The sequence below is a fragment of the Amycolatopsis camponoti genome, from assembly GCF_902497555.1.
In the GTDB taxonomy this organism is placed as follows: domain Bacteria; phylum Actinomycetota; class Actinomycetes; order Mycobacteriales; family Pseudonocardiaceae; genus Amycolatopsis; species Amycolatopsis camponoti.
Window position 1 is genome coordinate 2,157,228 of sequence record NZ_CABVGP010000002.1, and the last position, 114,635, is coordinate 2,271,862.

Annotated in this window: 101 protein-coding genes and 3 rRNA genes (2 of these 104 cut by a window edge); 68 read left to right on the top strand and 36 right to left on the bottom strand. The window is 71.1% G+C overall.

Annotated features, from left to right (window positions below; translation table 11 throughout):
* Together AA23TX_RS30470 and AA23TX_RS30475 are read left to right on the top strand one after the other, a co-directional pair.
* On the top strand, nt 1–564 hold the 3' portion of the coding sequence (locus AA23TX_RS30470) for an alpha/beta hydrolase (RefSeq protein ID WP_155546210.1). Its footprint begins 1,020 nt before the window's first position; 564 of the gene's 1,584 nt are visible here — the last part of the coding sequence; its start codon lies off the left edge, out of view; the stop codon is at nt 562–564.
* Nucleotides 565–791: 227 nt separating this feature from the next.
* Nucleotides 792–1,289, top strand: coding sequence for a helix-turn-helix domain containing protein (locus AA23TX_RS30475; RefSeq protein WP_155546211.1), 498 nt, complete (start codon nt 792–794; stop codon nt 1,287–1,289).
* A gap of 182 nt (nt 1,290–1,471) precedes the next feature.
* On the opposite strand, the gene AA23TX_RS30480 is transcribed toward AA23TX_RS30475, so the two are convergent.
* Entirely contained in the window at nt 1,472–2,440 is a 969-nt protein-coding gene (locus AA23TX_RS30480) for a helix-turn-helix transcriptional regulator (RefSeq protein WP_155546212.1), read from the bottom strand.
* A gap of 83 nt (nt 2,441–2,523) precedes the next feature.
* Here AA23TX_RS30480 and argC point away from each other — a divergent pair, with 83 nt between their 5' ends.
* The 8 genes from argC to argH are packed head-to-tail and all read left to right on the top strand — an operon-like array spanning nt 2,524 to nt 9,951.
* A complete protein-coding gene (gene argC / locus AA23TX_RS30485; protein WP_155546213.1) occupies nt 2,524–3,552 on the top strand; it encodes an N-acetyl-gamma-glutamyl-phosphate reductase in 1,029 nt (342 codons plus the stop codon).
* Nucleotides 3,549–4,709 carry a bifunctional glutamate N-acetyltransferase/amino-acid acetyltransferase ArgJ gene (argJ, locus tag AA23TX_RS30490; RefSeq protein WP_155546214.1) on the top strand — a complete coding sequence of 387 codons (1,161 nt, stop codon included), beginning with the start codon at nt 3,549–3,551 and terminating at the stop codon, nt 4,707–4,709. The genes argC and argJ overlap by 4 nt, the downstream gene beginning before the upstream one ends.
* Entirely contained in the window at nt 4,706–5,623 is a 918-nt protein-coding gene (gene argB, locus AA23TX_RS30495) for an acetylglutamate kinase (RefSeq protein ID WP_155546215.1), read from the top strand. The genes argJ and argB overlap by 4 nt, the downstream gene beginning before the upstream one ends.
* Nucleotides 5,620–6,822, top strand: coding sequence for an acetylornithine transaminase (locus AA23TX_RS30500; RefSeq protein WP_155546216.1), 1,203 nt, complete (start codon nt 5,620–5,622; stop codon nt 6,820–6,822). The genes argB and AA23TX_RS30500 overlap by 4 nt, the downstream gene beginning before the upstream one ends.
* Complete coding sequence (argF, locus tag AA23TX_RS30505; protein ID WP_155546217.1) at nt 6,822–7,748, top strand: ornithine carbamoyltransferase; 927 nt, start codon at nt 6,822–6,824, stop codon at nt 7,746–7,748. The genes AA23TX_RS30500 and argF overlap by 1 nt, the downstream gene beginning before the upstream one ends.
* Nucleotides 7,745–8,245 (top strand): arginine repressor, encoded by a 501-nt coding sequence (locus AA23TX_RS30510; protein WP_155546218.1) that lies wholly within the window; start codon nt 7,745–7,747, stop codon nt 8,243–8,245. The genes argF and AA23TX_RS30510 overlap by 4 nt, the downstream gene beginning before the upstream one ends.
* On the top strand, nt 8,242–8,505 hold the full coding sequence (locus AA23TX_RS30515) for an argininosuccinate synthase (protein ID WP_230862768.1): 264 nt from the start codon (nt 8,242–8,244) through the stop codon (nt 8,503–8,505). The genes AA23TX_RS30510 and AA23TX_RS30515 overlap by 4 nt, the downstream gene beginning before the upstream one ends.
* Nucleotides 8,506–8,535: 30 nt before the next feature.
* The gene (gene argH, locus AA23TX_RS30520) at nt 8,536–9,951 is read left to right on the top strand and encodes an argininosuccinate lyase (RefSeq protein ID WP_155546219.1); all 1,416 of its coding nucleotides are present in this window, start codon (nt 8,536–8,538) and stop codon (nt 9,949–9,951) included.
* Here the strand turns inward: argH and AA23TX_RS30525 are convergent.
* The 3 genes from AA23TX_RS30525 to AA23TX_RS30535 are packed head-to-tail and all read right to left on the bottom strand — an operon-like array spanning nt 9,944 to nt 11,804.
* Nucleotides 9,944–10,594: a TetR/AcrR family transcriptional regulator gene (locus AA23TX_RS30525; protein ID WP_155546220.1), complete on the bottom strand. Its 651-nt coding sequence runs from the start codon at nt 10,592–10,594 to the stop codon at nt 9,944–9,946. The genes argH and AA23TX_RS30525 overlap by 8 nt on opposite strands.
* Entirely contained in the window at nt 10,594–11,262 is a 669-nt protein-coding gene (locus AA23TX_RS30530) for a DUF4166 domain-containing protein (RefSeq protein ID WP_155546221.1), read from the bottom strand. The genes AA23TX_RS30525 and AA23TX_RS30530 overlap by 1 nt, the downstream gene beginning before the upstream one ends.
* Nucleotides 11,259–11,804 carry a hypothetical protein gene (locus tag AA23TX_RS30535; protein WP_155546222.1) on the bottom strand — a complete coding sequence of 182 codons (546 nt, stop codon included), beginning with the start codon at nt 11,802–11,804 and terminating at the stop codon, nt 11,259–11,261. Before AA23TX_RS30535 ends, AA23TX_RS30530 begins: the two co-directional genes overlap by 4 nt.
* 106 nt (nt 11,805–11,910) lie before the next feature.
* Between AA23TX_RS30535 and AA23TX_RS30540 the strand changes: the two genes are divergently transcribed.
* The 11 genes from AA23TX_RS30540 to recN all read left to right on the top strand — a co-directional run bounded on the left by AA23TX_RS30540 (nt 11,911) and on the right by recN (nt 26,545).
* Entirely contained in the window at nt 11,911–12,546 is a 636-nt protein-coding gene (locus AA23TX_RS30540; protein ID WP_155546223.1) for a DNA-3-methyladenine glycosylase, read from the top strand.
* Between the two features lie 32 nt (nt 12,547–12,578).
* Nucleotides 12,579–13,853, top strand: a complete 1,275-nt coding sequence (gene tyrS, locus AA23TX_RS30545) for a tyrosine--tRNA ligase (RefSeq protein WP_155546224.1) — start codon at nt 12,579–12,581, stop codon at nt 13,851–13,853.
* A 344-nt stretch (nt 13,854–14,197) separates the two neighbouring features.
* Nucleotides 14,198–15,716 (top strand): 16S ribosomal RNA (locus AA23TX_RS30550).
* Nucleotides 15,717–16,048: 332 nt separating this feature from the next.
* A 23S ribosomal RNA gene (locus tag AA23TX_RS30555) occupies nt 16,049–19,171 on the top strand.
* 82 nt (nt 19,172–19,253) lie between these two features.
* Nucleotides 19,254–19,370, top strand: a 5S ribosomal RNA gene (rrf, locus tag AA23TX_RS30560).
* Together the 16S, 23S and 5S rRNA genes form the textbook arrangement of a ribosomal RNA operon.
* Nucleotides 19,371–19,467: 97 nt before the next feature.
* Nucleotides 19,468–21,744, top strand: coding sequence for a hypothetical protein (locus tag AA23TX_RS49690; RefSeq protein ID WP_196425595.1), 2,277 nt, complete (start codon nt 19,468–19,470; stop codon nt 21,742–21,744).
* The gene (locus AA23TX_RS30570; protein WP_155546225.1) at nt 21,737–22,702 is read left to right on the top strand and encodes an HAD-IIA family hydrolase; all 966 of its coding nucleotides are present in this window, start codon (nt 21,737–21,739) and stop codon (nt 22,700–22,702) included. The genes AA23TX_RS49690 and AA23TX_RS30570 overlap by 8 nt, the downstream gene beginning before the upstream one ends.
* Before the next feature lie 17 nt (nt 22,703–22,719).
* A complete protein-coding gene (locus tag AA23TX_RS30575) occupies nt 22,720–22,917 on the top strand; it encodes a hypothetical protein (protein ID WP_155546226.1) in 198 nt (65 codons plus the stop codon).
* A gap of 4 nt (nt 22,918–22,921) precedes the next feature.
* Complete coding sequence (locus AA23TX_RS30580; protein ID WP_155546227.1) at nt 22,922–23,749, top strand: TlyA family RNA methyltransferase; 828 nt, start codon at nt 22,922–22,924, stop codon at nt 23,747–23,749.
* Entirely contained in the window at nt 23,746–24,672 is a 927-nt protein-coding gene (locus AA23TX_RS30585; protein WP_155546228.1) for an NAD kinase, read from the top strand. Before AA23TX_RS30580 ends, AA23TX_RS30585 begins: the two co-directional genes overlap by 4 nt.
* A gap of 91 nt (nt 24,673–24,763) precedes the next feature.
* Nucleotides 24,764–26,545, top strand: coding sequence for a DNA repair protein RecN (gene recN, locus AA23TX_RS30590; RefSeq protein WP_196425596.1), 1,782 nt, complete (start codon nt 24,764–24,766; stop codon nt 26,543–26,545).
* Between the two features lie 45 nt (nt 26,546–26,590).
* Here the strand turns inward: recN and AA23TX_RS30595 are convergent, their stop codons facing one another.
* The gene (locus AA23TX_RS30595; protein ID WP_155546230.1) at nt 26,591–27,037 is read right to left on the bottom strand and encodes a MarR family winged helix-turn-helix transcriptional regulator; all 447 of its coding nucleotides are present in this window, start codon (nt 27,035–27,037) and stop codon (nt 26,591–26,593) included.
* A 66-nt stretch (nt 27,038–27,103) separates the two neighbouring features.
* On the opposite strand from AA23TX_RS30595, the gene AA23TX_RS30600 reads away from it, so the two are divergent.
* From AA23TX_RS30600 to AA23TX_RS30615, 4 genes are all read left to right on the top strand, one after another.
* Complete coding sequence (locus AA23TX_RS30600; protein WP_155546231.1) at nt 27,104–28,096, top strand: zinc-binding alcohol dehydrogenase family protein; 993 nt, start codon at nt 27,104–27,106, stop codon at nt 28,094–28,096.
* The gene (locus tag AA23TX_RS30605; RefSeq protein WP_155546232.1) at nt 28,093–29,268 is read left to right on the top strand and encodes a DUF1266 domain-containing protein; all 1,176 of its coding nucleotides are present in this window, start codon (nt 28,093–28,095) and stop codon (nt 29,266–29,268) included. The genes AA23TX_RS30600 and AA23TX_RS30605 overlap by 4 nt, the downstream gene beginning before the upstream one ends.
* A gap of 99 nt (nt 29,269–29,367) precedes the next feature.
* On the top strand, nt 29,368–30,552 hold the full coding sequence (gene steA / locus AA23TX_RS30610; protein ID WP_155546233.1) for a putative cytokinetic ring protein SteA: 1,185 nt from the start codon (nt 29,368–29,370) through the stop codon (nt 30,550–30,552).
* Nucleotides 30,549–31,499: a copper transporter gene (locus tag AA23TX_RS30615; protein ID WP_155546234.1), complete on the top strand. Its 951-nt coding sequence runs from the start codon at nt 30,549–30,551 to the stop codon at nt 31,497–31,499. The genes steA and AA23TX_RS30615 overlap by 4 nt, the downstream gene beginning before the upstream one ends.
* A gap of 52 nt (nt 31,500–31,551) precedes the next feature.
* Here the strand turns inward: AA23TX_RS30615 and AA23TX_RS30620 are convergent, their stop codons facing one another.
* The 4 genes from AA23TX_RS30620 to AA23TX_RS30635 form a co-directional block, all read right to left on the bottom strand.
* The gene (locus AA23TX_RS30620) at nt 31,552–33,249 is read right to left on the bottom strand and encodes a glycosyl hydrolase family 18 protein (protein WP_155546235.1); all 1,698 of its coding nucleotides are present in this window, start codon (nt 33,247–33,249) and stop codon (nt 31,552–31,554) included.
* 205 nt (nt 33,250–33,454) lie between these two features.
* On the bottom strand, nt 33,455–34,723 hold the full coding sequence (locus AA23TX_RS30625) for an alginate lyase family protein (RefSeq protein ID WP_230862769.1): 1,269 nt from the start codon (nt 34,721–34,723) through the stop codon (nt 33,455–33,457).
* Between the two features lie 186 nt (nt 34,724–34,909).
* The gene (locus tag AA23TX_RS30630) at nt 34,910–35,617 is read right to left on the bottom strand and encodes an aspartate/glutamate racemase family protein (RefSeq protein ID WP_155546236.1); all 708 of its coding nucleotides are present in this window, start codon (nt 35,615–35,617) and stop codon (nt 34,910–34,912) included.
* Nucleotides 35,614–37,035 carry an NCS1 family nucleobase:cation symporter-1 gene (locus AA23TX_RS30635; RefSeq protein ID WP_155546237.1) on the bottom strand — a complete coding sequence of 474 codons (1,422 nt, stop codon included), beginning with the start codon at nt 37,033–37,035 and terminating at the stop codon, nt 35,614–35,616. The genes AA23TX_RS30630 and AA23TX_RS30635 overlap by 4 nt, the downstream gene beginning before the upstream one ends.
* A 140-nt stretch (nt 37,036–37,175) precedes the next feature.
* Here AA23TX_RS30635 and AA23TX_RS30640 point away from each other — a divergent pair, with 140 nt between their 5' ends.
* Nucleotides 37,176–37,865 carry a GntR family transcriptional regulator gene (locus AA23TX_RS30640; protein WP_155546238.1) on the top strand — a complete coding sequence of 230 codons (690 nt, stop codon included), beginning with the start codon at nt 37,176–37,178 and terminating at the stop codon, nt 37,863–37,865.
* Here the strand turns inward: AA23TX_RS30640 and AA23TX_RS30645 are convergent.
* Nucleotides 37,835–38,449, bottom strand: a complete 615-nt coding sequence (locus AA23TX_RS30645) for a DJ-1/PfpI family protein (protein WP_155546239.1) — start codon at nt 38,447–38,449, stop codon at nt 37,835–37,837. The genes AA23TX_RS30640 and AA23TX_RS30645 overlap by 31 nt on opposite strands.
* Nucleotides 38,450–38,511: 62 nt before the next feature.
* Between AA23TX_RS30645 and AA23TX_RS30650 the strand changes: the two genes are divergently transcribed.
* From AA23TX_RS30650 to AA23TX_RS30665, 4 genes are all read left to right on the top strand, one after another.
* Nucleotides 38,512–39,843 (top strand): aminotransferase-like domain-containing protein, encoded by a 1,332-nt coding sequence (locus AA23TX_RS30650; RefSeq protein WP_155546240.1) that lies wholly within the window; start codon nt 38,512–38,514, stop codon nt 39,841–39,843.
* 216 nt (nt 39,844–40,059) lie between these two features.
* A complete protein-coding gene (locus tag AA23TX_RS30655; RefSeq protein ID WP_155546241.1) occupies nt 40,060–41,214 on the top strand; it encodes an acyltransferase in 1,155 nt (384 codons plus the stop codon).
* 149 nt (nt 41,215–41,363) lie between these two features.
* Nucleotides 41,364–43,064, top strand: a complete 1,701-nt coding sequence (gene pyrG / locus AA23TX_RS30660) for a CTP synthase (protein WP_155546242.1) — start codon at nt 41,364–41,366, stop codon at nt 43,062–43,064.
* The gene (locus AA23TX_RS30665) at nt 43,061–43,690 is read left to right on the top strand and encodes an NUDIX domain-containing protein (protein ID WP_155546243.1); all 630 of its coding nucleotides are present in this window, start codon (nt 43,061–43,063) and stop codon (nt 43,688–43,690) included. Before pyrG ends, AA23TX_RS30665 begins: the two co-directional genes overlap by 4 nt.
* A gap of 21 nt (nt 43,691–43,711) precedes the next feature.
* Here AA23TX_RS30665 and AA23TX_RS30670 read toward each other — a convergent pair whose 3' ends face one another.
* Nucleotides 43,712–44,227, bottom strand: a complete 516-nt coding sequence (locus AA23TX_RS30670; protein WP_155546244.1) for a DUF1707 SHOCT-like domain-containing protein — start codon at nt 44,225–44,227, stop codon at nt 43,712–43,714.
* Between the two features lie 108 nt (nt 44,228–44,335).
* Here AA23TX_RS30670 and xerD point away from each other — a divergent pair, with 108 nt between their 5' ends.
* The 7 genes from xerD to AA23TX_RS30705 all read left to right on the top strand — a co-directional run bounded on the left by xerD (nt 44,336) and on the right by AA23TX_RS30705 (nt 51,413).
* The gene (gene xerD / locus AA23TX_RS30675) at nt 44,336–45,238 is read left to right on the top strand and encodes a site-specific tyrosine recombinase XerD (RefSeq protein WP_196425715.1); all 903 of its coding nucleotides are present in this window, start codon (nt 44,336–44,338) and stop codon (nt 45,236–45,238) included.
* 146 nt (nt 45,239–45,384) lie between these two features.
* A complete protein-coding gene (locus AA23TX_RS30680; RefSeq protein WP_155546246.1) occupies nt 45,385–46,356 on the top strand; it encodes a ParA family protein in 972 nt (323 codons plus the stop codon).
* Nucleotides 46,353–46,757, top strand: a complete 405-nt coding sequence (locus AA23TX_RS30685) for a cobyrinic acid a,c-diamide synthase (protein ID WP_155546247.1) — start codon at nt 46,353–46,355, stop codon at nt 46,755–46,757. Before AA23TX_RS30680 ends, AA23TX_RS30685 begins: the two co-directional genes overlap by 4 nt.
* Nucleotides 46,757–47,659: a segregation and condensation protein A gene (locus tag AA23TX_RS30690; RefSeq protein ID WP_155546248.1), complete on the top strand. Its 903-nt coding sequence runs from the start codon at nt 46,757–46,759 to the stop codon at nt 47,657–47,659. Before AA23TX_RS30685 ends, AA23TX_RS30690 begins: the two co-directional genes overlap by 1 nt.
* Nucleotides 47,660–47,895: 236 nt before the next feature.
* Complete coding sequence (gene scpB, locus AA23TX_RS30695; RefSeq protein WP_439328796.1) at nt 47,896–48,744, top strand: SMC-Scp complex subunit ScpB; 849 nt, start codon at nt 47,896–47,898, stop codon at nt 48,742–48,744.
* Nucleotides 48,731–49,483, top strand: coding sequence for a pseudouridine synthase (locus AA23TX_RS30700; protein WP_155546249.1), 753 nt, complete (start codon nt 48,731–48,733; stop codon nt 49,481–49,483). Before scpB ends, AA23TX_RS30700 begins: the two co-directional genes overlap by 14 nt.
* A 94-nt stretch (nt 49,484–49,577) precedes the next feature.
* On the top strand, nt 49,578–51,413 hold the full coding sequence (locus AA23TX_RS30705; RefSeq protein ID WP_439328797.1) for a Xaa-Pro dipeptidyl-peptidase: 1,836 nt from the start codon (nt 49,578–49,580) through the stop codon (nt 51,411–51,413).
* On the opposite strand, the gene AA23TX_RS30710 is transcribed toward AA23TX_RS30705, so the two are convergent.
* The 3 genes from AA23TX_RS30710 to AA23TX_RS30720 are packed head-to-tail and all read right to left on the bottom strand — an operon-like array spanning nt 51,410 to nt 53,498.
* Complete coding sequence (locus tag AA23TX_RS30710) at nt 51,410–52,603, bottom strand: cation:proton antiporter (RefSeq protein ID WP_155546251.1); 1,194 nt, start codon at nt 52,601–52,603, stop codon at nt 51,410–51,412. The genes AA23TX_RS30705 and AA23TX_RS30710 overlap by 4 nt on opposite strands.
* 7 nt (nt 52,604–52,610) lie before the next feature.
* On the bottom strand, nt 52,611–53,093 hold the full coding sequence (locus AA23TX_RS30715; protein ID WP_196425597.1) for a cation:proton antiporter regulatory subunit: 483 nt from the start codon (nt 53,091–53,093) through the stop codon (nt 52,611–52,613).
* A 36-nt stretch (nt 53,094–53,129) separates the two neighbouring features.
* On the bottom strand, nt 53,130–53,498 hold the full coding sequence (locus AA23TX_RS30720) for a DUF4267 domain-containing protein (RefSeq protein WP_155546253.1): 369 nt from the start codon (nt 53,496–53,498) through the stop codon (nt 53,130–53,132).
* Nucleotides 53,499–53,589: 91 nt separating this feature from the next.
* On the opposite strand from AA23TX_RS30720, the gene AA23TX_RS30725 reads away from it, so the two are divergent.
* From AA23TX_RS30725 to AA23TX_RS30750, 6 genes are all read left to right on the top strand, one after another.
* Nucleotides 53,590–54,156, top strand: coding sequence for a TetR/AcrR family transcriptional regulator (locus AA23TX_RS30725; RefSeq protein ID WP_230862770.1), 567 nt, complete (start codon nt 53,590–53,592; stop codon nt 54,154–54,156).
* A gap of 91 nt (nt 54,157–54,247) precedes the next feature.
* Nucleotides 54,248–54,952, top strand: a complete 705-nt coding sequence (gene cmk / locus AA23TX_RS30730; protein WP_155547417.1) for a (d)CMP kinase — start codon at nt 54,248–54,250, stop codon at nt 54,950–54,952.
* 122 nt (nt 54,953–55,074) lie between these two features.
* Nucleotides 55,075–55,686 carry a lysophospholipid acyltransferase family protein gene (locus AA23TX_RS30735; protein WP_338422539.1) on the top strand — a complete coding sequence of 204 codons (612 nt, stop codon included), beginning with the start codon at nt 55,075–55,077 and terminating at the stop codon, nt 55,684–55,686.
* A 15-nt stretch (nt 55,687–55,701) separates the two neighbouring features.
* Complete coding sequence (der, locus tag AA23TX_RS30740) at nt 55,702–57,171, top strand: ribosome biogenesis GTPase Der (protein WP_155546254.1); 1,470 nt, start codon at nt 55,702–55,704, stop codon at nt 57,169–57,171.
* 266 nt (nt 57,172–57,437) lie between these two features.
* Complete coding sequence (locus AA23TX_RS30745; protein WP_155546255.1) at nt 57,438–61,373, top strand: Pls/PosA family non-ribosomal peptide synthetase; 3,936 nt, start codon at nt 57,438–57,440, stop codon at nt 61,371–61,373.
* Between the two features lie 94 nt (nt 61,374–61,467).
* The gene (locus AA23TX_RS30750; RefSeq protein ID WP_155546256.1) at nt 61,468–62,883 is read left to right on the top strand and encodes a M1 family metallopeptidase; all 1,416 of its coding nucleotides are present in this window, start codon (nt 61,468–61,470) and stop codon (nt 62,881–62,883) included.
* On the opposite strand, the gene AA23TX_RS30755 is transcribed toward AA23TX_RS30750, so the two are convergent.
* The gene (locus tag AA23TX_RS30755) at nt 62,880–63,722 is read right to left on the bottom strand and encodes a class I SAM-dependent methyltransferase (protein ID WP_155546257.1); all 843 of its coding nucleotides are present in this window, start codon (nt 63,720–63,722) and stop codon (nt 62,880–62,882) included. The two genes, AA23TX_RS30750 and AA23TX_RS30755, sit on opposite strands and share 4 nt — an antisense overlap.
* Before the next feature lie 46 nt (nt 63,723–63,768).
* Between AA23TX_RS30755 and AA23TX_RS30760 the strand changes: the two genes are divergently transcribed.
* The 4 genes from AA23TX_RS30760 (at nt 63,769) to AA23TX_RS30775 (ending at nt 70,310) form a co-directional block, all read left to right on the top strand.
* Nucleotides 63,769–64,395, top strand: coding sequence for a TetR/AcrR family transcriptional regulator (locus AA23TX_RS30760; RefSeq protein WP_155546258.1), 627 nt, complete (start codon nt 63,769–63,771; stop codon nt 64,393–64,395).
* Nucleotides 64,396–64,537: 142 nt separating this feature from the next.
* Nucleotides 64,538–66,829, top strand: a complete 2,292-nt coding sequence (locus AA23TX_RS30765; protein ID WP_155546259.1) for a glycosyl hydrolase family 95 catalytic domain-containing protein — start codon at nt 64,538–64,540, stop codon at nt 66,827–66,829.
* Nucleotides 66,830–66,854: 25 nt separating this feature from the next.
* Nucleotides 66,855–69,131 (top strand): glycosyl hydrolase family 95 catalytic domain-containing protein, encoded by a 2,277-nt coding sequence (locus tag AA23TX_RS30770; RefSeq protein WP_155546260.1) that lies wholly within the window; start codon nt 66,855–66,857, stop codon nt 69,129–69,131.
* 201 nt (nt 69,132–69,332) lie between these two features.
* A complete protein-coding gene (locus AA23TX_RS30775; RefSeq protein ID WP_155546261.1) occupies nt 69,333–70,310 on the top strand; it encodes a peptidylprolyl isomerase in 978 nt (325 codons plus the stop codon).
* Between the two features lie 153 nt (nt 70,311–70,463).
* On the opposite strand, the gene AA23TX_RS30780 is transcribed toward AA23TX_RS30775, so the two are convergent.
* The 6 genes from AA23TX_RS30780 to AA23TX_RS30805 all read right to left on the bottom strand — a co-directional run bounded on the left by AA23TX_RS30780 (nt 70,464) and on the right by AA23TX_RS30805 (nt 77,395).
* Nucleotides 70,464–72,206, bottom strand: coding sequence for an FAD-dependent monooxygenase (locus AA23TX_RS30780; protein ID WP_155546262.1), 1,743 nt, complete (start codon nt 72,204–72,206; stop codon nt 70,464–70,466).
* Nucleotides 72,203–73,954 (bottom strand): maleylacetate reductase and hydroxyquinol 1,2-dioxygenase domain-containing protein, encoded by a 1,752-nt coding sequence (locus AA23TX_RS30785; RefSeq protein ID WP_155546263.1) that lies wholly within the window; start codon nt 73,952–73,954, stop codon nt 72,203–72,205. The genes AA23TX_RS30780 and AA23TX_RS30785 overlap by 4 nt, the downstream gene beginning before the upstream one ends.
* Before the next feature lie 76 nt (nt 73,955–74,030).
* Nucleotides 74,031–74,906 (bottom strand): helix-turn-helix domain-containing protein, encoded by an 876-nt coding sequence (locus tag AA23TX_RS30790; RefSeq protein ID WP_155546264.1) that lies wholly within the window; start codon nt 74,904–74,906, stop codon nt 74,031–74,033.
* 169 nt (nt 74,907–75,075) lie between these two features.
* A complete protein-coding gene (locus AA23TX_RS30795) occupies nt 75,076–75,870 on the bottom strand; it encodes a siderophore-interacting protein (protein WP_155546265.1) in 795 nt (264 codons plus the stop codon).
* The gene (locus tag AA23TX_RS30800) at nt 75,870–76,754 is read right to left on the bottom strand and encodes a PDR/VanB family oxidoreductase (RefSeq protein WP_155546266.1); all 885 of its coding nucleotides are present in this window, start codon (nt 76,752–76,754) and stop codon (nt 75,870–75,872) included. The genes AA23TX_RS30795 and AA23TX_RS30800 overlap by 1 nt, the downstream gene beginning before the upstream one ends.
* Nucleotides 76,755–76,756: 2 nt before the next feature.
* On the bottom strand, nt 76,757–77,395 hold the full coding sequence (locus AA23TX_RS30805) for an MSMEG_1061 family FMN-dependent PPOX-type flavoprotein (protein WP_155546267.1): 639 nt from the start codon (nt 77,393–77,395) through the stop codon (nt 76,757–76,759).
* A gap of 68 nt (nt 77,396–77,463) precedes the next feature.
* Between AA23TX_RS30805 and AA23TX_RS30810 the strand changes: the two genes are divergently transcribed.
* The gene (locus AA23TX_RS30810; RefSeq protein ID WP_155546268.1) at nt 77,464–78,081 is read left to right on the top strand and encodes a TetR/AcrR family transcriptional regulator; all 618 of its coding nucleotides are present in this window, start codon (nt 77,464–77,466) and stop codon (nt 78,079–78,081) included.
* Nucleotides 78,082–78,116: 35 nt separating this feature from the next.
* On the opposite strand, the gene AA23TX_RS30815 is transcribed toward AA23TX_RS30810, so the two are convergent.
* Genes AA23TX_RS30815 through AA23TX_RS30825 form a run of 3 tightly spaced genes read right to left on the bottom strand, consistent with a single transcriptional unit; the run spans nt 78,117 to nt 80,700 of the window.
* Nucleotides 78,117–79,019 (bottom strand): aminoglycoside phosphotransferase/kinase family protein, encoded by a 903-nt coding sequence (locus tag AA23TX_RS30815; protein ID WP_196425598.1) that lies wholly within the window; start codon nt 79,017–79,019, stop codon nt 78,117–78,119.
* A gap of 35 nt (nt 79,020–79,054) precedes the next feature.
* A complete protein-coding gene (locus AA23TX_RS30820) occupies nt 79,055–79,861 on the bottom strand; it encodes an NAD-dependent epimerase/dehydratase family protein (RefSeq protein ID WP_155546269.1) in 807 nt (268 codons plus the stop codon).
* A 26-nt stretch (nt 79,862–79,887) separates the two neighbouring features.
* Nucleotides 79,888–80,700 (bottom strand): IclR family transcriptional regulator, encoded by an 813-nt coding sequence (locus tag AA23TX_RS30825; protein ID WP_155546270.1) that lies wholly within the window; start codon nt 80,698–80,700, stop codon nt 79,888–79,890.
* Nucleotides 80,701–80,859: 159 nt separating this feature from the next.
* Here AA23TX_RS30825 and AA23TX_RS30830 point away from each other — a divergent pair, with 159 nt between their 5' ends.
* The 7 genes from AA23TX_RS30830 (at nt 80,860) to AA23TX_RS30860 (ending at nt 91,262) form a co-directional block, all read left to right on the top strand.
* Nucleotides 80,860–82,365, top strand: coding sequence for a sodium:solute symporter family protein (locus AA23TX_RS30830; RefSeq protein ID WP_155546271.1), 1,506 nt, complete (start codon nt 80,860–80,862; stop codon nt 82,363–82,365).
* A 52-nt stretch (nt 82,366–82,417) separates the two neighbouring features.
* Nucleotides 82,418–83,353 carry a 5-dehydro-4-deoxyglucarate dehydratase gene (locus tag AA23TX_RS30835; protein WP_155546272.1) on the top strand — a complete coding sequence of 312 codons (936 nt, stop codon included), beginning with the start codon at nt 82,418–82,420 and terminating at the stop codon, nt 83,351–83,353.
* Entirely contained in the window at nt 83,353–84,609 is a 1,257-nt protein-coding gene (locus tag AA23TX_RS30840) for a glucarate dehydratase family protein (RefSeq protein ID WP_155546273.1), read from the top strand. The genes AA23TX_RS30835 and AA23TX_RS30840 overlap by 1 nt, the downstream gene beginning before the upstream one ends.
* 4 nt (nt 84,610–84,613) lie before the next feature.
* Nucleotides 84,614–85,741 (top strand): hypothetical protein, encoded by a 1,128-nt coding sequence (locus tag AA23TX_RS30845; protein ID WP_155546274.1) that lies wholly within the window; start codon nt 84,614–84,616, stop codon nt 85,739–85,741.
* Between the two features lie 55 nt (nt 85,742–85,796).
* Complete coding sequence (locus tag AA23TX_RS30850) at nt 85,797–87,251, top strand: aldehyde dehydrogenase (NADP(+)) (protein ID WP_155546275.1); 1,455 nt, start codon at nt 85,797–85,799, stop codon at nt 87,249–87,251.
* Between the two features lie 104 nt (nt 87,252–87,355).
* The gene (locus AA23TX_RS30855; RefSeq protein ID WP_155546276.1) at nt 87,356–89,713 is read left to right on the top strand and encodes a polysaccharide lyase 8 family protein; all 2,358 of its coding nucleotides are present in this window, start codon (nt 87,356–87,358) and stop codon (nt 89,711–89,713) included.
* A gap of 67 nt (nt 89,714–89,780) precedes the next feature.
* Nucleotides 89,781–91,262, top strand: coding sequence for a flavin-containing monooxygenase (locus tag AA23TX_RS30860; RefSeq protein ID WP_155546277.1), 1,482 nt, complete (start codon nt 89,781–89,783; stop codon nt 91,260–91,262).
* Here AA23TX_RS30860 and rpmJ read toward each other — a convergent pair.
* From rpmJ to AA23TX_RS30890, 6 genes are all read right to left on the bottom strand, one after another.
* A complete protein-coding gene (gene rpmJ / locus AA23TX_RS30865; RefSeq protein ID WP_155546278.1) occupies nt 91,253–91,375 on the bottom strand; it encodes a 50S ribosomal protein L36 in 123 nt (40 codons plus the stop codon). The genes AA23TX_RS30860 and rpmJ overlap by 10 nt on opposite strands.
* Nucleotides 91,376–91,465: 90 nt before the next feature.
* Complete coding sequence (locus AA23TX_RS30870) at nt 91,466–92,635, bottom strand: VWA domain-containing protein (protein ID WP_155546279.1); 1,170 nt, start codon at nt 92,633–92,635, stop codon at nt 91,466–91,468.
* Nucleotides 92,632–94,812 carry a DUF5682 family protein gene (locus AA23TX_RS30875; RefSeq protein ID WP_155546280.1) on the bottom strand — a complete coding sequence of 727 codons (2,181 nt, stop codon included), beginning with the start codon at nt 94,810–94,812 and terminating at the stop codon, nt 92,632–92,634. The genes AA23TX_RS30870 and AA23TX_RS30875 overlap by 4 nt, the downstream gene beginning before the upstream one ends.
* Nucleotides 94,809–95,894, bottom strand: coding sequence for an ATP-binding protein (locus AA23TX_RS30880; RefSeq protein ID WP_155546281.1), 1,086 nt, complete (start codon nt 95,892–95,894; stop codon nt 94,809–94,811). Before AA23TX_RS30880 ends, AA23TX_RS30875 begins: the two co-directional genes overlap by 4 nt.
* Complete coding sequence (locus tag AA23TX_RS30885) at nt 95,891–97,276, bottom strand: DUF5691 domain-containing protein (protein ID WP_155546282.1); 1,386 nt, start codon at nt 97,274–97,276, stop codon at nt 95,891–95,893. Before AA23TX_RS30885 ends, AA23TX_RS30880 begins: the two co-directional genes overlap by 4 nt.
* Nucleotides 97,277–97,493: 217 nt before the next feature.
* The gene (locus AA23TX_RS30890) at nt 97,494–98,813 is read right to left on the bottom strand and encodes an SWIM zinc finger family protein (RefSeq protein WP_230862772.1); all 1,320 of its coding nucleotides are present in this window, start codon (nt 98,811–98,813) and stop codon (nt 97,494–97,496) included.
* 135 nt (nt 98,814–98,948) lie between these two features.
* On the opposite strand from AA23TX_RS30890, the gene AA23TX_RS30895 reads away from it, so the two are divergent.
* Together AA23TX_RS30895 and AA23TX_RS30900 are read left to right on the top strand one after the other, a co-directional pair.
* The gene (locus AA23TX_RS30895) at nt 98,949–99,452 is read left to right on the top strand and encodes a PadR family transcriptional regulator (protein ID WP_155546283.1); all 504 of its coding nucleotides are present in this window, start codon (nt 98,949–98,951) and stop codon (nt 99,450–99,452) included.
* Nucleotides 99,452–100,051 carry a GyrI-like domain-containing protein gene (locus tag AA23TX_RS30900; RefSeq protein WP_155546284.1) on the top strand — a complete coding sequence of 200 codons (600 nt, stop codon included), beginning with the start codon at nt 99,452–99,454 and terminating at the stop codon, nt 100,049–100,051. The genes AA23TX_RS30895 and AA23TX_RS30900 overlap by 1 nt, the downstream gene beginning before the upstream one ends.
* Here AA23TX_RS30900 and AA23TX_RS30905 read toward each other — a convergent pair.
* The 3 genes from AA23TX_RS30905 to AA23TX_RS30915 all read right to left on the bottom strand — a co-directional run bounded on the left by AA23TX_RS30905 (nt 100,036) and on the right by AA23TX_RS30915 (nt 103,572).
* Nucleotides 100,036–100,299: a hypothetical protein gene (locus AA23TX_RS30905; RefSeq protein ID WP_155546285.1), complete on the bottom strand. Its 264-nt coding sequence runs from the start codon at nt 100,297–100,299 to the stop codon at nt 100,036–100,038. The genes AA23TX_RS30900 and AA23TX_RS30905 overlap by 16 nt on opposite strands.
* Complete coding sequence (locus AA23TX_RS30910) at nt 100,299–102,365, bottom strand: AMP-binding protein (protein WP_155546286.1); 2,067 nt, start codon at nt 102,363–102,365, stop codon at nt 100,299–100,301. Before AA23TX_RS30910 ends, AA23TX_RS30905 begins: the two co-directional genes overlap by 1 nt.
* Before the next feature lie 268 nt (nt 102,366–102,633).
* Nucleotides 102,634–103,572, bottom strand: a complete 939-nt coding sequence (locus AA23TX_RS30915; protein ID WP_155546287.1) for a helix-turn-helix transcriptional regulator — start codon at nt 103,570–103,572, stop codon at nt 102,634–102,636.
* Between the two features lie 84 nt (nt 103,573–103,656).
* On the opposite strand from AA23TX_RS30915, the gene AA23TX_RS30920 reads away from it, so the two are divergent.
* A complete protein-coding gene (locus tag AA23TX_RS30920; protein WP_155546288.1) occupies nt 103,657–104,049 on the top strand; it encodes a VOC family protein in 393 nt (130 codons plus the stop codon).
* Here AA23TX_RS30920 and AA23TX_RS30925 read toward each other — a convergent pair.
* Complete coding sequence (locus AA23TX_RS30925) at nt 104,003–104,443, bottom strand: DarP family protein (RefSeq protein ID WP_155546289.1); 441 nt, start codon at nt 104,441–104,443, stop codon at nt 104,003–104,005. The two genes, AA23TX_RS30920 and AA23TX_RS30925, sit on opposite strands and share 47 nt — an antisense overlap.
* Before the next feature lie 86 nt (nt 104,444–104,529).
* Between AA23TX_RS30925 and AA23TX_RS30930 the strand changes: the two genes are divergently transcribed.
* The 6 genes from AA23TX_RS30930 to AA23TX_RS30955 are packed head-to-tail and all read left to right on the top strand — an operon-like array spanning nt 104,530 to nt 110,398.
* Entirely contained in the window at nt 104,530–105,381 is an 852-nt protein-coding gene (locus tag AA23TX_RS30930; protein ID WP_155546290.1) for a helix-turn-helix domain-containing protein, read from the top strand.
* Nucleotides 105,378–105,566, top strand: coding sequence for a DUF397 domain-containing protein (locus tag AA23TX_RS30935; protein WP_155546291.1), 189 nt, complete (start codon nt 105,378–105,380; stop codon nt 105,564–105,566). The genes AA23TX_RS30930 and AA23TX_RS30935 overlap by 4 nt, the downstream gene beginning before the upstream one ends.
* A gap of 49 nt (nt 105,567–105,615) precedes the next feature.
* Nucleotides 105,616–106,365: a 3-hydroxybutyrate dehydrogenase gene (locus AA23TX_RS30940; protein ID WP_155546292.1), complete on the top strand. Its 750-nt coding sequence runs from the start codon at nt 105,616–105,618 to the stop codon at nt 106,363–106,365.
* Between the two features lie 42 nt (nt 106,366–106,407).
* A complete protein-coding gene (locus AA23TX_RS30945) occupies nt 106,408–107,745 on the top strand; it encodes an MFS transporter (protein ID WP_155546293.1) in 1,338 nt (445 codons plus the stop codon).
* 1 nt (nt 107,746) lies between these two features.
* Complete coding sequence (locus AA23TX_RS30950) at nt 107,747–109,624, top strand: helix-turn-helix domain-containing protein (RefSeq protein ID WP_155546294.1); 1,878 nt, start codon at nt 107,747–107,749, stop codon at nt 109,622–109,624.
* A 42-nt stretch (nt 109,625–109,666) separates the two neighbouring features.
* Nucleotides 109,667–110,398 carry an SAVMC3_10250 family protein gene (locus AA23TX_RS30955; RefSeq protein WP_155546295.1) on the top strand — a complete coding sequence of 244 codons (732 nt, stop codon included), beginning with the start codon at nt 109,667–109,669 and terminating at the stop codon, nt 110,396–110,398.
* Here AA23TX_RS30955 and AA23TX_RS30960 read toward each other — a convergent pair.
* Nucleotides 110,387–111,535, bottom strand: a complete 1,149-nt coding sequence (locus AA23TX_RS30960; protein WP_155546296.1) for an MFS transporter — start codon at nt 111,533–111,535, stop codon at nt 110,387–110,389. The two genes, AA23TX_RS30955 and AA23TX_RS30960, sit on opposite strands and share 12 nt — an antisense overlap.
* Before the next feature lie 30 nt (nt 111,536–111,565).
* Between AA23TX_RS30960 and AA23TX_RS30965 the strand changes: the two genes are divergently transcribed.
* A complete protein-coding gene (locus AA23TX_RS30965; protein WP_230862773.1) occupies nt 111,566–112,576 on the top strand; it encodes a LacI family DNA-binding transcriptional regulator in 1,011 nt (336 codons plus the stop codon).
* Here the strand turns inward: AA23TX_RS30965 and AA23TX_RS30970 are convergent.
* On the bottom strand, nt 112,566–113,459 hold the full coding sequence (locus tag AA23TX_RS30970; RefSeq protein ID WP_155546297.1) for an NADP-dependent oxidoreductase: 894 nt from the start codon (nt 113,457–113,459) through the stop codon (nt 112,566–112,568). The two genes, AA23TX_RS30965 and AA23TX_RS30970, sit on opposite strands and share 11 nt — an antisense overlap.
* Nucleotides 113,460–113,508: 49 nt before the next feature.
* Between AA23TX_RS30970 and AA23TX_RS30975 the strand changes: the two genes are divergently transcribed.
* The 3 genes from AA23TX_RS30975 to AA23TX_RS30985 all read left to right on the top strand — a co-directional run.
* Nucleotides 113,509–114,045, top strand: a complete 537-nt coding sequence (locus AA23TX_RS30975; RefSeq protein WP_196425599.1) for a TetR/AcrR family transcriptional regulator — start codon at nt 113,509–113,511, stop codon at nt 114,043–114,045.
* Between the two features lie 81 nt (nt 114,046–114,126).
* Nucleotides 114,127–114,351 carry a hypothetical protein gene (locus AA23TX_RS30980; protein WP_155546299.1) on the top strand — a complete coding sequence of 75 codons (225 nt, stop codon included), beginning with the start codon at nt 114,127–114,129 and terminating at the stop codon, nt 114,349–114,351.
* Nucleotides 114,348–114,635, top strand: partial view of a TOMM precursor leader peptide-binding protein gene (locus tag AA23TX_RS30985; RefSeq protein ID WP_155546300.1) — the start only. It continues 1,965 nt past the right edge of the window; the window shows 288 of its 2,253 coding nt (coding positions 1–288); the start codon lies at nt 114,348–114,350; its stop codon lies beyond the right edge, outside the window. The genes AA23TX_RS30980 and AA23TX_RS30985 overlap by 4 nt, the downstream gene beginning before the upstream one ends.

Consider the following 114,635-nt stretch of genomic DNA (forward strand, 5'->3'; position numbering starts at 1 on the left):
GACGACTCGAACCCGCCGGGCGCCGACAACGGCTTCGCCGTGTACCTGGGCGTGCAGTGCACCGACGTCCAGTGGCCGACGAACTGGAACAAGTGGCGCGCCGACAACTGGCTGACCTACTTCAAGGCCCCGTTCGAGACCTGGGGCAACGCCTGGTTCAACGCGCCGTGCGTGTACTGGCCGGCCAAGGCGGGCAAGCCGGTGGACATCGACGGCCGCAAGGTCGCCGGGGCGCTGCTGATCAGCGAGGAGCTGGACGCGGCGACGCCGTACGCCGGCAGCCTCGAGGTCCGGAAGCGGTACCCGAACTCGAGCCTGATCAGCGCGCCGGGCGGCACGACGCACGCCGGTTCGCTGTCCGGGGTGTCCTGTGTGGACGACAAGATCGCCGACTACCTGGCCACCGGCAAGCTGCCGAAGCGCCAGCCCGGCAACCACTCGGACGTCCAGTGCGACCCGGTGCCGGCGCCGGTGCCCGACGGCGCCTCGGCGCAGAAGTCGGACAGCTCCGCGAAGGCCGCCCAGGAAAAGCAGAGCACGTTGGCCCAGCTGCTGCACTTCTGAGCGAAATCGACGCAGTCCGCTGCCCCGGTCCGGTTCGCCCGGACCGGGGCAGTGTCTTTTCCGGCGCTGTCTCTTCGCGCTCTTCCCCTGGTGCCTCATCGTCGCCTCCCCGTCACGTGGTGTGGTCGGGGGAGACGTTAGGCGAGGGGTCCGACAGTTTCGGAGCGAAGTCGCCCGTGAGCAGCGCGTGGCCGAAAATTGTCGGGGGTACGCGCTAGCTTCGTGGCATGTCGATCATCGAAGAGCGCCGGACCGAGGTCCGGGCACAGGAAATCACCTACCAGATCGCGGTCGCCACCAGGACGGACGACGACCGCGCCGAACCGACTCCCCGGGTGATGATCACCCTGGAAGCCGGCGGTCCCGGCGGCGAACCGGTCGCCGAGGGCAGCCTCGACCTGGACGTCGCGGTGGCGGCCACGGTGGCCGACCTCGTCGCGGACGGCCTGCTGTCGGCGACCGGCGCGGGCCGGGGGCCGCGGCGAAGATCCGCGGGCCGTCCTGCCCAGCAGGGCCGCCCGTGGAACGAGGAGCTGGACGCGGAGCTGGAGAACCGGTGGATCGCGGGCGAGAGCGTCGCGGAGATCGCGTCGTACTTCGAGCGCACCCCCGGCGGCATCCGCGCCCGGCTGCCCCGCGTGGGCTGCGACCCGGAGAACCCGGGCTGCTACCTCCCGGTGCCGCCGAGCAGGCGCACGGACCTGGACGGAGCGGAGCCGAGCTGAGCGGCCGCGGTGGGCCGGTCCACAGTGGACGGGCCCACCGCCGCCGTCGTCCTTTCCTTGCGAGCGGAGGAGTGCTGATGGGTTTCGACCTTGTCGGGTGGCCCGAACGTGCGGTCGTGACCGTGGCCGGGGGAGTCGCCGGTCCGGTACCCGAGGAAAGAGGAGCAGTGCCGTACCGGCGATCAACCCCGCGCGCCGGAACCCGCCGCCGCGGCGGCCCGGTCGGCGAGCACCCCGAGATGGGCGACCAGCTCGGGTGGCTCCTCGACGGTGAACGCGCACCCGAGCCCCAGCAACCGGAACGCCAGCCAGTCCAAGGTGTCCCCGTGGCTCCGCCACCGGCAGCGGCCGTCGCCGAGGTCGGTCAGCTCGCCGGCCGCGGCACCGAGCCGGGGCGCGACCTGCGCCGCCGGTTCCGCCAGGACGGCGACCGCGGCGTACGTCGGCACCAGGTCGTAGAGCCGTTCGACGACGTAGGCGGCCAGGTCCGTCGCGGGCGGCTTCCGTGGTGCGACGCGGCCGCCGGTCGCCTGGGCGTCGCGGACCCGGTCGGCGCGGAAGATGCGCCAGTCCGCGCGGTCGAGGTCGTAGGCCACCAGGTACCAGCGGCGTCCGGTGGCGACCAGCCGGAGCGGTTCGGCCCGGCGCCGCGTCTCGGCCCCGTCGTTCGCGCGGTAGCGGAAGCGGACCGTCTCGCGGTTGGTGATCGCGCCGGCGAACACCGTCAGCTGCGCCGGGTCGACGGCGGGCCCCACGGCCGGCACGGCGACCGTCGCCGCGCCGATCGTGCCCACGCGGCGGCGCAGCCGTGCCGGCAGGACCTGCTCCAGCTTGGCCAGCGCCCGCACGGACGCCTCCTCGATCCCGGCGACGGTCTGCCCCGCGGCGGTCCGCAGCACCACCGCGATCGCGACGGCTTCGTCGTCGTCGAGCACGAGGGGTGGCATCGCGGTGCCGGCGACCAGCCGGTAGCCACCCGCGACGCCGCGGCTGGCCTCCACCGGGTAGCCGAGCTCGCGCAGCCGCTCGACGTCGCGGCGGATCGTGCGCGGGCTGACGCCGAGCCGGCCGGCCAGTTCGCTACCCGGCCACTCCCGCGGTGTCTGGAGCAGCGAGAGCAGGCCGAGCAGCCGCGCCGGGGTGTCCGTCATCCGCCCAGCATCCCAAGGTGGCGGGGGCCACTTCCCGGTAATCCTGTTTGTTTAGCCTTGCAGGGGCGTGCATAATCATGCGTATGACGGTGAACATCGCGGTGGCCGGAGCCAGCGGGTACGCGGGCGGCGAACTGCTGCGCCTGCTCCTCGCCCATCCCGAGGTCGAGATCGGCGCGCTCACGGCCGCCAGCAGCGCGGGCACGAAGCTCGGCGTCCACCAGCCCCACCTCGTTCCCCTGGCCGACCGGGTCCTCGCCGAGACGACGCCGGAGACCCTCGCCGGGCACGATGTCGTGTTCCTCGCGCTGCCCCACGGGCACTCCGCGGAGATCGCGGCGCAGCTCGGCCCGGACGTCTTGGTGGTCGACCTCGGCGCCGACCACCGCCTGGCCGACCCGGCCGACTGGCAGCGCTGGTACGGCGGCGACCACGCCGGTCAGTGGCCCTACGGCCTGCCCGAACTGCCCGGCGCCCGCGAGAAGCTCATCGGGACCAAGCGGGTCGCCGTGCCCGGTTGCTTCCCGACCGGTGGTTCGCTGGCCCTCGCGCCCGCGTTCGCCGCCGGCCTGATCGAGCCGGACGTCACGGTCGTCGCGGTCACCGGTACTTCCGGCGCCGGCAAGAGCCTCAAGCCGAACCTACTCGGCTCGGAGGTGATGGGCTCGGCGAGCGCGTACGGCGTCGGCGGCGCCCACCGCCACACCCCCGAATTCGCGCAGAACCTCTCGGCCGTCGCGGGGGAGAAGGTCAGCGTGTCCTTCACCCCGGTGCTCGCGCCGATGCCCCGCGGCATCCTCACCACGGCGAGCGCCCCGCTGAAGGGCGACGTCGACGAGGCCGCCGCCCGCGCGGCGTACGAGAAGGCCTACGACGCGGAGCCGTTCGTCCAGCTGCTGCCCGCGGGCGCCTGGCCCACGACGTCGGCGACGCTCGGCTCGAACAACGTCCAGCTGCAGGTCACGGTCGACGCCGACGCCCGGCGCCTGGTCGTCGTCGCCGCGATCGACAACCTCACCAAGGGCACCGCCGGCGGTGCCGTCCAGTCGATGAACCTGGCCCTCGGCCTCCCCGAGGCCACCGGCCTTTCCACCGTAGGAGTCGCACCGTGACCGTCACCGGGCCCCAGGGCTTCCGCGCCGCCGGCGTCGCCGCCGGGATCAAGGCGTCCGGCGCGCTCGACTTCACGCTGGTCGTCAACGACGGCCCGCTCGACGTCGCGGCCGGCGTGTTCACCCGCAACGTCATCAAGGCCGCGCCGGTGCTGTGGTCGCAGGAGGTGCTCAAGCAGCAGCGGCTCAAGGCGGTCGTCCTCAACTCGGGCGGCGCCAACGCGGCCACCGGCCCCGGCGGCTTCCAGGACACCCACGCCACCGCCGAGAAGGTGGCCGAAGTGCTGCAGGCGGGTGCGATCGAGGTCGCCGTCTGCTCCACCGGCCTGATCGGGGAACGGCTGCCGATGGACGCGGTCCTGTCCGGAGTGGACACCGCGTTCAAGGCGCTCGACGCGAGCGCCGAAGCGAGCCTGAACGCCGCCACGGGCGTGATGACCACCGACTCCAAGCCGAAGCAGGCGTTCGCGAAACACGACGGCGGCTGGAGCGTCGGCGGCTTCGCGAAGGGCGCGGGCATGCTCGCGCCGAACCTCGCCACCATGCTCTCGGTGCTGACCACCGACGCCGTGGTGGGCAAGGAGGCCCTCGACCGTGCCCTGCGCGCGGCCACCCACGTGACCTTCGACCGCCTCGACGTCGACGGCGGCACGTCCACGAACGACACCGTCCTGGTGCTGGCGTCCGGCGCGAGCGGGGTCGAACCGACCGAAGCCGAGCTCACCGAGCTGCTCACCAAGGTCAGCCTCGACCTCGTCCTCCAGTTGCGCGCCGACTCGGAAGGCGCCACGAAGGACGTCAACGTCACCGTCCAGGGCGCCGAGTCCGAAACCGACGCGATCGCGGTCGCCCGCACGATCGCCGAGGACAACCTGGTCAAGACGGCACTGTTCGGGTCCGACCCGAACTGGGGCCGGATCGCGATGGCGCTGGGCCGGGTCCCGGCCCGGATCGACCCGGAGACCGTGTCGATCGCGATCAACGGCGTCACCCTGTTCGCGCAGGGGATGCCCGCCGCAGACCGGTCGGAGGCCGACCTCACCGCCCGCGCCATCGAGATCGTCGTCGACCTCGGGGTCGGCACCGAAGCGGCCACCATCTACACCACGGATCTTTCGCACGGCTACGTCGAAGAGAACAGCGCGTACTCCTCATGACCCAGGAGGCACTGATTTCCGCGGACGAAAGACTCGCGACGGCGGCCGAAAAGGCCGGCGTGCTCATCGAGGCGCTGCCGTGGCTGCAACGGTTCCACGGCGCGACGGTGGTGATCAAGTACGGCGGCAACGCCATGATCGACGACGGGCTGAAGGCCGCCTTCGCCGAGGACATGGTGTTCCTCCGGCTCGCCGGCCTGCGTCCGGTGGTCGTGCACGGCGGCGGCCCGCAGATCACCGCGATGCTCAAGCGCCTCGGGGTCGAAGGCGAGTTCAAGGGCGGCCTGCGCGTCACCACGCCGGAGACGATGGACATCGTCCGGATGGTGCTCACCGGGCAGGTCAGCCGCGAGCTGGTCGGGTTGATCAACGCCCACGGACCATACGCGGTCGGCATCTCCGGCGAGGACGCCCGGCTGTTCACCGCCGAGCGCAAGCAGGCCACTGTGGACGGTGAACAAGTCGACATCGGGCTCGTCGGCGAGGTCGCCGAGGTCAACCCGGACGCGGTGCTCGACATCGTCAACGCCGGGCGCATCCCGGTGGTCTCCACGGTCGCGCCGGATGTCGACGGTGTCGTGCACAACGTGAACGCCGACACCGCCGCGGGTGCGCTCGCGGCCGCGCTGGGCGCGGAAAAGCTCGTCGTGCTCACCGACGTCGAAGGCCTGTACGCGAACTGGCCCGACCGGTCGTCGCTGATCGACCGCATCCGCGTCGACCGCCTCGAGCCGATGCTGCCCACCCTGGCCAGCGGCATGATCCCGAAGATGGAGGCGTGCGTGCGCGCCATCCGCGGCGGCGTGCGACGAGCGCACGTGATCGACGGCCGCCTCGCCCACTCGGTACTGCTGGAGGTCTTCACCTCGCGCGGCATCGGCACCATGGTCTTCCCCGAAACGGAGCTCCCGTGACCGACCTCAAGTCCAATGTGGACGGCCAGCAGCACTGGCAGTCCGCGCTCATGGACAACTACGGCACCCCGGCGCTGACGCTCGTCCGCGGCGAGGGCGCGAAGGTGTGGGACGCCGACGGCAAGGAGTACGTCGACCTCGTCGGCGGCATCGCGGTCAACGCGCTCGGCCACGCGCACCCGGCGGTCGTCGAGGCCGTCACCGCGCAGATCAAGGAGCTCGGCCACACCTCGAACCTGTACGTCAACCCGGTGGCCGTGGAGCTGGCCGAGTCGCTGCTCGACGTCGCCGGGCTCACCGGCCACGGCAAGGTGCTGTTCGTCAACTCCGGCGCCGAGGCCAACGAAGCCGCGCTCAAGATCAGCCGGCTGACCGGGCGCACCAAGGTGGTCGCCGCCGAGGGGGCGTTTCACGGCCGGACCATGGGCTCGCTGACGCTGACCGGCCAGCCCGGCAAGCGCGACCCCTTCAAGCCGCTGGTGCCCGGGGTGGAGCACGTGCCGTTCGGGGACGTCGAGGCGCTGAAGGCGGCCGTCGACACCGAGACCGCGGCCGTCTTCCTGGAGCCGGTGCTCGGGGAGGCGGGCGTCATCCCGGCGCCGGACGGCTACCTGCAGGCCGCCCGCGAGATCACCAAGGCCACCGGCACGCTGCTGGTGCTCGACGAGGTGCAGACCGGCCTCGGCCGCCTCGGCACCTGGTTCGGCTTCCAGCAGGCCGGCGTCGTCCCGGACGTGATCACGCTGGCCAAGGGCCTCGGCGGCGGGCTGCCGCTGGGCGCGGTGATCGGCGTCGGCGCGGCGGGCGACCTGCTCAAGCCCGGCCAGCACGGCACCACCTTCGGCGGCAACCCCGTGTGCTGCGCGGCCGGGCTCGCCGTGATCAAGACGATCGCCGCGGAGGGCCTCCTCGACCACGTCTCGGCGCTGGGCAAGGACATCGCGGCGGGCGTCGAGGCGCTCGGCCACCCGCTCGTCGCCGGCGTGCGCGGCAGCGGGCTGCTGCTCGGCATCGCCCTGCGCAAGCCCGTCTCGGGCGCGGTCGCCAAGGCCGTGCAGGACGCGGGCTACCTCGTCAACCCGGTCGCGCCGGACACCGTCCGGCTCGCCCCGCCGCTCGTCCTCGACGGCGACCAGGCCCAGGGCTTCCTGGCCGCACTCCCGAACGCGCTCGACTCCACCACGAAGGACGCCGACTGATGCTCCGCCACTTCCTCCGCGACGACGACGTCAGTCCCGCCGAGCAGAAGGCCATCCTCGACCTCGCCGACGCGCTGAAGGCCGACCCGCTGGGGAACAAGACCCTCGCCGGCAAGTCGATCACGGCGATCTTCGAGAAGAACTCGACCCGCACGCGGTTCTCGTTCGAGGTCGGCATCAGCCAGCTCGGCGGCCACCCGGTGATCGTCGACGGCCGCTCGATGCAGCTCGGCCGCGAAGAGACCATCGAGGACACGTCGCGGGTGCTGTCGCGGTACGTGGACGGGATCGTGTGGCGGACCTTCGCGCAGAAGCGCATCGAGGCGATGGCGACGGCGGCGTCGATCCCGGTCGTCAACGCGCTGACCGACGAGTTCCACCCGTGCCAGGCGCTCACCGACCTGATGACCATCCGGGAGCGCAAGGGGAAGCTCGAGGGCCTCACCCTCGTCTACCTCGGTGACGGCGCCAACAACATGGCGCACTCGCTGCTGCTCGCCGGCGTCACCGCCGGGATGCACGTCCGCGTGGTCTCGCCGCTCGGGTTCCAGCCCGACCAGCAGGTCATGCTCGACGCCAAGCAGCGCGGCGAGGAGACCGGCGGCACGGCCACGGTCTTCACCGACCCGTACGCGGCGGTCGCCGGCGCCGACGTGCTGGTCACCGACACGTGGACGTCGATGGGCCAGGAGAACGACGGCCTCGACCGGGTCGGCCCGTTCCGCGCGCTGCAGGTCAACACCGAGCTGCTGAAGAAGGCCGCCGACGACGCGATCGTCCTGCACTGCCTGCCCGCGCACCGCGGCTGGGAGATCACCGACGAGGTGATCGACGGCCCGGCCAGCGCGGTGTGGGACGAGGCGGAGAACCGGCTCCACGCGCAGAAGGCGTTGCTGGTCTGGCTCTTCGAGGAGAGCCGGCGATGACCAGCAGCCGGGTGGGGCGGCAGGCGCGGATCACCGAGCTGGTGTCCACCATGACCATCCGCAGCCAGACCGAGCTGGCCAAGCTGCTGGCCGCCGAGGGCATCGAGGTCACCCAGGCCACGCTGTCGCGCGACCTCGACGAGCTGGGCGCGGTCAAGCTGCGCGGGCCGGACTCGGGCGCGCCGGTCTACGTCATCCCGGAGGACGGCAGCCCCGTCCGCGGGGTGCAGGGCGGCACGTCGCGGCTCTCCCGGCTGCTCGCGGAGCTGATGGTCTCGGCCGACTCGTCGGGCAACCTGATGGTGCTGCGGACCCCGCCGGGCGCGGCGCAGTTCCTGGCCAGCGCCATCGACCGGGCCGCGCTGGAGGAGGTCGTCGGCTCGATCGCGGGCGACGACACCGTCGCCGTGATCGCGCGCGAACCGTTGACAGGCAAGGGGCTCGCCGAGCGCTTCGCCGCCCTCGCCCAGCGATCGGCGGACGAAGGACCACCATGATCACGATCGGCGATATCTTCCCGGCCGAGGGCGAATTCCTCGCGCCGGACGAGGTCGTCGTGACCTACGACGGCGGGGTGCCGGTCGCGATCGACGGCGAGACCGTCTCCGTCGCCGAAGCACACCGGATGCTGAGCGCACGCGGTGAAGCACAGAGAATCGGCCGCCGCGAAACCCGCGCCGCGCTCGAACGGCGGGCCTGCCGCGGATATGCCATTGTCCGCCTGGTCCTGTACGACGGCCGGATCACGGTCGCCTGAACACACGAACACCGAGGAGAAGCGAGAACAGTGAGCGGGAACGAGCAGCCGGTGCAGCTGTGGGGCGGCCGGTTCGCCAGCGGTCCGGCGGAAGCCATGGCCGCGCTGAGCGCGTCGACGCACTTCGACTGGCGCCTGGCGCCCTACGACATCGCCGGGTCCCGCGCGCACGCCCGCGTGCTGCGCAAGGCGGGCCTGCTCACCGACGACGAGCTCGCCGGCATGCTGGCCGCGCTGGACACCCTTGCCCAGGACGTCGCGGCGGGGGAGTTCACCCCGACGATCGCCGACGAGGACGTGCACACGGCCCTCGAACGCGGCCTTCTCGAACGCGCGGGCACCGAGCTCGGCGGCAAGCTGCGCGCCGGCCGCTCGCGCAACGACCAGGTGGCCACGCTGTTCCGGATGTGGCTGCGCGACGCGTCCCGCCGGGTCGTCGCCGGCACGCTCGAAGTCGTCGACGCGCTGGTGTCGCAGGCGAAGCGGCACCCGGACGCGATCCTGCCCGGCCGCACCCACCTGCAGCACGCCCAGCCCGTGCTGCTCGCGCACCACCTGCTGGCCCACGGCCAGGCGCTGCTGCGCGACGTCTCGCGGCTGCAGGACTGGGACGCGCGCACGGCCGAATCGCCGTACGGCTCGGGCGCGCTGGCCGGCTCGTCGCTGGGCCTCGACCCCGAGGCCGTCGCCGAAGAGCTGGGCTTCGCGACGAGCGTCGAGAACTCCATCGACGGCACCGCTTCGCGCGACTTCGTCGCCGAGTTCGCCTTCGCCGTCGCGATGCTCGCGGTGAACCTGTCCCGGATCGCCGAAGAGGTGATCATCTGGAACACCGCCGAGTTCGGCTACGTCACGCTCGACGACGCTTGGGCGACCGGCAGCTCGATCATGCCGCAGAAGAAGAACCCGGACGTCGCGGAGCTGACCCGCGGCAAGGCCGGCCGGCTGATCGGCAACCTCACCGGGCTGCTGGCCACGCTCAAGGCGCAGCCGCTGGCCTACAACCGCGACCTGCAGGAGGACAAGGAGCCGGTGTTCGACTCGGTCGAGCAGCTGGAGCTCCTGTTCCCGGCGATCGCCGGGATGCTCGCCACGCTGACGTTCCACACCGATCGGCTCGCCGAGCTGGCCCCGGCCGGCTTCACGCTGGCCACGGACATCGCGGAATGGCTGGTGCGCCAAGGCGTCCCGTTCCGCGTCGCGCACGAGGCGGCGGGCGAAAGCGTCCGCGTCGCCGAGTCCCGCGGCGTCGGCCTGGACGAGCTGACCGACGAGGAGTTCGAGAAGATCAACCCGGCGCTCACCCCGGAGGTGCGGGCCGTGCTGACCGTCGAAGGCTCGGTGAAGTCCCGCGACGCCCGCGGTGGCACGGCGCCCGAGCGGGTGGCCGAACAGCGCGCGCGGCTCGAAGAGCGCGTCACCGCCGCGCGTCAGTGGCTCAACTGAGGGATTTGCGGAGCTTGGCCCGGACGGCCCGCGTGGCCACCGGGCCGAGCCCGTCCAGGACGTCGACGAGCACGGCCAGCTGCTCCAGCGCGGTCACGGCCTGCTCGGCGCCCTCGGGGTCGACGGTCTCGAACAGCGACAGCCCGAGGAACCCCGACGACACGGCGTGAGCCAGCCCGGCGGGGTCCGCCAGCTCGGCCAGCGGCGACCCGGCGAGCACGCGCTCGAGGGCCGTCCGGACCTCGGTGATCCACTTCTCCAAACCCTCGCGGGTCGCCTGGGAGAGCCGCTCGCTGCCCTGCGCCCCGGCCAGCGTCTGGGCCAGCACGGCGAGGTTGCCCTCCGCGCGTTCGGCGACCCGGATCTCGCGGCCCAGCTCCAGTAGGTCGCCGACCGAGTTCACGGCGGCGAAGCGCTCCCGGTAGAGCGAGACCCGGGCTTCGGTCGCGAGGATGCACGCCTGCGCGATGAGCTCCTCGACGCTGCCGAAGTGGTAGAAGATCAGCGCCTGGTTCGCGCCGGCCGCCGTGGCGACCGACCGCGCGGAGACCGCGGTGATGCCCTGGTGCCGGATGATCTCGAGCACGCCGTCCACGAGCTTCTGCTTCGTGTCCCGCGAGCTGGAGTTCCGGCCGGTGCCCATCAGTCCATGACCTTCTCACGGAGTGGCTTGACCGCCCCGCTCACCCCGCCGCCGACGTCGACGAACCGCGCGGCGAAGGCGCCTTCGTAGCCGAACACCGGCCCGAAGCGCGGGTTGACCACCGCGACCTCGATCCGGAACTGCCCGCTCGCCTCGTCGAACCACTCTTCGACCCGCGCGGAGCCGGTGAGGATCCGCGGTAGGCCGGCGCGGACCGGCCCCTCCTGGAGCCGGAACTCGCCGGTGCGGATCCGGAAGCCGCCGTCCGGCCGAGCCGACACCGCGAGGTCCACCGCCAGGTGCTGGTGCGTTCCCAGGTAGTCGACGAGCCCGCGCCCGGGGCTGAACACCATCTGCGCGTCGAAGCGCCTTCGCCGTCTCGGGAATTCGAAGGTGCGCACGAAGGACACCGTCTCGCGGCCGTGCCGGTCCACGTACGGGTAGTTCTCGATGGTGAACGGCACGTTCCGGCCGCAGTCGGGGAACAGGATGTGCCGCGACGACCCGAGCCACAGGAACGGCAGGGTGAAGGCGGGGCCGCGCCAAATCCGGTCCATCACGCCGTGGCCGATCATGCCACGCCCGGCCGAGAGGGCGAGCCGTTCTCGCATGCGAGGGTGCAGGAATGCGAAGTCGGCGCCGAACGCGCGCTCGAAGACGCCGGTCATCGCGCCACGACCTCGGCGCGCGGGCGGGTCCGGCCGCAGCGGGCGGCCGAGGGCGCGGTCAGGAGCTGGTCCTCCGGTGGCGTCCCGGTCTCCAGCCAGAGCCGCAGCCGGTCGAACGACCACGCGGTCATCCAGCCGAAGAGCGGGCGGAACACCCGGTCGGCCCGCTGCCCGAAGCGCCCCCAGCGGGTGCCGTAGTCGAAGCCGGTGACGAAGCGGACGCCGTCGCCGACCGGCGTGTAGCGCCAGAACCCGGCACCCGCGCTGATCAGCGACAACGGGTCGGCGGAGGCGAACCGGAGCACCGACGTGCGCGAGCCGTCCGGCCAGGTGCGCGACGCCGCGCTCACCCCCACGCCGGTGACGGTGACCCCGAGGAACCGCGAGGCGTAGCGGAAGTGACCGTCGTGCCCGGCGACCGTGCTGATGTCGGCGAAGCGGAGGTCCCAGCGGCGGTGCAGGGCGGGGTCTTGCGTGTGCCGCCACAGCGTGTCCAGGTCCGTGCGGATCACGGTCTCGACGTAGAGCGCCTTCGGTCGCATCTCTCGGCTCCCCTCAGAGTTTGAGCGACTGCTCAAATCGACTGTAGAGAACTTTGAGCGATCGCTCAAGGGTTAGGGTGATCGGCATGCCGAGGGAGGAGCGCGCTTGAGCGACGCAGGCCGGTTGTTCACCCGTGAGGAGCTGGCGCTCGACCCCGTCGACCTGGCGCACCTGCTGCTCGGCTCGGTCCTGGAGGCCACCGGCCCCGACGGCACGGTCGGCGTCCGGCTCGTGGAAGTCGAGGCCTATCGCGGCGAGGACGACCCGGCGTCGCACTGCTACCGCGGCCGCACCCCGCGCAACGCCGTCATGTGGGGGCCCGCGGGCCACCTGTACGTGTACTTCGTCTACGGGATGCACTTCTGCGCGAACGTCGTCGGTACCCACGAGGACATGCCCGGCGCGGTCCTGCTCCGCGCGGGTGAGGTCGTCGAAGGCCTCGACGTCGTCCGCGCGCGGCGTCCGAACGCGCGGGGGACCGGCGAACTCGCGAAGGGCCCGGCCATCCTGACGTCGGTGCTGCGCGTCGACCGCGCGCAGAACGGCGTCGACCTGACCGACCCGGCGTCCCCGGTGCGGCTGCGCGTCGGCGAGCGGGTGCCCGCCGAGCGGATCCGCGTCGGTCCCCGGGTCGGCGTCGCGATGGCGATGGACACGCCGTGGCGCTTCTGGGACGGCGCGTCGCCGGCCGTGTCCACCTACCGCCGCGGCGGGAAGCGCCGGGTCCGACCCGCCGTTTAGTCGGTTGACCTGGTGCGGGAGGATCTACAGGCGTGAGCGAACACATCCTCGACGAGCTGTCCTGGCGCGGCCTCATCGCGCAGTCCACCGACATCGACGCCCTCCGGCGCGAGCTCGACCAGGGTCCCGTGACGCTCTATTGCGGCTTCGACCCCACCGCACCCAGCCTGCACGCCGGCAACCTGGTCCCGCTGCTCATGCTCAAGCGCTTCCAGCGCGCCGGCCACCGGCCGATCGTGCTGGCCGGCGGCGCGACCGGGATGATCGGCGACCCGCGCGACACCGGCGAGCGCACGCTGAACACGCTCGACGTCGTCGCCGAGTGGGCCGGGCGCATCCGCGGCCAGCTCGAACGGTTCGTCGACTTCGACGACTCGCCGACCGGCGCGATCGTCGAGAACAACCTGAACTGGACCGGGCAGCAGACCGCGCTGGAGTTCCTGCGCGACGTCGGGAAGCACTTCTCGATCAACGTCATGCTCAACCGGGAGACGGTCAAGCGCCGGCTCGAGGGCGACGGCATGTCCTACACCGAGTTCAGCTACCTGCTGCTGCAGTCGCAGGACTACCTGCAGCTGCACCGCAAGTACGGCTGCAAGCTGCAGGTCGGCGGCTCCGACCAGTGGGGCAACCTCGTCGGCGGGGTCGACCTGATCCGCCGGACCGACGGGGCGGGCGCGCACGCGCTGACCGCGCCGCTGGTCACCGACGCCGAGGGGCGCAAGTTCGGCAAGTCCACCGGGGGCGGGAACCTCTGGCTCGACCCGGAGATGACCTCGCCGTACGCCTGGTACCAGTACTTCGTGAACGTGGGCGACGCCGACGTCATCCGCTACCTGCGGATGTTCACGTTCCTGAGCCAGGAGGAGATCGCCTCGCTGGCCGAGGACACCGAGCAGCGCCCCCACCTGCGGGCCGCGCAGAAGCGGCTGGCGGAGGAGTTCACGATCCTCGTCCACGGCGAGGAGCAGACCCGGCAGGTCATCAACGCGAGCCAGGCGCTGTTCGGCCGCGGCGAGCTCGGCGAGCTGGACGAACGCACCCTGGACGCGGCGATGGCCGAGGTGCCGAACGGCAAGGTCGACCCGTCCGGTGAGGCGACGATCGTCGACCTGCTGCTCGCCGGGGGACTGGTGGACAGCAAGGGTGCGGCGCGCCGGACGGTCAAGGAGGGCGGCGCGTACGTGAACAACGTGAAGGTGGCCGACGAGGAGTGGAAGCCGTCCCTCGAGGACGCGCTGCACGGCAAGTGGCTGGTGGTCCGCCGGGGCCGCCGCAACGTCGCCGGCGTCGCCCTCGGCGGCTGACCGGCTCCGGTGGCCCGAAACAGGGGCCTGACCTGCGGGAACGCGGTTAAGGTACCCCCCTGTTTCGGGCCCCCTCACGGGGTGTAAAGTTCTCCAAGTCGCCAGGGAAACCGGGTGGCCGCCGGGACACGAACCAAGCTCTCGCTCGAAGCGATTGAGTGGGTGTCCCACACAAACTGCTAGGAATACTCGCTTCGGGTAAGGCCGCTTGACGGCGGTGCGACTCGGGGTGTGTTGCTTGAGAACTCAACAGTGTGCTAGTGAACTAAGCCAGTAGAGCTTATGTATTGAACCTCGTATGAGGTTCCTTTGAGAGCATTAAATTGCCTCGATTAAACTGTTCATTGTTGGAGAGTTTGATCCTGGCTCAGGACGAACGCTGGCGGCGTGCTTAACACATGCAAGTCGAACGCTGAACCACTTTCGGGTGGGGATGAGTGGCGAACGGGTGAGTAACACGTGGGTAATCTGCCCTGCACTCTGGGATAAGCCTTGGAAACGAGGTCTAATACCGGATATCACCTCCTACCGCATGGTGGGTGGTTGAAAGTTCCGGCGGTGCAGGATGAACCCGCGGCCTATCAGCTTGTTGGTGGGGTAATGGCCTACCAAGGCGACGACGGGTAGCCGGCCTGAGAGGGTGACCGGCCACACTGGGACTGAGACACGGCCCAGACTCCTACGGGAGGCAGCAGTGGGGAATATTGCACAATGGGCGAAAGCCTGATGCAGCGACGCCGCGTGAGGGATGACGGCCTTCGGGTTGTAAACCTCTTTCGCCAGGGACGAAGCGCAAGTGACGGTACCTGGATAAGAAGCACCGGCTAACTACGTGCCAGCAGCCGCGGTAATACGTAGGGTGCGAGCGTTGTCCGGATTTATTGGGCGTAAAGAGCTCGTAGGCGGTTTGTCGCGTCGGCCGTGAAATCTCCACGCTTAACGTGGAGCGTGCGGTCGATACGGGCAGACTTGAGTTCGGTAGGGGAGACTGGAATTCCTGGTGTAGCGGTGAAATGCGCAGATATCAGGAGGAACACCGGTGGCGAAGGCGGGTCTCTGGGCCGATACTGACGCTGAGGAGCGAAAGCGTGGGGAGCGAACAGGATTAGATACCCTGGTAGTCCACGCTGTAAACGTTGGGCGCTAGGTGTGGGCGACATCCACGTTGTCCGTGCCGTAGCTAACGCATTAAGCGCCCCGCCTGGGGAGTACGGCCGCAAGGCTAAAACTCAAAGGAATTGACGGGGGCCCGCACAAGCGGCGGAGCATGTGGATTAATTCGATGCAACGCGAAGAACCTTACCTGGGCTTGACATGCGCCAGACATCCCCAGAGATGGGGCTTCCCTTGTGGTTGGTGTACAGGTGGTGCATGGCTGTCGTCAGCTCGTGTCGTGAGATGTTGGGTTAAGTCCCGCAACGAGCGCAACCCTTATCCTACGTTGCCAGCGCGTTATGGCGGGGACTCGTGGGAGACTGCCGGGGTCAACTCGGAGGAAGGTGGGGATGACGTCAAGTCATCATGCCCCTTATGTCCAGGGCTTCACACATGCTACAATGGCTGGTACAGAGGGCTGCGATACCGCGAGGTGGAGCGAATCCCTTAAAGCCGGTCTCAGTTCGGATCGCAGTCTGCAACTCGACTGCGTGAAGTCGGAGTCGCTAGTAATCGCAGATCAGCAACGCTGCGGTGAATACGTTCCCGGGCCTTGTACACACCGCCCGTCACGTCATGAAAGTCGGTAACACCCGAAGCCCATGGCCCAACCCGCAAGGGAGGGAGTGGTCGAAGGTGGGACTGGCGATTGGGACGAAGTCGTAACAAGGTAGCCGTACCGGAAGGTGCGGCTGGATCACCTCCTTTCTAAGGAGCACAACACATCCACTCGGCCGGGATACCCGGAACTACCGTGGTGGAGTGGCCATCACCTAGAGGTCGAATGCATCTCTGCGATGGTTGCTCAAGGAATTGTGGAACTACTGGTTATGGTCATTCTTGGTTGGCAATGCCTCGCCTAGTACTGATCGTCTTCGGATGGTCGTGGAACGGGGAGCCGGCGCCTGGGAGGGTGATTGTTCGCGAAGCACACTGTTGGGTCCTGAGGCAACACGCCTCAGGGGCTTACACAGCCCTGGAACGTTGGTTGTTTCTGGTGTGGTGTTTGAGAACTGTAGAGTGGATGCGAGCATCTTTGTGGTCAAGTTGTTAAGGGCACATGGTGGATGTCTTGGCTTCAGGAGCCGATGAAGGACGTAGGAGGCTGCGATAAGCCTCGGGGAGCTGTCAACCGAGCTGTGATCCGAGGATTTCCGAATGGGGAAACCCAGCACCAGTGATGTGGTGTTACCCGCACCTGAATATATAGGGTGTGTGGAGGGAACGCGGGGAAGTGAAACATCTCAGTACCCGTAGGAAGAGAAAACAAAAGTGATTCCGTGAGTAGTGGCGAGCGAAAGCGGAAGAGGCTAAACCGTGTATATGTCAAGCTGTCAGGCGTTGTATATGCGGTGTTGTGGGACCCAGCGTCGAGGATCTGACAGTCCTCGGAATGATCGCGCATGTTAGTGGAACGTCTTGGGATGGACGGCCGGAGTGGGTGAGAGCCCCGTACGCGAAAACATGTTGTTGGTTGTTTGTTTGGTGTTCCCGAGTAGCAGCGAGCTCGTGGAATTTGCTGTGAATCTGCCGGGACCACCCGGTAAGCCTAAATACTTCCTGAAGACCGATAGCGGACGAGTACCGTGAGGGAAAGATGAAAAGTACCCCGGGAGGGGAGTGAAAGAGTACCTGAAACCGTGTGCCTACAAGCCGTCAGAGCTCACTTGTTGGGTGATGGCGTGCCTTTTGAAGAATGAGCCTGCGAGTTAGTGCTGCGTGGCGAGGTTAACCCGTGTGGGGTAGCCGTAGCGAAAGCGAGTCTGAATAGGGCGAATGTAGTCGCGTGGTCTAGACCCGAAGCGGAGTGATCTACCCATGGCCAGGGTGAAGCGACGGTAAGACGTCGTGGAGGCCCGAACCCACTTAGGTTGAAAACTGAGGGGATGAGCTGTGGGTAGGGGTGAAAGGCCAATCAAACTCCGTGATAGCTGGTTCTCCCCGAAATGCATTTAGGTGCAGCGTCACGTGTTTCACTGCGGGGGTAGAGCTACTGGATGGTCTAGGGGCCTTACCGGGTTACCGAAATCAACCAAACTCCGAATACCGTAGTGTGAGAGCGTGGCAGTGAGACGGCGGGGGATAAGCTTCGTCGTCGAGAGGGAAACAGCCCAGAACACCAGCTAAGGCCCCTAAGTGTGTGCTCAGTGGGAAAGGATGTGGGATTGCCCAGACAACCAGGAGGTTGGCTTAGAAGCAGCCACCCTTGAAAGAGTGCGTAATAGCTCACTGGTCAAGTGGTCCTGCGCCGACAATGTAGCGGGGCTTAAGCACACCGCCGAAGCTGTGTCATTCATACAATACATCGGCTTGAGTCCTTGAGACTCTTGTCTAGTGGTGTGGATGGGTAGGGGAGCGTCCTGCATCCAGGGAAGCGGCGGCGGAAGCCAGTCGTGGAGGGTGTGGGAGTGAGAATGCAGGCATGAGTAGCGAATGCAGAGTGAGAAACTCTGCCGCCGGATGACCAAGGGTTCCTGGGCCAGGCTAATCCGCCCAGGGTAAGTCGGGACCTAAGGCGAGGCCGACAGGCGTAGTCGATGGACAACGGGTTGATATTCCCGTACCCGAGCATGTGCGCCCATGACGAGGCGTTTGATACTAACCACCCAAAGCCATGAGCTGAAGTCTTCGGATGGAGGTTTGTGTGTGGAGCGTGGGACCTGATTTCGTAGTAGTCAAGCGATGGGGTGACGCAGGAAGGTAGCTCCGCCAGTGAGTGGTAGTACTGGTGTAAGCGTGTAGGCCGGAACATAGGCAAATCCGTGTTCCATGAGGCTGAGACGTGATGCGTAGCCGTTTGAGGCGAAGTAGAGTGATCCTATGCTGCCGAGAAAAGCCTCTAGTGAGTGCATGCACGGCCCGTACCCCAAACCAACACAGGTGGTCAGGTAGAGAATACCAAGGCGATCGGGTGAACTGTGGTTAAGGAACTCGGCAAAATGCCCCCGTAACTTCGGGAGAAGGGGGGCCAAACACTCTGAAGTCCTTTACGGACTAGGGGTGGGTGGCCGCAGAGACCAGCGGAAAGCGACTGTTTACTAAAAACACAGGTCCATGCGAAGTCGCAAGACGATGTATATGGACTGACGCCTGCCCGGTGCTGGAACGTTAAGAGGACCGGTTAGCCTTTCGGGGCGAAGCTGAGAATTTAAGCGCCAGTAAACGGCGGTGGTAACTATAACCATCCTAAGGTAGCGAAATTCCTTGTCGGGTAAGTTCCGACCTGCACGAATGGCGTAACGACTTTCCGGCTGTCTCAACCACAGGCCCGGCGAAATTGCACTACGAGTAAAGATGCTCGTTACGCGCGGCAGGACGGAAAGACCCCGGGACCTTTACTATAGTTTGGTATTGGTTTTCGGTTCGGCTTGTGTAGGATAGGTGGGAGACTGTGAAGCGGTGACGCTAGTTACTGTGGAGTCGTTGTTGAAATACCACTCTGGTCGAATTGGGAATCTGAACCTCGGGCCATGATCTGGTTCAGGGACAGTGCCTGATGGGTAGTTTAACTGGGGCGGTTGCCTCCTAAAGAGTAACGGAGGCGCCCAAAGGTTCCCTCAGCCTGGTTGGCAATCAGGTGTTGAGTGCAAGTGCACAAGGGAGCTTGACTGTGAGACAGACATGTCGAGCAGGGACGAAAGTCGGGACTAGTGATCCGGCACCTCCTGGTGGAAGGGGTGTCGCTCAACGGATAAAAGGTACCCCGGGGATAACAGGCTGATCTTGCCCAAGAGTCCATATCGACGGCATGGTTTGGCACCTCGATGTCGGCTCGTCGCATCCTGGGGCCGGAGTAGGTCCCAAGGGTTGGGCTGTTCGCCCATTAAAGCGGCACGCGAGCTGGGTTTAGAACGTCGTGAGACAGTTCGGTCCCTATCCGCCGCGCGCGTAGGATACTTGAGGAAGGCTGTCCCTAGTACGAGAGGACCGGGACGGACGAACCTCTGGTGTGCCAGTTGTTCCGCCAGGGGCATGGCTGGTTGGCCACGTTCGGAAGGGATAACCGCTGAAGGCATCTAAGCGGGAAGCCTGTTCCAAGATGAGGTATCCCACCCTTTGTGGGTTAAGGCTCCCAATAGACCATTGGGTTGATAGGCCAGAAATGGAAGCACAGTAATGTGTTGTCGAGTTGACTGGTACTAATAGGCCGAGGACTTGTCTACGAAGGTGTTACGCATCCACTCTACGGTTCTGAAACACCACATGATTCCCCTGTTGGTTGGGGGGTGTGTTGTTTCGTAGTGTTTCGGTGGTTTTAGCGTCAGGGAAACGCCCGGTCCCATTCCGAACCCGGAAGCTAAGCCTGATAGCGCCGATGGTACTGCAACCGAAGGGTTGTGGGAGAGTAGGACACCGCCGAACTTACCTTCCGTACGGCCCGTTAGGATAGCCAGTTGGCTGCCCTAGCGGGCCGTACGCGTATGTCCAGAACAAGATTTTTTCCACGGCAGGAGGCCAGGTGTCCGAGTTCGGTCGACGAGACTCAAGCGATGATGGGTCCGGCCGGTCGGCACGCCGGGACGAAGGCTCCCGGGGCCGGCCGGACGCACCCCGGGGAGACCGGCGCGGTGCGCGGCAGGACCGCGGTGGCCGCGACAACACGCACCAAGGCCGGCCACGCCGGGACGACCAAGGAGTCCGTGGCGGCGGCAAGCCGTTCCGCGGCGGCGACGGTCCCCGCGACCGCGACCAGCGCGGAGGATACGCAGGTCAGGGCCGTGACAGCGGCCGCACCGGCGACCGCGACGACCGCCGCGGCGGCTACCGCGACTCGGGTGACCGAGCCGGCCGGCCCACTGGTGGCGGCAAGTTCTCCGGCGGCCCGGCCCGGTCGGGCGGCGGCCGGTTAGAAGACCGCGGCAGCAGCCGTTCGGGCGGCCGCTTCGAGGACCGGGGCGGCGACCGGAGCGAGCGCTCGGGCCGTGGTTCCGACGACCGGGGCGGACGCCCCGGCGGCAGCCGGCCCCAGGGCAAGGCGTCGTACGGCGACCGCAAGCCGCGCTGGGAAGAACGCAGCGGCTCGACCCGCCGCGACGACGACCGCGGCCCCCGTTCGGGTGGTTTCCGCTCGGACGACCGCCGCCAGGGCGACTCCCGCGGCAGCTACCAGAAGCGCGACGACGACCGCGGCAGCAAGCCCGGCGGTTTCCGTTCGGACGATCGCGGTGGCAAGACTGGCGGTTTCCGTTCGGATGACCGTGGCGGCAAGTCCGGTGGTTACCGTTCGGACGACCGCGGTGGCAAGTCCGGCGGCTTCCGGTCCGACGACCGTGGCCGCGGCGGCAGCGACGACCGCCGTTCGGGCGGGTTCCGGTCCGATGACCGCAACCGCGGTGGCAGCGACCGTCGTGACGATTCGCGTGGCAGCTACCAGCGCCGCGATGACGACCGTGGCGGCAAGCCCGGTGGCTACCGATCCGATGACCGCGGTGCCAAGTCCGGCGGTTTCCGCTCGGACGACCGCAACCGCGGCGGCAGCGACCGCCGTGACGATTCGCGCGGCAGCTACCAGCGCCGTGACGACGACCGTGGCGGCAAGCCCGGTGGCTACGGCGGCAGCGACCGTCGTGACGACTCCCGCGGCAGTTACCAGAAGCGCGACGATTCGCGTGGCAACTACCAGAAGCGCGACGAGGACCGTGGCGGCAAGACCGGTGGGTACGGCTCGGGCGACCGCAGCCGGGGAAGTGACCGGCGGGACGATGACCGCGGTGCCCGCACCGGCGGCTACCGCTCCGACGACTCGCGCGGCGACCGTGGCGACCGCAGCAATGACCGCAATGACCGCGGCAGCAGCACCACCGGCGGCGGCAGCTACCAGCGCCGCGACAACGACCGCCGTCCGGCCGGCCCCCGCGGCGAAGACCGCGGTGGCTACCAGCGGCGCGACGACGATCGCGGCCCCCGCGGTGGTGGCTTCAAGCGCGACGACCGTCCCGCAGGCCGGCGGGAACCGCGGCCCCGGGTCGGGGCCCCGCTCGACGACGAGGCCCTCGCCAAGGAGCTCCTCGAAGCGCCGGAGCTGCCCGAGGACATCGAGTTTTCCGACCTCGACGAGGAAGCCCGCCGTGAGCTGCGGACCTTGCCGAAGGGCCTCGCCGAGACCGTCGGGAAGCACCTCGTCGCCGCCGGCGGGCTGATCGACAGCGACCCCGAGGCCGCTCTCGAGCACGCCAAGTACGCCAAGGCCAAGGCCTCGCGCGTGCCGATCGTGCGGGAGGCGCTCGGCCTGGTCGCCTACCACGCCGGCAACTGGTCGGAAGCCCTCTCGGAGCTGCGGGCCGTCCGGCGGATGACCCGCAGCGACGACCACATCGCCATCATCGCCGACGCCGAACGCGCGCTGGGCCGGCCCGAGCGCGCCCTCGACCTGGCGAAAGAGGCCGACAAGACCAGCCTGAGCAAGGCCGTCCAGGTCGAGCTGGCCATCGTCGCGGCCGGCGCGCGGCGGGACCTCGGGCAGCTCGACGCCGCCGTCGTCTCGCTGCAGGGCGACGACCTCAAGGCCGAGAAGCGCGACCCGTGGAGCGCGCGGCTCTTCTACGCCTACGCCGACAACCTCGCGGCCGCCGGGCGCAAGGAAGAGGCCGTCCGCTGGTTCCTCAACGCCGCCGACGCCGACGCGGAGGACGAGACCGACGCCTCCGAGCGCGCCGCCGACCTGGCCAACGAGAACAACGCTGACAAGAACACCGAGAACACCGAGCAGAAGGACACCGAAGACACGGATGAGTGACGCCCTGCTCGCGGCCTACGACGCGGTCCTGTTCGACCTCGACGGCACCGTCTACCACGGCACCCGGGTGATCCCGGGCGCCCCGGAGACGGTGCGGGCCGCGCGTGAGCACGGCACCCCCGTCCGGTTCGTGACGAACAACGCGTCCAAGGCCCCTGGCGAGGTCGTCGACCACCTGACCGGCCTCGGCATGCCCGCTGACACTGATGAGGTGCACACCAGCGCCCAAGCGGGCGTGCAGCTGCTGAAGGAACGGCTCGAGGCCGGCGCCGAGGTTCTCGTCGTCGGCACGGAGTCGCTCGCCGCGGAGGTCGCCGGGGCCGGGCTGAAGCCGGTCCGGGAGAACGGCGACGACGTCCGGGCGGTCGTCCAGGGCCACTCGCCCGACAACACGTGGGCCGCGCTGGCCGAAGCCTGCCTGGCCATCCGCGCGGGCGCGCTCTGGGTGGCCTGCAACGTCGACGCCACCCTGCCCAGCGAGCGCGGGCTGCTGCCCGGTAACGGTTCGATGGTCGCCGCGCTGCGGACCGCCACCGACGTCGAGCCGCTCGTCGCCGGGAAGCCGCAGCCGCTGCTCTTCGAGACCGCGGCGAAGTCGGCCGGTGCGGAGCGTCCACTCGTCGTCGGTGACCGGCTGGACACCGACATCGCCGGCGCGGTCGCCGCGGGCATCGACTCGCTCGTCGTCCTCTCGGGCGTCGCGACGCCGAAGCAGCTGATCGAGGCCGTCCCGGCCGAGCGCGCCACCTACCTGGCCCAGGACCTGACGGCGCTCGAAGCCAAGGCCGACGACCTCAGGATCGGGCCGCGCCCGGGCTGGTCCGTCACCACGGAGAACGGCGTGCTCGAAGCAACGGGCGACGGCGACGACCTGGACCTGCTCCGCGCGCTCTGCCACACGGCCTGGGAGACCGGCGTCACCGAACTCGGCGAGCGCGCCAAGGCGAAGTTCGCCTGACTGATACCGTTCGTGACGTGCAGGATCACCCGTACCCCGTCCCGGGCCCGCCGCCGGGGACGTTCTCGCAGCAGACCGACCCGCGGGCCGGCATCGACGAAGCCGTCGCCGGCCTGGACGACCTCGACGCGTTGCCGCTCGCGGAGCACGTCGAGCGCTTCGACGCCGTGCACACCGAGCTGACGGTCGCCCTCTCCAGCATCGACAAGGTCTGACCCGGTGCCCAAGCGGGCGCGCCTCGACGCGGAACTGGTTCGGCGCGGCCTCGCCCGGTCGCGCGAGCAGGCTTCGGCGCTGATCCTCGGCGGCAAGGTCACCGTGCGCGGCATGGTGGCCGGCAAGCCCGCCACCGGCGTGGAGTCCGACGCGCCGATCGTCGTCCGCGACGAAGACGACCCCGGCTGGGCCTCCCGCGGCGCGCACAAGCTGCTGGGCGCCCTGGAAGCCTTCACGGACCTGAGCGTCGAGGGCAAGCGCTGCCTCGACGCCGGTGCGTCCACCGGCGGCTTCACCGACGTCCTGCTGCGCAACGGCGCCGCGACCGTGATCGCCGCCGACGTGGGCCGCGGCCTGCTCGACTGGCGGATCCGCACCGACGAACGTGTAGTGGTCATGGATCGCACCAATGTTCGCAACCTCTCTCCCGACGACCTCGGCGGCCAGGTCGACCTCGTCGTCGGGGACCTCTCGTTCATCTCCCTCAAGCTCGTGCTGCCCGCGCTCGCCGCGTGCGCGCGCGACGGCGCCGACCTGGTGCCGATGGTGAAACCGCAGTTCGAAGTGGGCAAGGACCGGCTGGGCAGCGGCGGGGTCGTCCGCGACCCGGAGCTGCGCGCCGAATCGGTGCTCACCGTCATCGACGAGGCCGCGAAACTGGGGCTCGCGCTGCGTGGCGTCACGGCGAGCCCGCTGCCGGGGCCGTCCGGGAACGTCGAGTACTTCGTGTGGCTGAGCAAAGAGAACGTGGCCGGGTCCACTGTGGACCCGGTAGACAGGTCTGAGGCCGAGCGGCTCGTCCGAACCGCCGTCGAGGAAGGGCCCGCATGACCACCGACCGTGAAGTTCTCCTCATGGTGCACCCCGATCGCGAAGCGACGGCCGAGGCCGCGCGCGAGGTCTCGGCGCGCTTCGCCAAGGCCGGCATCCGGATCCGGGTGATCGAGGAAGACGTCTGCGCGCTCATCAACCCGGACGAGCACGGCGTCGGGTCGACGTGCACCGTCGTGGACCCGGACGAAAACCCCGCCGACGGCGTCGAGCTGGTGTTCGTCCTCGGCGGCGACGGCACGCTGCTGCGCGCGGCCGAGCTGGCCCGGCCGGCCGGGGTGCCGGTGCTCGGCGTGAACCTCGGGCGCGTCGGCTTCCTGGCCGAGGCCGATTCGGACGCGCTGGCCGACACTGTGCAGCGCGTCGTCGACGGCGACTACCAGGTCGAAGAGCGGATGACGATCGACGTCACCGTCACACACGACGGCGAAGAAGTCGCCCGTACCTGGGCGCTCAACGAGGCCAGCGTCGAGAAGAGCACGCGTGAGCGGGTCCTCGACGCGCTCATCGAGGTCGACGGGCGGCCGGTGTCCGCCTTCGGCTGCGACGGTGTGCTCTGCGCCACACCGACCGGTTCGACCGCGTACGCGTTCTCGGCGGGCGGCCCGATCATCTGGCCGGACGTCCAGGCGCTGCTGGTGGTGCCGAGCAACGCGCACGCGATGTTCGCGCGGCCGCTGGTCGTCTCGCGGAACTCGGTGATCACCGTCGGGATCGACCCCGACGGCTCGTCCGCCGTCCTGACCTGCGACGGCGGCCGGTCCATCGACCTGCCGCCGGGCGCCCGCGTGCGCGTGACGTGCGGCAAGACGCCGGTCCGGCTGGTCCGGCTGTGGGACGGCCCGTTCACCGATCGGCTGGTGCAGAAGTTCTCGCTGCCGGTGAAGAGCTGGCGAGAGCGGCACGCGCGCCCCTGCGAGTAGCCAACCGCTGGGCGATTCATTCGAACATATCGGCGACTCGCCGGGGTCCCGCGCGCGCAGAGTGTCGGTGGGGGCCGCTACCGTAGGCGGCGTGCTGGCCGAGATGCGCATCCAGGGCCTCGGAGTGATCGAGGACGCCCTGCTGGAACTGCACGCGGGCTTCACCGTTGTCACCGGTGAGACGGGTGCGGGAAAGACCATGGTCGTCACCGGGCTGCATCTGCTGTCCGGGGGCCGAGCCGAGGTGTCCAAGGTCCGGACGGGGATGCTCAAGGCGTTCGTGGAAGGACGGTTCACCTATTCCGGTGTCGAAGGCGCCGAACGGATCGTCACCGAGTCGGGTGCCGACGTCGACGAGGACGGCAGCGTCATCGCGCTGCGGGCCGTCGCGGTCGACGGGCGCTCGCGCGCGCACCTGGGCGGCCGGTCGGTGCCGGTCGGCGTGCTCGCGGAGCTGTCCGAACAGCTGATCGCGGTGCACGGCCAGAACGACCAGCTGCGACTGCTGCGCCCGAGCGAGCAGCGCGATGTCATCGACCGGTTCGCGGGCGACGCGGTGGGGAAGCCGCTGAGCGTGTACCGCGAGGTCCGGTCCGAGTGGCTGGCGGTGATCGCCGAGCTGACCGAGCGCTCGACGCGTTCGCGGGAGATGGCCCAGCAGGCCGACCTGCTCAAGCACGGGCTGACCGAGATCGACGCTGTCGCGCCGGAACCGGGCGAGGACGTCGACCTCACCGCGCAGATCAAGCGGCTCGCGGCGGCCGACGAGCTGCGTGCGGCCGCGACCGAGGCGCACGTCGCGCTGTCGGGCTCGCTGGACGGCGATCCGGACGTCCCGAGCGCGATGGGCCTGGTCTCCGAAGCGCTGCGCCGGCTCTCGACGTCCGAAGACGGCGTGCTGCGCGAGCTGGCGCCGCGGCTCGAGGAGGCGTCGGTGCTGCTGGCCGACGTCGGGGCCGAGCTGGGTTCCTACGTCGAGACCCTGGACGCCGACCCGGCGCTGCTGGAGAAGGTGCTGGCGCGCCAGGGCGACCTCAAGCGGCTGACCCGCAAGTACGCGGCGGACGTCGACGGCGTGCTCGCCTGGGCCGACGACGCCCGGCGCCGGCTGGAGTCGATGGACACGTCGGAGGAGGCGCTCGCCGAGCTGGCGCTGCGGCGCGACCAGCTCGCGGTACAGCTGGCCGCGCACGCCGCCGAGGTGTCGGCCGCGCGCGAAAAGGCGGCTGCCGAACTGGCGGCCGAGATCACGAAGGAGCTGTCCGGGCTGGCGATGGGCCAGGCCGCGATCGAGGTGACGGTCGAGCAGCGTCCCGCCGAGCACGGTGACACGCACGCGCTGACCCTCGACGGCCGCGCGGTGCACGCGGGGCCGGACGGCGTCGACGACGTCGAGCTGCTGCTGCGGGCCCACGACGGCGCGCCGCCGCTGCCGGTCCACAAGGCCGCATCGGGCGGTGAGCTGTCGCGGGTGATGCTGGCGATCGAGGTCGTCCTCGCGCACGCGGACACGGTGCAGACCCTGGTGTTCGACGAGGTCGACGCCGGAGTCGGCGGCCGCGCGGCGGTCGAGATCGGCCGGCGGCTGGCCCGGCTGGCGCGGACCCACCAGGTCCTGGTGGTCACGCACCTGCCGCAGGTCGCCGCGTTCGCTGACCAGCACCTGGTGGTGGACAAGGGCCACAAGGGCGGCGTGACGCGCAGCGGGGTCAAGAACCTGAGCCAGGCCGAGCGGGTCAACGAGCTGGCGCGGATGCTCGCCGGGATGGACGACACCGAGACGGGCCGCGCCCACGCCGAGGAACTGCTGGCCACGGCGGAGAAGGCCAAGGCGGAGCCGGCTCCGAAACCCAAGCGGGCCAAGAAGAAGTAACCAGGCCGGGCCGGGTGCGGGGAGTCCTTCGGGCGCGTGGGTGGGTCAGCCTTCCTCGAGGTCCGCGTTGATCGCGCCGAACACCTCCGCCAGCACCCGCGCCTGCTCTGGGCTCATCTGGTCCGCGAAGTGCCGTTGCACCCCGCGGACGTGCGTCGGCCACGCCTTCTTTAGCGCGGCCAGGCCCGCGTCCGTCAGCACCACCAGCGTCGACCGGCGGTTCGCCGGGTCCGGCTCGCGCCGCGCGTACCCCGACTTCTCCAGGCCGTCGACGATGCGTGTCAACCCGCTTGCGCTGTGGACCAGCGCCGCCGCCAGGTCCTTCATGTGCAGGCGACGGTCCGGTGCCTCCGAGAGCTGGACCAGCGCGTCGTAGGTCCGGTGGGTCATGCCGTGCTCGGCCCGCAGTTCCGCGTCGAGCACGCGAAGCAGCAGTGCGGACGAGCGTAGGAAACCGCGCCAAGCTGCGTCGTGCGCAGCGGACAGGCTCATCCCGGGAATACTACTCGCGCGGACAGTTGTTGTGCGGACTGTTCGCATGCGAAGAAAGGACCGCCGATGCGCGCAGTCGTCCTCCGGGAACCCGGGCCCGTCGAGAACCTCGAAATCCAGGACCTTCCGCTGCCCGAGCCGGAGCCGGGCTGGGTGCGGATCGCTGTCAAGGCGTTCGGGCTCAACCGGTCCGAGCTGCACACCCGCCTCGGCCTGGCCGACGGCGTCACGTTCCCGCGCGTGCCCGGCATCGAAGCCGTCGGCGTGGTCGATCACGATCCCGAGGGAGACCTCACGCCGGGGCAGCAGGTCGCGACCATGATGGGCGGCATGGGCCGCACCTTCGACGGCGGCTACGCCGAATTCACGGTGGTGCCGAAGAGCCAGGTCATCCCCTTCGAAAGCGATCTGCCGTGGGAGGTGCTCGGCCAGGTCCCCGAGACGCTGCAGACCGCGTACGGCTCGCTCACCACCGGCCTCGACCTGCGTGCGGGACAGACCCTGCTGATCCGCGGCGGGACGTCCGCGCTCGGGTTCGCCACCGCGGCACTGGCGAAAGACCTCGGCGCCACCGTCTTCGCGACCACCCGGCAGGAGAGCCGGCTCGCGGTCCTGCGCGAACACGGCGTCGAGCATCCCCTTCTGGACGACGGCGACATCGCCGCGCAGGTCCGGAAGATCGCGCCCGGCGGGGTCGACGCGGCCCTCGAACTCGTCGGGACGCCGACCCTGCCGGACACCCTGAAGGCCACCCGCGTGCACGGCACCGTGTGCTTCACGGGCATGTTGTCCAATCAGTGGACGATCTCGAACTTCTATCCGATCGGATACCTTCCCGCCGGGGTGCGGTTGACCGCTTATGGTGGTGAGGCGGACGACCTGCCCGCCTCCGTCCTCCAGCGCCACCTCGACCGGATCGCCGACGGCACCACCAGTCTCGGCCCCGCCAAGGTGTATCCGATGGCGGAGATCCGGCAGGCGCACGACGACCTGGAGCACAACCGGACGGCGGGCAAGCTCGTCGTGCTGACCGGCCGAGCGGAGGGAGCCGCCCCGTGATCCTGCCGCCGCCCGCCGACGTCGAAGCCCAGCTGGCCGCCGCCCGCCGGGACAGCGACCTCGACCGCTACCTCGGCCTGCTGGCCGGGGAAGAGCTGTTCGTCCCGATCCGGCGGGTGGACGCCCGCAGCATTCTCGACGAGCGGGCGGAGACCTTCCCGAACGTCTACTTCGAGACGGGCGGCGACGAGTTCCTGCAGGTCTTCACCCGCGGCGCGCTGCCCGACCTCGGCCCGGACGTCGTCGCCATGAGCGGCGCGCTGGACTGGGCGGTCGACGGCGTCGGGCGGCACGAGCGGGTCGTCTTCAACCGCGGTACCCGCGGCGAGTGGCGGTTGCCGGGCGCGACCCTGCAGCCGTGGCTCGACGCGCACAAGGACGACGTCACCCCGCTGGAGGAGCAGGTCGAGCGGCTGATCACCGCGCCGTACGGGCACCTCGAAGGACCGATCGCGCACGCGCTGGCCTGCGGCGCGCACCTGGCGGTGCTCAACGCGGCGCCGTGGAACGTGCTCGACGCGCGCCGCCACGACTACGTCGCCGAGGTGCGGGGCCTGCGGGACTGGTGGGGCGTGCCGGACCCGCCCGGCTGGCGCGCGACGATGGCCGACCTGATCGGCGACGGCTACGCGCTGACGCCCGGCAACCTCGTGCTCATGCTGCGCCTGCGGTTCGCCGCCGAGTACGGCTTGCGCAACGGGGAGTTCGACCCGCTGACGTGGGCGGAGCTGGTCGACCGCTGGTGCGCCGAGAACGACGCGGCGGACCAGGCCGACGAGCTGCGGGACACCGTCCGGCGGGTGTCGCGCTGTGAGCAGCGGCTGCGCGCCGACGGCTTGGTCGACGCGGACGGGTTCGTCACGACGGCGCTGTCGTGGGACGTCGGCCGCGCGGTCAACATCGCCCGGTGGGGTCTCGCGGCCGGTTATTGTGACGCGCTGACAGCGGAGCTGATGGTCCTGGAGGCCGGTTCGCTCGCTCGCCGCTACCACCAGTCATGGGCCGACCTGTCGGCCGGGTACGTCATGGGCCGCGTGCTGCACGCCGAGGACGACGAGTTCGGCGAGTGGTACCCGGCGGCCGTGCGGGTCCACCACCAGCTCCTTCAGGACCCGGCGAGCCCCTGGGTGAACCTCGATTTCGGGTCGCTTTCGGAGGAGTCGGAAGCCTGACCCGCGCGGGGGATGCGCGACCCGGGTCACCACAACGAGTCACGCCTGCTACGGCGTGGCGTACGTCGTCCCACGAGCAAATTTGTCACCATCGGCCACATGAAGCTCACCGGCCTGCTCACGCGGAACCAAGAACCCCTCCCGGGGATCACCGGGGTCGCGCGGGTCGACCGCCGCACCCGGGAGCTGCTGCGCCGGATCAGTCCGGGCGACATCGTCGTGCTCGACCAGCTGGACCTCGACCGCGCGACGGCCGACGCCCTGGTCGAAGCCGAGGTCGCCGGGGTGGTCAACGCGTCGCCGTCGATCTCCGGCCGGTTCCCGAACATGGGCCCCGAGATCCTCGTCGCCGCCGGCGTCCCGCTCCTCGACTCGGTCGGCGGCGAGCTGCTGCGCACGATCAAGGACGGCACGAAGCTGCGGCTGCACGACGGCGTCGTGTACGTCGGCGAGCGCCAGGTCGCGTCCGGCATCGAGCAGACCGCCGACAGCGTCGCGGACCAGATGATCGAGGCCAAGGCCGGGATGTCGACGCAGCTGGAGGCGTTCTCGGCGAACACCATCGAGTTCCTGCGCCGCGAGCGCACGCTGATCCTCGACGGCGTCGGCGTGCCGGAGCTGAAGGTCGTGATCCGCGACCGGCACGTGCTGGTCGTCGCGGGCGGCAACGGGCACGCCGAAGACCTCAAGAAGCTCAAGAAGTACGTCGCCGAGCACCGGCCGGTGCTGATCGGCGTCGACGCGGGGGCCGACACCCTGCGCGTGCAGGGCTACACGCCGGACGTCATCGTCGGCGACCCCACCGGCATCGGCACCACCACGCTGCGCGGGGGCGCCGAGGTCGTCGTGCCCGCCGCGCCGGACGGGCACGCCCCCGGCGTCGAGCGGATCCAGGACCTCGGCATCGGCGCGGTGACGTTCCCCGCGTCGGGCAACGCCGAGGACCTCGCGCTCCTGCTGGCCGACGCGCACGGCGCGAGCCTGGTCGTCACGGTCGGCTTCCAGGCCACCCTGCGCGAGTTCCTCGACCACGGCCGGTCCGGGTCGAACCCGTCGACGTTCCTGACCCGGCTCAAGCTCGGCACGAAGCTCGTCGACGGGAAGGCGGTGGCGACGCTGCACCGCAGCCGGGTCTCGATCGGCGCGGTCGTGCTGCTCGTGCTCGCCGCGGTCGTGGTGGTCGCCGCGGCCCTGCTGGTGTCCGACGTGGGCTCGGTCTACCTGGACTGGCTCCGGCACACCTGGAATACCTTCGCTGCCTGGGTCAAGGGATTGTTCACGTGATTTCGCTGCGCTACCACGTCGTTTCCATCGCCGCCTGCTTCCTGGCGCTGGCCGTCGGCGTCGTCCTCGGCTCGACCGCCCTGAACGGCACGCTGCTGTCCGGGCTGGCGGGGGAGAAGAAGGACCTCGGCAGCCAGGTCTCCGACCTCGAAGCGCAGCGCAACGCGCTCAACGCCCGGCTGGCCGACGCGGACGCGTTCGCCGGCGCGATGGGGCCGAAGGTCGTCGCCGGCGCGCTGGACAAGCGGTCGGTGGTGCTCGTGACCACCGAGGACGCGCGGCCGGCCGACCGGGACGCGCTCAAGCAGCTGATCGGCCAGTCCGGCGCTTCGGTGACCGGGGAAGTGCAGCTGACGGCCGCGTTCGCCGACCCGGAGAAGGCCGACCAGCTCCGCGACGTCGTCACGCGCCTGCAGCCCGCGGGCTCGAAGTTCCCGACCGCGGGCGACACCGGCACGCTCGCCGGCGCGCTGCTCGGTTCGGTGCTGCTGCTGGACAAGACCACGGCGAAGCCGCAGTCCTCGGGCGAGGAGCTGGCGGCCGCGATCGGCGGGCTCACCGACGGCGGGTTCGTCAAGGCGGGCCAGGCGGTCAACCCGGCGCAGCTGGCGATCGTGCTGACCGGGGCCCAAGCGACCGGCGACAGCGCGGGCGACCGTGCGGCGACGATCGCCCGGTTCGCCACGCAGCTCGACCGCGGCGGCGCGGGCGCGGTCCTGGCCGGTGACGCCGGTTCCGCGGAGGGCACCGGCGCGCTGGGCGTGGTCCGCGCGGACACGTCGGCGACGTCGATCCTGTCCACTGTGGACAATGTCGACTCGTCGGCCGGGCGGGTCAGCACCATCCTGGCGTTGAAGGAACAGCTCGACGGGGGCGCTGGACGCTACGGCATCGCCGGCAACGCCCAGGCCCCCGCACCGGGCGTCGGCGCCCCCAACGGCAACTAAGGTCGTGAGTGAGAAACAGGGTTAGAGCACTGTTTCTCACTCACGACCTCTTTCAGCTGGCCAGCCAGAGCGCCGGGACGTTCGGCGGTTCCCAGCCCACCAGCGAGGTGTGGCCCTGGCGGCAGGTGTACGTGATGCCGTTGTAGGTCACCTTCGCGCCCGTTGCGTACGCCGTGTTCGGTGCCCACGCGGGGATCGATGGCGGCGTCGTGGGGGTGGTGGTCGGCGGGGTCGTGGGTGTGGTCGGGGTCGTGGGTGTGGTCGGAGTGGTGGTCGTCGGTGGGGTCGTGGTCGGCGGCGCCGAGCAGTTCGGCGTCGAAGCCGCGAGGCCGTTGACCACCGCGTGGAACAACGTCGAACCCGGGTCCAGGTCGTAGAGCGAGAACATCATCGCGCCACCGAGACCCGTGCAGTGGATGTAGTCCGTGCGCGCCTTGATCGACTGCGCCGACGAGCCGCCGTAGAAGGTCGTCCCGTCGTAGAACCAGGCCGACTGCGTGACCGGGTCCCAGTACGTGTCCGCCGGGTTGTCGACGATGCCGGACAGCTCCTTGTACATCGCCACGCCCGGCACGTTGCCGCTCAGCGCGTGGCCGGGCGACGGACCCGAAGCGGACTGGTACAGCCCGTGGTTCGACCCGGCCGGCACGCCGGTCCAGCCGCGGTAGTAGAACGGGATGCCCAGCGTGAGCTTGTTCGCGGGGAAGCCGCCCGCGATGCCGTACGCGCTGTTGCCGTGCAGGTAGTCCTTGACCACCGAGTCGATCGTGTACTTCTCGGTGCCCGGCGGGATGGTGCCGGACGGGTCACTCGGCGAGGAGTACAGCGGGTCCTGGAAGTTCGTCGGCCCGGTCGCGTCCCACGCGCCGTGCATGTCGTAGGTCATCGCGTTGCCGAAGTCCAGGTACTGCCCGATCTTGTCGGTCTGGATCTTCGCGATCTTGTCCTGGCCGCCGGGCAGCGCGGCCGAGAGCGCGTAGTGCTTGCCGCCCAACGCGTCCAGCTCGCCGCGGAACTCCGCCATCAGCGCGGTGTAGTTCGCCGTGTCGTTGGCGCTGTAGTGGTTGCCGACGTGCCCGGTGGGTGAAGCCGGGTACTCCCAGTCGATGTCGATGCCGTCGAAGATCCCCGCCGCGGTGCCCGGGCCGCCGTAGCCGCCGGCTGCCGGGATGTTGCCCTTGATGAACATGTCGAGGCACGAGCTGACGAGCTTCTTGCGCGACGCGTCGGTCGCGGCGGCGTCGGAGAAGTACTTCGAGTACGTCCAGCCGCCGATCGACAGCAGCACCTTGAGGTTCGGGTGCCGCGCCTTGAGCTCCTGCAGCTGGTGGAAGTTGCCGGCGACCGGCTGGTTCCAGACGTCGGCGGTGCCGTCGACGCTGATGTCGCTGCCGAACGACTTCTGGTAGTCGGCGAACTGGTCCCCGCCGCCGTCGCCGGCGTTCGGGTCGGTTTCGCCGCCCGGGTCCGGGGTCGTCGCCTTCGTGGCTTCGAAGCAGGTCAGGTTGTTCGGGTCGATGTTCTCGAAGTCGTAGAGCAGGTAGTCGAGGTTGCCGGCGATGGCGTCGACGTTCTTGAGGTAGTAGGCGTTCTGGTAGATGGACCACTGGTCGAAGTAGGCGATCCGGACCCCGCCGGAGGTCGCCGCGGCGGCGCCCTGGGCGGCCGGTCCGGCGATCGTCAACGCACCCACGACCACGGCGGCCGCGGCCGCGGCGAACCAGGCCAGTCTTCGGGAAACCCTTGCCATGCTGTCTCCTCGCGCAGGCGGACGGCCCTCTCCCGGGCCGCGACGGCGCGGGAGAGGGCGTACGCGACGGTTCTTCACGAAGCGGGTCCGGCCCCGGTCATGAATGTGCGCGCGGGGACACCGAGTGTCAATACTTTGGACTAGACCAATCGCGGACGGCGTGCGCTATGGCACGTGGTGTCCGGATTTCCCGGCGTTCGTAGGGTTATTTGAGCGGCGGGTCGAGCGGGAAGCACGACACGCGCACCGGCCACGTGTCGCCGCCGGCCGGCAGCGGCATCTTCTTCAACGCCGCGGCCGCGTCGGAGTCGTGTGCCTCCTCGGCCGCGGCGTGGAAGATGTCGGCCGCGATGGACTGGTCGAACACGCCGATCTGCTGGTGCGGCCAGCCCGCCGCGCCCTGCAGCGCGCCCGGGATGAGCTGGTCGACGACCTTGCGCAGCGTCACGCCGTTCGGCGCCCGGTACTTCCAGACGTCGACGCCGAGGTTCTTGCCCAGTTCGGCCATCCGGCCCCACGCGGTGAGGTTGAAGTTGACGTAGTGCCAGGACATCGTCCGCGACAGTTCGAGGGGCTGGCTGCCGTCGGCGGCGAACTGCACCGGGAACCGCTTCTGCTCCGCTTCGAGGATGATCTTCCGGGCCGCGTCACGCTGACCCAGGTAGGACGCGATCGTCGCGTTCTGCATGTCGAGGAAGGTGCCGTGGTTGTTGGTGGCGGCCAGCTCCAGCTTCGCTTGCGGGCTGGTCTGCATCCAGTTCAGGTACTGCGTCAGCCAGGCTTTGACGCCCGAACGGTCCTTGCCGGTCCAGCCGGGCGCGCCGGTGTCGAGGAGCGCGAACACGTCGAGCACCTGGCTGAACGACTGCGTCGAGTCGATGATCCCGGTGCCGCTGATGGTGGTCTTGCACGGGATGATCTGCGAGTAGGTCATGTTCGGGTTCATCTTGGTGGCCGGGTCGAGGAACCAGGTCCGGATGTCCAGCGCCGCCCGTTTCGCGTACTTCGCGTCGCCGGTGTAGTACCAGGCGAGCGAGAGGTAGTACATCGCGTCCCAGGCCACCATCCGGTAGGTGTGGTCGGTGATCGCGTCGGCCTCCGGGTTGCGCTGGCCGTCCCGGTTGACGTACGGGCAGCCCTGCGGGTTTTCCGGGGTCTTCTCGCTCGCCCACCAGTAGGGCGCCTGGCTCATGTAGTCGTGCTTGTCGCCGCTCGGCGGCGCGGTCGGCTTGTCCATGACCGACCACGGGCCGGCGGTGAGTGCGGTGTTCGCCTTGCCCAGCACGACTTTCAGCGCGTCACGCTGGGCCTTGGACGCGTGGCCGCCGCGCAGCGCCTGCTTGATCCCCGCCAGCTTGCCGCCATCGGTGATGACGGTGTGCGGTGGCGACGCGGCCGCCGCCGTCCCGCTGACCGGGACCAGGAGCATGCTCGCAGCCAGCGCCAGCGCGCCCAGAACGCGTAGCCTTCGCACCTTCGACCGCCTTTCGGGGACGTCGAAATCCCCACGTCGTCACCGGGCGGCGGTACGGCTGGGGCGATTCTGACCGGGCGGCGCGGCCGTTGTCAATTGAGGGTTATTCGGGCTAGCCCGCTGCGGCCCGCACGCAGGCGGCGGCCGGGCGCGGAAGCCATGCGGCGGGCGACGGCTGAATAATCCTCAATGCGGCCAGGTGCGTCTCTTGTCCAGCGGCCGCGCGTACGACCCCGCGCGGCTCGTCTTCAACCCCAGCGCCACCAGCACCTCCGCGAGCCGGACCGCTGCCGCGACGCCGTCGATGACCGGGATGTCCAGCATCGTCGCGATCTTCCGGTCGAGTCCCGTCATCCCGGCGCAGCCGAGCACCAGCACCTCCGCGCCCGCGTCCCGGGCCCGTCGCCCGGCGGTGAGCAACGCCGATTCGGTGCGACGCTCGTCGGTCAGTTCCAGCACGCCGAGCCCGGCGCCGGTGACCGTGACGCAGTTCTGCGCGACGCCGGCGGCGTGCAGGCTGTCCTCGATCAGCCCGCACGTCCGGTCCAATGTGGTCACCACGCCGTAGCGGCGGCCGAGCAGGCAGGCCAGGTGCGCGGCCGCTTCGGTGATGTCGACGACCGGGACGTCGAGCAGCTCGCGCGCGCCCTCCCGGCCGTGCTCGCCGAAGCCGGCGAGCACGACCGCGTCGAACGGTTCTTCCATACCCCGCAACAGGTCCAGCACCGCCGCGGCGGACAGGAAGCTGTCGAGCCAGCCCTCCGCGGACTCCGGTCCCCAGCGGGGCGTGCGCGCGAGGATCTCGGTGCCGGGGCTCGCGGCGGCGCGCGCCCCGGCTTCGATCTCCTTCGTCATCGCCTGGGTGGTGTTGCAGTTGGTGACGACGATCCTCATCGGTGCTTCCTCGAGACCGCGAAGTACAGGGCCGCGGACGACGCCGTGCCGATGAACCACGAGTACGGCGCAGCGGGGGCGAAGAACGGCACCAGCGCGATCACCGCGGCCAGCGCGGCGGTCGGGAAGAACGTCACCAGCGCGCGCGGGTTCACCCGGGGGTAGATCCCGCCGTCGACGAACAGTTGCGCGACGTCGACCTTGCCGCGCCGGATCAGGTAGTAGTCGACGATCATGATCCCGAACAGCGGCCCCAGGAACGCGCCGAGCCCGCCGAGGAAGTAGTTGACCACGGTCGGCGAGGAGTACAGCTTCCACGGCAGCACGCACAGCGCGGCGACCGCGCTGATCATCCCGCCGACGGTGAACGAGATCCGCTTCGGCCAGATGTTGGCCAGGTCGTAGGCGGGGGAGACGAAGTTCGCGACGATGTTGACGCCCATGGTGGCGACGGCGAACGTCAGCGCGCCGATGATCAGCACCGGCGTGTTGTGCACCTTCGCCAGCAGCTCGGCCGGGTCGGTGATCGCCTCGCCGAACACCTGCATGCTGCCCGCGGTGACGATCACCGACAGCAGCGCGAACGCCGTCGAGTTGATCGGCAGGCCCCAGAAGTTGCCGCGGCGCACCGTCTTCTGGTCCGGGGCGTTGCGGGAGAAGTCGCAGAAGTTCAGCATCAGCGTGCCGTAGGTGGCCAGGATCAGCCCGGCCGCGCCGAACCACTGCCGGATCTGCTCGCCGGTGGACAGCTGTTTCGGGCTGCTGGTGAACGAGATGTTCCAGTGCCCGGCGGCGAGGATCCACACCGCGAGCGCGATCATCACGACCCAGATCGCCGGGCCGCACCAGTCCTGGAACTTGCGGATCGACTCCATGCCGCGGGTGAGGATGAGCGCCTGGACCGCCCACAGCGCGATGAAGCAGATCCAGCCGAGCGCGTGCAGGCCGAGGAAACCGTGTTCGGTCAACGGTTTCAGGCCGGGGTCGATGGTGAGCACGAGCAGCGTGATGGCCACGCTCGCGAGGTAGGTCTGGATGCCGTACCAGAAGATCGCGATGACGGCGCGGATCAGCGCGGGCAGGTTGGCGCCGAACGTGCCGAAGCTGATCCGCGCGACGACCGGGAACGGGACGCCGGTGCGCTGGCCGATCCGGCCCATCAGGTTCATGCCGACGTAGATGATGACGAAGCCGAACAGCAGGGCGGTGAACACCTGCCAGGCCGACAGGCCGAGCACGAACAGCCCGGCCGCGAACGTGTAGTTGCCGAGGTTGTGCACGTCCGACATCCACAGCGCGAAGATGTCGTAGACCTTCCAGCGGCGATCCTTCGCCGGGGCGAGGTCTTCGTTCCAGAGCCGGGGATCCGGCGACGGGCTCGTTTCCTGCTGGGAATCGGTGAGCGGGGCGGCGGTCAAGAGAGGCCTCCGATCGACGTGCTGCGACGGCGATTTGGGATACCAAAATTTGGCATCCCAAATATCACCCCGATGTCCGCCGTCGTCAACCCTCCGGCCCGTAAACTCTTGTTACGAGCGTGTTGAGGAGAGGGGAGTCGGTGACGACGGCGAGCGAGCGGCAGCCCCTCGCGGCCACCCGCCAGCGGGTGCGCGACGAGCTGCGCGAACGGATCTTGACCGGCCGCCTCCGCCCCGGCGACCGGCTGGTCGAGCGCGAGCTGGCCGAGGACCTCGGCGTGTCCAGGGTGCCCGTCCGCGAAGCCATCCGCAGCCTTGAGGCCGAAGGCTTCCTCGTCGAGCAGTCGGCCCGCCGGATCGTCGTCCGGCAGCTCGCGCGGGTCGACGTCGAAGAGCTGTTCGACGTCCGCGAGGCGCTCGAAGGACTCGCGGCGGGGCGCGCCGCCGGACGGGCGGGCGCGGCCGAGCTGAAGCGGCTGGAGCGGATGCTCGCCGACTCGGCCCGCGCGACGGCCCGCGGCGACGCGGCCCGGATCACCGTGCTCAACTCGCGCTTCCACGACGAGATCGTCGCCATCGCGGGCAACGCCCTGCTCACCACGATGCTGCAGCCCCTGCAGGGCAGGCTCCGCTGGCTCACGAGCCAGAACGAGCACTGGACGGAGCTGCTCGACGAGCACCGTCGGCTCTACGAGGCGATCGCGTCGGGGGACGCCGACCGGGCGCACGCCGAAGCCGTCGAGCACGTGCGGGTCAACCGCGAGGTGACGCTGAAGTCCCTCTTCGGTGACGAGCCGGATCAGGCGGAGATCGCGGCCGGCTCGAGGTAGGGCGTCACGTTCCGCAGGGCGCGCTCGACGTACTCGTCCTTCTCGCCGACCGGCGCGACGTAGTGCATCGCGTGCTCGGCGGCTTCGAGGCCGTGCAGCCGGGCGAGGACCCAGGTGGCGAGGTACGTCGAGGCCAGGCAGCCGCCCGCGGTGGCGAGCGTGCCGCGGGCGAAGAAGGGCTGGTTCAGCACCTCGACGCCGGCCGCGAGGACCCACGGCTTCGTCGTCAGGTCGGTGCAGGCGGGCACGTCCTCGAGCAGTCCCAGCTTCGCCAGGACGAGCGTGCCGGAGCACTGGGCGCCCAGGAGCTGCCGGGCCGGGTCGAGCCCGCGTAGCACGCCCATGATCGCCGGGTCCTCGACGACCTCGCGGGTCTTCGCGCCGCTGCCGATGATCACGGCGTCGGCCGTGCAGGCCTCCTCGAGCCCGATCGTCGCGTCTATCGTGACGCCGTTCATCGACGTCACCCGCGGGGTGGGGCTCGCGATCGACACCCGCGAACCGGGCAGCCGGTTCAGGACGCCCAGCGCGATGAGCGAGTCGAGTTCGTTGTAGCCGTCGAAGGTCAGGATCGCGGTGTGCATGACCGCACGCTAGGACCGCCGATCCAGGACAGTCCACAAATTGTCCTGTCTACAATCGCGGTGTGCGGGTGCCGAAGTACAAGACCGTCGTGGACGCGTTCGCGGCGAAGATCCGCGGCGGGCAGTGGCCGGCCGGGACGCGGCTGCCCACGCACCGGCGGCTGGCCGCCGACGAGGGCATCGCCGTCGTGACGGCGTCCCGGGTGTACGCCGAGCTCGAAGCGATGGGGCTGGTCAGCGGCGAGCAGGGGCGGGGCACGTTCGTCCGGGACCTCGCCGCCGGTGAGGGCGCCGACGAGCGTGCGGTCGCCGCGGACGCCGTCGACCTCAGCTTCAACTCCCCGGCCGTGCCCGGTCAGGCCGACCTGCTGCGCGAGGCGCTGCGGGACCTCGCCACGGCCGGCGACCTCGACGCCCTGCTGCGTTACCAGCCGCACCGCGGGCGCGCCGAGGACCGGGCCGCCGTCGCCCGCCACCTGCGCCGGCGCGGGCTCGACGTCGGCCGCGAACGCGTGCTGATCGTCGACGGCGCCCAGCACGGCCTGGCGGTGACGGCGATGGCGCTGCTGAGCCCGGGCGACGTCGTCGCGGTGGACGCCCTCACCTATCCCGGCTTCCGGGTGCTCGCGCGCACGCTCGGGCTCGACCTCGCGCCGCTGCCGGTGACCGACGAGGGGCCTGACCTCGACGAGCTCGACCGGCTGTGCCGCCGTCGCCGGGTCCGCGCGGTGTACGCGATGCCGACCCTGCACAACCCGCTGGGCTGGGTGCTCTCCGCCGGGCAGCGCACACGGCTCGTGGAGATCGCCCGGCGGCACGGCGTCACGATCATCGAGGACGCGTCCTACGCCTACCTCGCCGAGGACGCGCCGCCGCCGCTGGCGGTGCTCGCGCCGGAGACCACCGTCTACGTCTCGGGGCTGTCGAAGAACGTCGCGACCGGGTTGCGCGTCGGGTTCGCCGTCGCGCCGCCCGAGCTGGTGCCGGCGCTCGAGAGCGCGATCCGGGCCACGACGTGGAACACGCCCGCCCTGACAGCGGCCATCGCGCGCCGGTGGCTCGACGACGGTACGGTCGAACGCTTGGAGGCCCGCAAGCGCGACGACGCGCGAGGGCGTCAGGCACTCGCTTCGGAAGTGCTGGCCGGGCTTCCGTGGATCGGGCACCCGTCGTCGTACTTCCGGTGGCTGCCGCTCGCCCGCGACTCCCGGCCGGACCGGATCGTGGCGGCGCTCGCCCGGCGGCGCGTCGCGGTGGCCACAGCCGAGCCGTTCGCGACGACGCCGGCCGTGCCGCAGGCGCTCCGGCTGGCGCTCGGTTCGGTGGGACACGCCGAACTGCGCGACGCGCTCGCGGCGGTCCGCGACGAGGTCGAGCGGGATGTTTTCCGCTGATCACGGCGGGATGACGAAGGTCACGCTCGGTACCGGAGAGCTTACGTATTAACATGATCGGCGGGTCTTCGCTCCGTGAGCGGGAGTGGCATATTCCACAGCCCGATGGGTCCCGGCCAACAGGCGCTTCCCAGTGCCTTCATGGGAAATTCACAGAATGGGTGGCAAGTCTGACAACGTGAACCACGCCGACGACGGTGCCGGAACGGCGGCACGATGACGACTGCCCAGGCCACTCTCGAAGCGCCCTCCCGGATCGCGAGACCGGGTGGAAAAGCGCCGTACCTGCACCAGATCGACCTGTTCCGGCTGGTCACCTTCGCGTGCGTGATCCTCATCCACGTGGTCGGCGCCACGAACTTCGCGCAGGACGTCGGCGCCAACGCCGTCGAGACGCCGCTGCACTTCACGCGGGAGGCGTTCTTCGCGCTCACCGGGTTCGTGCTGGTGTTCCAGAACCGCGGCCGCGAGATCACGCCGTCCGACTTCTGGCGCAAGCGGCTCCCGCTGGTCGCGACGCCCTACCTGGCGTGGTCGATGTTCTTCTGGGCGTTTTCGCTGGTCACCGGCACGCAGCAGCCGGACTCGCTCGAGGCGTCGATGCGCCTGCTGCTCAAGGACCTCGTCACCGGCGGCGCCTGGTACCACCTGTACTTCCTGCTCGTGACGATGCAGGTGTACCTGCTGTTCCCGTGGATCATGAAGCTGCTGCGGGCGACCGAGGGCAAGCACAAGTGGCTGCTGCTCGGCAGCGGGGTGCTGCAGGCCGGCGTGACGCTGTTCATGACGTACCAGCCGTTCGGCGTCGGCTACGAGACGATCACCCACCTGTACGCCACCGTGCTGCCGTACCAGTTCTACACGCTGTTCGGGGCCGTGGTGGCCATGCACTTCGAGGCCGTGCACGCCTGGGTCGGCCGGCACCGGCTGCTGCTCGGCGGCGCTCTCGTGGCGGTGCTGGCGGGCACGGAGTGGTACTACCTCCGGACCGTCCACAGTGGAACGTTCCCGCAGGTGGCCAGCGACCCGTTCCAGCCCTACCTGATCCCGTGGTTCCTCGCGGTCATCGCGGCGATCTACGCGTTCAGCACGTGGTGGTCGGGTCGCCGTCGCGAAGGCAGTGGCGGGGCCCGGCTGGTCTCCTGGGCGGCGAACCGGTCGTTCAGCATCTTCCTGGTCCACCCGCTCGCGCTGGCGTTCCTCGGGCCGCTGATCCCGCACGTGGCCGAGCGCTTCGGGGCGCCCTGGCTGAGCGTGATCATCTACTTCGCCACGATCGCGCTGACGATCGTGATGGTCGAGGTGCTGCGGCGCCTGCCGGGCAGCCAGGCGCTCACCGGACGGCCGCGGCTGCGGTTGGCGAAGGCCTGACCTCACTCCGTCGGGTGGTCAACCGCACTGTGTCCTGCGGGGTCGAACCCCGCACCCCGCCGGGGGCTCCGCCCCCACGGATCCCCCGAAAGCGGCTTACGGCATGTCCCGGCGCGCGGTTCCGCGGTCTTCGGATATGCTGGCGGCCCGTGGGACTTCAGTCACGGGCTACCAAGTACGTTTTTGTCACCGGAGGCGTCGCCTCCTCTCTGGGTAAAGGGCTCACGGCTTCCAGCCTGGGACAACTCCTTACCGCGCGCGGGCTTCGCGTCACGATGCAGAAGCTCGATCCGTACCTCAACGTCGACCCCGGGACGATGAACCCGTTCCAGCACGGTGAGGTGTTCGTCACCGACGACGGTGCGGAGACCGACCTCGACATCGGGCACTACGAGCGCTTCCTCGACCGCGACCTCGACGGCAAGGCCAACGTCACGACCGGCCAGGTCTACTCCGAGGTGATCGCCAAGGAGCGCCGCGGCGAGTACCTCGGCGACACCGTCCAGGTCATTCCGCACATCACCGACGAGATCAAGTCCCGGATCACCGCGGCCGCCGAACCCGACGAGAACGGCCAGACGCCGGACGTCGTCATCACCGAGGTCGGCGGCACGGTCGGCGACATCGAGTCGCTGCCGTTCCTGGAGGCCTGCCGCCAGGTCCGCCACGACGTCGGCCGCGACCACTGCTTCTTCCTGCACGTCTCGCTGGTGCCGTACCTGGCGCCGTCGGGCGAGCTCAAGACGAAGCCGACCCAGCACTCGGTCGCCGCGCTGCGCAACATCGGCATCCAGCCGGACGCGCTGGTCTGCCGGGCCGACCGGGAGATCCCCGAGGACCTCAAGCGCAAGATCGGCCTGATGTGCGACGTCGACAACGAGGCCGTCATCGCCTGCCCCGACGCGCGGTCGATCTACGACATCCCGAAGGTGCTGCACCGCGAGGCGCTCGACGCCTACGTCGTCCGCCGCCTCGGGCTGCCGTTCCGCGACGTCGACTGGACGGTGTGGGGTGACCTGCTCGACCGGGTGCACAACCCGAGCGAGGTCGTGCGGATCGCCGTCGTCGGGAAGTACATCGACCTGCCGGACGCCTACCTGTCGGTCACCGAGGCCCTGCGTGCGGGCGGGTTCGCCCACCGCGCCAAGGTCGAGATCGTCTGGGTCGCCTCGGACGACGCGCAGACCGCGTCCGGCGCGGCGTCGGTGCTGTCCGATGTGGACGGTGTGCTGATCCCGGGCGGGTTCGGCATCCGCGGCATCGAGGGCAAGGTCGGCGCGATCGAGTACGCCCGCACCCGCGGCGTGCCGCTGCTCGGCCTGTGCCTCGGCCTGCAGTGCATGGTCATCGAGGGTGCCCGGCACCTGGCCGGGATCGCCGACGCCGGGTCGTCGGAGTTCGACGAGAACACCAAGCACCCGGTGATCTCGACGATGGCCGACCAGCGCGACGTCGTCGCGGGGGAGCGGGACATGGGCGGCACCATGCGCCTGGGCGCCTACCCGGCGAAGCTCAAGCCGGGTTCGCAGGTCGCCAAGGCGTACGGCACCACCGAGGTGTCCGAGCGGCACCGCCACCGCTACGAGGTGAACAACGCCTACCGCAAGCAGCTCTCCGACGCGGGCCTGGTGTTCTCCGGCACGTCGCCGGACGACCGCCTGGTCGAGTTCGTCGAGCTGCCGGCCGACAAGCACCCGTTCTTCGTCGGCACCCAGGCGCACCCCGAGCTCAAGAGCCGCCCGACCCGGCCGCACCCGCTGTTCAGCGCGTTCGTCAAGGCCGTCGTCGACCGCAAGGTCGCCGAGCGGCTGCCGGTCGAGCTGCCCGAGGCCTCCGTGGCGGCCCGGTGACCGCGCCGGGCGAGCACGAGTTCACCGTCGCGTCCAGCCGGGACGTCCACATCGGACGGGTCGTCGGCCTGCGGATCGACGACGTCGTGATGCCGGGTGGGGACACCGCGGTCCGCGAGGTGATCGAGCACCTCGGCGCGGTGGCGATCGTCGCGCTGGACGACGAGCAGCAGGTCACGCTGATCCACCAGTACCGGCACCCGATCGGGCACCGGCTGTGGGAGCTGCCGGCGGGCTTGATCGACCACCTCGGCGAGGACCCGGTCGGGACGGCCAAGCGCGAGCTGGTCGAGGAGGTCGGCCTGGCGGCGGCGGACTGGGTGACGCTGGTCGACGTCGCGGCGTCGCCCGGCTTCACCGACGAGGTCGTGCGGATCTTCCTGGCCCGCGGACTGTCCGATGTGGACCGTGAGGTGCTCGGCGAGGAGGAGGCGGACCTGGTCATCCGCAAGTTCCCGCTCGCCGAAGCCGTCCGGATGGCCCTGGCGGGCGAGCTGATCAACGGCGCCACGGTGTCCGGTGTGCTCGCCGCGCACGCGGTGGTCACCGGAGGGGCTCCGGCCCGCCCGGCGGACGCCCCGTGGGAGGACCGCCCGACGGCGTTCGCCAAGCGCAAGGAAGCCTGAGGAAGTCCGCTGCGCCTCGGTTCAGGGGCGCAGCGGGCGGCCCTGGGCGTCCAGCCCGCCGTCCTTCAGGAGCGTGATGCCGTCGATGATCGGCCAGATCACGCCGACCCCGGTCAGCATGACGACGAGCAGCTGGAGCAGCCCGAGCCCGACCTGGCCGGTGTAGAACCGCCCCACGCCGAACGGCAGCACGATCTGCAGCACCCCGGCCACGGTCTTGGACCGGTAGGAGTACGGGACCGGCGCGTACGGCATCGGGGCCGGCGGCGGCGCGTACGGGTCGATCGGGGGCCCGTACGCCGGCAGCTGCATCGTCGTCTGCGCGTACGCCGGCGGCGGCCCGAAGAACCCCGGGTGCGGCTGAGGCAGGTCGTGGAACAGCGGCCGCAGGTCGCCGAGGGTCGTCGCCGCGTAGGCGTCCGTCACCCGCGTCTCGTACTCGTCCGGGGTGATGCGGCCCATGCCGAAGTGGTCGGCGAGCAGCCTCGCCGCCTCTTCCCGTTCGGCCGTGCCGATGCGGAGCTGGTCCGACTCCATGAATCCAAGGTAACCGCGCCAAGCTGAGAACGGGGTTTCTCCCGGGTCACGGTGCCCGCACGGCCTAAGGTGTCCCGCGTGGCCTCCAGCCCGCACAGCACGGACGGCGTGATCGCCGCGTACCTCGACCACCTCGTCGTCGAACGTGGGACCGCGCGCAACACGCTGGACAGCTACGCCCGTGACCTGCGCCGGTACGCCGCGCACCTGGACGGCATGGGCGTCGGCAAGATCGCCGACGTCACGTCCGCGCACGTCACGTCGTTCGGCGCCGCTCTGCGCGAGGGCGACGGCGAGCACCGGCCGCTGGCCGCGTCGTCGGCCGCGCGAGCGCTGGTCGCCGCGCGCGGGCTGCACAAGTTCGCCCACGCCGAAGGCCTCACCGAGCACAACCCGGCCCGCGAGGTCCGGCCGCCGACGCCCGCGAAGCGGCTGCCCAAGGCGTTGCCGGTCGACGACGTCCTGCGGTTGCTCGAGACCCCGCCGCCGGACGGCGAACGCCCGCTGCGCGACCGGGCGCTGCTGGAGGTGCTCTACTCGACCGGCGCCCGGATCTCCGAAGCCGTCGGCCTGGACATCGACGACGTCGACGAGGTCGAACGCACCGTCCTGCTCGACGGCAAGGGCGGCAAGCAGCGGCTCGTCCCGATCGGCCGCCCCGCGCTCGCCGCGCTGAACGCCTACACGGTCCGTGCCCGGCCGGCGCTCGCCGCCCACGGCCGCGGCACCGCGGCGCTGTTCCTCAACGCCCGCGGCAGCAGGCTCTCGCGCCAGAGCGCGTGGCAGGTCCTCAAGGACACCGCCGAACGGGCGGGGATCACCGCCGCGGTCTCGCCGCACACCCTCCGCCACTCCTTCGCCACGCACCTGCTCGAGGGCGGCGCGGACGTCCGGGTCGTCCAGGAACTGCTCGGCCACGCCTCGGTGACGACGACCCAGGTGTACACGCTGGTCACGGTCAACACCCTGCGCGAGGTGTACGCGACGGCGCACCCGCGGGCACTGGGCTAGATGGCCCTGTAGAGGGCGAAGGGCCTTCGTACGCTGCACCGACGGTCGAGTGACATTGCCCCGTCGAGTCCGGCGCGTTGCTTTGCCGGGGCTCCGGCTCCGCGCATAGGCTGCGTCGGACGCGACGAACAAGGAGTCTTCTCGCCATGTCGACACCGAACCAGCCGGCCCACGCGGCCGAGTCCGCCGGGTCGGCGGCGGCGAACCTCAGCGACGTCAAGATCGCGACCCCGGCGGTCCACGACGGCGACGAACCGCACGAGCGCAACGGCAAGAAGGTCAAGCTCGAGGGTATCGGGCCGACCGGCCGCCCGATCCGCGAGCACGCCGATCCGGCGCCGCTGGACAAGCACGGCCCGGCGAAGATCATGGCGATGTGCAACCAGAAGGGCGGCGTCGGCAAGACGACGTCGACCATCAACCTGGGTGCCGCCCTCGCCGAGTACGGCCGCAAGGTGCTGCTCGTCGACTTCGACCCCCAGGGCGCGCTCGCCGTCGGTCTGGGCATCCAGCCGCACGAACTGGACCAGACGGTCTACAACGCCATCATGGAGCGGTCGGTCAGCGCCACCGACGTGCTGATGAAAACCCGCGTGGACGGCGTTGACCTGCTGCCGAGCAACATCGACCTGTCCGCGGCGGAGGTCCAGCTCGTCGCTGAGGTAGGGCGCGAACACACGTTGTTACGGGTCCTTCGTCCGGTCATGAACGACTACGACTATGTTCTTGTCGACTGCCAGCCCTCACTCGGCTTGCTCACGGTGAACGCGCTGACCGCCGCGGACGGCGTGATCATCCCGCTCGAGTGCGAGTTCTTCAGTCTGCGAGGCGTCGCGCTCCTGATCGACACGATCGAGAAGGTGCAGGAACGCCTCAACCCCAAACTGGACATAGTCGGGATTCTCGCCACCATGTACGACCCGAGAACCCTGCACTCGAAGGAGGTCATGGCTCGCGTGGTGGAGGCATTCGGCGAGACCGTGTTCGACACGGTCATCAACCGCACCGTGCGGTTCCCCGAGACGACGGTCGCGGGTGAGCCGATCACGACCTGGGCGCCCAAGTCGGCCGGCGCCGCGGCGTACCGCCAGCTGGCCCGCGAGGTGATCGCTCGGTGAGCAGGCGTGCTTCCCTGCCCGGAGCGTCGGAACTCTTCCGCATCACCTCCAGCCCCGCTCTCGACCTTCCGCCCCAGGCGGCGCCCGAACCCGTCGAAAAGGCCAAGCCCGCCGGCAACGGCCGGTCGGAGCAGCTCGCTCGCGGCGTGGCCCCGCACGGGTCGGGCCGGACCAAGCACGACGCGAAGATCACCGTGTACGTCTCCGGCGACGAGCTCGTCGCCATGGAGCAGGCCCGGCTGACGCTGCGCGCGAAGCACGACCTGGTCGTCGACCGCGGCCGGCTGGTTCGCGAAGCGGTCGCGGTGCTGCTGGCCGACTTCGACCAGAACGGCGAAGAGTCGGTGCTGGTGCAGCGGCTGCGGGTGGTCGGCTCAGACGGCGGCGAAACCGAGGGCTGATGGACGAGCCGGCACCGGCTCCGGAGGAACAGGTACCCGAAGAGCACCAGACGGTGCACGGCGGGATGATCCCCGAAGGCGTCAACACCGAAGAACTGAGCACGTCGAAGTTCAAGGTGCGGCTGGCCAACTTCGAGGGGCCGTTCGACCTGCTGCTGCAGCTGATCTCGCAGCACCAGCTCGACGTCACCGAGGTGGCGCTGCACCGGGTCACCGACGACTTCATCGCGTACACGCGCGCGCTGGGCACCGAATGGAACCTCGACGAGACGACGGAGTTCCTGGTCATCGCGGCGACGCTCCTGGACTTGAAAGCGGCGCGTCTGCTGCCTTCGGCCGAGGTGGAGAGCGAAGACGACCTCGCGCTGCTCGAAGCCCGCGACCTGCTGTTCGCGCGGATCCTGCAGTACCGCGCGTACAAGCAGGTGGCGGCGCTGTTCGGCGAGCTGGAGCAGAACGCGCTGCGGCGCTACCCGCGGTCGGTGGCGCTGGAGGAGCGGTTCATCGGGCTGCTGCCCGAGGTGATGCTGGGCGTGACGCCGGCGAAGTTCGCCGACATCGCGGTGGCGGTGTTCCGGCCCAAGCCCCCGCCGACGGTGTCGATCGCCCACATCCACATGGGCCGCGTGTCGGTCCGCGAGCACGCGGCGCTGCTGCGGGTCAAGCTGGCCGCGGCGGGCGAGGCGACGTTCGGCGAGCTGGTGGACGACTGCGAGCACACGGTCGAGATCGTGGCGCGCTTCCTGGCGCTGCTGGAGCTCTACCGCGAGGCGACGGTCCAGTTCGAGCAGTCGGAGGCGCTGGCGGAGCTGCACGTCCGCTGGACGGGCGGCTCGATGGCCGACGCCTCCGCGGCGGCCGAGCTGGACCGGACCGCCGGAGACGAAGAGGAGTACGGGTGAGCCCCGAAGACAACGAGCCGGCCGAGCCGGCTTTGCCGGCGGCGGACGACGTCGAGGGCGCGGCGGAACTGGCGCTGGACGAGGCGCTCTCCGGCGAGCCGGTGACGGACGATGGCGAGCCGGTGGAGCCGCTGGTCGAGGTGGCTGTGGACGGCGCGGATTCCGCCGAGCCCGCCGATTCTGCGCCGGTACTGGATTCAGTCACTGAAGATAGTTCTGCCGCTGTTGTTGAGGGTGTGACTGAAGCCGCGCCCGCCGAGGGTGGTGCCGCTGCGGAGGCTTCGGCCGGGGCGCCGGTTACAGTCACTGAAGATAGTTCTGTCGCTGTAGCTGCGGACGTGGCTGAAGGGACTGAAGTCGAGCCTGGCGAGGGTGGTCTTGCTGCGGAGGCTTCAGTCGGGGCGCCGCTTACAGTCACTGAAGAAAATTCTGCTGCTGTAGCCGCGGACGTGACTGAACCCGAGCCTGAAGCCGAGCCGGGCGCCGACGACCCCGAGTCCGACCTCGTCGCCGCCGGTGACGTCGACTCCCTCCCCGACGTCACGTCCGACGAGATCCTCGAAGCCGCCCTCGAGGCGCTTCTCCTCGTCGTCGACTCGCCCGCCAGCGAGGAACTGCTCGCCGATACCGTCGGCCAACCCAAGGCCAGGATCGTCGTCGCCCTCCGTACCATGGCGCAGAAGTTCACCGACCGCGCCTCCGGGATCGACCTGCGGCGCGTCGGTGAGGGGTGGCGGTTCTACACTAGAGACGTCTATGCCCCGTTCGTGGAGAAGCTCCTGCTGGACGGCCAGCGGTCGAAGCTGACCCGGGCCGCGCTCGAGAGCCTCGCCGTGATCGCGTACCGGCAGCCGGTGACCCGTGCCAGGGTCGCCGCGGTGCGCGGCGTGAACGTGGACGGCGTGATCCGGACGCTGCTCGCGCGCGGCCTCATCGAAGAGATGGGGACCGACCCCGAGACGACCGGCACGCTGTACGTGACGACCGAGCTGTTCCTGGAGCGACTGGGGCTGTCGTCACTGAACGACCTGCCGGCCATCGCTCCGTTGCTACCCGAAGTGGACACCATCGATGACATCCAGTGAACACCCCGACGGCATCCGCCTGCAGAAGGTGCTGTCGCAAGCCGGGGTCGCCTCCCGGCGGGCGGCGGAGGACCTGATCGCGGCCGGCCGGGTCGAGGTGGACGGCCAGGTCGTCACCGAGCTGGGCCGCCGGGTGCACCCGGACGAGGCGATCATCCACGTCGACGGCACCCGCGTGAACCTGCGCGACGACCTGATCTACCTCGCCCTGAACAAGCCCAAGGGCGTGCACTCGACGATGTCGGACGACCGCGGCCGCCCGTGCGTCGGCGAGTACCTGATGGGCCGCTACGAGGAGACGCCCGGCGTCGTGCACGTCGGCAGGCTCGACGAGAACACCGAGGGCCTGCTGCTGCTCACCAACGACGGTGACCTCGGGCACCGGCTGATGCACCCGTCCTACCAGGTGCTCAAGACCTACCTCGCCGAGGTCGACGGCCTCGTGCCGCGCGGGCTCGGCAAGGAGCTGCGCAACGGCTGGGAGCTGCCGGACGGCATCGTCAAGGTCGACCAGTTCCGGGTCAAGGACATGCACTCCGGCAAGTCGCTGGTCGAGCTGGTCATCCACGAGGGCAAGAAGCACATCGTGCGCCGCCTGCTCAAGGACGCCGGGCACCCGGTGCTCAAGCTGGTCCGCACCGCGATCGGCGACGTCCAGCTCGGCAACCAGCGCGTCGGCTCGATCCGGCGGCTGACCAAGGGCGAGGTCGGCTCGCTCTACCGCGCCGTCGAGCTCTGACGCCGCTTTCGGGGGCCCCCGGTCGGCACAGTCCCGACTTTCCGCCGTGGCGCGAGCACTCCGCCGCTGCCAGCGTGGAGCCATGCGATCGCGTCTGGCAGGCGGAGTTCTCGCGACCATCCTCTTCACCGCGTTCCTCCCCGGGGTGGCCCACGCGGCTCCCCGGGCGAGTGAGCCGGTCTACGACTACGCGAAGGCGGTCCGCGAGACCGTCTGGGTCGACATCGGCCACGACGGCGACGGCGACGGCAAGCCCGACCGCGTCGCCGCCGACATCGTCCGCCCGAGCGAGGCGACGTCACGCGTGCCGGTGATCATGGACGCCAGCCCGTACTACTCGTGCTGCGGACGCGGCAACGAAAGCGAGCTCAAGTCGTACGACAGCGCCGGGAAGCCGGTGAAGTTCCCGCTGTTCTACGACAACTACTTCGTGCCGCGCGGGTACGCCGTGGTGCTCGTCGACCTGGCCGGGACGAACCGCTCGGCCGGCTGCGCGGACGTCGGCGGCGCTTCGGACGTCGACTCGGCGCGCAAGGTCGTCGACTGGCTGAACGGGCGGGCGACGGGATACAGCGCGAAGACCGGCGGCAGCGCGGTGACCGCGGGCTGGAGCACCGGGAACGTCGGCATGATCGGGAAGTCCTACGACGGCACGATCGCCAACGGCGTCGCGGCGACCGGCGTCGCGGGCTTGAAGACGATCGTGCCGATCTCGGCGATCAGCTCCTGGTACGACTACTACCGCTCCGACGGCGCGACCTTCGGCTTCAACCCGGACGGGCTGGCGCAGACCGTCGAGGCACGCAACAGCGGCCAGAACTGCGCGGCCCAGAACCAGGTGCTCAAGCAGGGGGCGACCGCCGACGGCGACTACGGGCCGCTTTGGGCGGACCGCGACTACGTCACCCATGCCGGCAACGTGCGGGCCAGCGTGCTGCTTTCCCACGGCGTCAACGATCTCAACGTCAAGACGATCCACTTCGGACAGTGGTGGAGCGGGCTGAACGTCGAGAAGAAGATCTGGCTGTCGCAGACCGGGCACGTCGACCCGTTCGACTACCGGCGCGACGGCTGGGTGGACCTGCTGCACCGCTGGTTCGACCACTACCTGCTGGGTGTCGACAACGGCGTCCAGAACGGGCCGCAGGCGAGCGTCGAGCGGCAGCCGGACCAGTGGGTGGACCAGAGCGCGTACCCGGCGGCGAACGAGGTGGCCACGACGTTGCGCCCGCACACCGGCGGCTCGCTCGGCACCGCGGCGGCGTCCGGCACGGCGTCTTTCACCGACAACCCGAACCTCGGCGAAGACACCTGGGTGACGAACCCGGGCAGCGCGGCGCTGACCTACTCGACCGGAACCCTCAAGACGGACCTGCAGGTTTCGGGGACGTCCGCGGTGACCGTGACGGCTACGCCCAGCACGGCATCGGCCCGGCTTTCGGCGCTGCTGGTGGACCTCGGCCCGGCGACGATCCGCAACTTCGCCGGCAGCGGCGAGGGGATCAAGACGGGGACGACGGAGAACTGCTGGGGCTCGTCCACCGCGGGCGACGACGCTTGCTACCGGATCGCGTCGGCGGACGTGAAGAAGGTTAACTACACGATCTTGAGCCGCGGCTGGGCGGACCTGGCGAACTACGCGTCGCTTTCGCAGGAACGGCCGCTGACGCCGGGCACGGCTTACACGATGACGTTCGATCTGGCGTCCACGGACCACATCGTGCCGAAGGGGCACGCGCTGGCCTTGATCATCGGGGGCACGGACGGCAGCTTCATCCGCGGGCCGGCCCAGCCGGGCCGGGTGACGCTGGACCTGGCCCGGACGTCGGCGTCGGTGCCGCTGGCCGGAGTCGTGCCGGCGGCGGCCACGCACCCGGCCCTCGACGGCGGCGCGTTCGTGCCGTCGCAGGGCCGGGCGGACCTGCGCTAGCTCGCTTCGACGGGAGCCGTCTTCGTCGCGGACTTCCGTTGCAGCGCGCGGGCGATCGGCTCGACGACGCGGGCCGCCGTCGGGCCGAGGATCGCCATCAGCAGCACGTACGCCGTCGCCAGCGCCGCCAGCTCGCCGTCCACCGCGCCCGCCGTCACCGCCAGGCCCGCGATGACGATCGAGAACTCGCCCCGGGCCACCAGCGCCGCTCCGGCGCGGGCCCGGCCCATCTTCCCGATGCCCTGCCGCCGCGCCGCCCACCAGCCGGTGCCGACCTTCGTGAGCGTCGTCACCACCGCCAGCACGATCGCCCAGCCGAGCACCGGCGGGATCGACGCCGGGTTCGTGTTGAGCCCGAACACCACGAAGAACACCGCGGCGAACAGGTCGCGCAGCGGCTCGAGCAGGTGCGTCGCGTTCTCCGCCGTCGAGCCCGAGATCGCGATGCCGAGCAGGAACGCGCCGACCGCGGCCGACACCTGCATCGCCGACGCGAGCCCGGCCACCAGCAGCGCCGCGCCGAGGACCTTGAGCAGGAACACCTCGCGGTCCGGGCTGTCGACGGCGGCCGAGACGTACCGGCCGAACTTCAGCGCGATCACCAGCACCACGGTGATCACCAGCAGGGAGATCCCGACGGCTTCCATGCCGCCCAGCAACGAGACGCCGCCGAGGACCGCGGTCAGGATCGGCAGGTAGAGCGCCATCACGAGGTCCTCGAACACGAGGATCGACAGCACCACCGGCGTCTCGCGGTTGCCGAGCCGGCCGAGGTCGCCGAGGACCTTCGCGACGATCCCGGACGACGAGATGTACGTGACGCCCGCCATCACCATCGCGCCGACCGGGCCCCAGTCCAGCAGCAGCGCGACGGCCGCACCGGGGGCGGCGTTGAGGACGATGTCGAGCAGGCCCGCGGTCCACGAGCGGCGCAGCCCGGTGAACAGCTCGGCCGCGGAGTATTCGAGGCCCAGCAGCAGGAGCAGCAGCACGACGCCGATTTCGCTGGCCAGGTGCGTGAAACCGCCGATGTCGGTCAGCGGGATCAGGCCGCCGGAGCCGAAGCAGAGGCCGCCGAGCAGGTAGAGCGGGATGGGGGAGAGGCCGATCTTCCCGGCCAGGCGCCCGAGCGCGCCCAGCACGAAGAAGACCGCCCCCAGTTCGATCAGGGACAGCGCGGTGTGATCCATCGGCCGCTCAGCCGTACTTGAGGATCTTGGCGGCGGCTTCGAGGCCCTCGCTCGTGCCGACCGCGACCAGCAGGTCGCCCCCGGTGAGGGTGAAGTCGGGCGCCGGCGAGGGGTGCACCTGGCCCGCCCGTGCGACGGCGACCACCGAAACACCCGTGCGCGTGCGCATCGCCGTGTCGCCGAGCGTCCGGCCGTCGAACGGGCCGGCCGGCTTGATCGGCAGCTGCCGGGTGCTGATCCCCGGGAGGTCCCGGTGCTCCTCGGTGAGCTGGGCGACCAGCTGCGGCGCGCCGAGCAGGTTGGCCAGCGTGCCCGCCTCGTCCGCGGTCAGCGGGATCGAGGCGGCGCAGGCGTCGGCGTCGTCGGTCTTGGAGACGATGAGCTCGGTGTGGCCGTCCCGCTGGGTGACGACGCCGATGCGGCGGCCCGTACGGGTGCTGAAGTCCTTCCGGACCCCGATGCCGGGCAGGGGAGTTACTTCGACGTTCACCCAACCACCGTAACCCACGTGTCCGATTCGCGACGTTCAGCCGAGCAGCAGAAGTGCCGCCGCGACGACCATGACGAGGGCGGTGACGCCGTGGACGCTGTAGGCGATGACCTTCTTCCCGCGGTGGCGCAGGACGATCAGCATGTCGAAGAGGGGCCAGACGGCCGCGACGAGGATGACCCAGCCCAGCGCGTGCGGGTCGCCGTAGATCATCAGGGTCAGCGGGACCAGGCCGGCCCCGACGTCGCGGCCGCCCTTGACGTTGAGGAAGCTCTCGGCGTTTTCGGGGACCTCGGTGAAGCCGAACCCCGCGGCGGTCTTGGCCGGTGCGAAGAGGTAGTTGAGCCCGACGTAGATGATTCCCAGCGAGACGATCGCGACGAGGACGTAGCCGGCGATGAGCATGGTGTTCCCTCCAGTTTTCTAGCGTTGCTAGCGATACTAGCAACGCTAGCTTAGCGGCGCTAGATTGTCTAGCAGTGCTAGTATCGGTGGTATGACCCAGCGACAGCGGCGTGTGCGCGACCGGACCGAGCGCGGGCAGCGGATCGTCTCCGCGGCCAGGGAGCTGGCCGAGGCGGAGGGCTGGGACGCCGTCACGACCCGGCGGCTCGCCGCGCTGATCGAGTACAGCCAGCCCGTGCTGTACAGCCACTTCCCGGGCGGCAAGGACGCGATCATGGCGGCGGCCGCGCTGGAGGGCTTCGCCGAGCTGGCCTCGGTGCTGGCCGCGGCCCGCGACGGCGGTATCGCCGGGGTCGCGCGGGCGTACGTCGAGTTCGCCGACGTCAAGCCCGCGCTCTACGACGCGATGTTCACGCTGGCCTCGGAGCTGCCGTTCGCCCAGGACGACACGCCCGCGGTGATGCAGGAGGCGTTCGCCGGGCTGTTCGCCGTGGTCGAGCCCGTGGCGGGGGACGAGGAGGCCGGGATCCTCACCGAGGTCTTCTGGGGCGCGCTGCACGGCTTGATCACCCTGGATCGCGGGCACCGCCTGTCCCCGGAAAACCGTGACGAGCGCCTCGCCTTGGTCGTCGGCCGCTTCCGCGCGCGGGCCGACTGATCTCCTCCGCACCCCGACCGGCAGAATGGACACCAAAGCCGAACGAGACGAGAACGCGAGGAGAGTGCCGGTGACGGGAGCCCTACGTGGTGTGGTCGCGCTGGACGGCCCGTCGGGGACCGGGAAGACCACCGTCGCGCGCAAGCTCGCCCAGCGCCTCGGCGCCGGCTACCTCGACACCGGTGCGATGTACCGGATGGTCACCCTCGCCGTGCTGCGCGCGGGGGTCGACCCGGCCGACGCGGTCGCCGTCGCCGGGCTGGCCGACAGGACCGACTTCGGCATCGGCACGAGCCCGGACCGGCTCGAGATCCGGCTGGCCGGCGAGGACGTCGCCGCCGACATCCGCGGTCCCGAGGTCACCAAGGCCGTCTCGCCCGTCTCCGCCGTGCCCCACGTGCGTGAGCTGCTGGTCGCCCGGCAGCGCCGGATCATCGACGACGTGGTCGAGCACCGCGGCGGGATCGTCGTCGAAGGCCGGGACATCGGCACCGTCGTCGCGCCGGACTCGCCGCTGAAGGTCTACCTGACCGCCTCGGCCGACGTCCGCGCGTCGCGGCGCAGCACCCAGGACAGCGCGGCCGGGCGGAAGTCGTCGGTCGCCGATGCCCTCGCGAGCGTCGAGCGCCGCGACCACCTCGACTCCACCCGCACCGCCTCGCCGCTGCGCCCGGCCGACGACGCCGTGCACGTCGACACCTCGGAACTGTCGATCGACCAGGTGATCGTCGCCCTCAGCGAACTGGCCAGCCACCGCGGCCTGCTGGCGGGGTGCAACGCCGAGGTCGCTCGATGAAAGCTGGGTCTTCCGGGGCCGAGCCCCGGACCCCAGCCGGGGGGCAAGCCCCCCTGGACCCCCCGAAGTCGGCCAGGGGACTGCCGGAAGGCTCCGTCGGCGCACTCCACGACGCCGGCCGGATCTTCGGCCGGTACCATCTGCGTTCGGCCTTCCGCATCCGCGTGCACGGCCGCGAGCGGATGCCCGCCACCGGCCCGGTGGTGGTGATCGCCAACCACAGTTCGATGATCGAGCCGCAGCTGATCTTCGGAATGCTGCCGCGGCGTTCGGCGTTCTTGGTCAAGGCCGAGCTGTACGACTGGCTGGGTGGGCTCGCCGGGAAGTTCCTGGTGGCCATCGGGCAGATCCCGGTCAAGCGCGGCGAGATCGACCGCAAGCCGCTGATGACCGCGGTCGGCGTGCTCAAGGACGGCGGCGTCGTCGGGATCTTCCCCGAGGGCACCCGCGGTGCGGGGGACGTCGGCGCGGCCGAACGCGGCGCGGCCTGGCTGGTCCGGGCCTCCGGCGCGACCGTGCTCCCGGTCGCGACGCGGGGCACGCGCAAGCCCGCGGACGGCAAGCGGCGCTGGCGCCCGCGCGTGGACATCCTCGTGGGGGAGCCGTTCACGCCGAAGGTCGGACCCGGGAAGACCGGGCTCGACCAGGGCACCGAAGAGCTGCGCGGCGAGCTCGCGGCGCTCGTCAAGACTTTGGACGATTGGCGTACCGAAAACGGTTTCGTTACGCCATAAGGGAAACAGGTAGTCATGGAAGAGTTGGACAGCGTCGGCGAAGTCGACGGCACTTGGTCGGACGAGACCGAGTTCGCCAGGCTCGACGCGCAGATCGACGCTGCGGAAGCGGCCGAGGAGGCGGCGCTCGCGCAGCCGGTGCTCGCCGTGGTCGGCCGGCCCAACGTGGGCAAGTCCACGCTGGTCAACCGCATCATCGGCCGCCGCGAAGCCGTGGTCCAGGACGTGCCGGGCGTCACCCGCGACCGCGTCGCCTACGACGCCTACTGGGGCGGGCGCAAGTTCACCCTGGTCGACACGGGCGGCTGGGAGCCGGACGCGACCGGGCTGCAGGCCTCCGTCGCCGCCCAGGCCGAGCTGGCCATGCAGACGGCCGACGCGGTCCTGCTGGTGATCGACGCCTCGGTCGGCGCCACGGCCACGGACGAAGCCGCGTCCAAGGTGCTGCGCCGCTCGAAGAAGCCGGTGCTGCTCGTGGCGAACAAGGTCGACGACGACCGGCTGCTCGCGGACACCGCGTCGCTGTGGTCGCTCGGCCTCGGCGAGCCGCACCCGGTCAGCGCGCTGCACGGCCGCAGCTCCGGCGACCTGCTCGACGCCATCCTCAAGACCCTGCCCGAGGCGCCGCGCGAGGGCGTCGCCGCGACGTCGGGCCCCCGGCGCGTCGCGCTGGTCGGCAAGCCGAACGTCGGCAAGTCGAGCCTGCTCAACAAGCTCTCCGGCGAGGAGCGCTCGGTCGTCGACTCGGTCGCGGGCACCACCGTCGACCCGGTCGACTCGCTGGTCGAGTTGGACGGCGAGACCTGGCGGTTCATCGACACGGCCGGCCTGCGCAAGCGCGTCAACTTCGCCGCCGGCGCCGAGTACTACGCCTCGCTGCGCACCAAGACCGCGATCGACGCGGCCGAGGTCGCGGTCGTGCTGCTGGACGCCGGCGAGCCCATCTCGGAGCAGGACCTGCGGGTGCTGACCATGGTCGTCGAGGCCGGGCGCGCCTGCGTGCTGGTGTTCAACAAGTGGGACCTGGTCGACGAGGACCGCCGGCACGCGATGGTCCGCGAGCTGGAGCGCGGCCTGGTCCGCGTGCCGTGGGCGGAGAAGGTCAACGTCTCGGCGCTGACCGGCCGTTCGGTGCGCAAGATCGCCCCGGCGCTGCGGACGGCGCTCGCGTCGTGGGACAAGCGGGTGCCGACCGGCCAGCTCAACGCCTGGCTGTCCGACCTGATCGCGGCCACCCCGCCGCCGGTCCGCGGCGGCAAGCAGCCGAAGGTGCTGTTCGCGACGCAGGCGGGCATCCGGCCGCCGACGCTGGTGCTGTTCACCACCGGCTTCCTCGAGGCGGGCTACCGCCGGTTCATCGAGCGCAAGTTCCGCGAGCGGTTCGGCTTCGAAGGCAGCCCCGTCCGGGTGAATGTGCGCGTCCGCGAAAAGAACGCGAAACCGAAGGTCGGCGGAAAAGCGGCCAGGCCCGCCAAAACCCGGTGACTTTTTGACGTCCAGCCTGACGCCCGGCCGGCGTGGTCCCCTCGAGTGCGACCTGGATCACGCTGGTCAGGGCGGTGTTGGTGAGGTCCGACACTCCGTCGTGATCTGGAAGATATGGTTCCTTCATCTGCGAGTATGGTGAAGGGTCGTTGCGGGCGCCTCATTCAGGAGTGCAAGCCCGGTGAGGCTCGCGGAAGGTGAGTGATGGGCTTGCGCGCCCACAGTTCGTCCCTGCACGTCTTCTACCCGGTCGAGGGGGCAACCCGATGACCGTCACGATCGAACCCGCCGAATCCGCCGCGGAGATCACCGCCCCGCTCGCCTGCGTCGCCGAAGTGACGCACGCCCCGTCGGCCACCCCGGTCGCCGACCGGGCCCTGTTCTGGTCCGGCCTCGGCGCCGGCGAGCGCACCCTGCTCGACGTCCTCGCCGCCACCGCCGAGCGGCACCCGAACGCCGCCGCGATCGACGACGGCACGACCACCCTGACCTACCGCGCGCTCCTCGAGGAGATCGACGCCTACGGCCGCCGCCTGCGCGGCTACGGCGTCGGCCTCGGCGACCGCGTCGGCATCCGGATCTCCTCCGGCACCGCCGAGCTGTACGTCGCGATCCTCGCCACCCTGTCCGTCGGCGCCGCCTACGTGCCGGTCGACGCGGACGACCCGGACGAGCGCGCCGAGCTGGTCTTCGAAGAGGCCCAGGTGGCCGCGGTGGCCACCGACGGCAAGATCAACGTCCACTCCACGCCGGGTGGGCGGGCCGGCGTCCCCGGCCCGGCCGACGACGCCTGGATCATCTTCACCTCCGGCTCCACCGGCAAGCCCAAGGGCGTCGCGGTGAGCCACGCGAGTGCCGCCGCGTTCGTCGACGCCGAGGCCGAGATCTTCCTCACCGAGGAACCGATCGGCCCGGGCGACCGCGTCCTGGCCGGCCTGAGCGTCGCCTTCGACGCCTCCTGCGAAGAGATGTGGCTGGCCTGGCGCCACGGCGCCTGCCTCGTGCCGGCGCCGCGCGCGCTGGTCCGCACCGGCGTCGACCTCGGCCCGTGGCTGGTCGCGCAGGGGATCACCGTCGTCTCGACCGTGCCGACGCTGGCCGCGCTGTGGCCCGCCGACGCTCTCGAAGACGTCCGCCTGCTCATCTTCGGCGGCGAAGCGTGCCCGCCGGAGCTGGCCGAGCGCGTCGCCGTCGAAGGCCGCGAAGTCTGGAACACCTACGGCCCCACCGAGGCCACCGTCGTCGCCTGCGCCGCGCAGCTGACCGGCGAGGGCCCGGTGCGGATCGGCCTGCCGCTGGCCGGCTGGCAGCTCGCCGTCGTGAACGAAGACGGGCAGCCGGTCGCCATGGGCGACACCGGTGAGCTCGTCATCGGCGGCGCCGGCCTGGCCCGCTACCTCGACGCCGAGAAGGACGCCGAGAAGTTCGCGCCGCTGCCGTCGCTGGGCTGGCAGCGCGCCTACCGCTCCGGTGACATGGTCCGCGCCGAAGCCGAGGGCCTGCTGTTCCTCGGCCGGCTCGACGAGCAGGTCAAGCTCGGCGGCCGCCGCATCGAGCTGGGCGAGGTCGACGCCGCGCTGCAGGCCCTGCCGGGTGTGCAGGGCGCGGCCGCCGCGATCCGCCGCACCAAGGCCGGCAACCAGGTCCTCGTCGGGTACGTCGTGCCCACCGCCGGAGTGCCCTTCAACCAGGACGAGGCCGCGACCCGGCTGCGCGAGCACCTGCCCGCCGCGCTGGTGCCGCTGCTCGCCGTCGTCGAGGACCTGCCGACCCGCACCTCCGGCAAGGTCGACCGCAACGCCCTCCCGTGGCCACTGTCCACAGTGGACGCCGCGGCGGCCGGGCTGTCGCCGACCGAGGCGTGGCTCGCCGAAGGCTGGGCCGAGATCATCGGCGTGTCGGTCGACGACCCGAAGGCCGACTTCTTCACCCACGGCGGCGGGAGCCTGACCGCCGCCCAGATCGTCGCGCGCATCCGCACCCGGCACCCGCAGGTGTCGGTCGCCGACATCTACGCCCACCCCAAGCTGGGCGCCTTGGCCGCGATGCTGGACGCGCTCAGCGGCCAGGCCACCGAACGCCGCGACATCGCGCCGACCCCGCGTCGCGCGGGCGTCGTCCAGACGGTGCTGACGATTCCGCTGATGGGTCTCGTCGGCCTGCGCTGGGCGACGCTGGCGGCCGCGCTGTCGAACATCCTGGCGCTGCTCGGGTTCGCCTGGGCGCCGACGCTGAACTGGGCGTGGATCGGCCTGGCCTGGGTGGTGCTGTTCAGCCCCGCGGGCCGGATCGCGATCGCCGCCGGCGGTGCCCGCGTGCTGCTGTCGGGCGTGCGCCCGGGCACCTATCCCCGCGGCGGGAGTGTCCACTTGCGACTGTGGACGGCCGAGAAGCTCGCCGAGTTCAGCGGCGCGGACAGCGTCGCCGGCGCGTCCTGGATGACGACGTACGCCAAGGCGCTCGGCGCGCGGATCGGCAAGGACGTCGACCTGCACTCGCCGCCGCCGGTCACCGGCTTCCTCAAGCTGGGCCGCGGCGCGGCCATCGAGCCCGAGGTCGACCTGACCGGTCACTGGGTCGACGGCGACGTCGTGCACATCGGCAAGGTCCGCGTCGGCGCGGAAGCCCGCATCGGCGCGCGCAGCACGCTGTTCCCCGGCGTCCGCATCGGCAAGGGCGCGGAGATCGCGGCCGGCTCGACCGTCCGCGGCGCCGTCCCGGCCGGGCAGCGCTGGGCCGGTTCGCCGGCCGCGCGCGTGGCCAAGGACGAGCGTGACGCGCTGAAGTGGCCGGCCAGCCGGCCGCCGCGGTCGCACTTCTGGGCCACCGTCTACGGCGCGACGTCGCTGCTGCTCGGGTTCCTGCCCGGGATCGCCGCGCTGGCGGGCGTCGTGGTGCTCGGCTACGCGATCGCCGGGGCGCCGACGCTCCTGGCCGCGTTCGTCCAGGCGCTGATCTTCGTGCCGGTCGCGACGGCCGCGTACTTCCTCGCCTACATGCTGCTGGTGCTCGCCGGTGTCCGGTGCTTGAGCATCGGCATGGTCGAGGGCTACCACCCGGTGCACGGCCGCGTCGCGTGGCAGGTCTGGGCCACCGAACGGCTGATGAGCATGGCCCGCGAAGGCCTGTTCCCGTTGTACGCCAGCCTGTTCACGCCGGTGTGGCTGCGGCTGCTCGGCGCGAAGGTCGGCCGCAACGTCGAAGCGTCGACCGTCCTGGCGCTGCCGAAGATGACCAAGGTCGACAGCGGCGCGTTCCTGGCCGACGACACCATGGTCGCCACCTACGAGCTGGGCCACGGCTGGCTGCACGTCGCCCCGGCCCGGATCGGCAAGCAGGCGTTCCTCGGCAACTCGGGCATGACCGCACCCGGCCGTTCGGTGCCGAAGCGCGGGCTCGTGGGTGTGCTGTCCTCGACGCCGTTGAAGGCGAAGAAGGGCTCGTCGTACCTCGGGATGCCACCGCTGCCGGTGCGTCGCGCGATCGGCGACGCCGACACGAGCCGCACCTACACCCCGGCGCTGCACCTCAAGGCGGCGCGGGCGCTGGTCGAGCTGTGCCGGATCATCCCGGTCATGTGCGGGGTCGCGCTGACCGTCTCGGTCGCCTTCGGGCTGCTGTGGGCGGCGTCGGCGTTCGGCTTCGCGGTCGCCGCGCTGCTGGCCGGGCCCGCCCTGCTGGGCGCCGGGATCGTCGCGGCGCTGACCGCGACGGTCATGAAGTGGCTGCTGGTCGGGAAGTTCCGCGAGATCGACCACCCGCTGTGGAGCTCCTTCGTCTGGCGCAACGAGCTGGCCGACACCTTCGTCGAGGCGCTCGCGGTGCCGTGGCTGATCGGCTCGATCGGCGGCACGCCGCTGCTGCCGGCCTGGCTGCGCACGATGGGCGTCAAGATCGGCCGCGGCGTGTGGCTCGAGACGTACTGGCTGCCCGAGGCCGACCTCGTCGAGCTCGGCGACGGCGCGACCATCAACCGCGGCTGCGTCGTGCAGACGCACCTGTTCCACGACCGGATCATGAGCATGTCGCGGGTGGTGCTCGGCGAAGGTGCGACGCTCGGCCCGCACGGCATCGTGCTGCCGGGTGCCGGCATCGGCGCGCGCACCACGGTCGGCCCGGGGTCGCTGGTGACCCGCGGCGACGAGGTGCCGGCCGACACGCGCTGGCTCGGCAACCCGATCTCGGCGTGGACGGGCAAGTAAGCAGAAGGTCACGAAGTACCCGCCTGGCTCGCCGGACTCACCCGTCCGTGCGAGCCTGGTTTGGTACGTCGGTACTAGGAAAGGTTCGGCACGGGTGATTTCGAAGGCTCCGGCTCCGGCACCCGGCGCGGATACCTCCGGTGACCCCTACCTGCCCGCACACGGCAACGGCGGCTACCGGGTCCGGCACTACGACCTGAACCTGGACTACAAGGTCGCGCCGAACCGGCTCTCGGCTTCGGCGGCGATCACCGCCGAGGCGACGCAGGCGCTTTCCCGCGTCAGCCTGGACTTCGGCGAGTTCCGGATCAACCGCGTGCTGGTCGACGGGAAGCCCGCGAAGTACCTGAAGCGCGGCGCGAAGCTGCACGTCCGGCCCGCGAGGGCGATCGCGGCGGGTGCCGCGTTCGTCATCGAGGTGCACTACGTCGGCAACCCGCGGCCGGTCGGCAGCCGCTGGGGCGACGTCGGCTGGGACGAGCTGACCGACGGCGCGCTGGTGGCGAGCCAGCCGGTCGGCGCGCCGTCGTGGTTCCCGTGCAACGACCACCCGGCGGACAAGGCGACCTACCGCGTGACCGTGACGACGGCGTCGCCGTACCTGGTCGCGGTCACCGGCAACCTGGTGGACCGCTACACCGCGGCCAGCACCACGCGATGGGTGTACGAGCGTCCGGAGCCGACGGCGACGTACCTGATGAGCGTGCAGATCGGTCGCTACGACGAGCTCGAGCTGTCCGGCCGCGGCTGGTTCCCGCACACGGGCGTGAGCGCACGCCGGCTGATGGTCGGCTTCGGCCACGGTCGCGTCGATTCGGTCCTCGAAGCGGTGCCGCAGCGCGCGGCCGTGCCACCGCGGCTGCGCCGTCTCTTCGAGCGCGACTTCGGCCGCCAGGGCCGGATGGTCGAGATGCTGCAGCGGCTGTTCGGCCCGTATCCCTTCGGCGAGTACGTCATCGTGGTGACCGACGACGAGCTCGACGATCCGATCGAGGCGCAGGGCATGGCGATCTTCGGCGCCAACCACGTCGACGGCCGCCGCACCCACGAGCGGCTCGTGGTGCACGAGCTGGCCCACCAGTGGTTCGGCAACAGCCTGACGGTGGCGGATTGGCGTCACATCTGGCTGAACGAGGGCTTCGCGACCTACGCCGAGTGGTTGTGGTCGGAGGAGTCGGGCGGCCAGTCCGCGCAGGCGCTGGCCCGGAGCTGGCACACCCGGATCAAGGCCAAGCCGGCCGACGTCCGGATCGCCGACCCCGGCGTGGCCCGCATGTTCGACGAGCGCGTCTACAAGCGCGGCGCGCTGACCTTGCACGCGCTGCGCGCCGAGATCGGCGACCCGGCGTTCTTCGCGCTGCTGAAGGCGTGGGCGGTCGAGCACCGGCACGGCCTGGTGACGACGGCGGGGTTCGTGACGATGGCCGAGGCGTACGCGGGCCGGTCGCTGAGCACGTTCTTCACGCGCTGGCTGGAGACGCCCGCGCTGCCCCCGCTACCGGGGGCCTAGAACCCGCCGCGGGTGGCGTCGACCAGCCAGACCGCGCCCGGAATGCGAACCCCTTCGGGCGTCTCGAACGCTTCGAGCCCCGCCCGCAGCTCTTCCCGCGTCCGCGCCACGACGTCCGGGTCGAGTCCCGCCAGGTTGGTGCGGACCGGGCCCTGGCCGAGGATGAACCCGGCCGCGTCGGCGGCGTCACGGCCGTAGTCCATCGGCGCGGTGACCGGCTCGATCCGGATGCCGGTGAACCCGGCCGCGTCGAGCACTTCGCGGATGCGGGCCGGCTCGACCAATGAGCCCATGCCCCGCGACGCGGGTGATGGCGCGCGCATCAGAGGCTTGAGTGCCGCGGTGGCGCGGGCGTAGTCGCTGTCGGGGCCGCCGCCCTGCGGGCCGAGGAACGCCAGCCGCCCGCCGGGCCGCAGCCCGCGCCGGATGTTGGCGAACGCGGCCACCGCGTCCTCGAAGAACATCACCCCGCCCCGGCTGATCGCGACGTCGAAGCCGGCGTCCGGGAACGGGTGGACCTGGGCGTCTCCCTGCTCGAACCGGACATTGGCGATGCCTTGGGCGGCCGCGTCGGCGCCGGCGCGCTCCAGCATCGGGGCCGAGAGGTCGACGCCGACGACGGTTCCGCGGCCCGCCCGCCGGGCGGCCAGCAGCGTGACGTGGCCCGTGCCGCAGCCGACGTCGAGGACGTGGTCGTCCGGGGCGATCGCGGCGATGCGGAAGAGGTCGTCGTTGAAGGCGCCGACGATCGCGTTGTAGCGGGCGCGGTTCTGTGCCCAGTGGACGCCCTCCCAGCCGTTCCAGGCTTCGGCTTGCCGGGCGTTGGCGATGGCCTGCATGGGTTCCTCCATTACTAGAGTCCTACTCTAGATGTACACTCCAGTTATGGAAGAGCGCAAGAAACGCGTCCGTGACGCCCCGCGGACGCGCAGGCGCATGCTGGAAGCGGCGCGCGACCTGTTCCTGCGCAACGGCTACGGCGCGACGACCCTCAAGGAGATCGCCGACCGGGCGGACGTCGCCGTGCAGACGATCTACTTCACCTTCGGCAACAAGCGGGTGCTGCTCAAGGAACTGGTCGACGTGGCCATCGCGGGCGACCTCGAACCGGTCGCGACGATGGACCGGCCGTGGTTCCAGGACGCGCTCGCGGCCCCGACCGCCGAAGCGCACCTGCGACTGCACGTCCGCGGCACCCGCGGGATCCTGCAGCGCGTCGCCCCGATCGTCGAGATGCTGCGCGCGGCCACCGCGGCCGACCCGGCGCTCGCCGGGCAGTGGGACGACGACGTCGACCCGCGGTTCGCCGTCCACCTCGAAGCCGCCCGGTCCCTGATGGCCAAGCCGCGGGCCCGCTCCGGGATGACCGCCGAGCACGCCGCCGACCTGCTGTTCGGCGTGCTCAGCCCGGAGCTCTACCAGGTGTTCGTCCGCGACCGCGGCTGGTCGCCGGAGCAGTGGGAGACCTGGGCGGCCGACACCCTGGCCGCCCAGCTCTGTCAGGCCGCCTGACTCCCCGTTGCGCCGGATACATCGGATGTATCTGCCGCTTTCTGGGTGAACCGCTCTGGTCTTTCGCGACTCTGTCTGTAAACATGGCCGCACGCCGCCTGCAGACCTCGCGAAACGTAGTATGAATCCGAAAGGACGCTTCATGGACGCAGTGTCGCGGCGTACCGTGCTCCGCTCTGCCTCGGTCGCGGTGGGGGCCGCCGCGTTCGGCGGGCTGTGGGCCGAGGGGGCTTCGCCGGCGCTGGCCGCCGGGAACCCGCACCGGGACGTCGCCGCCGACGCTCGCATGGTCTGGAAGCGGCTCCCCCAGAACTGGCAGGAAGGCCCGTTCCTCGCCAACGGCTACCTCGGCGCGCAGGTCTACGCCGGTCGGACGCCGCAGGTCCTCAAGGTGATGCTGAGCCACACCCAGGTGCAGGACCAGCGCATCCAGTGGGAGGCCGGCATCGGGTTGTCCCGGCTGCCGATCGGCTACCTCACGCTCACGCTCGCCGGCGCGATCACCGCCGTCGACTGGACGCTCGACCTCTACAACGCCGAGCTCGGCGGCACGATCACCACCACCCAGGGCTCGGTCGCCTTCTCCGCCGTCGTGCACAACGACCTCGGCGTGCTGCTCGTCTCGCTGACGCCGACCGCGGGGGAGACCGGCGCGGCGTGGGCGTTCCAGCCGCTGGAGTCGGCGACCACCCGCACCGTCCGCAAGCCGCCCGAGTACGTCGCGAACCCCGCGCCCGAAGTGGCCGACGGGTACTGCGCGCAGCCGATGCTCGCCGGAGGCGGCTACACGACGGCCTGGCGCGAACGCCGGATCGGCGCGCGTCGGCTGCTCGCCGCGACCGTCGCCTACAGCTTCCCGGGCACGACGCACACGGCGGACGCCCTCGCGAGCGTCCGGAAAGCGCTTGCCGCGAACCCGGACGCCCTGCTCGCCCGCCACCGCCGCTGGTGGAACGACTACCACGGGCGCAGCTTCGTTTCGGTGCCGGACAAGCAGGTCCAGCGGTTCTACTGGATCCAGCTGTACAAGATCGCGGCCGCCACGCGGGCGGGCGGGCCGGTCGTGTCCGAGTGGGGACCGTGGTTCCCCGAGGTCGGCAACAGCTGGACCGCGGTCTGGTGGAACCTCAACGTCCAGGTCACCTACCCGATCGTCAACAGCAGCAACCACCCCGAGCTCGACGCCGTCACCGAGACCTTCCGGCGCGACCACGCGAACCTCGAGACGTCCGTCCCGCCGGCCTACCGCGACGGCGACACCTACGCGCTCTCGCACCCGGGCGACTGGCGGCTGCGGCCCGGCGGCACGCGCTCGGTCGGCGTCCCCGGGACGACGTCCAAGACCGACCAGACCGGGAACCTGTTGTGGGGCCTGCACAACGTCTGGCTCGCCTACCGCCACCACCTGGACCGGCGCGTGCTGCGCGACGTCCTGTACCCGACGCTGGCCAAGGCGCTGAACTTCTATCGCCACTTCCTGTTCACCGGCCCGGACGGGTTCCTGCACCTGCCGCTGACCCGCTCGCCGGAGTACGCCGACGCGGCCGACTGCACCTACGACCTTTCGCTGATCCGATGGGCCGCCCGCACGCTCGTCGACACCGCGTGGATCCTGCGCCTGAACGAGCCGCGTGTCCCGATCTGGCAGGAGATCAGCGCGAAACTGGTGCCCTACCACGAAACCGCGGCCGACGGCGTGCTGATCGGCGACGGCGTCCCGCTGTCCGCGTCGCACCGGCACTTCTCGCACCTGCTGTGGCTCTACCCGCTGCGGGAGAAGGTGTGGGACTCGCCCGGCGATCGTGACCTCATGACGCGGACGTTCCGGCACTGGATCGCCGATCAGACCGCCTGGCACGGCTACAGCTACGCGGCCGCGTCGTCGATGTCTTCGGTGATGGACGCGCCCGAGGAAGCTTTGCGCTACCTGAAGTTCTTCCTCGACCGCAACGTCGTGGCCGACACCGAGCTGACCGCGAACACGATGTACCGCGAAGGGTCCAACTTCGCGATCGAAAGCCCGATCACCGCCGCGCAGTCCGTGGTGGACATGCTGGTGCAGGGGTCCGGCGGCGTGCTCAAGATCTTCCCGTCGGTGTCGGCGACCTGGCGCGACGCCTCGATCGACGGCCTGCGCGCGGAGGGCGCGTTCCTCGTGGACGCCTCCCGCCGCGACGGGAAGACGGAGTTCGTGCGCGTGCACAGCGAAGCCGGCGAGCCGCTGGTGCTGCAGCACGGCGTCGCCGGGGACGTCGACGTCCGCGACGAGCACGGCCGGCGGCTGCCGTGGCGCCCGGCCGGGCCCGGCCGGATCGCGATCGGGCTGCGGCGCGGCGGGACCGCCGTCGTCACCCCGCGCGGCGGCCGACCGGACTGCGCGCCCCGCGACGTCCCCGCCCTCGGCCCGGCCCCGGCGTGGGGCCTGCCGAGCTGAATCCGCTGTCGACAAGGAGGTCGCCATGGACATCACCCGCAGAACCGTGCTCGGCGGTGCGCTCGCCGGGATCGCGGCCGGCGCGGCGGGCGTCACGCCCGCGTTCGCCGACACACCCGGCAGCGACGACTTCGGCTGGGCCGGGTTCCTCGGCACGGCGGACCTGTACTGGCGGCGGCTGCCGAAGACCTGGTACGAGGGCCCGTTCCTGGGCAACGGGTTCCTCGGCTCGGGTATCTACGCCGAGCCCGGGCAGAACGCGATCCGCTTCAACGTCCAGCACAGCCAGGTCCAGGACCACCGCCCGGAGTTCGGCTCGCTTTTCGGCCTGGCGCGGCTGCCGATCGGGTACTTCACCCTCGAACCGGTCGGCGCGATCACCGCGATCGACTGGCGGATGGACCTGTGGAACGCCGAGCTGACCGGCACGATCACGACCGCGGCCGGCAGCCTGAGCCTGCGCGCGATCGTCCACACCGGACAGCCGCTGCTGGCCGTCGAGATCCGGCCGTCGGAAGGGGAACGCGGGTTCAAGTGGGTGTTCCACCCGGCGGCCGCGGTCAGCCCGCGCGCCGACCCGGTGTGGAACAAGCCGCCGCCCGCCGGCTACACCGCGAACCCGCCGGTGCAGCTCAGCGGCAGCGGCGACGCGCGGCTGGCCGTCCAGCCGCTGCTGGCCGGCGGCGAGCACGTGACGGCCTGGCGGGAGGTGACCCGCGGCGGCGCGCGCACGCTGTACACGTCGGTGGCGTGGTCGCACCCGGCGAAGACGTCGGTGGCGCGGGCACTGGGGACCGTGCGCCGGGTTTCTTCGTTCGCCGCGCTGACCCCGGACCACCGGCGCTGGTGGCACGACCACTACCGGGCGAGCTTCCTGTCCATTCCGGACACCCGGCTGCAGAGCTTCTACTGGATCCAGCTGTACAAGGTCGCGTCGGCGGCCCGGCGGGAGGCGCCGGTGATGGCGACGTCCGGGCCGTGGCTGGAGAACACGCCGTGGCCGGCGACGTGGTGGAACCTCAACGTCCAGCTCGAGTACTGGCTCATCCACGGTTCCAACCACCTCGAGCTGGACGCCGTCAGCCACGCCCTCGACAAGTACCGCGCGAATCTCAGCAGCCAGGTGGCGACGCCGTACCAGGCCGACTCGGCGGGCATCCCGCGCACGACCGACATGACGCTGCTCAACGGCGTCTCGAACGCCACGAGCGGGTTCCCCGTCGGCGTCCCGGGGCAGGACCCGCCGACGCCGGAGGTCGGCAACCTGACGTGGGCGCTGCACAACGTGTGGCTGTCCTACCGGCACACGATGAACGCCGCGCTGCTGCGGGACACGCTGTTCCCGTTGCTGCGCAAGGCGATCAACTACTACCTGCACTTCCTCGCACCGGGCCCGGACGGGAAGCTGCACCTGCCGCCGACGTTCTCGCCCGAGTACGGCGTCGACGCCCCGGACTGCAACTACGACCTCTCGCTGATCCGCTGGGGCTGCAAGACACTGCTGCAGACGGCGCCGGGTGACCCGCTGGCGCCTCGCTGGCGGGACGTCCTGGCGACGCTGGTGGACTACCCGGCCGACGTCAACGGGTACATGATCGGCGCCGGCGTGCCGTTCGCGAAGTCGCACCGGCACTACTCGCACATGCTGCAGATCTACCCGCTCTACGACGTCACGTGGGAGCAGCCGGAGCACCGGGCGATCATCGAGACGTCGCTGAACCACTGGGTCGGCTTCGAGGGTGCGCTGCAGGGGTACACGTTCACCGGCGCGGCGTCGATCTCGGCCCAGATGCTGCGCGGCGAGCAGGCGGCGTTCTACCTCGGCGAGCTGCAGCGCCGGTACATCCAGCCGAACACGATGTACAAGGAGTCGGGGCCGGTCATCGAGACGCCGCTGTCGGCGGCGAAGTCCATGCAGGACATGCTGGTCCAGAGCTGGGGCGGCGTCGTCCGGCTGTTCCCGGCGGTGCCCGCGGCCTGGGGCGACATCGCGCTGCGGGACTTCCGGACCGAGGGCGCGTTCCTGCTGAGCGCGTCCCGGTCGGGTGGGAAGACGCGCTGGCTGAAGGTGCACAGCGAAGCGGGAGCGCCCTGCGTGCTGCGGCCGGGCATCGAGGGAGAGCTGACGGTGACGGACGCCCGTGGCCGCGCGCGCCGGTGGCGGCGGCTGGGCAACGGCGACGTCCAGGTGGAGCTGGACCGGGGCGAGGACGCCTTCGTGTACCGGAAGGGGGACCGGCCGGACTTCGGGGTGCGCCCGGTCGCCCCCGGCGGAGCGAGCGCACCGTGGGGGCTGCCGTGAGGAGCTGAGCAGGCGGCTGTCAGCGCTGGGGCGGGTCGCCGCCGGTCGCGGGGACGGGCAGAGCGGCGGCTGCCTGCGCCCGGTCGGTTGTCGGGTGGGGATGGCGGGCCTCACCCGCCGTCCGCTTCGTCCTTCTTCCCGGATTCCCGCCCGGGGCGCAGTCGTTCGCGGCACAATGGGCGGCTGACGAGGGGAGCGGGGATGAGCGAGCCGGGGGTGCCGGGGCAGCGGCCGGACGGGGGCAGGCCGGACGGGGCAACGCCGCCGCCCGGTCCGGGCGGCCCGCAGCACTACCAGCAGTTCTTCCAGTACCCGCAGTGGCAGCCGCCGGTGCCGCCGAGGCGGACCTCGCCCGCCGCCGTCGTGCTGATCGTCGGGTCGGTCGTCGTCGTCATCCTGATGGCGCTGGCCTTCCTCGCCTGGGGCTATCCCGGTTTCCTGCGCGAGCAGGACGTCAAGGGGGTCGCCGGGGCCCGGCCGGCGTCGTCGTCGCCATCGCCCTCCCCGTCGCCGACCACCGCCACCACGAGCGCGCCGGTTTCGCTGCCTGCCGGCGCCCGGGCGCCGATGCCGAAGCGCAGCAAGCCCCTGGCCGACCCGGTGACGTGCGCCTTCACCCCGGAACCCACGTCGCCGGCGCCGAAGAAGGTGGCGCTGCCGCCCGACGGCCCGGCGTCGTCGTCCGGCACGGTCCCGGTGTCCCTCGCGACGAGCGCCGGCGACATCGGCCTCACGCTCGACCGCGCCCTCGCCCCCTGCACCGTGGTCAACTTCGTGAGCCTGGTGAAGCAGGGGTTCTACGACGGCACGTCGTGCCACCGGCTGTCCGTGACGGCCGGGCTGCAGATGCTCCAGTGCGGCGACCCGGTGGGCGACGGCACCGGCGGCCCCGGCTACTCGATCCGCGACGAGGTGTTCCCGGAGCTGACGTACGGCCGCGGCGTCCTCGCCATGGCCAAGACGGCCCAGCCCGACTCGGGCGGGTCCCAGTTCTTCCTGGTCTTCGGCGACGTCGAGATCTCACCGGAGTACACGGTCTTCGGCAGCATCGACGACGCGGGTCTCCGCGTCCTGGACGACGTCGCCCGCGGCGGCATCGACCCGTCCCGCCCCGGCATCGGCGACGGCAGTGGCCCCCCGACGGTCCCGGTCACCTTCACCCACGTCACCACCCCGTGACAGAAGGGGCATCACCCGTGATCAGAGAGGCATCACGTGTGATTGGCGGGGCATCACGTGTGATTGGCGGGGCATCGCGGTGATGCCCCTCCAAACACGGGTGATGCCCGCTCAATCACGGGTGATGCCCGCCCAATCACACGTGATGCCCCTTCACGCACGGTCGAGGAGGGACTTCAGGGCCGTGAGGAGTGCGTTCGTGGCTTGCGGGGTTGCCGTGGCGTGGCGCCAGGCGACGTAACCGTCCGGGCGGACCAGGAGGCAGCCGGCCTCGTCGATGCCGCTCAGCCGGGACCAGTCGCCGTAGGCGTCGCGACCTTCGGGGTCGCCGACGCGCACCGCGCGCAGGTCCAGGCCCAGCTCGGCGCCGGCCTTGGCGGCCGCGTCGCGCCACGCCGTGCCGGTCAGGCCGGTGAGCACCGTCCAGCGGCCGCCGCCCACCAGGTCCAAAGTGGACACCCGGCGCCCGTGCGGGCCGACCAGCCACGCGTGCGGCAGCTTCGCCCCCGGCTCGGTGCTCGGCCGGTGGAACAGCTCGGGATCGCGCTCGGCGGGCTTCACGACCCCGTCGGGCAGCACCGCGCCCGAGACGTACCGCTGGTCCATCTCGACGCCGTGGGCGTTGAACTCGTAGTGCTTCAGCTCGATGGCCTTTTCCAGCTCACGCCGTTTCCGCGCGCCCTCGGCGGTGGGCGCGAGGCAGGTCTCGAGCCCGGCCGTGATGCCGTCGGCGTCGGTGTCGCCGGCGATGCCCAGCGCCGCGAAGATCGGCCCGAACTGGTCGCGGCTCAGGTTCGCCCGGTCGACGATCTGCTTGCCGACCGGCGCCCGCTCGGCGCTGTAGCTGTCCAGCAGCCCTTCCCCCGCTTCGCCTCGAAGCACCATCGCGAGCTTCCACGCGAGGTTGTAGGAGTCCTGGATCGAGGTGTTCGAGCCGAGCCCGTTGGACGGCGGGTGCCGGTGCACGGCGTCCCCGGCGCAGAACACCCGGCCGCTGCGGTACTCCGTCGCGTAGTTGTGGTTGACCGTCCACAGTGACGTCGAGGTGATCTCGACCTCCAGCGAGGCGTCGCCGACCAAGTCGCGCACCAGCCGCGTCGCTTCCTCGACGTCGACCTCCGGCGGCGCTTGCGCGATGTCGTAACCCCAGGTCAGCAGCCACTCGTTCCACGGCCGCACCATCCGGACCAGGCCCATCCCGATCCCGCCGAGGTGCGCGCCCGGCCGCATCACCCAGTACAGGACGCTCGGGCGGTGCGCGACGTACGGCGCGAGGTCGGCGGTGAACGTGATGTTCATGCTGCCCGCCTTGCCGGTCTGCCCGGCGATCGGCAGGCCGGCCTGCTCGGCGACCCGGCTGCGCGCGCCGTCCGCGCCGATCAGGTACCGGGCGCGCAACGTGAATTCGTCGCCGCGCACGCGGTCGCGGAACCGGGCGGTGACGCCGTCTTCGTCCTGCGTGAAGTCCAGGAACTCCGTGTCCAGGCGGAGTTTCGCGCCGCGGGCGGCGGCCTCGCTCACCAGGATCGGCTCGAGGTAGGTCTGCGGCAGGTCGATCATGTGGCACGGGCTGGCCGCGGCGTACTCGGCGGCCGAGGAGTCGCCGGTGCCCCAGCTGGCGATGCGGCCGATCTCCGGCCCCGTCAGCGACGTGCAGAGCACGGTGTCGCCCATCAGCTCCGGCGGCGTGCCGACGGCGAGGGCCTTGTCCTCGACGCCGAGGTCGCGCAGCACCTCCATGGTGCGCTGGTTGGTGATGTGCGCGCGGGGCGTGTTGGCCGTCCAGCCGTACTTGGTGGCCAGCACGGTCGGCACGCCGTAGGTGGCGAGCAGCAGCGCGGCGGACCCGCCGGCCGGGCCGCTGCCGACCACGATGACGTCGGTGTCGTAGCTCATGCGCTGCTCCCTGAGATCCGGAAGGTGAACTCGAGCCGCTGCTCGGCGAAGTCGACGATCAGGCCTTCCTTGACGCCGAACACCGTGTCGGAGTCGAGGTACTCGCCGCCGGCGACGAACAGCTGGGTGATCAGCGTCCGGTAGCCGGGCTTGGCGATCATGAAGTGGACGTGCGGGGCCCGGTAGGGGTGGCGCCCGACGGCGTCGAGCATCTGCCCGACGGGCCCGTCCGCCGGAATGGGGTACGCGCTCGGCACGATCGTCCGGAAGCGCAGCCTGCCCTCGGCGTCGGTGCGGAAGCGGGCCCGCAGCACCGGGCCGTCGACGTCGGGCAGCTGGACGTCGTAGAAACCGTCCTCATTGGACTGCCAGACGTCGACGATCGCGTCCGGAACCGGCCGGTCGTCGGTGTCGGTTACGCGGATGTCGGTCCACAGTGGAGTGCCCGGGAGCCCCGCCGCGATGTCGGCGCCCTGCGGGGTCTCGGGTGGTCCTTCGACGTAGAACGGGCCGAGCACGGCCGACGGTGTCGTGTCCGGCGTGCGTGAGTTCGTCAGGACGTCGACGACGCTCGACACGCCGAGCGTGTCCGACAGCAGGATGAACTCCTGCCGGGTGTCGGTGGTGATGTGCCCGGCCCGGGTCAGGAAGCCGATCGCGTACTCCCACTCGTCCTGCGTGAGCTCGGTGCGGATCGCGTAGCCGTGCAACGTCTCGACCAGGTCGGTGAGGAGTTCGCGGATGCGGTCCGGTGCGGCGGCGAAGCTGTCGACGACCTGTTTCGTGAGTGCCTTGAGACTGGGCGGAGCGGCCGGGCGGGTGCCGGTGATCGCCGCGCGGAGCAGGTCTGCTTCCGGCTCGTCCGCGATGTCCGCTTCGGTGAGGCCGAGTTCGGCCAGCGAATGCGGGATCGGGAGGCTCGCGGCGAGTTCGAAGATCTCGCCGGCGTCCTCGAGTCCCTGGTGGGCCATGACGTACGGGAGGAGGACGGCGTGCGTCTCCGCGTGCGGCAGGCCGAACTTGCCGCCGAGGAAGTGGCAGAGCCGGTGGTGCAGGCCCATCGTGACGGCGTCGAGGCACGTGCCGGCCAGCCAGGCGCCGCGCAGGGCGTCGGTGCGAGCGTCCACATCGGACGGATCTTTCGCGATACGCGGCAGCGCGCTCGTGAGGAGCTTCACCGCCTCGGCGGCGAGCAGATCGGTCATCGGGTTCGCGTCGGGGGCGTAGCGGGCCTCGACGGCGTGGGCGAGCGCGTTGAGGCCGCTGGCCGCCGAGACCGCCGCCGGAAGGGAAAGCGTCAGCTCGACGTCGTAGAGCACGGTCTCGGGCCGGACCTCCGGGGTCCGCTGGGTGGTCTTGCGGCCGTCTTCGGTCTGGCCCAGGACCGACGTCAGCTCGGAACCCGCGTACGTCGTCGGGACGATCAGCTGAGGCAGGCCGGTCCGCAGCGCGATCGCCTTGGCCAGCCCGGTGGCCGAGCCGCCGCCGATCGCGACCACGCCGTCGACGTCGTACTCCGCGACGACCTTGAGCGCGCGCTCGGTGACGTCGACCGGCGTGTGCATCGCGGCGTCTTCGAAGCGCGCGGCCAGCCGCGGGCCGAGCGCTTCGGCGGCGCGGTCGGCGTACCGCGGGCGGCCGACCAGCAGGACCCGCCGGAGGCCGAGCAGGTCGGCTTCGGCACCGACGGCGTCGAGCGAACCGAAGACCACCCGGACGGGGTTCGCGGCGTAGGTGAACGAGGTCATGCGAGGGAGTATCCGGCTGCCGGGGTGCGCGGTCCTGCACGTTCGTGCTGCGCGACGGCACGAAACGCGCGTCGGGTCAGCCTGCCCGGCGCAGTGCGGCCGGGGTCGTGCCGAGCTGGGCGCGCAGCACCCGCGTCAGGTGTTCCTGGTGGGAGAAGCCGCAGCGGGCCGCGATCTCGGCGATCGGGTCGTCGCCGGTGCGCAGCAGCAGCCCGGCCTGCTCCACCCGCAGCCGCAGCAGGAACCGGTGCGGGGGCAGGCCCGTGCGGGCCTTGAACTGCCGCGAAAACTGGCTCACGCTCAGCCCGGCGAGTGCGGCCAGCTCCGCCAGGGGCACCGGCTCGGCCAGGCGTTCCGCCATCAGGTCGCGGACGCGCGTGAACTGCCGGTCGGACAGGCCGCGCGCCGGGCCGGGCTCGTGGGCGGGGCCGGCGTGGTGGCGGCGGACCAGCTGCGCCGCGACGAGCGCGCCCAGCTGGTCGGCGTAGGTGCGGGCGCTCGGTTCCCAGTCGCGGACGACGCCGTCGAGGCTGAGCACCAGCTGTTCGAGCAGGGGGTCGGAGCTGCCGAGCTCCTCGGCGAGCCGCACGGGCGCGTGGTCGCCGGCGGCTTCCTGCACGGCGTCGTCGGCGACGTAGACGTGCACGGTCTCGAGCTCCCCGCCGAGCTCGACCGACAGGTCGGCGTGCGACGGCTGCAGGAACAGGCCGCCGGCGGGCATCCGGCGGCTGCGTTCGCGCGGGGTCCCGACGCCGCGCCGGACCGTCACCGGCCCGTCGAGGTGCAGGATCAGCTGGTGGCTGCGGGCGGGCGCGAACTCGGCGCGGTAAGGACGTTCCCGCTGCCGGGAGACGTAGACCCGGTCCCAGCCGAGCCCCGCGCTGGTGCGTTCGGGCCGGACCCAGGGCAGCGCGAGGATGCCGTTGGTGTCGGTCAGCCCGAGTTCGCCCACGCCTGCCTCCTCGACGTCGAGGCTGCTCGCGATGGTACGCGAACCTCGTCCGTGGGCGGGCCTACGTACTCGCCTGGACAGCCATCTCGCGTACCCAGACGGACGACTCGCGTGCCTGGATGGACGACTCGCGAGCCGACTCTTCGGGTACGCGTGTCGTCCGTCGGTGTCAGCCCGGGGCGGAACGGCCGTGGCGCCAGTAGCCCAGGAACGCGATGTCGGACTTCGCCCAGCCGCGGTCCCGCACCAGGTGACGGCGGATCCCGGTGGCCAGCGCGGCCTCGCCGGCCACCCACGCATAAGCCCGCCCCGGTGGCAGGTCGGCCGCGACGACCGTCTCCAGCGCCAGGACCCCCGGGCGGCCCGGCCGGGGCCGCGGCAGCCAGTGCACCCGCACCCCGGGCGGTGCCGGAACGACCCGGACGTCCGCGGCCGAAGGCACCTCCAGGAACACCTCGGCCACCAGGTCGTCCGCGGCGCTCTCGAGGATCGCCAGGATCGCCGGCACCGCGCTCTCGTCCCCGGCCAGCAGCTGCCACGCCACCCCGGGCGGCGGCAGGTAGCTCACGCCCAGGTCGAAGATGCCCGCCGGGTCGCCGGGACGCGCGCGCCGGGCCCATTCGGCCGCCGGGGCGTCGCCGTCGTGCAGCGCGAACTCGATGTCGATCTCACCCGGCCGCGCGCGCCGGACCGTGTAGTTGCGCACCCAGGGACGGCGTGACTTCGGCAGCAGCAGCACCTCGGCCATCCAGCCCTCGTTGTCCAGGGTCGGCATCCGCAGCCCGTCCTGGCCCACTCGCGGGAAGAACAGCCGCACGGCCTGGTCGTCGCCCGCCACCTCCAGGTCGCCGAGCGACGGCCCGCCGAGGGTGATCGTCCGGAACGCCGGGCTGGGCGCGGTGTTCGCCAGGACTTCGAGGGTGATCATCCGTCGCGACGCGGGGCGACGCACCTTCGGGATCATCAAACGTCCAGCACGAGCCGCGGCGACGACGCCCGCGACACGCACGCGTACATCCGCCCCGCGGGGGCGCCGATGTCGTCGCGGTGCTCGGGTTCGCCGTCGAGCACCGACAGCTCGCAGCTCCCGCAGACCCCTTCGCGGCATCCGGACGGCACCGGCTTTCCGGCGTGGTTCAGCGCGTCGAGCAGGGACTCGTCGGCCGGCACCTGGATCGTCGACCCGGACCGGGCGCACACCACTTCGAACGGCGTGTCGGGGCCGAAAACGCGGCGGGTGGGCTCGAAGCGTTCGGCGTGCACCCGCGGGAACACCGCTTCCGCCGCGGCGAGCATCGACGCCGGTCCGCAGCAGTAGACCTCACCCGCGAACTCCGCGAAAGAAGCCAGATCCGGCCGGTCATGGGAGAACAGAGACACGCGTTCGCCATACGTGGCAACGAGTTCCGCCGCGAAGGGCATGGTCGAAGCCGACCGTCCCACGTAGACTAGCGAAGCGGCGGCCCCGGCGGCGACGGCCGCGCGCAGCATCGGCACGATCGGCGTGATCCCGATCCCGCCCGCCAGGAACAGGTATTCCGGCGCGGGAACGAGCGGGAAGTGGTTGCGCGGCGAGGAGACTTCGAGCGTCCGGCCCGGGCTGAGGTACCAGTGGATGTACTCCGACCCGCCCCGGCTCAGCGGATCGAGCCGGACCGCGATCCGGTACGCCGAAAGGTCGCCGGGGTCGCCGCACAGCGAGTACTGCCGCGTCAGCCAGTTCGGCAGCGCCAGGTCGATGTGCGCACCCGGCTCCCACGCTTCCAGTGGCCCTTCGTCCCCGCGAAGCACCAGCGAGACGACGTCATCGGCGACGTGCTCGACGCTCTCCAGCATCGTTTTCTGCATGATCAGTACAACTTCCGGTAGCTGTCTTCGAGGATCTGGTCGAACACCGCCGGGTCGACGGCCACGCGCAGCTGGTCGGTGACGATCTCGCCGGCCGACGGCATCTCCGCGGCCAGCGCCTGGCTGGCGGGGTCCCACAGCCTCGACCGCAGCAGCGCCCGGCCGCAGTGGAAGTACGCTTCGGCGACCTCGACGATGATGGCCAGCATCGGCGCCTTGGCCTCGGTGCGCATGCGGGCGAGCACGTCCGGGTCGTCGGTGACGTACGCGCTTCCGTTGACGCGCAGCACCTCCCGCATGCCGGGGATGAGGAACATCAGGCCGACGCCGTCGTTCTCGGCGATGTTGCGGAACGAGTCGGCGATCTTGTTGCCGGGCCGGTCGGGCAGCGCGAGCGTGTGCTCGTCGAGGACCTTCACGAAGCCCGGGTAGTCGCCGCGGGGTGAGCAGTCCGTGCGGCCGGTCGCATCGGCGGTGGCCAACGCGAGGAACGGGGCGTGCGCGATGAAGCGGCGGGCGTGCTTGTCGACGTGGTCGAGCTTCTTGCCCTCGATCATCTCTTCGGGGGCGCCCAGTCGGTTCCTGACCTCGGCCATGGAGACCCGCCGGTACCGAGTGCTCAGCGTATTTGTGCTGGTCATGCCATAATTATGAGCAAATATTCAGGTCTTGCGCTACTCGCTTTTCGAGGCGCGCGGAGGGGAGCGCCGTGTCATCGGACCAGCGCCGCATCCAGCCACGTAAACAGCCGCGCCAGGTCCGCGCCGAGCTGACCCGCCAGCGGATCCTGACCGCGGCTGCTCACGTTTTCGGCGAACACGGCTACGCCGCCGGCACCACCAACCGCATCGCCGAGCAGGCCGGGATCTCCATCGGCTCGCTGTACCAGTACTTCCCGAACAAGGACGCGATCCTCGCCGAGCTGCTGGTCCGCCACCTCGACGACGGCATGGCCATCGTCGAGCGGGTCCAGCGGGAGCAGCTGCCCGGCCCGATCGACCAGGTCTTCCGCGTCTTCATCCGCGGTGCGATCGAATCCCACCTCGGCGAACCCCGCTTGCTGCGGATGCTGCGGGAGCAGGCGCCGCAGACGAACGAGCTGCTGGAGAAGGCCGAACGGATGAAGCGGTCCCTGGAGGCCTACATGCGGGCGCTCCTGGAGGAGCACCCCGAGGTCCGGGTCGCCGACACCGAGACGGCCGCGCGGCTGATCGTCACGACGGTCGAGCTGGTGATCCACCAGCTCGTGGCCGACCACGAGCCGGTCGACGCGGATCGGCTGGAGGACGAGATGGTCGCGATGCTGACGCGCTACGTCAGGGGGTGAACCGGCAGGCGAGCCCACGGGTTGCCCAAGGGCGGTCAGGCGCTCGCCCGGCGGAGTCGTTCCGCCGCCTGGGCGCGGACGGCCTCGCCGGACACCGGGGGATCGCCGTGCAGGGCTTCCCAACGGGCGTTGTGCGCGGCCGTCCACAGGCCGGCCGCCCAGGCGGTTTCCCGCTCCGCCGCGGTGAACCGGCGGCCCCGGAGGTCCTGGTAGGCCGTCAGGAAAGCCTCGGAGCTCTCGATCGGAGGGAGTGTTGGCGGCGTGGCACTGGCGAACGCGCCGGAAGCCGCGCCCACGAGTGCCGCTTCCGGTTGCCAGGCGAGGCTGTCCCAGTCGTGCACGGCCAGCACTTCGCCGTCCCGCCAGCGGAGGTTCTGGGCTTCGAAGTCGGCGTGGCCCAGCACGCACGGCAGGTCGGTGGCCAGCAACCGCTCGCGGGCCCGGCGGGCGGTGTCGACGACGTGCGCGGGCACGGCGCCCTGGTCTCGCTCGTCGAGGAACCCGATCGCGGGCCACAGCCCGGAACCTCCGTGGTCCCAGCGCACCCAGCGCGGGTTGGGCAGCGGCGGCGCGACGGTCACGTCGGCCAGCTCGGCCATCAGCCGGGCGAACACCGCGGCACAGCGCACGGCGACGTCCGGCGAATCACCGCGCAGCATTTCCCCACCCGGCAAGGACTCTTCGGCGTGCACGGCCAGCGCGTCGACGACGGTCACGGGGGTGATCGGCCGGGCGCACGGGAACCCCCGGTCCGCGAGCCGGGCCTGCGCGGCGACGCACGAGCCGGCACGGCCGTCGTCCTCCCGCGCCTTCACCACGACCTCCCGGCCGTCGGCCAGCCGCAGCCCGGCCACCGCCGAAAGGGACGTCCGCTCGAACAGCACCTCGACCGGCCCGGCTCCGAGCTGCTCGACGCACCAGGGTGACAGCCAGTCCACGCAACAATCCTTCGCCGAGCAGCTCCGCAAGACCGTCAGAGCGGGTTGAAGACGCCCAGGGGAGCGGTGCAGAACGGCCCGCCGACGTACTCGGCCGCCGCGCCCGTCGGCGCCGGCTTCGATGCCAGCTGCTCGGCGTACACCTCCGCGTCGTCCAGCGACTTGTACCCCAGCGCTTCCGCCTCCGACAGGGAGTAGATCCGGCGCGTGTTGTCCGAGACGCCCCAGATCAGCCGGTACCCCGGCGACGGCGCCGACAGGCAGGCCTCGAACAGCCGCGCGCCGTCGTCCGGGGACAGCCACGTCGTCAGGCCGCGCGGGCCCAGCGGCAACGGTGTCTCGAAGCACGAGCCGATCCGGATCACGATCACGTCCATGCCGAAGCGCGAGTGGTACAGGCTCCCCAGCGCCTCGATCGCCGCCTTCGACACGCCGTAGTACGTGTCCGGCCGCGGCGACGAGTCCGCCGGGAGGTCGGAGTCGTTGCGGCGGAAGCCGACCGCGTGGTTGCTCGACGCCAGGATCACGCGCGACACCCCCGCCGCGCGGGCCGCCTCCAGGACCGTCTGCGTGCCGTTGATGTTGACGTCGAGGGTCGCTTCCCACGAGTTCTCGCGGCTGTGCCCGCCGAGGTGGATCAGCGCGTCGACGCCTTCGCACGCCGATGCCATCGCCTCGGCGTCGGTCACCGAAGCCGTGACGATCTCTTCGGAGGCGTCCGACGCCGTCTGCGGCGCCAGGTCGAGCAGGCGCAGCACCCGGCCGTCGCGCTTCAAGCGGGGCCGCATCAGGGTGCCGACGACACCCGCCGACCCGGTGATGAGCACACGCTGGTCCGTCATTGTGTTCCTCTCGATAAGGGCGGCGGTCAGCGAATTCCGGCCCGGCGCAGCTGCTGCCCGAGCTCGGCGGTGGTTTCGGCGAGCAGCTCGCCGACGCGCTGCGCGTCGGCGTCGGTCACCTGGGAGATCGGCATCGAGCAGCTGATCGCGTCGGTGCCCGGGATCCGGTAGGGGATCACCGCGGCGACGCAGCGGACACCGAGCGTGCCTTCTTCGATCTCGGCGGCGTACCCGCGCTCGCGCGTCGCGGCGCACTCGGCGTGCAGGGCTTCGAGCGAAGTGATGGTGTTGGGAGTCAGCGGCGGCAGCGTCGCGGGCATCAACGCTTCGATCTCGTCGTGCGTCAGCTCGGCCAGGAGCGCCTTGCCCAGCGCGGTCGCGTGCGTGGGCAGCGTGCGCCCGACGCGGGAGACGAGGTGCGTGGAGCGCTGCGACTCGCGCGTCTCCAGGTAGACGACCTCGGTGCCGTTGCGCCGCGCGAAGTGCGCGGTGAAGCCGGTCTTCTCCCGGATGCGCTCCAGCGCTTCGGTGGCGAACGGGACGACGGCGTCGCGGTCCAGGTACGCCGTGCCGCAGATCAGCGCGCGGACGCCGAGGCGGTAGCGGGCCGTGTTGGTGTCCGCCTCCAGCCAGCCGGCCTCCAGCAGCGTCCGCAGCAGGCCGTGCAGCGACGAGCGCGGGAAGCCCGTGCGCGCGTGCAGGTCCGAAAGCGACAGCCAGACGTCGTTCGCCGCGAAGGTCTCGATGAGGTCGACCGCGCGCCGCGCGGACTTCACTCCCGAGGATTCGGCGGGGGCACCGTCCGCTCGGGCGTCCGGATTGTCCACCTTCTGCGGCATTTGTGTGCCTCCGTCCGGCCGTTGACTTGTGACTCCGGCCATATTAGCGTCCCGAACAACGTTCTTATGGATGAACATAATCACTATAACAGACTCCGTTCATGGATGTGAACATCTCGTTCGAGACCGCATCACTGTGGACGCGGAAAGGAGCCTGCGGTGCACGCACTCGACTGGGCGATGGTCTGCGCGTACTTCGCGCTGATGATCGTGATCGGCTGGTGGTCGCACAAACGGGTCAGCGACGTGAAGGACTTCTTCACGGCCGGCGGCAAGATGCCGTGGTGGCTGGCCGGCATCTCGCACCACATGTCCGGCTACAGCGCCGTGCTCTTCGTCGCGTACGCGGGCGTCGCGTACACCAGCGGCGTCACCGTGTACTTCTGGGGCTTCGCCAGCATCGGCATCGGCGTGGGCATCGGCAGCTGGCTGTTCGCCGCGCGCTGGAACCGGCTGCGCTCGAAGCTCGGCGTCGCGTCGCCGCTGGAGTACCTGGCCAAGCGGTACAACGTGCCGACGCAGCAGGCGCTCGCCTGGAGCGGCAGCCTGCTGAAGATCTTCGACATCGCGGCCAAGTGGTTCGCCGTCGCGACGCTGCTGCACGTCTTCGCCGGCCTCGACTACAACCTCGGCATCCTCATCACCGGCGCGGTCACCCTCGTCTACTGCACCATCGGCGGGCTGTGGGCCGACGCGCTCACCGACTTCGGCCAGTTCGTCATCCAGGGCATCGCCGCGATCGTGATGATCGTCGTGGTGCTGGGCAAGCTGGGCGGGATCTCCGCGCTCTGGACGATGTGGGACAAGCTGCCGGAGAACCACCTCGACCCGGTGACGTCCAAGTACACCACCATCTTCTTGCTCGTTTACGTGCTCGTGAAGACGCTGGAGTACAACGGAGGCATGTGGAACCTGGCGCAGCGCTACATGGCGGCGCCGAACACCCACGAAGCCCGGCGCGGCGCGCGGCTTTCGTCCGCGCTGTACCTCGTGTGGCCGCTGGTGCTGATGTTCCCGATGTTCGCGGCGCCGCTGCTCATCCCCGGCATCAAGGACCCGACGCAGTCCTACGCGATCATGACCACGACGTTCCTGCCGCCGGGCCTGGTCGGCCTGGTGCTGGCCGGGATCTTCTCGCACACCATGGCGATGGTCTCCTCCGACGCCAACGCGATCTCCGCGGTGATCACCCGCGACATGATCCCGGCGATGGTCCGCCGCACCCGGCAGTGGACCGACGTCCAGGGCCTGAAGGCGGCCCGGATCACCACGGTGGTCTTCGTCGCGCTGACGATGCTCGTGGCCACGCAGGCGCAGAACCTCGGCGGCGTGCTGCAGATCGTCGTCAACTGGGTCGCCGCGCTGATGGGCCCGATCTCGATCCCGCTGCTGCTGGGCATGCTGCCGTGGTTCCGCAAGTGCGGCCCGCGCGCGGCGCTGGTCTCCTGGGCGGGCGGCCTGATCGCCTACGGGCTCTGCTACTACGTCTTCACCGCGAACCAGACGGTCCTCGTCGCCACGCCGATCCTGGTCTCGCTCGCCCTGTACGTCGGCCTCGGCCTGCTCGCGCCCGAGCGGAGCGCGGCGGCCGATGAAATCGTCGACACCGTGAACACCGACGACGACGTCGACCGCAAGAAGGAAGGCACGACCGTGCCCGCCTGACGCCTGGCCACACCCGGCCGGAACCGAATGAAGGACGAGAGAGCAGAAACTGATGGCACAGAACGAGATCGAGCTGGACGGCCTGCTGGCGTTCCCCCTCACCCCGTTCACCGAGAACCTCGAGGTCAACCTCGACGCGCTCGCGGAGAACGTGGAGAGCCACATCGCGGCGGGCGCCGGTGCGCTGTTCGTCGCGTGCGGCACCGGCGAGTTCAGCTCGCTCTCGCCCGCCGAGCACGCCTCGGTGCTCACCCGGTCGCGTGAGGTGGCCGCCGGCCGTGTCCCGGTCTGGGTGGGCGCCGGTGGCGGCGCGGCGTCGGCGCGGGCCGGCATCGCGGCGGCCCAGGCCGGGGGCGCCGACGGCGTCCTGCTGCTGCCGCCGTACCTCGTTTCCGGGCCGCAGGCGGGACTGGTCGACTTCGTCCGCTACGCCGTCGGGGACTCGTCGGTGCCGGTGATCGTCTACCACCGCGGCACCGGCGTCTTCAGCGCGCCGGCCGCGGCTTCGCTGCTGGACATTCCCTCGATCGTGGGACTCAAGGACGGCTACGGCGACGTCGAGGTGATGACCCGGATCGTCACCACGATCCGGTCGCTGGACACCGAGCGGTCGCGGAACTTCCTGTTCTTCAACGGGTTGCCGACGGCGGAGGTCTCGGCCAAGGCGTACGCCTCGATCGGCGTCGCCCGCTACTCCTCGGCCGTGCACTGCTTCGCGCCGGAGATCGCGCACCGCTTCCACCGCGCGCTCGGCGAGGGCGACACTCGCGTGATGGACGCGCTGCTGACCGGCTTCTACCTGCCGCTGGTGGCGCTGCGGGACGAGACGCCGGGCTTCGCCGTGTCGCTGGTGAAGGCCGCCGCGCGGTTGCGCGGCGACAAGGTCGGCCCGGTCCGGCCGCCGCTGGTCGAGCCGACGCCGGAGCAGATCCACCGGCTCGAGAAGGTCGTGGAGGACGGCTTCGTGACGCTGAAGGCGCTGGGCTGATGAAGATCCTCGATGTGGTGCTGACGCCGGTCGCGTTCGCCGACCCGCCGCTGCTCAACGTCATGGGCGTGCACGAGCCGTTCGCGTTGCGCAGCGTCGTGCAGGTCAAGTGCGAAGACGGCGTCGTCGGGCTCGGCGAGTCCTACGGCGACGACGCGTTCCTCGGCGAGGTGCGCAAGGTGCTGCCGCAGTTGCGCGGCCACGACGTCTTCGACCTGCCCGGGCTGCAGCGGCTGGTCGCGCGGGCGCTGTCGGGCACGGTCCTGACCGACGCCCACGGGCTGATCGGCGGCTTCTCGATCCGCAAGACCATCGCGAGCGTGTACTCGCTGTTCGAGGTCGCGTGCCTGGACGCGCAGGGCCAGTACCTCGGCCGCCCGATCACCGACCTGCTCGGCGGCAAGGCCCGCGACGCCGTCGAGTTCTCCGCGTACCTGTTCTACAAGTACGGCAAGCACATCGACGGCCGCGAGGACTCCTGGGGCGAGATCACCACGCCCGAGACACTGGTCGGCTCCGCGAAGCGGATGATCGACCAGTACGGCTTCCGCTCGATCAAGCTCAAGGGCGGCGTCTTCGAGCCGGCCCAGGAGGTCGACGGGATCCGCGCGCTGGCCGAGGCGTTCCCCGGGCACCCGCTGCGGATCGACCCGAACGGCGCGTGGACCGTCGAAACGAGCATCAGGGTCGCCGCCGAACTGGACGGTGTCCTGGAGTACCTCGAAGACCCGACGCCGGGCATCGAGGGCATGGCCCAGGTGGCCGCCGAGGCGTCGATGCCGCTGGCCACCAACATGTGCGTGGTCAACTTCGGCGACATCGAGCCGGGCTTCCGGGCGCGCGCGATCGGCGTCCTGCTGTCGGACCACCACTTCTGGGGCGGCCTGCGCGCGACGCAGTCGTTGTCGACGACGTGCGAGAGCTTCGGTGTCGGTCTGTCGATGCACTCCAACAGCCACCTCGGGATCAGCCTGGCCGCGATGGTCCAGGTCGCCGCGGCGACCCCGCACCTGACCTACGCCTGCGACACGCACTGGCCGTGGAAGGTCGAGGACGTCATCGAGCCGGGCGTGCTGGAGTTCCGCGACGGCGCCGTGCCGGTGCCGTCGACCCCGGGGCTGGGCGTCAAGCTCGACGAGGACGCGCTGGCCAAGCTGCACGAGAACTACGTCCGATGTGGACTGACGAAGCGGGACGACGTGACCTACATGCGCAAGTACGTCGACGGGTTCGAGCCGAACACGGCGAGGTGGTGACCCGGTGAAGGTGACGGGATACGCCTACCCCTGGGACGTCCTGGAGAGCGGGTTCGCCGCGCGGGTGCGCGATCTGGGTGTCGACGAGGTGGCCGTGGCGCTGTCGTACCACAGCGCCCGCGCCGCGACACCGTGGTCGGCTTCGCGGACGGCCGTGGTCGCGCGGCACGCGGCCTTCTACCGCCCGGTTTCCGAGGGGTGGGGCGCGCTGCGTCCGTCCACTCCGGACTGGGTGACGTCGGAGGACAGCGGTGGCGACGCGGTCCGGCTGCTCACCGAAGCCGGGATCCCGGCCGCCGCGTGGATCGTGCTGACCCACAACTCCCAGCTCGGTTACGAGCACCCGGACGTCGTCGTGCGCAACTGCTTCGGGGAGAGCTATCCCTGGGCGCTGTGCCCGTCGCAGCCCGCGGTGCGGGAGTACGCCGCGACGCTGACCGCCGAAGCTGTCGCCGGGCTGGAGCTGTCGTCGGTGATCCTCGAAGCCTGCGGCCCGCTCGGCGCGGTGCACCAGCACCAGCACGAGAAGACCGACGGCGTCTGGGCGCCGGCGGTGGCCCGGCTGCTGTCGATCTGCTGCTGCGACGCCTGCGCGTCTTCGTGGGACCTCGACGCGGACACCGTCCGCGCGCAGCTCGTCGAGGAGGTTCGGCGGCTGGTCGCGACCGGCGACCTGGGCGTCACGGCCGACGACCTGCCGCCCGACCTGACCCAGGCGTTGCTGCGGACCCGGCAGCGGGCCACCGACGAGCTGCGGGCCGCGGTGCTGGACCGCCTGCCCGCGGGGACGCGCGTCGTGCTGCACGGCGCGCTCGACCCGTGGGTCACCGGCGCGCTGCCCGGGCTGACGCCGTCCGCTGCGGACGACGCCGACGCGGTCGTATTGTTCGGGTGGGCACCCGCCACCGGGGCCGACGCCGTCGCGGCGGCCCGGGAGGCGCTGCCCGAACGGGTGGCGATCGGCAGCTACATCACCGCGGTGGCCGCCGCGCCGGTGCCGGACATCGCCGCGTACGTGGGCGAGCTGGCCAAGGCGGGCGCCGCCGAGCTGCACCTGTACCACCTCGGACTGGCCGGTCCGGGTCGCTGGGGCGACCTCGGCACGGCCACCGCCGCCGCCCACGAGAACTGAGATATCCGGGGTCGGACCCCGGGACCCGGAAATTGCCTGAGGAGCTGTTCCACCCATGAGCCAGGCCACCGACGCCGCCACGCTCGAGAAGATCCTGGCGGGAGCCGCCGCGGCTGCCCGTCCCGCCGCCGCGGCCACCCCGGCCGAACGCGCCCGCTGGCTCGTCACAGCCGCCGACGCCCTCGACGCCGCCGCGGACGACCTCGTCCCGCTCGCGCACGCCGAGACCCACCTGCCCGCCACCCCGCGGCTGGCCGGTGAGCTGAAGCGCACGACGTTCCAGCTCCGCCTGTTCGCCGAGGTCCTCACCGACGGCGAGTACCTCGGCGCCACCGTCGACCACGCCGACGCCGACTGGCCGATGGGCCCGCGCCCGGACATCCGCCGCGTGAAGACCGCGATCGGGCCGGTGCTGGTGTTCGCGGCCAGCAACTTCCCGTTCGCGTTCAGCGTCGCCGGCGGCGACACGGCGTCCGCGCTCGCCGCGGGCTGCCCGGTGATCCTCAAAGCCCACCCGGGCCACCCCGAGCTGTCCGCGCTGACCGGCCGGATCGTGCGCGAAGCCCTGATCGGCGCGGGCGCGCCCGACGGCATCTTCGACGTGATCTTCGGGCAGGAGGAAGGCGTCACCGCGCTGAAGGACCCGCGGATCGCGGCGTCGTCGTTCACCGGCTCCATCCCCGGTGGGCGGGCGCTGTTCGACATCGCGAACGCGCGGCCGCGGCCGATCCCGTTCTACGGCGAGCTCGGCAGCGTCAACCCGGTCGTCGTCACCGAGGCCGCGATCGCCGCGCGCGGCGAGGCCGTCGCGAAGGGCTACGCCGGGTCGTTCACCCTCGGGGCCGGCCAGTTCTGCACCAAGCCGGGCCTGCTGTTCCTGCCCGAGGACCACAACCTGACCGACACGCTGCGCGCGGCGCTGGACGGCGCCGCGGCCCAGCCGATGCTCAACGACCGCATCGCCGCCGGGTACGCCGACAAGCTGGCGCAGCTGCGGGAGGTGCCGGGCGTCGAGGTGGTGTCTTCGTCGGCTTCTTCGTCGCCCGCGTTCACCCCGACGCTGCTGGCCACCACCGGCAAGCAGTTCCTCGAAGGCGGTGACGCGGTGCACGAGGAGTGCTTCGGCCCCGCGTCGCTGATCGTCACCTACGCCGACCAGGGCGAGCTGTTGCGCCTGCTCGACGTCATCGAACCGGGGCTCACCGCCACGATCCACGGCGAGGAGTCCGATGTGGACTGGATCCGGCCGGTGCTGCCGGCGCTGAGCCGCATCGCCGGCCGGCTGCTGTGGAACGACTGGCCCACCGGAGTCACGGTGAGCTGGGCCCAGCAGCACGGCGGCCCGTACCCGGCCACGACCGCCCCGACCACGACGTCCGTCGGCACCGCCGCGATCGAGCGTTTCCTGCGCCCGCTCGCGTGGCAGGGCTTCCCGGACGCACTGCTGCCCGAACCCCTGCAGGAGGCCAACCCCTGGCAGCTGCCCCGCCGCACCGACGGCTCCCGCTGACCCCGTCGTGAGTGAGAAACAGGGTTAGAACACTGTTTCTCACTCACGACCCCTACCGCCGCCGCACACCTGAGTCCCCGTTCCCCTTCCTGGGAGGCATTGCCATGCCCGTGAACCGGAGAAACGCTCTGCGCGGCGGCGCGCTGGCGGCCGCTTCGACCGTGTTGCTCACCCGTCCCGCGTTCGCTTCCGCGGCGCCCGTGGTCACCCCGGCCGCGAGCGGGGTGCCGACGGCCACCGCGCCGATCGTCGCCGCCTACCGGCAGCTGCAGACCGGCATCAACCGGCCGTCGCCCGAACGCACCGAAGCGCTGGCCAACCTGGGCCGCGTCGCCAAGGCCTACAACGCGAGCCTGTCCGTCGCCGGCGGTGGCGCTCCACTGTGGACGGACCTGCCGCTCGGCCCGGGCAGCGACTACACGACGTCGATGTACGCCCGGCTGCGCGCGATCGCCGTCGATTGGGGCACGCCGGGGGGCGCGCTGTCCGGCGACCCGGTGGTGCTCGACCGGATCAAGGCCGCGCTCGAGCTGATCTACGCGAGCCAGTACAACCCGCAGGTCGGCGAGATCGGCAACTGGTACACCTACGAAATCGGCGTCCCGTACTACGTGCTGCACACGCTTTCGGTGGTCGCCGACCGGCTGACCGCCGACGAGCTGGCCCGGTACGTCAGCCCGATCAAGCGGTTCGTCGGCAACCCGAACGTCCGCGCGAACAACACGTCGCTCGTCGAGACCGGCGCGAACCGCGCGGACAAGGCGCTCATCTCGATCGTCGCCGGCGCGCTGATCGGTGACACGGCCTGGATCAAGACGGGTATCGACGCGCTCACCGACGTCGCCGGCGGGGGCGCGGCGAGCGTCGTCGCCAAGCTGGACCGCGCGGCGGGCGACGGCTTCCACGTCGACGGCTCGTTCATCCAGCACGACACCATCCCGTACCCCGGGCACTACGGCATCGTCCTGCTCACCGCGCTCGCCGGCGCCATCCACGTCACGGCGGGCACGGAGTACGCGCTGCCGCAGCCGCTCAAGGACAAGATCTACGCGCTGGTCGCGGACAGCTTCGCGCCGTTCGTCTACGCGGGCGCGCTGATGGAACCCGTGCGCGGGCGGATGCTGTCGCGGCAGGGGGAGACCGGACACGACATCGGCCACCAACTGACGGTGGCGACACTCGTGCTGGCCCGCACGGCGTCGGGCAAGACGAAGACCGATCTGAACGCGCTGGCCGCGAAGTGGATCAAGGAAGGCACGTACGCGCCGTTCCTGAAGATCCCCGACCCGGAGCGGTTCGCGCCCGGCCCGGACCTGGTGGCGACGCCGGGCATCGAGTTCGCGCAGGACATGCTGGCCTCGGGCGCGCGCCCGGCGCGGGTCGTCGCGACGCACCGCGACTTCGGCCAGCAGGACCGGATGGTGCACGTCACCGGCGACTGGTCGGCGTCGCTGGGCGTCAGCTCGACGCGGATCTCGCGCTACGAGTCCATCAACGGCCAGAACCTCAAGGGCTACCACGTCGGCGACGGTGTGCTCTACACGTTCCTGCCCAACGCCAAGGGCCACTACACCGACGCCTACTGGCCGACGGTCGACCCGCTGCTGCTGCCGGGCACGACCGAGAACGACGGCCCGGTCGACCCGAAGTTCGGCGGCGTGCCGGTCGGCCCGAACCCGCACACCGGCGGCGTCCGCTGGGACAACGAGCACGGCGCTTTCGCCGTGGACTTCAAGTCCTGGGACGGCTCGCTGGTCGCGAAGAAGTCGTGGTTCTTCACGCCGTCCGGGATCGTGTGCCTCGGCGCCGGGATCACCGGCACGTCGGCGTCGAACGTGCGCACGACGATCGAGAACCGCAACCTCGGCGAAGGCGGTCGCGGTGCCTTGACCGCGGACTTCCGGCGCGTCCCGACCGACCTCGGCAAGGCTTCCGCGCTCCGGCGGCCGCACTGGGTGCACCTGGAAGACGTCGGCGGGTACGTCCTCTTGGACGACGCTTCGGTGACGGCGTTGCGCGAGGACCGGACCGGCGCGTGGCGCGACATCGACACCGGCGCCAACACCAAGGGCACGACGACGCCGAACACGCGCCGGTACCAGAAGCTGGTGCTGGAGCACGGCGTCAAGCCGACGGACGCGAAGTACGCGTACGCGGTGCTCCCGGGGGCTTCCGTGGTCGGGACGCTCACGGCGTCCTGGGCGTGGCGCGTTCTCGCGAACACCCCGGTGGTGCAGGCGCTCCGGGTGGCCGACACGACGTTGGCGAACTTCTTCGCGGCCGGCTCGGTCGACGGCGTTCGGGTGTCGGGTCCCGCGTCCGTCGCGCTCGGGCGGCGTCAGCTGGCGGTGTCGGACCCGACGCAGACGCAGGACAGCGTGACGGTGACCGTGCACGGCAAGTCCGTGACGGTGCCGGTGAAGGGCACCTTCGGCGCGACACAGGTCGTGCGGTTGTCGTGATCCTCCCCGCCGGGCCGGTGCCCCGACCCGGTCCGGCGGGGTCCCCACCTCGGTTAGGCTGGAATTCATGAGCGCCGCCGAGCACGTGGACGTCCTGATCGTGGGCGCCGGCCTGTCCGGCGTCGGCGCGGCCTGCCGGCTCCAGGAGCGGCTACCGGGCAAGACGTACGCCGTGCTGGAGGCGCGCGACACCATCGGCGGCACCTGGGACCTGTTCCGCTATCCGGGCATCCGGTCCGATTCGGACATGTTCACCCTCGGCTACCCGTTCCGGCCGTGGAAGGACCCGAAGGCGATCGCCGACGGCCCGTCGATCCTGTCGTACATCCGCTCGACGGCTTCCGCCCACGGGGTCGTCGAGCGGATCCGTTTCGGCCACCGGGTGGTGCGGGCGTCGTGGTCGTCGCCGGACGCGCTGTGGACGGTCTCGACCGAGCACGGTGCGACGTTCACCTGCCGGTTCCTGTACCTGTGCAGTGGTTACTACTCGTACGAGTCCGGGCACGTCGTCGACTTCCCGGGCCGCGGAGAGTTCGCGGGGGAGATCGTGCATCCGCAGCACTGGCCTCCGGCGTTGGACTACACGGGCAAGCAGGTCGTGGTGATCGGCAGCGGCGCGACGGCGGTGACGCTCGTCCCGGCGATGGCCGCGCAGGCCGCGCGGGTGACGATGCTGCAGCGCTCGCCGTCGTACGTCGTGGCGCGGCCGGGGAAGGACGCGCTCGCCGACCGGATCCGCGCGCTGCTGCCGGAAAAGCTCGCGCACCGGGTGGTGCGGGGCAAGAACGTGGTCATGGGGACGCTGTTCTTCCAGCTGATGCGGCGGCTGCCGCGCCGGGCGGCGCAGGCGTTGCGGGATCGGGTGGCGGCGCAGCTGCCGGCATCGATCCCGGTGGACCCGCACTTCGTGCCGTCGTACGACCCGTGGGACCAGCGGCTGTGCCTGGTGCCGGACGCGGATCTGTTCCGGGCGCTGCGGTCGGGCAAGGCGGACATCGTGACGGACCGGATCGCGCGGTTCACGGCGTCCGGGGTGCTGCTGGAGTCGGGCCGCTCACTGGACGCCGACATCATCGTGACGGCGACGGGCCTGCGCCTGGTGGCGTTCGGCGGGATCGCGCTGTCGGTCGACGGGCGCGCGATCTCTCCCGGCGACCAGCGCGCGTACAAGGGCATGATGTTCGGCGGCGTCCCGAACCTGGCGTGGTGCGTGGGCTACACGAACAACTCGTGGACGCTCCGGGCGGACCTGACGTCCCAGTACGTGTGCCGGCTGCTGGCGTACCTGGACCGGCGCGGGTACGCGTACTGCGCCCCGGACGCGGCATCGGCGTCGGCGGCGGGCCGGCCGCGCCCGATCGTGGACCTGGCGTCCGGGTACATCAAGAGGGCCGCCTCCGACCTGCCGAAGCAGGGGGAGAGGCGGCCCTGGATGATGCGCCAGAACTACTTGCTCGATCTGGCCGACATGCGGTTCACCCGCGTCGACGACGGGGTGATGCGCTTCGGCCGCGCGGAAGACCGGGCGGCCGTGTCGAGTCAGCCCTGACGAGCCTTCTGGCGCGGGTTGTCCTTGTTGATCACGAACACGCGGTTACCGCGCCGGATCACCTGGGCGCCCGGCTGGCGGGCGAGCGAACGGACCGAGCTGCGAACCTTCATGGCGAGCCGTCCCTTCCTGGTCGGCGGTGCGGGCCCCGAGTACGTCCCGCTCACCTCTCAACCGCGCGCGGTTGAGTTTCATTCCGCAACTCAGCTGGTCTCCCGGGCCACCCAGGCCTGCAGGTCGTCGCCCCGGACGGCGGCCGCCATCAGCTCCGGGAACTGGTCCGGCGTGCACGCGAACGCCGGGACTCCCAGCTCCGCCAGGGCCGCCGCGTTCTCGTGGTCGTACGACGGCGCGCCCGAGTCGGACAGCGCCAGCAGCGTCACCACCTGGACGCCCGCGCCGACCAGCTCGGCGATCCGGTGCAGGAGCTCCTCTTCGTTGCCGCCCTCGTACAGGTCGCTGATCAGCACCAGCAGCGTCTGCTCGGGGCGGCCGACCAGGCCCTGGCAGTACGCGATCGCCCGGTTGATGTCCGTGCCGCCGCCCAGCTGAGTGCCGAACAGGACGTCGACCGGGTCGGCGAGGTGCTCGGTCAGGTCCGCGACCTCCGTGTCGAACGCGACGAAGCTCGTCCGCAACGCCCGCATCGACGCCAGGACCGCGCCGAACAGCCCCGAGTACACCACCGACTCCGCCATCGAGCCCGACTGGTCCACGGCCAGGATGACGTCGCGCTGCACCGACTGCTGGCGCCGGCCGTAGCCGATGAGCTGCTCCGGCACGATCGTGCGCAGCTCGGGGGAGTAGTGCTTGAGGTTCCGGTGGATCGTGCGCGCCCAGTCGACGTCACCCGGCCGCGGCCGATGCGTGCGCGACGCCTTGTCCAGCGCCCCCTTGATCGCCGCGCGCGTGCGCTCGGCCAGCCGCTGCTCCAGCTCCTCGACCACCTTGCGGACGACCTCGCGCGCCGTCTCCTTGGTCTCCTCCGGCAGCACGCCGTTGAGCGACAGCAGCGTCCCGACCAGGTGCACGTCCGGCTCGACCGCCGAGAGCAGCTCCTTCTCCAGCAGCATCCGGGTCAGGCCCAGCCGGTCGACGGCGTCGCGCTGCATCACCTGCACGACGGTGCTGGGGAAGTAGCGGCGGATGTCGCCGAGCCAGCGCGCGACCCGCGGCGCCGACGCGCCCAGGTTCGCGCTGCGCGGCCCGCCCGCCGCCTCCTCGTCCGGCTTGTCGTACAGGGCGGCCAGCACCGCGTCGACCCCACTGTCCTCATCGGACAGTTGAGCGTCGGCCAGTCCCGACCCGGGACCCGCGCCCTCGGCGCCCAGCACCAGGCGCCAGCGCCGAGTCCGCTCGGTGTCCGTGCTCAAGCTCCCACCCCCAGCAGAGTCGCGAGGACCGGCAGCACGCGCTCCGCCCGGTCCTCGTCCAGTTCTTCGGCCATCGCCACGACCGCCGCGGTGCCGGTGAGCCCGGCCGCACGGTGCCCGATCGCCCGCTTCTCCGGCCCGCTGAACGCGCCGAAAGTGCGGCGCAGCAACGGAAGCACCTCGGTGAAGACGTCGTCGTGGATCCCCGCGAGCCACGCGTCGATCACCCGCAGCAGGCCTTCGTCGTGCACCAGCAGCAATGCACCGCCGTCGAAGAAGCCTTCGACATAGGCCGCGCCGGCCGCCGGTGCGATGCCCGGCGTGAGGGCCCGCCCCAGCCGCAGTTCGATGTCCAGCGCGTCGAGCAGCCCGGCGTCGTGCAGGATCCGGGTGAGCCGCCCGGCCAGCAACGGCGGCAGCGACGGCCGTTCGGCCAGCCGCGCCAGCGCCGCGAGCCAGCGCTCCTTCGGGTCGTCGCCCAGCAGCGACGTCGCGTCGTGCACCCCGTCGACGAGCTGGGCCATCCGGGCCGCGGCGTCGTCGTCGATCCCGTGCGTCGCCGGTGGCAGCCCGGCGCAGATGCGGTCGAGCATGCGGTCGGCGACCGCGCGCAGCGCCCCGGTGTCGGTGCCACGCACGTTCCCGTAGCGGGTCGCCCTGGCCAGTGCGGGCAGCGCCGACATCAGGCGGGCGACGTCCGCGTCCGCCGCCGCCCGCGCGTCGAGGGCGGCCAGCGCTTCGGGCAACGCCTCCGGCAGGTCGGCGAGCAGGCAGTTCTCGACCGCCGTGGTCACCTCGTCCAGCGGGGGCGTGCCCTCGACGGTGTCGCGGACCGCGCTCGTCGCCGCCGACGGCACGGTGGTGCCGTGCACCGCGGCCGCCACCAGGTCGACCTCGAAGGCCGGTTCCCAGCACAGCGCCCAGGTCTCGCGGAACGTGCCCTTGTTCCGCCGGGCCGACGCCTCCCGGCTGCCCCACTCGATGCCGAGGATCCGCAGCCGGTGCAGCAGCTTCGAGCGGTCGAGCCCGCCGGGGGTCCGCAGGTCGAGGTCGAGCTCCTTGACGATCGGATCCTTCTTGAGCCGCAGGCGTTTCGCCGTCGCGGTCAGGTCCGCGGCGAGCGGCGGCTGCGGCACGCGGTCGGGCACCTCGCCGAGCCGTTCGCCGACCACCAGCCGCCGCGTGACCAGCTCGACCTGCACCTCGTCACCGCCGCAGAGCACGGACCGGGTGGCTTCGGTGACCTCGGCCAGCCCGGCCGACGACCGCCCGCGCAGCGTCGCGAGGGTCTCGGCCAGCCGGACCGCCTCGATGACGTGCGCGGTCGAGACGGGTAGGTCCTCCTCCCGCAGCACCGCCGCGACGCCGGCCAGCCAGCGCGTGGTGACGTTCTCGGCCGTGGTGAAGAGGTGGTGGTACCAGCCCGGCGATCGCACCCCGGCGCCGTAGCCGCTGGCCGTCGCGAGCCGCCCGTGGGTCCACGGCACCCAGGTGCACGAGACCTTCCGCTTCGGCAGTCCTTTGAGGATGGTCTGGTCGTGCGACGCGGGCGGCAGCGGGTCGGCGAGCGCGGGCACGTGCCAGGCCCCGCAGACGACGGCGATGTTCTCGAAGCCGTCCTTGCGGGTGCGGCGCAGCACCGAGCGCATGTAGGCCTCGCGCCGGGCTTCGTTGCCGCGTGGCGGTTCCTCGTCCTCGCGCACCGCGGTCATCGCGTCCGCGATCACCTCGAACGGGTTTTCGCTGTCCCGCCGGGACTCGACGACGTCGTCCCACCAGCGTTCCGGGTCGTCGTAGCCGCCGGCCGACGCCAGCAGCGCCAGCGGGTCGACCGGCGGGCCCGCGTGCTCGTCCGGGCCCGCGGCGAACGTGTTCGCGGCCGGGAGGTCGCAGAACCGCACCGGGATCCCGGCCTCCCGCGCGTAGGCGAGCGCCTGCCACTCCGGGCTGAAGACGGCGAACGGCCAGAACGCGGCGCGCGAGACGTCGTCGGTCGCGTACGCCAGCAGCGCGACCGGCGGCGCCATCGCCGGGTCTTCGGTCAGCTCGACCAGGACGTCGGCCTCGGGCGGGCCTTCGATCAGCACGACGTCGGGTTCGAGCTGCGCGAGCCGCGCCGCCACGGCCCGGGCCGAACCCGGGCCGTGGTGGCGGATGCCGAGCAGGTGCGTCGTCACGAAAGCTCCTGGCCCGCCCGGTAGAAGTCGGCCCAGCCGTCGCGCTCGCGCACGACCGTCTCGAGGTATTCGATCCAGATCGCGCGGTCGGCCACCGGGTCCTTGACCACCGCGCCGTGGATGCCGGCCGCGACGTCGTGGGGGCGCAGCACGCCGTCACCGAAGTGCGTGGCCAGCGCGAGCCCGCCGGTGAGCACGCTGATCGCCTCGGCCGTCGAGAGCGTGCCGGACGGCGACTTCACCGCCGTGCGGCCGTCTTCGGTGCGGCCCGAGCGCAGCTCGCGGAACACCGTGACCACCCGGCGGATCTCGGACAGCTCGGCGGCTTCCGCGGGCAGCTGCAGCGACGTGCCCAGCTCGGCGACCCGGCGGCTGACGATTTCGACCTCCGCCTCGGCGCTGTCCGGCAGCGGCAGCACGACGGTGTTGAACCGCCGCCGCAGCGCGCTCGACAGCTCGTTGACGCCCTTGTCGCGGTTGTTCGCCGTCGCGATCAGGTTGAAGCCCGGCCGCGCCTGAACCTCGGTGCCCAGCTCGGGGATGGGCAGCGTCTTCTCGGAGAGGATCGTGATCAGCGAGTCCTGGACGTCGGCCGGGATGCGTGTCAGCTCTTCGAGCCGGGCGAGCTTGCCGTCCCGCATCGCGTGCAGCAGCGGGCTTTCGACCAGCGCGGCGGCGCTCGGGCCCTCGGCGATCAGGCGGGCGTAGTTCCAGCCGTAGCGGATGGACTCCTCCGACGTGCCCGCGGTGCCCTGCACCAGCAGGGTCGAATCCCCGCTGATCGCGGCGGAAAGGTGCTCGGACACCCACGTCTTCGCCGTGCCGGGCACGCCGAGCAGCAGCAGCGCGCGGTCGGTGGCCAGCGTCGCGACGGCGACCTCGATCAGCCGCCGCGGGCCGACGTACTTCGGCGTGATCACGGTGCCGTCGGGCAGGGTGCCGCCGAGCAGGTACTCGACGACGGCCCACGGCGACAGGTTCCAGTTGGGCGGCTTGGCCCGCTCGTCGGCGGCGGCCAGCGCGGCCAGCTCGGCGGCGTGGTCCTGTTCGGCGTGCGGCCGGAGGACGGTGGCGGCGGTCATGCGAGCTCCTCGTACATTTCGCGGCGGAAGTTCAGCGTTTCGGTGAGCGCCCGGCGCCACGGACCGGCGTCCATGGTCAGGCGGGTGGTGGCGAGCGGGTGGCGGAGGCACGCGGCGGGGACCGCACGGGCGATCACGACGGCGGCGTGCGAGACCAGGCGGTGGTCGTCCTGGCGGGCGATCCAGTCGAGCAGGGCGATGCCGAGTTCCTTCGTCCACGGCCGGGGCAGCTCGTGCACCAGCCGCGCGAACGACTCGACGGGCAGCCGGCTCACCAGGTGCCCGACGGTGGCGGCCTGGCTCGCCGGGCTCAGCACGCCCAGCAGCGGCGGTGTGGTGCGGCCGCCGGGGTCGGCGCCGATCAGCGCCTGCGCCCAGGTTTCGTCGCGCTGGCGCAGGGCCGCGGTGGCCCAGGAGTCGCGCAGCACCCCGGCCGGGCAGCCCTCGACGGTCATCCGCACGACTTCGGCGGGCGGGCCGAACTCGGTCCAGAAGGCCAGCGGAGCGGCGGCGGCGAGGGTGCGCAGCCGGACGGTGCCTTCGCCGCGTTCGCCTTGGGGGACGGTGACTTCGAGCACCCGGCCCTTCCGGCGGACGAGGGGCCGCAGCCGGTCGGCCATGGTCTCGCCGTACCGGGTGCCGGGCAGCCGCCCGAGCAGATCGGCGGCCCGTTCACGCACGGCGGCGGCCCGATCGGTGAGGGCGGCTTCGAGGAAGGCTTCGTCTTCGGCGCCGACGTGCCCGGCGAGCACGCCGAGGAAGTCCGACCGGACGTCGGCGGGTTCGCTCTTCCAGGATCCCGCGAGGGCTTCGCGGGCGACGCGGGGATCGTCGTCGAGCTTGGCGGCGAGCCAGCGGCGGCGCTGTGCGAGGCTGCCGTACTGCCAGACGTCCTTTCCGGCCTCGGGCGGCGCGGAGAGGAAGGCCCAGTCGGGGTTCCGCTGCCCGAGCCACGCCCCGACCGGCCCGGCGACGGCGACGAGCGGCCCCCGCAGCGCGACCTTGCTGCGCGCGGCTTCGGCGAGCAGGGGGAGGGTTTCGGGCGGGACGCGGTAGTCCGTGCCGGCGACGATGCCGAGCCATTCGACGAGCAGATCGGGATGACTGGCGGCGAGCAGCCGCGCCAGCCGTTCCCGCGCGAGGGGAGGAACGAAGGGCCGCTCATCGGGCGAGGCGACGGGCAGGGGACGGACATCGCTTTGGGCCCGCCGCCCGGCCCGCCGGTAGGTGGTGAGCACGGCCGCCGCGGCGAGCAGCTGTTCGGCGGGATCTTCACGGCCTTCGAGGAGGCTTTGGACGGCGGGAGGCTGGGTGGCGGGGTCGAGGGTGCGCCGGCGGGTGCCGAGGAGCGCGGTGCCGACGAGGTCTTCCCAGGCTTTCACGGCTTCACCGCCTTCCGGGGTGGGTGGGTCGGGGTGGCGGGGAGGTGCGCTCGGACGTCGGTGGCCGCGGTTCGGTTCGGCAGCCGTGGTGTCGGGAAGCCTGGGCAGGCCGCGTGAGGTGGTGTCGCCGGGCTCGAGGTGATGGGAAAGCTCGTGACTGCCCCTGCAGCTCCCGGAAGCTTCTCGTCGGCTCGTTCGTGAGGCGCGTCGGAAACGATCACAGCCGCACCGCCCGGTCGTCCTGCCAGCACATCAACGGCCGCAACCCCGACTGGCTCCACTCGCCCGCCACCGTCAGTGGCCGGCCGGCCGACATCGCCAGCAGCGACCACGGGAACGCGTACGGCACCAACGGCAACGCCGTTCCGTCCTTTTCGGACAGACACCAGCCTCCCGCGTGCTCGGCCGGGGTGACCCCCGACAGCAGCACCGGCCAACGCTCCAGCCACGGGTCCGCCGCCATCGCCCGTGCGTACGCCGCCAGTGCGTCCGCGATCGAGCCGCCCTCGGTCGCCGGGGCCGGCAGGGCGATTCCGCGCTCGGCCACCAGGGCTCGCAACGGGGCCGCGCCCGGGTAGAACGCCAGCTCCGCCGTCAGCAGGTGCCCCGGTGGCAGTGACGCGTCCAGGGGACGGCCCGGTGGCGCGAACGACAGCACCAGCGCGTCCCGGCCCGTCAGCCGGCCGCGCAGCCACGTGCGGCGCGTCAGCAGGCGGTCGTTCTCCTCGTCCGCCGCGCCCGTGATCAGCCACTCGTCCGACACGCGCTCGCCGTCGGAAAGGACGCGGGCCGTCTCCACCGAAAAACCGAGCCGCGCGCGGACGGTCTCCGCCAGCGGGGGCGGCAGCGTGTCCAGCCGAGTGGCCGCGTCCGCCAGCAGGTACAGCAGCGACAGCTCGCCCAGCAGCGCCTCCGGCCAGTCGCGGCGGCCGACGATCGCCGCCGCCCGGCGCAGGCCGCCCGCGAGGCCGGATGCCTGGGCGTCGACCATCCGGGCGGCCACCGTGCGCAGCTCTTCGCCGCCGCTGCGCTCGAAACCGGCGAAGCCCGCGCCGATCCGGTCGGTCAGCCAGACCTTCAGCTCGGCGACGCCGCCTTCGACGCGCGCCGCCCGATCCGAAGCGCGTCGCGCGGCCGCTTCCTCGTCCTTCGGGCCGGCTGCTTCCGCGCGTTTCTCCGCCCTCTGGGCGCGATCGGCGCGTTCGGCGAGCCAGGTGTGCACCCACTCGGGTGGCTCGGCCGTGTCCAGCTGCCGCGCGGCCCACAGCATCAGCAACCCGAGGGCGTGCTTGCACGGGAACTTCCGGCTGGGGCAGGAACACCGGAACGCGGGCTCGGCGAGCTCGACGCACGTTTGGTACGGCTTCTTGCCGCTGCCCTGGCAGAAGCCCCACACGGCGTCCTCGGACGCACCCGCGCCCGACCACTTCGCCGGCGCGGCCAGCGCCCGGCCCGCCTTCTCCGAAGCGGGATCCGGCGCGAGCCCGGCCACGCGTTCCGCGGTCCACGGCACCGCCGTCACCACCTGTCCCCCCACTGGTTTCCCTTGCCGTCCGGTCGGATTCCCCAGGCTAGTGGCCCGGGGACGCTTACCCGGTGAAGCATGCCAGCACCCACCGACAATTTCCGGCGACCTTGACGAGCGGTTGTATTCCAGTACTAGAATAGGCCAGTGCTGACCGACGCGGAACTGACGGTGCTCGGCCTCGTGGTCGAGCGGCCGAGACACGGCTACGAGCTGGACGAGGTCGTCTCGGAACGCGGTATGCGCGACTGGACCGCCCTCGGCTTCAGCTCGATCTACTACGTGCTCGGCAAACTCCGCGACCGCGGCCTGGTCGCCGAGGTCCCGGGGGAGCGGGCGCACGCCAAGGCCAAGAAGACGTACACGGCGACGGACGCGGGCCGGCGGGCGTGCGCGGCGGCCGCGGAGGCGGCCATCGCCGAACTGCGCCCGGTGCACCCGCCGGTGCTCGCCGGGCTGGCGAACAGCCCCTCGATCCCACCCGAACGGCTCAGCGCGGCGCTGGCCCGGCGCGCGGAAGCCGTGCAGGAGCGGCTGGCCGAGGTCCGGCGCGCGGCCGAGGCCGAGGCGCCGCCGTTCGTCCGGGCGATCTTCGACTACTCGATCAAGCAGCTCGAGGCGGAAGCCGAGTGGCTGGAAGGACTGACCTGATGCCCTACGACGTCAAGAAAGACCTGAAGCAGCTGTACGCGCCGAAGAACACCGACTGGGCGCTGCTCGACGTGCCCGAGCAGCAGTTCCTCGCGATCGACGGCCGCGGCAACCCGAACACCGCCGACAGCTACCGGAAAGCCGTCGAAGCGCTCTACGCCTTCGCCTACACGATCAAGATGACGGCCAAGCGCGCCGGTGCGGACTTCGTCGTCGGGCCGCTGGAAGGCCTGTGGTGGGCCGAGGACTACGCCGCGTTCACCGTGCGCGCCAAGGACTCCTGGCAGTGGACGATGCTGATCTCGCTCCCGGGCACCCTCGGTGAGGACGCCGTCGAGGAAGCTCGGGAATCGGTGCGGCGCAAGAAGAAGATCGACGCGCCCGTAAGACTCGAGAAGCTGCGCGAGGGGCGCTGCGCGCAGGTGCTCCACGTCGGCCCGTACGACGACGAAGGTCCGCTGCTCGCCCGCCTGCACGGTGAATTCCTCACGGAGCACGGACTCGCGGAGACCGGCCTGCACCACGAGGTCTACCTCGGCGACCCGCGCCGGACCGAGCCCGCGCGGCTCAAGACCGTGCTGCGTCAGCCGGTCGGCTGATCGAGGTCGGCCAGGCCGCTTTCCCAGCGCTCACGCCGTTGCGCGGACGTCTGCTCCCACCACGGTTCGCCGCGCTCGCCCAGCGCCACCTTCGCCAGCTGGGTGCGCTCCCGGTCCTGCACCCGCCGCGCCGCCATGAGGTGCTTCTGCAGGCGGTCGCGGACGTCGTCCGGGATCTCCGGATCGGTGGCCCGCCACCGACGGCCGTTCACGACGATGTAGCGGCCGTCGGGCGTGTGCTCGGGCATCAGTAGTCGCTGCTGACCGGCCAGGTGTCGTCGTGCAGCAGGCGCTTGAGGATCTTGCCCGTCGCGTTGCGGGGCAGGTCCGGCACGAAGTACACGTCGCGCGGGACGGCGAACCGGGCCAGCCGCTGGTGGATGTAGGCCCGGATGTCCTCGGCGTGCAGCGAGGCGCCGCGCCGCGGCACGACGTACGCCGCGAGCCGCTGACCGTACTCCGCGTCCGCCACGCCGACCACCGCCGCGTCGTGCACGCCGGGCAGCGCCACCAGCGCTTCTTCGACCGGGCGGGGGAACACGTTCTCGCCGCCGGACACGATCATCTCGTCGGCGCGGCCGGTGACGAACAGGCGGCCCGCCGCGTCGAGGTAGCCGACGTCGCCGGTGGCCATCAGGTCCGCCGCCCGCGCCGGGTCCTTGCCGTTCGTGTAGCCGTCGAACAGCATGTCGTTGCCGACGAAGATCTGGCCTTCGCCGCCCGGCGGGACGGGCTTGCGCTCCTCGTCGAGGATCGCGACGCGCGTGCCGAGCGGGCAGCGCCCGGCCGTGCCCGGCGCCGCGCGCAGGTCGCCCGGGTCGGCGATGCTCGCCCAGGACACCTCGGTCGAGCCGTAGAAGTTGTAGAGGACGTCGCCGAAGGTGTCCATGAACTGCGTGACGAACGTGCCGGACATCGCCGACCCGCTGCTCGCGACGATCCGCAGCGACGACAGGTCGTAGCGCGCCCGCACCCGCTCGGGCAGGTCCATGATGCGCTGCAGCATGATCGGCACGGCGAACAGCGCGTCGCACTTCTGCTCCGCGATCGCCCGCAGCGTCTCCTCCGCGTCGAACTTGCGGATCAGCGCGAGCGACGCCCGCAGCGCCATGCCGAGCTGCATCGCGGCCAGGCCCCAGCTGTGGAACAGCGGCGCCGCGACGAGGATCCGGTCGCCGGCGCGCAGCGGGATCCGGTCGAGGATCGCCGCGGCCGTCCCCATGCCCTTCGGTGTGGGGCGCCGCGCGCCCTTCGGCGTCCCGGAGGTCCCGGACGTCAGCACGACGACGCGGCCCGGCCGGTCGACCGGCTTGGGCGGATCGGCGGGCGCGGCGTGGATCAGCTCGTCGACGGTCGGGTAGCCGGTTTCGGCGTCCGGCCACGTGCTGATCCGGGCGAAGTCGCCCGGGACGTTCGCGATGGTCTGCGCGAACTCGTCGTCGGCCAGCACGGCGGCCGGCTCGTGCTCGGCGAGGACGTCCTTGACCGAAGCCGCGGACAGGCCGGTGTTGAGCAGGATCAGGTCGGCGCCGAGCTTGCTGGCCGCGACGAACGACTCGACCATCGCGGCGTGGTTGCGGCACATCAGCGCGATCCGGTCGCGTTCGCCGACGCCGAGCTCGCTCAGCCCGTTCGCGAGCCGGTCGCTGCGCTCCTGGACCTGGCGGAAGGTGCGGAGGCTGCGCTCGTCGTGCAGGGCGGGCTCGTCGGGGACGCGGGCCGCGGCGGCCTGGTAGCCGCCGGCGATGGTGGCGCCCCACTGGGCGAGCGAGCTGAGCTGGCGGGCGATCTTGTCCGGGCGGCCCGCGGACAGGACGCCGGCGCGCACCAGGACGCTCGTGGTGCGCAGCTTCGTGGCCTTGTTGCCGTCCCGGTCGGCGTCGGGGTCGGACTGCCCGGCCAGGTGCAGGTCGAGGCGCCGCGCGAGGGCGCGGACGTCCTTCTTCACCGAAGACACCAGATCCAGGTGCGACGGCGGCAGCATCATCCGGACGAACAGCTCGGTCTTCCCGCCGGCCAGCGGTCTCAGCTCGAGCGAGACCCAGGCGCCCTCGTCGGGGACGCCGCACCACACGACGTGCTCGCCCGGCCGGTACACCACGGCCTGGACCTGCGCTTCCATCACCTGCCCGCGCTCGGGCACGATCCGGATCACGCCCCTGGGCCCCCGGCCGCGCGCGGCGTGCTCCTGGATCTCGCACCCGGCGATCTCGGGCACGAACCTCGAGTACCACTCTGGCGAACCGACGATCTGCCACACCACGTCCGGCGTGTGCCCGACCACCGCACTCGCCTCGACCACATCGTCACGCATCGTCGTCTGCCCTCACCGAAGTGTCACCGAACACACGTTCAGGTCACGGAGGCGTCACAGTAACAGCAAACGGGTGATCACGGATACTCCGAACGGCCAGATACCGGAGGGTAACGGACACTCGTAGTAGGCCTTCCCAATGTCCACTGTGGAGTGATTAACGCCGTTCACGGAGCTTAGCGGCCACGGGGTGTGTGCGCAGGCCTCCGACGGCGCCTCGAATGACTCGGTCAGTCCCTTTGGTGACCCGAATGGGGCATTCACGACATCAGGGTGTATAGCGGGCAACCAGCTCGGCTCCCAGCCGGGCCAGCTCAGCCCGGACGGACTCCGGGCCCTCGACCTCGACGAGCGCGCCCCAGCCCGCCAGCTCCTGCGCGATCATGATCGGCGCCGGAGCGGCGACGCGAGCGCGTACCCGGTCTTCGGGCAGCTCCGCGACCAGCTCGCAGTGCCGGCCGAACCGGTCGCGCAGCACGTCGAAGTGGCGGCGGCCGAGTACCACGTCCGCGGTGAGGAGCGACCGGCGCTTCTCGATCTCCTCGACGACCTCTTCCCACACCTTCGCCAGTTCGAGGTCCGCCGGGCGGTCCGCGGCGTCGCCGGTGGCGGCCGCCTCGACGATCCGGTCGACCCGGAACGTCCGGCGGCCCTTGTCCGTCCCCGCGACCAGGTACCAGACGTCGTCCTTGTCGACCAGGCCCCACGGGTCGACGAGCCGTTCCGTCTTCTCACGGCCGGCGTAGGTGAGCCGGACGCGGCGGCGCGCGATGACGGCGTCCCGCAGCAGCGAGACCATCGGCGGCCGCTCCTTCACGCGCTCACCCCAGCCCGCCTGGTCGACCAGGACGGCCTCGGCGGCCGCGGAGGCGTCCGCGCGGAACGTGCCGGGCAGCGCGCCCATCAGCTTCCGCAGCGCCGACTTGACCTCGGGCGCCGCCGCCGCGGCCGGGCCGGCCAGGAGGAACAGGGCCTGCGCCTCGCGCGCGGTCAGGCCGGACAGGTCGGTGCGGGCGCCCCCGACCAGCCGCCAGCCCCCGCCGCGGCCCGGCTGCGGGTAGACGGGGACGCCGGCCGTCGAGAGCGCTTCGAGGTCACGGCGGGCCGTCGCCACGGAGATTTCCAGCTCGGCCGCCACTTCGGCGGCCGTGACCCGGCCGCGCGTCTGCATCAGCAACAGGGTGGCCACGAGACGGTCGGCGCGCATGGGGGAAGTCTCGCAAACAAAGTGCTCATTCGGTGCGCACTTTCACCCCGCATGATGGCGTCAGACCGCTTGAGAGGAGCAGCCATGCTGCGAGGAATGGCCACTGTTTCGTACTTCGCCGACGACCACGCGGCCGCGCAGGCCTGGTACACCGAGTTCCTGGGCGTCGAGCCGTACTTCCAGCGGCCCGGGTACGCCGAGTTCCGGATCGGCGACTACCAGCACGAGCTCGGCCTGATCGATCGCAAGTACGTGCCGGCGAGCATGGGCGGGGCGAGCGGCGAGATCGTCTACTGGCACGTCGACGACCTCGAGGCCACCGTCGCCCGCCTGCACGAGCTGGGCGCGAAGGAGTACGAGCCGATCACCGAGCGCGGGCCCGGGTTCGTGACGGCGTCGGTCGTCGACCCGTTCGGGAACGTCCTCGGCGTCATGACGAACGTGCACTACCTGGCGGTGCTGCGGGAACGCTCATGAGGCGGTAGGCCTCCTTGACGCACTTGTCGCAGCGCTCGTGCCGTTCGGTCTTGCCCGCCGGATCGGTGCCGTAGAAGGGGAAGCAGCCCGCGCCGCAGCCGGAGAAGTAGATGAGGCCCAGCCGGACCTCGCCGCGGCCGACGTAGTGCGCGAGACGGCGACGCGGATCCGGCCCGCACTCGGGGATCCAGCCGTGGGCGGGCAGGCGGGCGGCGGCGATGTCGTCGAGCACGCCCGCCCGGCTGATCAGGTCCGCGCCGAGGCAGGCGAGACGCTCGCCCAGGTCGCGCATCCCGTCCGCGCGCAGGGGCGGGCCGGCGAGCCAGGAGACGTCGCCGGCGAGGGTTTCGGTCAGGTCGCGCAGACGGGTCAGCAGCGCGTGGTCCGGGTCCATGACCTGCAGGAAACCTGACGCGGATTTGTGACACCAGCCGACGTGGAGGTGCCGGAACTGTCGGACCCCGGTGACAGAATGCGGTCATGGCGACACCCTTCGCGACACCCCGGGCGAGAGCGCTCGGCTTCGGGCTGCGTGCCTGCCGGACGGACCGGGACCTCGGCGTGCGCGAGCTGGCGAGGTTGATCGGCGTGCTGCCGCAGGAGCTGTCCAACTGGGAGTACGGGAAGCGGATTCCCAAGGTGGAGCAGGTGGCGTTGCTGATGGGGGTGTTGGTGGTGGAGCCACGGGAGCGGGCCCGGCTCCTGGACCTGGCGGGCAACGCGCGGGAGCTGAGCTGGCTGGAGAAGGCGGTGCCTGGGGTAGCGCCGAGCGCGGGGGCTTACGCCGAGTACGAGCGCGCGGCGGAGGCGATGTTCGATTGGGAGCCCGCGGTGGTTCCGGGGCTCTTCCAGACTCCGGACTACACCCGGGCTTTCCTGACCGCCGGTGGGTTGCCGCCGGACCGGATCGCGACGGTGATCCAGGCGAGGATGGCTCGGCGCAACGTGCTCACCCGGCATTACCCGCTCGCCTACCACGTGCTGGTGGGGGAGGGAGCCTTGCGCAGCGGGGTCGGCGGCGACCAGGTGATGGTGGAGCAGCTTCGGTACCTCCGGCAGGCCTCGGTCCGAAGCAACGTGAGGTTGCAGGTCTTGCCTGCAGGGTGCGGTGCCCATGCCGGTCTGCACAGCAACTTCGCGGTGCTCGACTTCGCCGCGCTTCCGTCGATCGTCTTCGTGGAGCTCTACCAGGCCAGCGCTTACCTCTACGATGACGATCAGGTGGCCGGTTACCGCAGAGCGGCGAAGGACATGGCGGCGCTGGCGATGGATGAACGCGAAAGCGCGGAGTTCATCGGGGAGGTGATCGCCGACCTGGGAGGGAACCCATGACCGTGTGGCGGAAGTCCAGTTACTCGGGCGAGGACAAGTGCGTGGAAGTGGCGCTTGGACCTGCGGCAAAAATCCGCGACACCAAGGACCGTTCCGGCGGCACCCTCGAAATCTCCACCCGATCGTGGGATGCCTTCCTGATCGGCCTGTGTCGGCCGACCCCACAGGATCTTCGCGAGCTGTAGCTCTCTCGCACATAGCCCGCGACCCGGGTCACGCTTACCGTTCCCGTCCATGACCAGCGATCTGGACGGGCGCACCGCCCTCGTCACCGGCGGGGCCGGCGGTATCGGCCTGGCCTGCGTCCGCGCCCTCGCCGCGGCCGGGGCCAAGGTGCACGTCGTCGACATCGACGGCGACCGCACCGAAGCCGTCGCCGCCGAGGTCGGGGGCTGGGCGCACGTTGCCGACCTCACCGACGCCGCCACGATCGGTGCCCTGCCCGCCGAGGTCGACCTCCTGGTCAACAACGCCGGGATCCAGCACGTCGCGCCGCTCGAAGACTTTCCGCCGGACGTCTTCACGCGCATCCAGTCCCTCATGGTCACCGCTCCCTTCCTGCTGATCCGGCACATGCTCCCCTCGATGTACGCGCGGGGGTGGGGCCGGATCGTCAACATGTCGAGCGTCCACGGGCTGCGGGCCTCTCCTTACAAAGCCGCGTACGTCGCCGCCAAGCACGGGCTCGAAGGCCTCTCGAAGGTCGCCGCCCTCGAAGGCGCCGCACACGGCGTCACGAGCAACTGCGTCAACCCCGGGTACGTCCGCACCCCCTTGGTGGACAACCAGATCGACGCGCAGGCCATCGAGCACGACATCCCGCGCGAGGACGTCGTCTCGGAAGTCCTCCTCAAGCGCGCGGCCATCAAGAAGCTCATCGAAGCCGATGACGTCGCTTCCCTGGTGACGTGGCTGTGCTCGCCGCACGCCGGCCACGTCACCGGGGCGTCCATCCCGCTCGACGGCGGCTGGACAGCCGCGTAACGCCGCCTGAAACCCTGTCACCACAAGGAAGTGGAGCCCGCAGTGAGTCAACCGAACCGGTCGGCGATCGCCAAGATCGTCGGCGCGAGCCTGATCGGCACCACGATCGAGTGGTACGACTTCTTCCTCTACACCTCGGCCGCCGCGCTGGTGTTCAACAAGCTGTTCTTCCCGACGGCGAACCCGCTGACCGGCACGCTGCTGGCGTTCCTGACCTACGCCGTCGGGTTTCTCGCCCGCCCGATCGGCGGCCTCGTCTTCGGCCACTACGGCGACCGGCTCGGGCGCAAGAAACTCCTGGTCGTCAGCCTGGTGCTGATGGGCGGCTCGACGTGCCTGATGGGCGTCCTGCCGACGTACGCGAGCGCGGGCGTCGCGGCGCCCATCCTCCTCACGCTGCTGCGGCTCGTGCAGGGCTTCGCGCTGGGCGGTGAGTGGGGCGGGGCCGTCCTGATCGTCTCCGAACACGGCGACGACCGCCGTCGCGGGTTCTGGGCGAGCTGGCCGCAGTGCGGCGCGCCCGGCGGCAACCTGCTGGCGACCGCCGTCCTGGCGATCCTCTCGGCGACGCAGTCCGACGCGACGTTCCTGGCCTGGGGCTGGCGCGTCCCGTTCCTGCTTTCCGGCGTCCTGCTGCTGATCGGGCTCTGGATCCGGCTGGCCGTCGCCGAGTCGCCGGTGTTCCTGGCCGCGCAGAAGCAGGCCGAGACGCACACGGACAAGCACGTGCCGGTCGTCGAGGTCTTCCGCGACAGCTGGCGCCAGGTGCTGATCACGATCGGCGCCCGGATGGCCGAAAACGTCTCGTACTACGTGATCACCGCGTTCATCCTCGTGTACGTCACGACCGGGCTGCACCTGCCGAAGGGCGTCGGCCTGAGCGCCGTGCTGATCGGCTCGGCCGTGCACTTCGTGACGATCCCGCTGTGGGGCGCGCTCTCCGACCGCGTCGGGCGGCGCCCGGTCTACCTGTTCGGCGCGATCGGGATGGCGTTGTGGAGCTTCGCGTTCTTCGCGCTGCTGGACACGAAGTCGTCGGCGGTGATCGTGCTGGCCGCGACCGTCGGGCTGGTGCTGCACGGCGCGATGTACGGCCCGCAGGCCGCGTTCTTCGCCGAGCAGTTCCCGACGCGGGTGCGCTACACCGGGCTTTCCGTCGGCGGCCAGCTGTCGTCGATCGCCGCGGGGGCCGTCGCCCCGCTGATCGCCGTCGCGCTGTTCTCCGCCTGGGGCAGCACCGTGCCGGTGTCGCTGTACGTCACGGCGATGTGCCTGATCACCGTGATCGCCCTGCTCGCGGCCCGCGAGACGCGGGGCGAGTCGCTGCACGATGATGGTGTCGATGCCGTCGAGGCGGGGTCGGCGGCCGTTTCGCCCTAGCATGACCGCCGTGACCGTACCGCCCGAGAACGTCACGGCCGTGCGCCGGCTGCTCGACCTGCTCGCCTCCGGGGCGAGCAGCGAGCAGCTGGCGCACGTCGTCGTGGCCGCGCGGGCCGAGGGCGTCCTCGCCCCGGCCGACCTGGCCGCGCTGGCCGGCGCGGGCGAGCTGGCCCTGCGGATCCGCGAGACCCTGGAAGAGCACCGGCGGCGCGAGGCCCAGCTCGGCGCGTTGTTCGACACCGCGAGCGAGCTCGCCGCACTGTCCGATCCGGACACCGTGCTGCGGTCGATCGTCCGGCGGGCGCGGGCGCTGCTCAACGTCGACGTCTCGTACCTGTCGCTGAACGACGAGGCCGAGAACAAGACCTACGTCCGGGTCAGCGACGGGTCGGTGTCGGCGGAGTTCCAGCAGATCGTGCTCGGCATGGGGGAGGGCCTCGGCGGGCTGGTGGCGCAGACCGCGCGGCCGTACGCGACGGCGGACTACTTCCACGACGATCGGTTCAAGCACACCCGGCACATCGACTCCGGCGTCCACGACGAAGGCCTGACCGCGATCCTCGGCGTCCCGCTGGCCATCGGCCCGAAGGTGCTGGGCGTCCTCTTCGCGTCGGACCGCGGTGCGCGGGAGTTCTCCGCGGACGAGGTGGCGCTGCTGTCGTCGCTGGCCGACCACGCGGCGATCGCCCTCGACAGCGCGAACCTGCTCGACCAGACCCGCCGCGCCGTCGCCGAGCTCAACGAGGCCAACGCGACGATCCGCGCGCACACCGAGGCGATGGAACGCGCCCAGGACGCGCACGACCGGCTGACCGACCTCGTGCTGCGCGGCGGCGACCTGCCGGACGTCGCGGCCGCCGTCGCCGGGGTGCTGCACGGCGACCTCACGGTCTACGACGCCGACCGCACGCTGCTGGCCAGCTCGGCTTCCCCGGCCCCGCTGGACCCGGACGCGCTCGCCGCCGCCCGCGCCGCCGGCCGCGCCGTGTCCACAAAGGACACCTGGGTGTGCGCGGTGCAGGCCGGCCCGGAGGCGCTCGGCAGTCTCGTGCTGACGGGCCGCGCCGCGCTGTCCGATCCGGACCGGCGGCTGTTCGAACGCGCGGGCGTCGTGACGGCGTTGCTGCTGATGCTGCGGCGATCGGTGGTGCGGGCCGAGGACGAGGTCCGCGGCGAGCTGCTGACGGATCTGCTGACCGCGCCCGACCGCAACCCGCGGGCGCTGCTCGCGCGCGGCCGCCGGCTGGGGATCGACCTGTCGGCCCCGCACGCGGTGCTGGTCGCGCACGCGGACGGCGGCTCGCGGCGGCGCGTGGCGAGCGCGGCCGCCCGGCACGCGACGCTGGTCGGGCTGCACGCGGAGGAGGTCGTCCTGCTCGGCGCGGGCGACCCGGACGAGCTGGCCCGCCGGGTGGCGGCCGACCTCGGCGCGGCGACGGGCCGCCCGGTCACGGTGGGCGCGGCGGGCCCGGCGAGCGGCCCGTCGGCGATCGCCGCGGCCCACGGGGAAGCGGCGCGGTGTGTCCGGGCGCTGCTGGCGCTCGGCCGGACCGGCGAAGGCGCGGCGATGGCGGGGCTGGGGTTCCTGGGCCAGCTGCTGGGCGACCAGGCGGACCTGGACGGGTTCGTGCGGAAGACGTTGGGCCCGGTGCTGGACTACGACGCCCGCCGGGGCACGGAGCTGGTGGCGACGCTGCGGGCGTACTTCGCGAGCGGATCGCAGCTGGCGCGGACGAAGGACGTGCTGCACGTCCACGTGAACACGGTGGTGCAGCGGCTGGAGCGGGTGGCGTCGCTGCTGGGGGAGGAGTGGCAGGCGCCGGACCGGGCGCTGGAGATCCAGCTGGCGTTGCGGGTGCACCGGCTGGGCGGCTGAGGCAGGCTGCTTCGGCGGAGCCCGGTCCGGCAAGATATCGGGATGCGCGAACTGGTCTACGTCTCCGACGCCAAACTGCGGCAAGTGCTGCCCGGCTTGCCGAAGGCGTCGGCGTTCAGGGGACTCGAAGGTTCGCTCGAGCTCAAGGGACCGGTGAGCACGGGCGCCAAATTCGAGAAGAAGGCTTCGAAGGAGACCGACCAGTCCCTCCGGAAGGCCGTCGACGTCTTGGAGAAGTCCTCACGAGCGCCCTCGTGGTTCGCCGACCCTGATGTCCGCCCCGGCACGTGGACGCATTTCGAGGCGCCGATGGCCTACCGCGTCCTTTCCCTCCACCCGGGAGAAGCGCTCGTGTTCGTCGATGTCGATGCCGCGACCCCGGAGTATCCGACCGGCGGCCGGCTGCGGCTGCTGCTGCACGGCTCCGCGCACCACCTGCTGGAGACTCGATCGGGCTCCGAGCGCGAATCCGAACGGCTCCGCGGCTCACGGTGGCACGAGTTCGCCGAGATGATGCGGCTGTTCCTGACGGACGACGCCGCGGCGAAGGACCCGGACGCCGCGAAAACCATCCAGGACTACAGCGAGTTCTACGCGAGCCGCATCTGGGAGGACGTCCGGAACCTGACCCGAACCCTGCAGCCCGGGTACACGGCGGCGTGGATGGCCGGCTACGCGCGAGTGACCGCGCGCATCCCGACTGCCGACGGCGTGGTCTTGGCTGCGTCCCCGCTCTACGTCGAACACATCGACTCGCCCGGCTCAGGCGGCTGAGGCGAACGCCTTCGACCGCCACACCACGACCGCCGACGCCCACCCGCCCGCTGCCGCGACGATCACCGCCAGCGGCAGCATCCCGTGGCCCAAGCCGGCTCCACCGAGTGCGGCGCCCAGCGCGATGCCGATCTGGAACGCCACGATGTACACCGCCGACGCCAGGTCCGGCCGGTCCTTCGCCACCCGCAGGACCGCCGCCTGCAGCACCACACCGATCCCCGCCGCCGGGCCCGCCCACGCCACGATCGCCGTGCCCGCGACCACCGGTCCCGGGGACACCAGCAGCGTCAGCATGCAGACCGCGAGACCCGCCGTCGTGACCAGCGCCGTCGCGCGCGGGTGGTGGTCGATGTGGCGGCCGATCAGGACCAGGCCGGCCAAGCCCGCCAAGCCGTGGGCGAAGAACAAAGCCGAAGTCTCCGGGCCGGTGAGGTGGACGTACCGCGCGATGATCGCCGTGATGTAGGTGAACGCGGCGAAGTGGCCGGTGACCACGAGGAGCGTCGTCACGTCGACCGGGAACTGCGTGCGGTCGACGGCGATCCGGGAGCCGGAAGCGGGGGCGACGGCGGGCATCGGGCCGACCGTCACGCGGATCACCAGCGTCGTCACCGCCGCGACGGCCGCCACCACGAGGACGGCGAGCCGCCAGCCGAAGGTCGTGCCGAGCCACGAACTCACCGACAGCCCGAACAGGAACGCCAGGGAATTGCCCGCGAACACCACGGCCGTCGCGCGGCCGCCCTGGCCGGGCCCGAGCAGGCGAGCGGCCATCGACGCGACGACCGACCAGAACACGCCGTGGCCCGCGGCCGCCACCAGCCGCGCGGCGATCGCGACGGCGTAGTTCGGCGCGACGGCCAGCACGACGTTGGACACCACGACCATCCCGAGCGTGACCAGCGCCGTCGTCCGGCGGTCCCAGCGGGACGTCAGCGCGACCAGCGGTACCACCGAGACCGCCACGACCAGCGCGTACCCGGTCATCAGCAGCCCGATCGCGGAATCGCTCACCCCCAGCCCGGACGCGAGCTGCGGCAGCAGCGCCACGGGCAGGTTCTCCGAGGTCACGGACACGAAGCAGGCGGCGCCGAGCGCGCCCAGGGCCAGCCTTGTCCGAGGTTCGACGAGCATTGTTTAACGATACACAGCTAGGGTGGGACGATGTCCAGACCGACGATGGCCGACGTCGCGCGCCGGTGCGGGGTCTCGGCGATGACCGTGTCGTACTGCTACAACCAGCCCGACCGGGTCGCGCCCGATACGCTGCGCCGCGTCCGCGAGGTCGCCGCCGAGCTGGGCTACCGCGGGCCGGACCCGACCGCGCGGTCGCTGCGCCGGCGGCACAACGGCGCCATCGGCGTCGTGCTCGGCGAACACCTCGCCTACGCCTTCGAAGACCCGCAGGCCCGCCGGTTCCTCGCCGGCGTCGCCGAGGTCTGCCGCGAGCGCGGCAGCGGCCTCAACCTGATCCCGACGACCGGCGCGGCGGACGACGTCGAGCGCGTCCGGTCGGCTTCGGTCGACGGCTACATCGTGTGGACGACCGTCGACGACGATCCGGTGCTCGACGTCGTGAGCGGGCTCGGCAAGCCGGTCGCGATCCACGGCGGCCCCGCCTTCGCTGGAGCGCGGGTGGTCAGCATCGACAACCGGGCGTCCGCGCGAGAACTCGCCGCACGCACCTTCGCCGGCGCGAGACGGCCCGCCCTGCTCAGCTTCCCCTTCGACCGCGACCGCCGGCCCCGGCTGGAAACCGCGCCGTCACCGGAAACCATCGCCTTCCCGGTCACGCGGGAGCGGCTCCTCGGCATCTACGACCACCTCGGCGACCCAGGCGGCCTGCCGGTGGCCGTCGTCGCCCGCAACGACCGTGACGAAGCCGCGAAGCAGGCCGACGCGCTCCTCGACACCGAGCCCGACGCGGTGATCGCCATGAGCGACCAGCTCGCGTTCGCCGTCCTCGACGCCGCGCGCCGCCGCGGCCTGCGCGTGCCGGAGGACCTCGCGGTCGCCGGCTGGGACGACGACCCGGACGCCGGCCGCGCCGGGCTCACGACCGTCGCGCAGTCGCTGTTCGACCAGGGCCGGGACTGCGCCCTGATCGCGCTGGGCTCGCGTGAACCCGGCCGGACGGCCGAATGGACGACGACGGTCCGGACGTCTACCCGCTGACCGTCACGACCAGCTTTCCGCGCCGCGGCCCGCGTTCGGCGGCGGCGTGCGCGGCGGCCGCGTCGGTGAACACCTCCTCGACCGGCACGCGGAACCGGCCCTCCTCGAACAGCGCCGCGGCCGCCGCGAGGCCGTGACGTCCGTCCGGCTCGCCGCCCAGCGCCCCGACCGACACGCGCACGCCGTGCGACGGGCCGCTGAAGTCGGCCAGCGTGACCACCGACGACGGCGTCCCGGTCAGCGCCACCAGCTCCGGCAGCGAGCCCTTGCCCGCGACGTCGAGCGCCGCGTCGACCCGGCCGGGCACCCGAGACGACAGCCCGGGACCGTACGGGACCGGGGTCGCGCCCAGGCTTTCGACGAACTCCAGGTCGCCGGCCGTCCCGATGACCCGGGCGCCCCGCGCGAGCGCCAGGCCCACGACGAGGCTGCCGACTCCGCCGGACGCGCCGTCGACCAGCAGGGTCATCCCCTCCCGGACGTCGAGGAGGTCGAGTGCGCGGGTGGCCGTCTCGATCCCGGAACCCGCCGCGCCCGCCTGCTCCCACGGCATCGACGGCGGCTTCGGAGCCCAGAACGCCAGCACGGCGAACTCGGCGGTCGCCCCGCCGAGCCGGGTGACGTCGACCGCGCCGAACACCTCGTCGCCGACCGAAACGCCGGGGCCGGCCTCGTCCACGACGCCCGCCGCGTCGACGCCCGGGATGTGCGGGAGGGCGATCGGCGACCGGGACTTCCCGGCGCGGATCGCCAGGTCCACCGGCGAGACGCCGGCCGTCCGCACGCGGATCCGCACCTGACCGGGGCCGGCGTGCGGCTCCGGAACCTCGCCTGCGGACAGGACTTCCGGCGGGCCGAACCGCTCGAATCGGGTTGCGAACATGGCGCCTAGGCTAGGAAAGATCAGCGGCGCCGAACGGGAAGTGAGAACCGTGGCCGACGAACTGACTCGGAAACGCCGGACGGACGCCGAACACAACCGCCGGCACCTCGTCGCGGTCGCGCACACGGCCTTCGCGCGCCACGGCCCGGACCTGCCGGTGCGGGAGATCGCGCGGCGCGCGGGTCTGGCCCCGGCGACCGTCCACCGGCACTTCCCGAGCCGCGCAGACCTCCTCGCCGCCGTGCTCGACGGCCAGGTCGACCGGTGCGAGCGGCAGCTGCGGGCCGCGATGGCCGATCCGGACAGCCGCCGCGCGCTGAGCCGCACGTTCCACCGCTTCGGCGAATGGCAGGCCACGGAGCCGGGACTGACCGGTGTCCTTTCCGGACCGGAGTTCGCCGGCCGGCGCCGCGCGCACGCCGAGGCGTTCGCGCGGCTGGTCGAGCGGGCCCGCGCAGACGGCGTCCTCCGGCCTCGGGTGACGGTCGAGGACGTCCGGCTCGCGCTGACCGCGTTGACATCGGCGCAAACCGGCGAGGCCGCGCGGCGGCTGACCGCGGTGCTGCTCACCGGGCTGCTGACCTGATTGCCCCCATCCGGCCCTGGTGGGCCCGGGACCAGCCGGGCACGATGGAAGTTGCCGGTAAACGACATCAAGGGGGATTTCGTGGACGAGTTCACACGCGCGCTCGAGACGGCGTTCGGAACCGGGCCGGTCGGGACGGCGGAGCTGACGGTCGACCCGCTGGACGGCCGGGCGACGACCGGATCCGGCGGGAACGACCCGGTGCGGCCGTCGGTCAGCCCGTGCCGGCTGGAACCGCCGGTGCTCCCGACGGGGTGCATCTGCCGCGTCGAGCGTCCGGCATCGGTGGCCGCGATCCACGGGTGACCGAACCGCCCCGGCCGCTCGTCGGATTCAAGCGCCACCTGAGTGTCGCGGTGGTGCCCGGCGACGCGGTGTACGTGCTGTCCGAAGACGAGGCCGCCGCCCTGCGCGGTCCGCACCTGGAGTCCCTGGTCCCGTTGCTGGACGGCACCCGGGACTTCACCGCGGTGCACCGCGAGCTGCCCGAGGACGTCCCCGCCGAACAAGCCGCCGGCCTGCTGGCCCGGCTCGCGGAGACACAGGTGGTCGGCCTGCGCTCCGCGGCCGGTTCCGCGGCGGAGCGGCCG

Excerpts from the sequence above, each read along its gene's own strand:
- AA23TX_RS30475 (WP_155546211.1), top strand. The coding sequence starts at position 792 with ATGTCGATCATCGAAGAGCGCCGGACCGAGGTCCGGGCACAGGAAATC.
- AA23TX_RS30480 (WP_155546212.1), bottom strand. The coding sequence starts at position 2,440 with ATGACGGACACCCCGGCGCGGCTGCTCGGCCTGCTCTCGCTGCTCCAG.
- argC (WP_155546213.1), top strand. The coding sequence starts at position 2,524 with ATGACGGTGAACATCGCGGTGGCCGGAGCCAGCGGGTACGCGGGCGGC.
- argB (WP_155546215.1), top strand. The coding sequence starts at position 4,706 with ATGACCCAGGAGGCACTGATTTCCGCGGACGAAAGACTCGCGACGGCG.
- argF (WP_155546217.1), top strand. The coding sequence starts at position 6,822 with ATGCTCCGCCACTTCCTCCGCGACGACGACGTCAGTCCCGCCGAGCAG.
- AA23TX_RS30510 (WP_155546218.1), top strand. The coding sequence starts at position 7,745 with ATGACCAGCAGCCGGGTGGGGCGGCAGGCGCGGATCACCGAGCTGGTG.
- AA23TX_RS30515 (WP_230862768.1), top strand. The coding sequence starts at position 8,242 with ATGATCACGATCGGCGATATCTTCCCGGCCGAGGGCGAATTCCTCGCG.
- AA23TX_RS30525 (WP_155546220.1), bottom strand. The coding sequence starts at position 10,594 with ATGGGCACCGGCCGGAACTCCAGCTCGCGGGACACGAAGCAGAAGCTC.
- AA23TX_RS30530 (WP_155546221.1), bottom strand. The coding sequence starts at position 11,262 with ATGACCGGCGTCTTCGAGCGCGCGTTCGGCGCCGACTTCGCATTCCTG.
- AA23TX_RS30535 (WP_155546222.1), bottom strand. The coding sequence starts at position 11,804 with ATGCGACCGAAGGCGCTCTACGTCGAGACCGTGATCCGCACGGACCTG.
- AA23TX_RS30570 (WP_155546225.1), top strand. The coding sequence starts at position 21,737 with ATGAGTGACGCCCTGCTCGCGGCCTACGACGCGGTCCTGTTCGACCTC.
- AA23TX_RS30585 (WP_155546228.1), top strand. The coding sequence starts at position 23,746 with ATGACCACCGACCGTGAAGTTCTCCTCATGGTGCACCCCGATCGCGAA.
- AA23TX_RS30595 (WP_155546230.1), bottom strand. The coding sequence starts at position 27,037 with ATGAGCCTGTCCGCTGCGCACGACGCAGCTTGGCGCGGTTTCCTACGC.
- AA23TX_RS30600 (WP_155546231.1), top strand. The coding sequence starts at position 27,104 with ATGCGCGCAGTCGTCCTCCGGGAACCCGGGCCCGTCGAGAACCTCGAA.
- steA (WP_155546233.1), top strand. The coding sequence starts at position 29,368 with ATGAAGCTCACCGGCCTGCTCACGCGGAACCAAGAACCCCTCCCGGGG.
- AA23TX_RS30620 (WP_155546235.1), bottom strand. The coding sequence starts at position 33,249 with ATGGCAAGGGTTTCCCGAAGACTGGCCTGGTTCGCCGCGGCCGCGGCC.
- AA23TX_RS30630 (WP_155546236.1), bottom strand. The coding sequence starts at position 35,617 with ATGAGGATCGTCGTCACCAACTGCAACACCACCCAGGCGATGACGAAG.
- AA23TX_RS30645 (WP_155546239.1), bottom strand. The coding sequence starts at position 38,449 with ATGCACACCGCGATCCTGACCTTCGACGGCTACAACGAACTCGACTCG.
- AA23TX_RS30655 (WP_155546241.1), top strand. The coding sequence starts at position 40,060 with ATGACGACTGCCCAGGCCACTCTCGAAGCGCCCTCCCGGATCGCGAGA.
- AA23TX_RS30670 (WP_155546244.1), bottom strand. The coding sequence starts at position 44,227 with ATGGAGTCGGACCAGCTCCGCATCGGCACGGCCGAACGGGAAGAGGCG.
- AA23TX_RS30680 (WP_155546246.1), top strand. The coding sequence starts at position 45,385 with ATGTCGACACCGAACCAGCCGGCCCACGCGGCCGAGTCCGCCGGGTCG.
- AA23TX_RS30690 (WP_155546248.1), top strand. The coding sequence starts at position 46,757 with ATGGACGAGCCGGCACCGGCTCCGGAGGAACAGGTACCCGAAGAGCAC.
- AA23TX_RS30700 (WP_155546249.1), top strand. The coding sequence starts at position 48,731 with ATGACATCCAGTGAACACCCCGACGGCATCCGCCTGCAGAAGGTGCTG.
- AA23TX_RS30710 (WP_155546251.1), bottom strand. The coding sequence starts at position 52,603 with ATGGATCACACCGCGCTGTCCCTGATCGAACTGGGGGCGGTCTTCTTC.
- AA23TX_RS30720 (WP_155546253.1), bottom strand. The coding sequence starts at position 53,498 with ATGCTCATCGCCGGCTACGTCCTCGTCGCGATCGTCTCGCTGGGAATC.
- AA23TX_RS30725 (WP_230862770.1), top strand. The coding sequence starts at position 53,590 with ATGACCCAGCGACAGCGGCGTGTGCGCGACCGGACCGAGCGCGGGCAG.
- der (WP_155546254.1), top strand. The coding sequence starts at position 55,702 with ATGGAAGAGTTGGACAGCGTCGGCGAAGTCGACGGCACTTGGTCGGAC.
- AA23TX_RS30745 (WP_155546255.1), top strand. The coding sequence starts at position 57,438 with ATGACCGTCACGATCGAACCCGCCGAATCCGCCGCGGAGATCACCGCC.
- AA23TX_RS30755 (WP_155546257.1), bottom strand. The coding sequence starts at position 63,722 with ATGCAGGCCATCGCCAACGCCCGGCAAGCCGAAGCCTGGAACGGCTGG.
- AA23TX_RS30760 (WP_155546258.1), top strand. The coding sequence starts at position 63,769 with ATGGAAGAGCGCAAGAAACGCGTCCGTGACGCCCCGCGGACGCGCAGG.
- AA23TX_RS30765 (WP_155546259.1), top strand. The coding sequence starts at position 64,538 with ATGGACGCAGTGTCGCGGCGTACCGTGCTCCGCTCTGCCTCGGTCGCG.
- AA23TX_RS30770 (WP_155546260.1), top strand. The coding sequence starts at position 66,855 with ATGGACATCACCCGCAGAACCGTGCTCGGCGGTGCGCTCGCCGGGATC.
- AA23TX_RS30775 (WP_155546261.1), top strand. The coding sequence starts at position 69,333 with ATGAGCGAGCCGGGGGTGCCGGGGCAGCGGCCGGACGGGGGCAGGCCG.
- AA23TX_RS30780 (WP_155546262.1), bottom strand. The coding sequence starts at position 72,206 with ATGAGCTACGACACCGACGTCATCGTGGTCGGCAGCGGCCCGGCCGGC.
- AA23TX_RS30785 (WP_155546263.1), bottom strand. The coding sequence starts at position 73,954 with ATGACCTCGTTCACCTACGCCGCGAACCCCGTCCGGGTGGTCTTCGGT.
- AA23TX_RS30795 (WP_155546265.1), bottom strand. The coding sequence starts at position 75,870 with ATGATCCCGAAGGTGCGTCGCCCCGCGTCGCGACGGATGATCACCCTC.
- AA23TX_RS30800 (WP_155546266.1), bottom strand. The coding sequence starts at position 76,754 with ATGCAGAAAACGATGCTGGAGAGCGTCGAGCACGTCGCCGATGACGTC.
- AA23TX_RS30805 (WP_155546267.1), bottom strand. The coding sequence starts at position 77,395 with ATGACCAGCACAAATACGCTGAGCACTCGGTACCGGCGGGTCTCCATG.
- AA23TX_RS30820 (WP_155546269.1), bottom strand. The coding sequence starts at position 79,861 with ATGACGGACCAGCGTGTGCTCATCACCGGGTCGGCGGGTGTCGTCGGC.
- AA23TX_RS30825 (WP_155546270.1), bottom strand. The coding sequence starts at position 80,700 with ATGCCGCAGAAGGTGGACAATCCGGACGCCCGAGCGGACGGTGCCCCC.
- AA23TX_RS30835 (WP_155546272.1), top strand. The coding sequence starts at position 82,418 with ATGGCACAGAACGAGATCGAGCTGGACGGCCTGCTGGCGTTCCCCCTC.
- AA23TX_RS30840 (WP_155546273.1), top strand. The coding sequence starts at position 83,353 with ATGAAGATCCTCGATGTGGTGCTGACGCCGGTCGCGTTCGCCGACCCG.
- AA23TX_RS30850 (WP_155546275.1), top strand. The coding sequence starts at position 85,797 with ATGAGCCAGGCCACCGACGCCGCCACGCTCGAGAAGATCCTGGCGGGA.
- AA23TX_RS30855 (WP_155546276.1), top strand. The coding sequence starts at position 87,356 with ATGCCCGTGAACCGGAGAAACGCTCTGCGCGGCGGCGCGCTGGCGGCC.
- AA23TX_RS30860 (WP_155546277.1), top strand. The coding sequence starts at position 89,781 with ATGAGCGCCGCCGAGCACGTGGACGTCCTGATCGTGGGCGCCGGCCTG.
- rpmJ (WP_155546278.1), bottom strand. The coding sequence starts at position 91,375 with ATGAAGGTTCGCAGCTCGGTCCGTTCGCTCGCCCGCCAGCCGGGCGCC.
- AA23TX_RS30880 (WP_155546281.1), bottom strand. The coding sequence starts at position 95,894 with ATGACCGCCGCCACCGTCCTCCGGCCGCACGCCGAACAGGACCACGCC.
- AA23TX_RS30900 (WP_155546284.1), top strand. The coding sequence starts at position 99,452 with ATGCCCTACGACGTCAAGAAAGACCTGAAGCAGCTGTACGCGCCGAAG.
- AA23TX_RS30905 (WP_155546285.1), bottom strand. The coding sequence starts at position 100,299 with ATGCCCGAGCACACGCCCGACGGCCGCTACATCGTCGTGAACGGCCGT.
- AA23TX_RS30910 (WP_155546286.1), bottom strand. The coding sequence starts at position 102,365 with ATGCGTGACGATGTGGTCGAGGCGAGTGCGGTGGTCGGGCACACGCCG.
- AA23TX_RS30915 (WP_155546287.1), bottom strand. The coding sequence starts at position 103,572 with ATGCGCGCCGACCGTCTCGTGGCCACCCTGTTGCTGATGCAGACGCGC.
- AA23TX_RS30920 (WP_155546288.1), top strand. The coding sequence starts at position 103,657 with ATGCTGCGAGGAATGGCCACTGTTTCGTACTTCGCCGACGACCACGCG.
- AA23TX_RS30925 (WP_155546289.1), bottom strand. The coding sequence starts at position 104,443 with ATGGACCCGGACCACGCGCTGCTGACCCGTCTGCGCGACCTGACCGAA.
- AA23TX_RS30930 (WP_155546290.1), top strand. The coding sequence starts at position 104,530 with ATGGCGACACCCTTCGCGACACCCCGGGCGAGAGCGCTCGGCTTCGGG.
- AA23TX_RS30935 (WP_155546291.1), top strand. The coding sequence starts at position 105,378 with ATGACCGTGTGGCGGAAGTCCAGTTACTCGGGCGAGGACAAGTGCGTG.
- AA23TX_RS30940 (WP_155546292.1), top strand. The coding sequence starts at position 105,616 with ATGACCAGCGATCTGGACGGGCGCACCGCCCTCGTCACCGGCGGGGCC.
- AA23TX_RS30950 (WP_155546294.1), top strand. The coding sequence starts at position 107,747 with ATGACCGCCGTGACCGTACCGCCCGAGAACGTCACGGCCGTGCGCCGG.
- AA23TX_RS30955 (WP_155546295.1), top strand. The coding sequence starts at position 109,667 with ATGCGCGAACTGGTCTACGTCTCCGACGCCAAACTGCGGCAAGTGCTG.
- AA23TX_RS30960 (WP_155546296.1), bottom strand. The coding sequence starts at position 111,535 with ATGCTCGTCGAACCTCGGACAAGGCTGGCCCTGGGCGCGCTCGGCGCC.
- AA23TX_RS30965 (WP_230862773.1), top strand. The coding sequence starts at position 111,566 with ATGTCCAGACCGACGATGGCCGACGTCGCGCGCCGGTGCGGGGTCTCG.
- AA23TX_RS30970 (WP_155546297.1), bottom strand. The coding sequence starts at position 113,459 with ATGTTCGCAACCCGATTCGAGCGGTTCGGCCCGCCGGAAGTCCTGTCC.